Consider the following 115,343-nt stretch of genomic DNA (forward strand, 5'->3'; position numbering starts at 1 on the left):
AGGATGTCATGGTCAACCCGGTCGAAGAACTTCTCCAGATCCACGTCCACAACGATCCGCCGTCCGGACTGCACGAACGATTGCGCCGCCAGGACGGCATCGTGCGCACTCCTTCCCGGACGGAAGCCGTAGCTGTGCTGGCTGAAGGTMGGATCAAGGATTGGCTGAAGGACTTGCAGGAGCGCCTGTTGGATCAGGCGGTCCAGCACCGTGGGGATGCCAAGCTCGCGCTCGCCGCCCCCTGGCTTCGGGATCATCACCCGACGCACCGGCTGTGGCCGGTACGTCCCCTCCCGCAGGCTGTCGCGGATGGCAGGCCAAGAGATGCGCAGCGACGCAGCCGTCTGGTCGATATCCAGACCGTCCACGCCCGCCGCGCCTTTGTTGGCCCGCACCTGCTTCCACGCCCGCAGAAGGTTCTCTCGCCGCAGGGCCACCTCAAGCARCCCTGCGCCCGTGTCGTTCCCGATCCGCGGCGGGGGCTCGGCTTCGTCGAGACCAGAGCCCGGACGGGCTTCACCCGCTTGCCTCTCCGATCTCCCGGGCTGTCCCGGCATCTGACGCATGGCCTTGCTCATCCTTGGAGGAACTTCACTCTCTCTCGTTCGGCCCTTCGTTCGCGCCTGTGCGCTCCCTACTACGGCCTCGGCTGACYTCTCGCTCCGGCTCGACACCGTCGCCCTTTCAGGCGCAAGACGAGATCTCCCCAGGTAAGAACGCACTCCTTCACTGCACGACCGCCGGATTTACGCCACCGCCCCTTGGTCACAAGAGCTTCGCGGTCGTTTSCCCGCTCGCCCTGGTTGGCACCGCCTCATATCCRGTTCTTGTTCATCGGCCCGCAGTTTCGATCCACGCTTCCTCCCCWCGGTCGGTCGCCCTTCCGCAGTTGCGCTTCTCTTCGTTCGCCGTGACCAGCTTACGGTGGGACTTCCACCCACAAGAATGCGCCCATGCTGGGCGCACAAACAGAAGCCGGACGGTACCTGCYGCCCGGCTTTTTTCTTGCCCGCGGGGAGTTCGCGCATAGCTTAAGGGAAACGGTATTGCCGGAGGCGATATGAAGGTCGTGCGAATCGTAGCGAACATCGAAACAGCCGATCCGGCCGCTGCCAAGGTCTTCTATAAGGATATCCTTGGCCTCGACGTACTGATGGATCACGACTGGATCTCCACCTATGGCTCAAACCAATCAATGCGGGTCCAGGTGGGCTTTGCGAGCGAGGGCGGCTCAGACACACCGGTTCCAGGCCTCTCGATCGAGGTCGACGATGTTGACGAGGCCTTCGCAGCCATGAGTGCATCAGCCTTCGAAATCATCTATGGGCCGGCCAATGAGCCCTGGGGCGTTCGGCGCTTCTACGTGCGCGACCCCTTTGGAACAATCGTGAATATTCTTTCTCATAGACCGTGAAGCCGGCAACGCCCGACTCCTCGGGCGGGACGCGCTGCGCCATCCAGCGGCAATTCGCGCGAAGGTGTTAGACTAAAGTCATAATCCCAAAGCCGCTCTCTGTATGGATGAGCTTTTCTGTCACACTCTTGTCAGGCGAACCGCGACCCGAGGGTATGCTTTGAGGAGAGCATGGTGGTCGCGCGCCGCGTTTCACATCATTCTGTGGAGGACAGAAAATGGCAAATATCGCAAGCGTCGACGGCCCCAAGGCCGGTCCGATGACGGGCGAGGAGAAGAAGGTTATCTTCGCTTCATCGCTCGGCACCGTTTTCGAATGGTACGACTTCTACCTTTACGGTTCGCTCGCAACCTATATCGGCGCGACCTATTTTACCCAGTATCCGGAAGCAACGCGAAACATCTTCACGCTTTTGGCCTTCGCTGCCGGCTTCCTCGTGCGTCCGTTCGGCGCACTGGTCTTCGGGCGTCTCGGCGATCTCGTCGGACGCAAATACACGTTCCTGGTGACGATCCTTATCATGGGCCTCTCCACCTTCCTCGTCGGCATCCTGCCGGGTGCGGCGACGATTGGTATCGCAGCACCGATCATCCTGATCGGACTTCGCCTCTTGCAGGGTCTTGCGCTCGGCGGTGAATATGGCGGTGCGGCGACTTACGTGGCCGAACATGCCCCGCATGGACGCCGCGGATACTTCACGTCGTGGATCCAAACCACGGCTACGCTCGGCCTCTTCCTGTCACTTCTCGTCATCGTCGGCGTCCAGTTCCTGATGGGCAAGGAAGCCTTTGCGGCATGGGGCTGGCGCATTCCGTTCCTCGTCTCCGTCGTGCTCCTCGGGATTTCCGTCTGGATTCGACTGAAGATGAACGAATCTCCGGCATTCCAGCGCATGAAGGCCGAAGGCAAGGGATCCAAGGCACCGCTGACGGAAGCTTTCGGTCAGTGGAAGAACGCCAAGATCGCCCTGATCGCGCTTCTCGGCGCAACGATGGGTCAGGCGGTCGTCTGGTACGGCGGCCAATTCTATGCGTTGTTCTTCCTGCAGAACGTGCTCAAGGTTGATCTGCAGTCGGCAAACATCATGGTCGCCATTGCGCTCTTCCTGGGCACGCCCTTCTTCGTCATCTTCGGCGCCCTGTCCGACAGGATCGGCCGCAAGCCGATCCTGATGGCCGGCCTCTTGATCGCCGCCGTTACCTACACCCCGCTGTTCAAGGCCATGACCTGGACTGCCAATCCGGCGCTTGCGGAAGCCCAGGCTTCTATCCGTGCAACCGTGACGGCCGATCCGGCGGATTGCAAATTCCAGTTCAACCCAACTGGAACGTCGAAGTTCACCAACTCTTGCGATGTGGCCACTGCCTTCCTGACCAAGAACTCGGTGCCTTATGATGTCGTGCCCGGCCCGGCAGGCCAGCCTGCCACGATCAAGATCGGTGACGAAACCATCCCCAGCTTCGACGTCGTCGCCGCCGGCGACAAGGCAAAGGCAATGACGGGCGCGTTCGAAAAGGGCGTCAACATCGCCCTTCATGATGCCGGATACCCGCTGAACCGCGGCGCCATCAAGGTGCCGGATGCGAAGCTGGACGCCTTCATCGCGGCCAACCCTGAGCTTGCCCTCAACGCTGACGCAGTACGCGCCGGTGAAAAACAGACCGTACCGGTCGACAAGCTGGTTGCCGACAAGCTGCTGACGGCCGATGAAGCAAAGGGCGCCACCGACATGGCGGTCTATAACATTGCCAAGGGTGGCAGCTTCTCCATGGTAGCCGACCCTGCCCGTGTCAACTGGATCGGCACGATCGCCATTCTGTTCGTGCTCGTTCTCTATGTGACGATGGTCTATGGCCCGATCGCAGCCCTGCTGGTCGAACTCTTCCCGACCCGCATCCGCTACACCGGCATGTCGCTGCCTTACCATATCGGCAACGGCTGGTTCGGCGGCTTGTTGCCGGCGATGGCCTTTGCAATGAGCGCGGCCAAGGGCGATATCTACTTCGGCCTCTGGTATCCGATCGTCTTCGCAGCCATCACGCTGGTCATCGGCCTGATCTTCCTGCCGGAAACGAAGGACCGCGATATCCACGCCATGGATTGAGCCGATTGAGGACTGCAAACATCTGCCCGGCGCTCTCAAGGCGCCGGGTATTTTATTTATGGAAGGCTAGAGAAGACGGCTCAGCCGCGGCGTCGGCCAGCCGCCATCGCGATCGATGGAGAACACCAAGCCGAAGCGCGCGAAGAGGACCGAGGTGGCAAAGGCGAACCAGGCGCCCAACGCAAGGCCGGCCACGACATCGCTTGGATAATGCACGCCGATGATGACGCGTGTGGCGCCAAGCCAAAGGCCTATGCCGATAAAACCAAGGCGAAAGCGCGGGAAGAGAAGTGCGAGCGCCACGAACAGCGCGCCGATGTTGGCCGAATGGCCCGACGGAAAGCTCTGATGCAGGAAGTCAGCATTGAAAGGCGCGAAGCTGAAGATACCCTCCTGCTCATAGATCAGCGGTCGGGCCCGGCCGATTGCAAACTTCAGCACGTTGGCGACGATGCTGGTGGATAGAACGGACAGCCCGACATAAGCCGTCATCTGTCCAAAATAGATCATGCGGAACTGCCTGCGCACCTTCCAGAGCCGGCGGCGAACGAGATAGCTGGTGGCGAAGATTGTGCAAAGGCCTGCCAGGATCCAGGCGAGCCTGCCGATATCGGTAATGTCCCCGGCAACGGTGATCAGCCGCGGCGCCAGGTCCTTGGCCGCCTGTCCGAGCGGACGGTCGAAGACGAAGAAAGCGATGGCAACCGCGTTGATGGCCGAAAAGACGAAGCCCTTCCAGGGAACCCGCCGATGGATCGTACGCCGCGCCTCGTAACGCCTTCGCAGATAGTTCCAGAAACTTGGCTTGCGATCGACGGTCCCGCTCATTCCACTCCGCTCTTTCCTCAATGCAGAAGGGAGATAGGGGCGACAATAACTGCCTTCAAGCAAAGGCCCTCCGCATCAACAGATGCGAAGGGCCAAAAGCGTGTTTCACGTGAAATATCAGGCAGAAAGCGCCTTGAACTCGGCGAGGATCGCGTCGCCCATCTCAATAGTTCCAACCTTCGTGCAACCTTCGGCCATGATGTCGCCGGTGCGGATGCCCTTGTCGAGGACGTTGGCGATCGCCTTTTCGAGGTTGTCGGCTTCCTTCACGAGGTTGAAGGAATAGCGCAGGCACATGGCGAAGGAAGCGATCATCGCGATCGGATTGGCGATGCCCTTGCCGGCAATGTCAGGAGCCGAACCATGCACCGGCTCATAGAGCGCCTTGCGCTTGCCGGTCTTGGCATCCGGGGCGCCAAGCGAAGCCGAAGGCAGCATGCCGAGCGAGCCCGTCAGCATGGCGGCAACGTCGGACAGCATGTCGCCGAACAGGTTGTCGGTGACGATGACGTCGAACTGCTTCGGCGCGCGCACCAGCTGCATGCCGCCGGCATCCGCCAGCATGTGCTCGAGCTTGACGTCGGAATACTTGTCCTTGTGCGTCGCTGTGACGACCTGGTTCCACAACACGCCCGACTTCATGACGTTGCGCTTTTCCATCGAGCAGACGCGATTCTGACGCGTGCGGGCCATTTCGAAGGCCACGGCCGAGATGCGCTCGATTTCGTATGTATCGTAGACCTGCGTGTCGATCGCGCGTTTCTGGCCATTGCCGAGATCGGTGATGGTCTTCGGCTCGCCGAAATAGACGCCGCCTGTCAGTTCGCGGATGATCAGGATATCGAGGCCTTCGACCAGCTCCGGCTTCAGCGAGGAAGCGGAAGCGAGCGCCGGGTAGCAGATGGCCGGACGCAGGTTGGCGAAAAGCTCCAGATCCTTGCGCAGGCGCAGCAGGCCGGCTTCGGGGCGTACTTCATAGGGAACATCATCCCACTTCGGACCGCCGACGGCGCCGAAGAGAACGGCGTCGGCTGCGAGCGCCTGCTGCATGTCGCCTTCGGAGATCGCCGCGCCGTGCGCGTCATAGGCGCTGCCGCCGACCAGACCTTCGTCGGTGACGAAGCCGGCATTCATTGCCTCGTTCATATAGGCAATGATCTTGCGGACCTCGCCCATGGCCTCTGGGCCGATGCCGTCGCCCGGCAGCAGGAAAAGATTGCGCGCTGTCATGAAACCCTCCGCGGAAAAACAAGTTGCGGCTTCTTAGACCTGCAAAAACGGCATTTCAAGCGAGTGGGCGGCCGATTCGGTACGGTTGCGGAATTACTGCCGCGATCCCTCGTTGACCGATCGGCGCATGCGGGTCCACAAGAAGAGCCTCCATCGCCACGGTCATCGGACACCATCATGCCATCTGCACCGCTCCACCTCGACACGCCGCTTTTCCGCACCTCCGCCGACTACAGCGCAAGCAACAAGCCGCTTTGGCTGAAGCTCGACGCGCTGCAGCCCTCTGGAAGCTTCAAGCTTCGCGGTGTTGGCAGGCTTTGCCAGCACGAGATCGAGAACGGCGCACGGGAGATCTTCTGCGCCTCCGGCGGCAATGCGGGGATCGCCGCCGCTTATACGGGACGGGCGCTCGGCATTCCGGTGACGATCGTCGTACCGGAGACGACGTCGCCGGAAGTGCGCCAATCGATCGAAGCAACCGGCGCCACGGTTCTCGTGCATGGATCGGTGTTCGACGAAGCGAATGCCTTCGCAATAGAACACGCGAAGGCCAGAAACGCAGCCTACGTGCACCCATTCGATCATCCCCTTCTGTGGGAGGGGCACGGCACTTTGATCGACGAGGTTGTCGCAAAGGGCGCCGAGTTTGATTGCGTCATCACGAGCGTCGGCGGTGGCGGCTTGCTGGCGGGCATCGTAGCCGGTCTCGAGCGAAACGGCCTGTCTGATGTGCCGGTCATTGCCGTCGAGACCGAAGGGGCCGCTTCGCTTTATGCCAGCCTTGCTGCAGGCGAGCGCCTTACCTTGCCGGCGATCACCTCAATCGCCAGTTCGCTTGGCGCACGTCAGGTGGCGCAGCACGTCTTTGATCTGCCGAAGCACCACCCGATCGAAAGCGTCACGGTCACGGATGCGCAGGCGGTCACCGCCTGCCTGAAGTTCGCCGATGCCTATCGCATTCTGGTCGAGCCCGCCTGCGGGGCCGCCCTGGCGGTGGCCGACGTGCATTCCGATATTCTCGCCCGCTTCAATAATCCGCTGATCGAAGTCTGCGGCGGCATCGGTGTCTCGCTGGAAAAGCTGAAGGTTTGGAAAGAACGGTTGCTGTAAGCAGCAAAAGAAAAGCCGGGCGAAAACCCGGCTTTCTCGAATGCTATGTTTTTAAGACTTAAGCAGCCCAGGGGCGCGATGCCGCGTTCTTGGCTTCGAAGCTGTCGATTGCCTTGCCCTTCTCGAGTGTCAGGCCGATATCGTCGAGGCCGTTCAGCAGGCAGTGGCGCTTGAACTCGTCGAGATCGAACTTGATCGAACCGCCGTCCGGACCGGTGATCTCAAGGTTTTCCAGGTCGACCGTCAGGATCGCATTGGAGCCGCGCGAGGCGTCGTCCATCAGCTTGTCGAGGTTTTCCTGGCTGACCTTGATCGGCAGAATGCCGTTCTTGAAACAGTTGTTGTAGAAGATGTCGGCGAAGCTGGTCGAGATTACGCAACGGATGCCGAAGTCGAGAAGCGCCCATGGCGCATGCTCGCGCGAGGAGCCGCAACCGAAATTGTCACCGGCAACCAGGATCTTCGCATTCTGATAGGCCGGCTTGTTCAGCACGAAATCCGGGTTCGGAGAACCGTCTTCATTGTAACGGGCTTCGGCGAAAAGACCCTTGCCAAGACCGGTGCGCTTGATCGTCTTCAGGTAATCCTTCGGAATGATCATGTCGGTGTCGATGTTGACAACAGGCAGAGGGGCAGCAACGCCCGTCAGCTTTACGAATTTGTCCATGGCCTGGCTCCAATGTCAGCAGACGTAGTTTTGTTGATCAGCGTTTAGTCCAGATTTCGGCCAAAATGAAGGAAAATTTACACCGCGGAAAAGGCTGCGCGCGGATTCGACGCGCAGCCATCCATGGATATCGTGAGATCAACTTGCATTCGCTGGCGCATTCATTGCCCAGAGAACCCCGAACGGATCGCGAAGCTGGCCATACCGATCGCCCCAGAACATCAGCTGAACGGGCATGATCACCTCTACGCCAGCCTGAACCGCGCGCTCCCACCAGAAATCGATATCGTCGATAACAAGCTGGAGACTGAAGCCCTGGTGCTTTTCGAAGGGATGACCATGCTCGGGGTAGGCATCGCAGAGCATCAGCGAGCTTCCGTTGACGTAGAGGTGAACATGCATCGTCCGCCCGTTTTCGTCAGGAGGAACGACAAAAGCCTCCTCGGCGCCGAACGCACGCTTGTAGAATTCCGCCGCCTTCAAAGCACCGTCGACGGTGACATAAGGCAACAAGCCATTCTTGACCGGCGGCATTTTCGTTGCGCCGGTTTCCGTTGCGGTATCCATTCTGTCCTCCATTGTTTGATTTGGTTTGGGCAAAAGCCCTGGCCTTTCAAAGACGCGGGAAGATCAGCCGAGCCGACAGCGATGTCGAAATTTTTCTGGAAACGACCCGACGGTCAGAGGTCGATGATCGTGCCGCGCCCGTCATTCCAGATACGCATGCTCTCGCCGGAATGTGACTTCGTTCTGGCGGTGGCGCGAACGGGGGCCGGTTTCATCTTCAGCGAAAGCGCGCGGCCAACCATGAGCACCGTCAGGATACCGCCAACTGCGAGCGTCACAGAAAATGTGAGGAGCGCCAACGCAATGAAGGCTGTGATGCCTGCGAGCAGGAGGAAGACGGAACGAATGCTTTGCATGGTTTAGACCTTTCTTCGGAAAGGAATGTGGTCCTTCATTTCTTTCTCTGCAAGGTGAGCATGGCTTTTTGTTGTCTTGCCACCCATCACAAAGCTTGGCACAGATTTGTGATGACCCGCAACTCTCCGACTCGTTCCTTGAATCTCCGCCGTTCGGTGCTAAGCGTTCCGGCCATCAATGCACGCGCCTTGGAAAAGACCCATGCGCTCGATTGCGACGCCGTGATCTTCGATCTCGAGGACTCGGTGGCGCCGGAGCGAAAGGCGGAAGCCCGCGACAATCTGAAAGCCTTTTTTTCGGGCCCTCCTCTGGTGAACAAGGAGCGGATCATCCGCATCAATGCGCTGGCTTCCACATTCGGCAATGCCGACATGGAGCTGGTCTTGGCATTGGAACCGGATGCCGTGCTTCTGCCGAAAGTGGACGAGCCTCAGGATGTGATGTCCATCAGCGACCGGCTTGCCGATGCCGATGCGCCGGAAAGCCTCCGCATCTGGGCGATGATCGAAACGCCCCGCGGCATTCTGAACGCGGCGGCGATCGCCGAAGCCGGACGCACGCCGGGCTCAAGACTCGATTGTTTCGTCGTTGGCCTCAACGACCTGCGCAAAGAGACCGGTGTCTTGCCGCAGCCCGGCCGCACCTATCTCGTGCCCTGGCTGATGCAGGTGGTACTTGCCGTGCGTGCCTATGGCCTCGACGCGATCGACAGTGTCTTCAATGATTTCAAGGACGCAGATGCCTTCGACGCCGAATGCGCGCATGCCCGGGCCATGGGCTTCGACGGCAAGATGCTGATCCATCCTGCTCAGATCGAAGCGTCAAACCGGCATTTCGGCCCGGACAAGGCGGCAATTGCCGAGGCGGAGGCAATCATCGCCGCCTTTGCCGACCCGGCTGCCGAAGGTCTGAACGTCATCAATGTCAATGGACGGATGATCGAGCGGCTGCATCTTGTCCAGGCGGAAAGTCTGGTTCATAAAGCCCGCCTGATTACTGAGCGCCAAACGGCGAAGTGAAAGACGACTCTAGATGAAGCTTTATCGCCTTCTGACCGGCCAGGATGATGCCGCTTTCTGTCATCGCGTAACCGACGCCCTCAACAAGGGCTGGTCGCTGAACGGCTCGCCGTCGCTGACCTTCAACACCCAGACCGGCCAGGTGATGTGCGCTCAGGCGATCGTCAAGGAAGTCGAAGGCAAGGACTACCACCCGGACATGAAGCTATCCGAACAGTAAGCGAAGGCTTAGCGTTCGGCCGCCTCTTCGGCACTTGCCTCGATCCGTTCCATGTCGTCGTCGCTGAGACCGAAATGGTGGCCGATCTCGTGGATGAGGACGTGGGTGATGATATCGCCCAGCGTCTCGTCGTTCTCGGCCCAGTAGTCGAGGATCGGCCGCCTGTAGAGGCGGATACGGTTCGGCAGTTCGCCGGTTTCCATCGTGAAACGCTCCGAGATGCCCCGGCCTTCAAAGAGGCCGAGAAGGTCGAATGGCGTTTCCAGCGCCATGTCCTCGAACACGTCGTCGTCAGGGAAATCCTCGATCTCGATGGTCAGATTGGTGGTCAGCGAGCGGAATTCTTCCGGCAGGTGGCTATATGCCTCCATCGCCAACGACTCGAAGGTACTGATCGTCGGCGCGTGGCGATCCCGCCAATCCTCGCTCTGGTCTATGCGGGCCATTAATATTCCTTCCTTTGCCGCCCATATAGAACCTTTGCGCACGATTTTCGAGAGCGGAATCAAAGGCAGGAATAAATTCACATCAAATGCCTGTTGACTCTTTCGCCCGCCTCTGGAATCCATAAGAACATAACAGGAACATATGAGACTTGGAGTACGTCATGGCACAGTCGGCCGTGACGCGCGAGCGGCTTTTTGCGCTCCGCGAAACCATTGCAAAGCTTGAAGGGAAGCCCGCGCCGGCCTTGGCGGCCGCGCAAAGCGAAGCCTTGGCCGACAAACGCCTCGCCGCCAAGAACGACAGCGGCCCGCGTTTTCCTCTTGGAATACCCGCACTCGACGAGGCGATCGATGGCGGCTTGCCGCTCGACGGGATCACCGAGGCTCGCACCGACCTCTTGCGGGAGGCCGGTGCCGGCAGCGGCTTTGTGCTGGCGCTTGCCGCCATGCTGCAGCGTCAAGTCGAGGAGAGCCACAGTGCGCCGCTACCGATCCTGTGGATCGCGGACATGGTTTCCACGATGGAAGCAGGCGTCCCCTACGCCGTAGGGTTACGAGATTTCGGTCTGAAACCGGACCAGTTCTTCTATGCCAGTCCGCGCAAGCTTGAAGACGCTCTCTGGCTTGCGGAATCTGCAGTCGAAAGCGGCGTTTTTCCTGCGACGGTTCTGGAGATCCGCGGCAACCCAAAGCCCTTCGGCCTGACGGAGAGCCGTCGTTTGAGCTTGCGGGCGAAAGCATCGAAACGCCCGCTTTTCCTGTTGCGGCAGGCTGGAGAGGAAGAAGCCAGCAGCGCTTATTTCCGCTTCCTTGCAGCACCCGCGCCGGCACAGGCGCGCCCCTTGCCGGATGGCACGATGCTGGGCGGTAGCATCGGCAATCCGGTTTTTCATCTCACCCTGGAGAAGAGCCGCAACCCGGCTCCCCTCTCCTTTCTACTGGAGTGGAACCCCCATGACCGCCGTTTTTTCGCCGTCTCCCAATCAGCCAACCCTCGCCTTCCAGACGAACGCGCAACGCATTCTGGCACTCCACTTTCCGCACCTTCCAACCGACCGGATCGCAAGAAAGAAATGGGGGCTCTCCTGGCGTTCGCACGGACGTCCTGAAGCCGCACCGATCGTCTGTTCCAGCCGCCTCAACAATACGATGCGGCTGACGGCACTGGACGAGGCTGCCGAAACACTCAATCTCCGAAAGCATATGGGTGTCGCCGAAGCCCGCGCCATCTACCCCACGCTTGATGTGATCGAGGACGACCCAGCCGCCAACCGGCGCTTCCTGGAAGCGATCGCCGACTGGTGCGATCGCTATACCCCGCTTGTTGCTCTCGACGGCGTCGATGGCTTGTTCCTTGACATTACCGGGTGCGCCCATCTGTTTGGCGGTGAGACGCCCCTTCTCAAGGATATTCTCGCACGGCTCTTCCAGATGGGAATTGACGCCCGCGGCGCCATCTCTTCCTCGCCTGGATTGTCCTGGGCCATCAGCCGTTTTGGCCAAGGCGGCATCATCGAGCATGGGGAGGCAGAACAGGCGTTGGCTCCCCTGCCCGTCGCGGCCCTGCGTCTCGAGGACGAAACCATAGGGGGCCTGGACAAGATGGGCCTCAAATATGTCGGCGATTTGCTGACCGCGCCCCGCGCCCCCCTCGCCCGCCGCTTTGGGGGAGCTGTGCTCTTGAGGCTCGATCAGGCGCTTGGGACCGATGAAGAGCCGGTCTCTCCACGCCTGCCGGTCGCAAGCCTCTCGGTCGAACGTCGCCTGATTGAGCCGATCGGAGCCGAAGACGATATCCTCGCACTCACGGGTCAGGTTGCCGTCTCCCTGAAGCCCTCGCTGGAAGCCCGCGGTGTCGGCGGCCGTATCTTCGAGTTGGTCCTGTTCCGTGTCGACGGCAAGGTTTTTCGCATTTCTGCCGGGACCGCGCAGCCCTTGCGGGAGCCCAAGCGCATTGCCGCCCTCTTTGCCGAACGCCTGCAGGCAATTCACGACGATTTCGATGCGGGTTACGGATTCGAGATCCTTCGTCTCAACGTACTCCTGCACGAAGATTTCGTGACGTCACAGGGAGACTTCGAACACCGCCAGCAGAAGGACGCGTCTCTTGCTGCCTTCGTGGATCGGGTTTCAGCTCGCCTCGGAGAAGACTGCCTGCAAACCTTCCAATTGCGGGAGAGCCACATACCGGAAAGAGCCTACACTAAAGTGCCGGCAATCGAACATCTGTCCGCCCCGAAAACCCGGGAGGGGCATCTGCCACCAGCCAGGAGCGAACGGCCCATCCGGCTATTGCGGAAAGCGGAGCCGATGGATGCCTTTGCCATCGAAATCCCTGATGGCGCACCAGCGAGCTTTCACTGGCGGCGCATGCAGCACCGTGTCTTGAAGAGCGAGGGCCCGGAGCGGCTGGCAATGGAATGGTGGCTCGATGGCGTAGATGGAAAGGATGCTGGGGATCGGGACTATTTCCGGATCGAAGACGATAAGGGGCGCCGCTTCTGGATCTATCGCCAGGGTCATTATGAGCGTGACACAACGCAGAGTTGGTTCATGCACGGGGTCATTGCCTGATGTCCGCCTTCTTCGAAATCGGCGCCAAGACCAATTTCTCGTTTCTGGAGGGCGCCTCCAAGCCCGAGGAAATGGTCGTTCAGGCTGCCGTTATGAAGCTTGGAGGCCTTGGCATTGCCGACCGCAACTCAGTTGCAGGTGTCGTCCGGGCCCATGCCCAGGCAGAGGCGATCCGGAAGAAGTTCGAACGAATGAAAGCCGGGCTTCTGGAGGAGCGCGAGAAGAAGGACATCATTCCCGACCCGATCCGTTTCCAGCCGGGAGCCCGCCTCGTCTTTGCGGATGGAACGCCTGACATTCTTGCCTACCCCCGAGATCACCAGGGCTGGGCGCATCTTTGCCGGTTGCTGAGCGCTGGAAACCTGAGAGCCGAGAAGGGTAAGTGCATTCTGTCGGAAGCAGATCTGATGGAATGGGGCGACGACATGATGCTTGCAATCATTCCGCACCCGTCCATTGCCGACGATAACAATCACGCCGCGTTCGAAGCCTGTCTGGAGCGCTTCAGAAAACGCTTCCGGAAAAACATCCACATGGCGCTCGCTCCCGCCTATGACGGCCGCGATAGGCGCATGTTTGCGACCATCTCCATGCTAGCTGACCGTAGCCGCATCCCGCTGATCGCCACCAACCAGCCACTCTACCACGATACGGCCCGCCGCCCCCTCGCCGATATCGTTACCTCGATCCGGGAGCATATTCCCATTCCCGAGGCTGGCTTTCTCCTGGCTCCGAATGCCGAACGCTATCTCAAGAGTGGCAACGAAATTCTGCGCCTCTTCAGAGACTATGCGCACGCCGTAACAAACACAGGGAAGTTCTTTGAAAGCCTTTCCTTTTCGCTCGACGAACTGGAGCACAACTATCCCTCCGAGAATGACGAGGGGGAAACACCCTATGAAACACTGGAACGCCTTACCAATTCAGGTGCAGCAAAGCGCTTCCCCAACGGCGTGCCTGAGAAAGTTCAGAATAACATCGAATACGAGTTGGATCTCGTTCGTCGTAAGCAATATGAACCATACTTCCTGACGGTCCACAGGATCATCCAGTACGCCAGGCATGAGAAAAAAATCCTCTGTCAGGGTCGCGGCTCCGCGGCAAATTCCGTCATTTGCTACTGCCTTGAGATAACCGAGGTGAATCCCGAGAAAAGCACCCTGCTTTTCGACCGCTTCCTGTCGATGGACCGCGACGAACCGCCGGATATCGATGTCGATTTCGAGCATGAGAGGCGCGAAGAGGTCATCCAGCATATCTATGAGAAATACGGCAAGGAGCATGCGGGTCTCACCGCAGGGGTGACCACTTATCGCACCCGGTCCGCCGGACGTGAGGTTTCCAAAGCCTTCGGTCTCTCAGAAGATGTCCAGTCCGCGATCGGCAGCTTGGTCTGGGGCTGGTCGGAAGAGAAGCTATCCGAACGGGAAGCAAAGGCGGCCGGGCTCGACATTTTCGATCCCATGACCAAAAACGTGCTGAAATATGCATCCGAGCTTCTCGGTTTTCCCCGCCATCTCACCCAGCATGTCGGGGGGTTCGTCATCACCAGGGACAGGCTGGATGAAGTCGTTCCGATCATGAAGACGGCAATGGCCGGACGCTACATGGTCGAATGGGACAAGGATGATCTCGACAATCTGAAGATCCTCAAGGTCGATATCCTGGCGCTCGGAATGTTGACCGCCCTGAAGCGGGCATTCGATCTGCTTCTCCTGCATTACGACGTGAAGAAGACCCTCGCCGATCTCGGCAACGATAAGCATGAGGATGAGGAGCCCGTCTATGCGATGATGTGCCGGGCCGACACGCTTGGCGTCTTTCAGATCGAGAGCCGAGCGCAGATGAGTATGCTGCCGCGTCTGAAGCCCCAAAGGTTCTATGATCTCGTCATTGAGGTCGCCATCGTCAGGCCAGGCCCCATTCAGGGAAACATGGTTCACCCATACCTGAAACGCCGGGAGGAAAAGGCACGCGGTATCCCAACGACATATCCGAGCCCGGAACTTAAGGAAGTTCTCAAACGAACACTCGGCGTACCGCTGTTTCAGGAACAGGCCATGCAGATCGCCATCACGGCTGCAGGTTTTAAACCAGCCGAAGCGGATCAGCTCAGACGCGCCATGGCGACCTTCAAACGAACAGGCACCATCGGCAATTTCGAAACGCGGTTCATTGAAGGCATGGTCGCGAAGGATTATCCCCGCGACTTTGCCCTCCAATGCTTCAACCAGATCAAGGGTTTTGGCGAATACGGCTTCCCGGAAAGCCACGCGGCCTCGTTCGCACTACTGGTATATGCCTCTTCCTGGGTGAAAGCCTACTATCCGGATGTCTTCTGTGCTGCGATGCTGAATTCGCAGCCAATGGGTTTTTATGCCCCCGCGCAGCTCGTCAGGGATGCAAGGGAGCATGGGGTTGATATCCGGCCCGTCGACATCAATGAATCGAACTGGGATTGCTTGCTTGAGGAGGCAGAATTTAACAAGCGTTCAGTCGATTTCCGGCATGCCAGCATGCGGGATGTCATCAAGACAAAGCGAGCCGTTCGGCTTGGCTTCCGGCAGATAAAGGGCCTTTCGGAAGCGAGTATGGAACAACTCGTCGCCAACAGAGGCAGGGGCTATTCTTCCATTCGCGATCTCTGGCTACGCTCAGGCCTGCAGAAAGCGGATATAGAGCGGCTTGCTGATGCGGATGCCTTTCGTTCCATAAAACTGTCGCGGCGGGAAGCGCTCTGGGCGGTGCGGGCGCTCGATGCGAAGAGCGCTGCCGAAAAGCTTCCTCTGTTCGACCAGGTGAGCCACATCGACTTGCAGGTCGAGCCTGAGACGCGGCTGCCGGAAATGCTGCCTGGCGAACAAGTCATCGAGGACTATCGCTACCTCTCGCTTTCCCTGAAAGGTCATCCGGTCTCGTTCCTCCGCGACGAATTCCGCAAAGCCGGCGTCGTGCGGAGTGTCGATCTTCTCACCGTCCCGAACGGCAGAAGGGTGACGATCGCCGGCCTGGTTTTGGTGCGTCAGCGCCCGGGCTCCGCCAAGGGCGTCATCTTCATGACACTGGAAGACGAAACGGGCGTTGCCAATGCCATTGTCTGGCAAAAGGTCTTCGAGAAATATCGCCCGATCGTCATGGGAGCACGACTCGTGAAGATCCATGGCAGGCTTCAGAGCCAGAGCGGCGTGATCCACACCGTCGTCGATCATATCGAGGATATGACCCCCGCGCTCGGGATCCTGCAGAAGGAAGCCCGTCGTTTTGGCGTTAGCGATCGTTCGGATCAAGCGCTCAATCCGACGATGGATCCGCGTCAAAGGAAACTCGCAAACTCAGTTGAGAACGCCGTGATGGAGAAGAGCCTCATCTCCGGCAGTCATGGAGCACGGGAAACAGCTCCGATCATGCCAAAGGGCCGCAATTTCCATTGAGAACGTGCATCAGAACGCCGGATTTGAGGGTTTGCAATGTAGCGGAGAGTACCTTCGACAGCCCCACAATGTGCGACGAATGGCCTATTCCGCGAGTCGATTTTTTCTTGACACCTATCATCTTCTTTTGCAGAAAAGGGGATAGTGAATGTCATGTTTGGAATGACGCCGTGCTTGTCTGCAGCTGCAACTACATAACCGATCACGAAATCCGGGAAGTCATCAACGAACTTCTCGATGAGGATTGTTGGCAGCTTATCGTGCCTGCAAAGGTATACCACGCCATGGGGAAACGAGGCCGCTGCTGTGGCTGCTTCCCGAACGTGGTCGACATCATCATCCAGACGACCGAGGAATATCACGCCCGTCACCACTCGACGGAAGCCGAAATATTTGATTTCATGTCCCGCCTCAGAGAATTCCATGAAGAAACCAGGAGAGCGGACATTGAAAGGCGACAAAAAAGTCATCGAGCGGCTTAACGAGGCCCTCTTTCTCGAGCTCGGCGCCGTCAACCAATACTGGGTCCATTACCGACTTCTTGAAGATTGGGGCTACACCAAGCTCGCCAAGAAGGAACGGGCAGAATCCATCGAGGAGATGCATCATGCCGATCGTCTGGTCGCGCGCATCATCTTCCTCGAGGGTCATCCCAACCTTCAGACTCTTGCCCCGCTTCGGATCGGCCAGAACGTCAAGGAAGTTCTGGAAGCCGACCTCGCCGGCGAATACGATGCCCGCACGGCCTACAAGAAATCACGCGACATCTGTCATGAGGCCGGGGACTACGTCTCGATGAAGCTTTTCGAGGAGCTCCTGGCAGACGAGGAAGGTCACATCGACTTCCTCGAAACACAGCTGGAGCTGCTCGGCAAGATCGGCGAATCGAAGTACGGCCAGCTCAATGCCGACTCCGCCAACGAGGCCGAATAACGATTGACATGACCGGCAGCCCTGGCCGCCGGCCATTCACTCTGCGGCGCTTAGGCCAGCCAAGTGCCTGAACTCGTCGACCACCTGCTCATAGACCGCCCGCTTGAAGGGCACGATGAGACCGGGCAGGCTTTCCATCGGCTTCCAATCCCATGCATCGAATTCCGCCGCATGGCCGCCGGGCGGCGGATTGATTGCGATCTCCTTCTCATCTCCATCGAAACGGAAGGCAAACCAGCGCTGCGTCTGACCGCGGAATTTTCCCTTTAGCCCAATGCCCACCAATTGGGGTGGCAAATCGTAGTTGATCCAGTTCCTGGCTTCCGCAAGCAGCGTCACCGTGCGAATACCCGTTTCCTCGTAAAGTTCCCGATAGGCGGCATCCAGCGGATCCTCGCCCTTGTCGATGCCGCCCTGCGGCATCTGCCAAAGCTGCGGCGATCCATCATATTCGGAGTTCTCTTCGGGAATCCGTCGCCCCGCCCATACGAGGCCCTCGCGGTTGAGGATCATAACGCCGACGCAGGGGCGATACGGCAGGTCTTCGGTGTTGACGATCAGCTTGCTCATCAGCTCTCTCTATTTCAGGGTCTCTTCGGGTCGTTGGTCAGCGCAGCGACACCGACGATCTCAATGCCGCGCATCGCGGCCTCCTGCGTCCATTGCGCGATGGCATCAATACTCTCATCGAAGGCGGCGGCAACACCGATTGCCTGACCATTGCGCTTTGCGACGCGTTCAAGCTCGTCCAGCTTCTGGATGATGGCGTTCACATCAAGCTGCTTGTCCAACTGCACATCAGCAAAGGCGTAGGGCGCCTCCGTTCCCTTTGCGACTGCCGCGGTTTTGGACTGGGCCGACGTTCCGTCGTCAAGAAACAGCAACCCGCGCTTTCCGATATCCCGCATCACCGGCTCCATGGCGTTGGGGTCGGAAAGGAAGCGCCCGCCCTGATAATTCATGATGCCCGTATAGTTGGTGATCTCGCCCATTGCCCGGTGCAGGCTTTCAATATTCTTCGCAGCCGACGTCGACGTCAGCAGCGTGTCCGGCCCGGGATCGTTTGCCGGGTAATCAAAAGGTTCAAACGGAACCTGCAACAGGATTTCGTGGCCTGCGCGGCGCGCTTCCTGCATCCAACGCTGCAGGCTGTTGCCACTGGCGGCAAAAGCGAAGGTGACCTCCTCCGGCAATTGCTGGATCGCCCGCTGCGTGCCTGTCTGGCTTAACCCTAGTCCGCTCACAACGATCGCGATGCGTGTTCCGTGCGCACCCGACCATGGCCGCGCATACTGGTCCATCGGGCGACGTCCGTCCGGCCCGACGATCGGGAGCCGCCCCAACGGCGTATTTTCCAGAAGCGCATCGTTCGGCAACGCTGCCATTCGTGGATCCTGCCCGACCTGCGAGGCATCAACCAGCACTGGGCCATTTCCGTCGCGTTGTCTCGGGGAGTATTTCGTGACGACAGATCCATCGCCCGTGACCATCTGCTCCACATTGGCACCCGATCGGGGATCAGATGGCACCATACCATTTGGAACCGCAGCGGACGAAGATTGCGACGGCACCTGATTTTGATTGGTATCGGATGGCGGCACAGCCGCCTGGTCTTGAACTGCCGGCTTCTCGCGCTTAAGCCCATCTCCACGGAATGCCGTATAGAGCGACGAAACCCCGATCAGAACGAGGCAGATCCCGGCGACGACACGACCCGTCCGCAGAATTCCCGGCCGCTGCCGCTTAACCTTGCGGCCCTGTCCCAGTGGTGCGTGCAGATCGGTATTCAAACTTCGTTTCCGCTTCAGAATCAGGACAGCAAAAAGGCGTCAGGCCGGATACACCATCCGGCCTGACGCCTCAAATTGCAATTACTTGGCGCTAACGGCCTTGTCCGGATTGGGCGGGAAGGACGGGTCCGTCTTCTTGCCGCGAAGCAGGTCAAGCGCGTAGTTGAGCTGAACGTCGTCCTTCGGATCCGGCGGAACATAGGCAACCGAACCGGAGCCTTCGTCCGTCTCGCTCTGGCCCTTGATGTGCCCACGCAGGCTGGACTCGCCTTCGGTGGTCATCTTGCCCTTCAGATCGTCCGGCAGCGGCTCTTCGACCTTGATATCCGGCGTGATGCCGGTGCCTTGGATCGAGCGGCCCGACGGCGTGTAGTAGAGCGCCGTCGTCAGTCGCAGCGCGCCGTTTTCACCGAGCGGGATGATCGTTTGAACCGAGCCCTTGCCGAACGAGCGCGTTCCGAGAACGGTAGCACGACGCAGGTCCTGCAACGCGCCGGCAACGATTTCCGAAGCAGATGCCGAACCGCCGTTGATCAGGACGATTACCGGCTTGCCGTCCGTCAGGTCGCCCGGACCAGCGTTGAAGCGGCGGGTCTCATCGGGATTGCGGCCGCGGGTGGAAACAACTTCGCCACGCTGCAGCAGCGCATCCGACACCTGGATCGCCTGGTCGAGCAGACCACCCGGGTTCAGACGAAGATCGAGGACGTAGCCCTTCAGCTTGTCAGCCGGAACCGTCTTCTTGATCTTCTCGATCGCCTTCTCGAGATCGGGGTAGGTCTTCTCCGTGAAGGAGATGACGCGCAGATAGCCGACATCATCCTCGACGCGCGACTTCACGGCCTGCACAGCCACAACGTCGCGAACGATCGTCAGCTCTATAGGCTTGTCGGCACCCTTGCGGATCAGCGTCAGCTTGATCGGCGTGTTGACCGGGCCGCGCATCTTTTCGACCGCATCTTCCAGCTTCAGGCCGCGAACGGACTGACCGTCGATCTCGGAAATGTAGTCACCAGCAAGAACGCCAGCCTTTGCCGCCGGCGTGTCGTCGATCGGCGTGATGACTTTGACGAGTTCATCTTCCATGGTGACCTCAATGCCGAGGCCGCCAAATTCGCCCTTCGTCTGGGTCTGCATGTCAGCCGCATCCTTGGCATTCATGTAGCTCGAATGCGGATCCAGCGAGGAAAGCATGCCGTTGATGGCATTTTCGATGAGTTTGTCCTCGGCCGGCGGCGTCACATACTGTGCGCGCACACGCTCAAAAACGTCACCAAAAACGGAAAGCTCCTTGTAGGTGGAGGCTCCGGCTGCTTCCGCAGGCACGCCTGCCGAATAGATGACGCTCATCGCGGTCGCACCCATCAATGCGCCGACCAGAACAAGAGAAGCCCTACGAATCATTGCGTGCCTTTCCAGTGTCTTTAGCGGTCCACCAAGGCCGGGAATCGACCGGTTTTCCATCTTTTCGAAATTCAATGTAAAGCGTCGGACGGTTGGTTTCCAGCGCCAATGCTGTCGCGCTTGCCACTCTTTTTGCGCCCATGGCTGCAAGTGGCTCGCCGGAGAAAACGAACTTCCCCTGGCGCGTGCTGATCGTCTCCATTCCGGAGAGGACGAGGTGGTATCCGTTGCCGGCATCGAGGATGATCATCTGGCCGTAGCTGCGAAAAGCACCCGCGTAAACGACAAGCCCATCTGCGGGAGCGGTAACCACCGTTTCCGGATTGGTGGCAAGCGTCATTCCCATCGCCTCATGGCCGGTTCCGTCGGCGTCGCCGAACTGGCGGAGGATATCGCCTGCCACAGGCAATTCCAGCTTCGCCTTCAATTCTCCGAAGGGATATGCGGGGGCAATGCGGTTTTTATCAGGCACGCCGCTCTCCGCGAGGGCCTTGGCCTGGGCGCGTTGCTCCTCGGTCAAGAGCTTGCGGTTTTCCTCGGCCTGGCGGGCCGCGGAGGCGGCGTCGCGAACCGATGCGATCTCGGTTTCCATCGATGCCACCAGCCCCTCGAGGCTTGTTGCCTTGCTGGCAAGATCCTCCGACCGCTTCTTCTCCGCATCCAGTTCCGCCGCGCTGCTGCGGCTCAGCTTCTCGTTTTCAGCGAGAAGCAAATCCATCCGGCGCTCTTCCTCGATACTATTGGTCATCGTCGTCGTGAGTGCCGCTTTCTCCGCAGCGCTTGCCGTTTGCAACGCAGACAGATTGGCAAGATCGGCGACGAGCTTGTGAGTTTCCTTTCGGATACCGGGAACCACCGCGCCGAGCAGGATTGCGCTGCGAACCGATGCGAGCGCGTCGTCAGGTGTCACAAGGAGGGCCGGCGGCGGATTGCGGCCCATCCGCTGCAAGGCACCCAGCACCTCGGCCAGCAAGCCACGCCGTTCATGCAATGACCGGCGGACCGCGTCTTCCTTTACGCCGAGATCGGCCAGTTTCTTCTCGCTCTCCAGGATCTGCTTCTCGAGCGATTTGCGCCGCGCCGCGGAATCGATCAGCGCCTGTCGAACGCTGCTGGTGCTCTTGTCCAGATCCGCGATGCTCTTCTGAAGCTCAGCAACCTTATCGGAGGAGAGGCTGATCGTCTTCGACAGGGCTTCAAGCTCGGCGCGCGTCTCGTCTCGCTTCGCCGCAAGGTTGGCCGCCGGATCGGGCGGCGGCTGGGCAACCGTTGCATTTGCCAGGGCAGGCGCCTCGGGCAACGACATCCGCGCAGCTTCCGGCGCATCCTGCGCAAAGGCGCCCGTGGCGAAGGGGCGGTTCGCAACTGCCACCACAGACACGCTCAAGCCTGCAGCCAAGGCCGACAGAATGACGTATTTTGGCTTGAACGCGCGTGTCGGCATACGAGCTTCGAAATCCCTTCAAATCGCGCGAAGATTAAGCTGATTTGACATTCTTTGCCAGATCGATTGAGTGTCTGTGYGTTCCGGGACGGACACGCTCGCGTGAGCTACGGAACCCATCAGACGCGATGATAGGGATGGCCGGAAAGGATCGTGACGGCTCGATAAAGCTGCTCGGCGATGAGCGTGCGAACCAACTGATGCGGCCAAGTCATCTTGCCGAGACAGAGGGTTGCATCGGCAACGTCGTATAACAACGGATCGAGGCCATCGGCACCGCCGATGGCAATCATCAGGTCGCGCTTGCCCTGGTCGCGATAGTTTCCAAGGAGATTGGCAAAGCCTTCACTGTCCAGCGCCTTGCCGCGCTCGTCCAACAGGATGAGAACACTCCCCTCGGACAACGACTTCTGCAGCATCGCCGCTTCATCGCGCTTGCGCGTATCGGCATTCGACGCACGACTTTCAGCCACTTCGGCCACGCGGGAGAATTCGAGGCCGACCGCAGGACCGGCCTTGGCAAAGCGATCGAAATAGCGGGCCGCAAGATCCTTCTCGGGGCCGGACTTCAGCCGCCCCACCGCAAAAAGACCAACACGCATCATCCGCTCCCGCAGTTCGGCAACCGGCGGCACACACCTGCCGCCAGCCGGATTCGTCCGGCCAATAAATGCCGTCTATCAGGCCGCGGACACAGCGTCCAGCAGCCTGTTAGTGCACCGTTTCCTCGTCCATATCGGGCGCGGCCCACATCTTTTCGATGTTGTAGAACTCGCGTATTTCTGGACGAAAGACATGGACGATGACATCGCCGGTGTCGATCAGGATCCAATCGCCGCCTTCCTGACCCTCGACGCGGGCGCTTCCAAGGCCCTCGTCTTTGAGATCAGACAGCAGGTGGTCCGAGATCGCCATGACATGCCTGCTCGAGCGCCCGGAGACGACGACCATGAAGTCTCCCAGTGCCGATTTTCCAGCAATGTCGATGGTGACGATATCTTCAGCCTTAGAGTCCTCAAGGCTAGTGAGGACGGCGTGCAGGGCGCGGGCGGCAGCATCGGCGCCACGTTCCGGGCTCTTCGGGACAACGGCAAGCGTTTTTCCCTTGGCGTGTACTGTTGTCAGTGCTTTCCCTTTCTCGGAATGACAAAACATGCACATCACTGATTTGGTGACCAAATCATAGTTAAGATAGGCACCAAACCATTAACGTTTCAAGACGCGCACAATCACAAAGCGTGAACGACCATTTGACGCGATAGATCATCTGTGGATGAAAGACCGAATGTGGCCCGGCTGTGTACAGTCCTTGCAACCACACGTAAAGTAAGATCGTTTTCGACTATAGAAGACTTGCCGATGAAAAGCCCCGCCGTTGATACGCTCACTCCGATACTCCGCATCAGTTTTCCTCATGAAGACCGCCTCGGGCGCGGCAAGATGGAACTGCTCGAACATATCAGGGAAACGGGATCGATTTCCGCGGCAGGCAGGGCGATGGACATGTCCTATCGTCGCGCCTGGTTGCTTGTCAGCGATATGAACCGGATGTTTCGCGAGCCCGTGGTCGAGTCCCAGCGCGGCGGCCCAAAAGGTGGAGGCGCGGCGCTGACGCCGTTCGGCGATGAGCTCCTCGCCCGCTTTCGCAAGATGGAGCAGATGATGAAAACGACTCTCGCTGAAGAGCTGGCATGGCTGGAGGCCAACCGATCGCCTGAAAGCAATCGCTGATCATGGTTCAAGGGCGACGGTCTTTATCACGGCAAAAACAGGCGACCCTATCCGCACGCCCAGCCGCTCTGCCGAGAAGCTTGTGATCCGGGAAAGAATGGCGTCCCCACCGCAATCGACGAGAACGTCAATGGTGGCGTCGTCTGCCTGCGACATGTTCTGAACGGTACCTTCAAGCACGTTGAGCGCGCTCAGGGCTTCCGGCTTTTTCATTGCCAGCATCACGTCGCGAGACGGAATGCGGACGCGAACGGGCTTGCCGAGGTTTAGCATCGCTCCCGGGACGTGAAGCCGAGCTGATTTCAGGGCAATTGTCGCTATGCGGTGCTGCACGTCGAGGCTCTCCACCATCCCTTCAAGAAGAGCCCCCGCATCGCGCCGCTCGAATGAGGCCGGCGGATGGCTTAACACATCCACGGCCGAGCCGACGGCCTCCACCTGTCCATCACGCATGACGACGACCTGATTGGCGAGGCGTGCTACTTCGGCGATCGAATGACTGACATAGACGATCGGAATGTCCATCTCGTCGCGCAGGCGCTCAAGATAGGGCATGATCTCGGCTTTTCGCGCCTCATCCAACGCCGCCAGCGGCTCATCCATCAACAGCAGACGGGGAGCCGAAAGCAGGGCTCGCCCAATGGCAACGCGYTGCTTCTCGCCACCGGAGAGCTTTTCCGGTCTGCGCTCGAGCAGGCTTTCGATGCCCAGCAACGAAACAATATGATCCAATCCCTCTGCCGAACTGGTGGCTCTGGCAAACCACCGGCCATAGGACAGGTTGTGACCGACACTGAGGTGCGGGAACAGCCGCGCCTCCTGGAAGACATAACCGAACCTCCGTCGATGCTTGGCGACAAAGATCCGCCGCTCGGTATCTGTCAGGACTTCGCCGTCGAGGACGACCTGGCCCGCGTCGGGCCGCGCCAACCCGGCAATGATGCGGATCATCGACGTCTTACCAGAGCCGGAACGGCCGAAAAGCGCGGTGATCCCGCGCCCCGAGGTAAAGGTGGCATCGAGCGCGAATGCGCCAAGCCGCTGTTTTGCTTTCACGACAAGCGTCATTCCGGATCAATCCTCCGGCCGACGATGCGCGACAGCAATTCCGAGGCAAGCAAGGCGGCCATCGAAATCACGATAGCGACGAGCGTCAACCGCAGGGCGCCGGCATCACCGCCCGGGACCTGCGTAAAGGAATAGATCGCCGCTGAAAGGGTCTGCGTTTCCCCCGGGATGTTGGAAACGAAGGTAATCGTCGCGCCGAACTCCCCCATTGCCTTCGCAAAGGAAAGGATCATTCCTGCTATGATGCCAGGCAGGGTAAGTGGCAATGTTATCGTCATGAAAACCCAGAATGGGCTGGCTCCCAAGGTGCCGGCTGCCTCCTCCAGCTTTCGATCGACCGCTTCGATCGAGAGCCGGATGCTGCGCACCATCAACGGAAAAGCCATGACCCCGCACGCGAGTGCGGCACCTGTCCAGCGAAACGAAAACACGATGCCGAAATAGTAATCGAGAAAGCTGCCGATCGGCCCGCGCCGCCCGAAAAGGATCAGCAAAATGAAGCCCGTGACAACAGGCGGCAGGATCAGCGGCAGATGGACGACACCATTCAGAATCGACTTACCCCAAAACCGGCCGCGCGCCAGCAGCAGGGCAACGCCGATGCCGAATGGCAGGCTGGCCAGCATCGCCACCACCGACACGCGCAGGCTGAGCAAGATTGCCGTCCATTCATCATCGCTCAGGCCGAGTGCGTCCAAGCCATTCTCTCCAAAAATAGAAGGCCCGTATCGACGGGCCTTCTCACGCTATGCCTTCGTGCGAGAATTCGCAATCATTTCAAGATGGTGAAGCCTTGCTCGGTAAAGAAATGAGCCGCCTTTTCCGATTTCAGGAAGTCGAGGTATGCCGCGGCATCCGGGTTCTTGCTCTCGGAAAGAACGGCGACCGGATAAATGATCGGAGGATGCGAATCCGCCGGGAAGGTGCCGACAACGGCAACGCCCGGATCCGCGGAGGCGTCGGTCTGGTAGACAACGCCATAGGGCGCCTCGCCGCGCGATACCAACGCCAGTGCTGCACGAACACTTTCAGCACCGGCAACCTTCGCCTCAACCGAGGGCCAGACGCCAAGCGCTTCAAGCGCAGCCTTGCCGTACTTGCCGGCCGGAACCGACTTCACCTCACCCATGGAAAGCTTGCCATCACCGAGCAGAGTGGCGAGCTCGAAACCCTTTTTGATCTCGACCGGCTTGGCGTGGTCCTTGGTTCCGACAAGTACAATTCGGTTACCCAAAAGATTGGACCGGCTGTCGGCCTTGATCAGATTCTTCTTGGCAAGATAGTCCATCCAGTCCAGGTCGGCGGAGATGAAGATGTCGGCGGGTGCGCCGCCTTCAATCTGCTTTGCAAGCGCGGAGCTTGCAGCATACGAGGCGACAGCCTCCTTGCCGGCTTCCTTCGCCCACGCGGCATTCGCTGCATCAAGGGCGTTCTTCAGGCTGGCCGCTGCAAAAACGCTGACCTTTTCCGCAGCGGCGGCTGGCGTTGCGGCAACGCCTAAGAAGACAGCCGAAATGGCTGTGACGGCAAACTTCATCCATTGGCGACGACTGTGCATGATCTCTCCCGAAGCTTTGGAAATATCTGTAGAAATATAACGTCGCTTGCGACTTGGCTAGCGCTATATTTTGACAAGCATAACCGTCTGCGCGTCTCAGACTTCACACATTCGTGATGCGCATGACTGCTGAGATCCTAGTTCCCAAAACGGCGAGAATTTAGGGGGGAACCGACAGAAGTTTGAAATCTCGACGAAAATCGTCTCGGATGCCAAAGAATTGGGCAAAAACGAGGAGGCTTATGGCTACGGCCATGCTTGCAGCGCATTGCTGCAATGCAATGGACCCGCTTCAAGAATCCGGGGACTATGGTACAACGCACTCATCGAACGGCGATCTCCTCCTCCCAAAGCCGTTGGATAGGATCGACAACACTCCTCCTCCCAGTTGTCGATCGAGTTTACGAAGCCCGACGGATCTCCTCCCCCGTCGGGCTTTTCATTTGTACGTCTTCCCTGAAAAGTCGAACTATTTTACGGTGCCGTTCGTAGCGCGGATAGCCGTCGAGCTATGACTGGAGCGCGGACCGTGTATGAACGTCCAGGCTGGTGCCTGGCGCTTCCAGAGCGCGCGGGAATCATCTTCGTCAACGCGGGCAAAATCGAACGTCCTCGCCATCTTCGATGACAGGAACGACAGCGTGGAGCCCGGGCGGTCGATCACGGCAATCGGAAATGTGTTGACGATATCCTGCCAGCGTTGCCACTGATGGAAAGTCTTCAGGCTGTCGGCCCCCATGATCCAGATGAAATGGACATGCGGGTTGCGCGCCTTGACGCGCGCCAGCGTGTTTGCCGTGAAGCTCGTCGCGAAATCGCGTTCGAACGCCGTGACCTTGATCGAGGGATGTCGGGCAAGCCGCTCGCTCAGAGCGATGCGCTCGGCAAGCGGCAGCAGGTGCCGCCGATCCTTCAGCGGATTCCCGGGCGTGACCATCCACCAAAGCTGGTCGAGGCCAAGCCGCTTGATCGCGATTTCTGCAACCAGCGCATGTCCGTCATGCGGCGGATTGAACGAACCGCCGAAAAGACCGACCACCATGCCCCGCTCGCTATGCGGCATCCGAAGATGGCGCCGGTCGATTTCGTCGTTGATCACGTCAGGGCCGGGTCTGTCCGGTGCCGTGCACACGGTATTTGAAGGAGGTGAGCTGCTCGACACCGACAGGGCCACGGGCATGCATCTTGCCGGTCGCAATGCCGATCTCGGCACCCATTCCGAACTCGCCGCCATCGGCAAACTGTGTCGATGCATTGTGCAGCAGGATCGCGGAATCAACCTCGGTGAAGAACCTCTGCACCACATAAGGATCGTCGGCAATCACTGCCTCGGTGTGGTTCGAGGAATAGGCCTGGATGTGCTCTATCGCACCCGAAATGCCATCGACGACAGCAACCGAAACGATGGCATCCAGATACTCGGTCGACCAGTCCTCCTCGGTGGCTGCCTTCACGCCAGGCATTGCTTGAACGACCGCAGCCGAACCGCGGATTTCGCAACCGGCTCCCGCAAGGGCCTCCAGCAGCGGGCGAAGATGAGTCTTGGCCGCAGCGCTGTCGACGAGAATCGTTTCCACTGCACCGCAGATACCGGTGCGCCGCATTTTGGCGTTGACGACGATCTCCGTGGCCATGTCGAGATCAGCGGATGCATCCACATAGATATGGCAAAGCCCTTCAAGGTGCGCGAAGACGGGCACCCTCGCCTCGTTCTGGACACGCGCAACAAGGCTCTTGCCGCCGCGCGGAACGATAACGTCGATTGCACCATCCAATCCGCGCAGCATCGCGCCGACGGCAGCTCGATCGGTTGTCGGCACGAGCTGAATGGCATGCTCGGGAAGTCCCGCGGCCTTCAGGCCCTGTACAAGGCAGGCATGAATTGCGTGCGATGAGCGCCGCGAGTCCGAACCACAACGCAGAATGACAGCATTGCCGGCTTTCAGGCACAGCGCACCGGCATCCGCCGTGACGTTCGGGCGGCTCTCGAAGATCACACCGATAACACCGAGCGGCGTCCGAACGCGCTCGATCTTCAGTCCATTCGGGCGTTCCCAGACAGCGATCAGCTCGCCGACCGGATCCTTCAGCGCCGCGATCGCGCGGATACCCTCGGCCATCTCGGCAATGCGCTTGTCGGTCAGTGTCAGACGATCAACGAAGGATGCGAGCATGTCCGTGCCGGCGACATCTTTCAGATCCTTGGCATTCTCGGCGAGGATGTGATCCTTGTTGGCGAGGATCGCATCCGCCATGGCGTTCAGCGCCTTGTTTTTGGCCTCAGTGGACGCAGAGCCCAACGGTCGCGCCGCAGCCTTGGCCTTGCGGCCGATGTCATTCATCAGCGCGTCAATGTCAGGGCTCTGCGCAACCGTATCAAGCATAGCTTGTGTCCTTCTTCTGCCTTTCCGATTTTGAACTGATCTGCGACGTCATCACCATGTCATCGCGATGGATCATTGCCGCACGTCCCGCATAGCCGAGGATTGCCTCGATCTCCGTCGACTTGCGGCCGGTAATCTGCCGCGCCTCTTCGGCATCGTAGCCAGCAAGTCCGCGCGCGATCTCCCGACCATGCGGGCCGACGATCGCCACCGTATCGCCGCGGCTGAAAAGCCCGACAACCTTGCGAACCCCGGCAGGAAGCAGGCTCTTGCCGGCGCCGAGCGCAACAACGGCACCCTCGTCGACGTGGAGTTCGCCCGCCGGCTGCAACTGGCCAGCAATCCACGTCTTTCGCGCCGTGACGGGCGTCCCTGAAGGAGCAAACCAAGAGGAGCGCGCCCCATTCTCGATCGCCGAGAGCGGGCTGTCCGCCTTGCCTGAGGCGATGATCATTGCGCAGCCGGCCGTCGTCGCAATCTTGCCGGCGTCGATCTTGGTGCGCATGCCGCCACGCGACAGCTCGGACGCAGCGCCACCCGCCATCGCTTCGATTTCAGGCGTGATCTCGGCGATCGTGGCAAGAAATTCCGCCTGCGGATCGAGGTGCGGCGGCGCCGTATAGAGACCGTCAATATCGGACAGCAGAATCAGCAGATCAGCACCGGTCATGGTCGCGACCCGCGCAGCCAGGCGATCATTGTCGCCGTAGCGAATTTCGCTGGTAGCAACGGTATCATTCTCGTTGATAATCGGCACGGCGCCGATCTTCAGGAGCTGATTGATGGTGGCACGCGCGTTGAGATAGCGACGGCGCTCTTCCGTATCGCCGAGCGTCAACAGGATCTGGCCAGCAACGATCTCGTCGTGGGACAGACTTTCCGACCAGGCACGCGCCAGAGCGATCTGGCCGACGGCCGCCGATGCTTGACTTTCTTCGAGCTTCAGGGCTCCCGAAGGGAGATCGAGGACCGAACGGCCGAGAGCAATCGCGCCGGACGAAACAACGAGGACGTCGACGCCCTTGGCCTTCAGGGCCGCAATATCGCGGCACATTGCGTCGAGCCACGCCTTCTTCAGACCGGTCTTGCGATCGACGAGGAGAGCCGAGCCGATTTTAATGACGATGCGGCGATAGCGCTCAAGCGACTTACGCGTCGTCATGGGCCTCGCCTTCATCATCCGACACCGTATCGCGATGGCGGAGCTTCGGTGCCTTGGCGAGCTTTTCCGCCCCGCCGGCATTCGCCTCGACAATCACATCCCGCAAGGCTCGCAGCACTTCCGTCATGCCCTTGCCCGTCGCCGCGGAAATCTGGAACGGCGTCTTGCCGCAGGCCTTGGCCAGTTCCTTCGTCTTCTTCTTCAGCGTGGCGTCATCGAGAACGTCGATCTGCGACAGGGCGACGATCTCGACCTTTTCGCCAAGATCACTGCCATAGGCCTCGAGTTCGCGCCGGACGGTCGTGTAGGCCTTGCCGACCGTTTCCTCTTGCGAGGAAACGAGATGCAACAGAACGCGCGTACGCTCGACGTGGCCGAGAAAGCGGTCACCGATCCCGACTCCTTCATGCGCGCCTTCGATCAGCCCCGGAATGTCGGCAAGGACGAATTCCTGCCCGTCAACGGTCGCGACACCCAGGTTCGGGTGCAATGTCGTAAAGGGATAATTTGCAATCTTCGGCCGGGCACGGGTGACGGCTGCAAGGAACGTGGACTTGCCGGCATTCGGCAATCCAACAAGGCCAGCGTCTGCAATCAGCTTCAAGTGCAGCCAGATTGTCTTTTCCTCACCGGGAAGACCGGGATTGGCCCAGTCCGGCGCCTGGTTGACCGAGGATTTGAAGTGCGCATTTCCGAAGCCACCATTGCCGCCGGTAGCGAGCCGGTAGCGTTGGCCTTCCTCGGTGAGATCGCAAATCAGCGTTTCCTTGTCTTCCTCGAAAATCTGCGTGCCGACGGGCACCTTAAGCGTCACGTGCTCACCATTGGCGCCGGTACGGTCCCTGCCCATCCCGTGCGTACCGATCTTGGCCTTGAAGTGCTGCTGGTAGCGGAAGTCGATCAGTGTATTGAGACCGTTGACCGCCTCGACCCAGACATCACCGCCGCGTCCGCCGTCACCGCCATCGGGGCCACCAAACTCGATGAACTTCTCGCGTCGGAACGAGACGCTGCCCGCGCCGCCGTCTCCGGACTTGATGTAGACTTTTGCTTCGTCGAGAAATTTCATCTTACTTCCATTGTGGCCGTTCATCGCTCCTCTTGCCGCTTTCGATATAGGCGGTTCAATCGGAGGTCAAAGGATTATCGTGAGGTTTGCGAGCTATAGCATACAGTACGGCTGCGGTCTTGATGGTATCTACGACCTCGACCGTTCGGCAACATCATCGCATCCAGCAACCTGAAATCCGCGAAGATCGACATAGCTCCGACCATTTCCGCATCTGGGTCGTTATTCGGTGGGGTTGAGGCGCCCCGACGATCGGGACGCCTCGCATTCGTCTCAAGCAATCCTGGCCTGTTGCAGGGCACCCGGCTTCAGCATCGTCTCGACATGCGTGACCATGGTGTTGCGCGCGAAGCTGTAGATTTCGCTGCAACCGGTCATGCGGAAGCCGAGCCTTTCCTGCAGCTTCAACGAAGCCGGGTTGTCCGCGAAGACCCCGGAATGAACCATCGTCTCCGGCATACGGCGCGAAAAGCGCTCCAGCACGGCCGATACCGCCTCGCTCATATAGCCGCGCCGCCAGTAGAAGCGGTTTAGCCAGTAACCGAGGTGCCAAAGGCCATGGCGAAGCTCGATGGCGACGACGCCGATATGAGCGTCGTCGCCAGTCGTGATGGCAAACTGCCAGTCGGCCATGCCACCCGCCGTCACCGGAACCAGCCAGTCGAGTGCGTCCTGCCTGTCATAAGGCGCAGGAACGCGCGCGAGCATGCGGGTAACGGCGAAGTCGGACAGCGTGTCCGCGATCGCATCGGCATCGCTCAGCCTGTGCGGGCGGAGCACCAGCCGGTCGGTGGTGATGACCGGCAATGGGCCGGGCGTCATCGACTGGCTCCTGGGTCTCTGAAGGCTGATCGCGTTCATAGGACGCTCCCCCAGCTTCTCAGCGACATCCAGGTCTTGCGGTCGAGCCTGTACCATTCGACGGGCACATTGCTGCCGAGAGCCAGCGATGCCGCCAACCCCGATCCCTGGAACTGGAAACCGCACTTCTGGATGACCCGCCGCGAAGCGACGTTCATCACCCGGCAACGAGCATCGATCTGATCGACATCCTGCCGCGTGCGAAAGACCATATCGACCAAAGCATGGCATGCCTCGGTCATAAAGCCTTGATTCCAGTACGGTTCTCCAAGCCAGTACCCGATCTCGACGGTCCGCCCGTCAAGATGCGGTTCGACCCCGCAGCACCCTACAAAGGCACCGTTCTCGGCCTTGGTGATCGCATAGACGCACTTGCCAATCTCGCCATTTTTCGTGCGTCGCACGAAGTCGGCGGCATCATTGGCCGTGTACGGGTGCGGCATGCGCGACACCATGGTGGCGACTTTGGCGTTGTTGGCGAGATGGGCAAGGGCGTCGATATCTTCTTCGTGCGGCGCGCGCATGACGAGCCGCTCCGACAACAAGACAGGGCAATCGGTCCTTAACCGCTCCGGCCTCAGCCGTTCCTTGGGAGACCGCTGGTCTTCCCTGAAAGACCGCAATTGGCCTTCCCTCAACAATTCGCCTTGCATGTTCAGTCCTCCTTCGTTGGACAAGAAAAAAGGGGAGATGGCGCCCCATCTCCCCTTATTTCTGGACTGAACCTGATACGCTCAGCCGGGTCGATGAGACGCCGGCTGTTTTAGAGCGCTACCGGCTTATTCCGCTGCTTCCGCTTTCGGCATTACAGACACGTACACGCGGCCATTGGCCTTCGTACGGTAGTTCACATTGCCGGCCGTAAGCGCAAAAATGGTGTGGTCCTTGCCGAGGCCGACGTTAGCGCCCGGATGCCACTGCGTACCGCGCTGACGCACGATGATGTTACCTGCGATGACGGTTTCGCCGCCGAACTTCTTCACGCCAAGGCGCTTGGATTCGGAATCACGACCGTTGCGCGATGAACCGCCAGCTTTTTTGTGTGCCATTGGTGTTCTCCTTTAAACCTTAAAGTCCCGTGATCTTACTTAGCAGCCACGATGTCCGTGATGCGGACAACAGTGTGGTGCTGGCGATGGCCGCGCGAACGCTTCGAGTTCTGACGACGGCGCTTCTTGAAGGCGATGACCTTCTTGCCGCGGTTGTGCTCGACCACTTCGGCCTTGACGGAAGCGCCCTTGACGAAGGGAGCACCAATCGCAGCGTCGGCGCCTTCGCCGATTACGAGGACTTCGGTGAATTCAATTGCGTCGCCAGCGGTTGCTTCAAGCTTCTCGATGGTCAGCACGTCGTTTGCCGCCACACGGTACTGCTTACCGCCGGTCTTGATGACTGCGAACATTTTTTATCCTTTCATGTTCGTTCCGGCTCGTGCCCGCCAATCAGCAGGTGGCCGTCTTTTTATCAGTCGAGGTTAAGCAGGGATTTCAAAGGCTTTAGCCCAGAACTCTCGCTGCCGGTGATGTGCCTCGCGAGCGCGAAGCATGCAAGGCACAGACTTATCCACACCTATTGCGCAGCCGAGATACGCGAGCATAAAAAAACTGTCAAGGCAAAAGGATGAAAAGCTTTGAGATTTCGTCTTGCCAGCCCGTCATTCTGTCGCTATGTAGCCCCCCGCGCCGAATAAGCGCCGACCTGACCGCGGAGAGGTGGCAGAGTGGTCGAATGCACCGCACTCGAAATGCGGCATACCTGCAAGGGTATCGTGGGTTCAAATCCCACCCTCTCCGCCATTATCACCAACTAGTTGTTTTGTTGTGCTTTCCTAGCTACCGTGGACAGCCCGCAACGGCGGAGCCCGTCTTGGTAACGAGTCGGATCCAGCGCGTGAAGTGCGCCCGGCAACCATGCTCGCGACGACCGCGTGAGCTGCACGCTGAATGGCACCGCTCACGCCAACATGCATGCGCCAGCAGAACAATCCTCGTTGTCGCTAATCGACGGTATCAGGATGCGTCGATGCCTTCAGATCGGCCAGACCGCGGTTTGCATCCTTGTTGCCGGTCGAGGCCGCGGCAGTGAATATCCGCTCGGCATCGCCGTACATCTTCATGTTCAGGTAGGCATATCCGCGCAGCACCATCAGATCGATCGGTTCCTGGCGAAGCTGGGCGCGCTGATCGAGATATATCAAGGCCTCGCGATAGCGCTTTGCATCGAAGGCGGCGAGAGCCCGGTCGGCCAGGATCGCAATCTGCAATTCGGCCGCGCGCTGTTGCGTCTGCGGTGCCTTCGTCGCGGCTACGGCAGCATTGTTGGATAGGCCGGCGCGCAGGAAGGCGAGGCTCTGGCCATAGGCTGCGTCCTCGCGCGTCTTGCGGTTTGAACTGGCGAGCGCTGCGTCGAAAGCCTTGGCTGCCTCCATCGGACGATTGATGTCCATCAGGCACCAGCCCCGTGACAGTGCGGTTTCCGGATCGAGCAGTTGCGCATTGACCGTGGTCGTGCATCCGCGCAGTTGCCGTGCACCGCGGCGAACCGTGACCGTTTGCATCGCAGGCTGGCGTACGACCTCGGTGACGGCTGGCGGGTTTGCACTTTCGATGCGCTCCGGCGGTGCCCGGACAATCTCCGGTGACGCGGCCGTTGGACCTTGCGGCACCATCTGCCCGGGAGGGGCGGGCAGGGAAGGTGTTGTGGTCCGTTGGTTCGTGGCCTCACCCAACTGTGCGATGCGCTCGGACCTGCCACCCCACAGGCGCTGGATCTCAGCTACGCCCGCCCGGTCCCGCAACTGCTGGCGCGTGATGGCCAATCCGTAAGCGGACGGTTCGTCATCCGGCTTCCAGCGTAGCGCCGTCTCGAACCAGCGCGCCGCTGTTTGCGGTTGATTGAGAGTGCGGGCAAACCAGCCGAATTGCTGTGCCGTCGGCACATATTTCTGGGCAATGATTTCGCTGGCGATGCGCGAAAGTACCTCTTCGCTGAGGTTGGCAGGCGGCTGGAGGGCCATCAGGTTCGCCGTCGCAGCAAGATATGTCGCGGTCGCATCCTTGGAGGCACCACGCCACTTGTACATGACGTCCTCCGCCTCTTGCGGTTTCTTCTCGGCAATCAGCGCCAGCGCCAGACCCTGGGAAGCGATTGCCGAGTCTTCCTTCTCCCGCGCTGCCCGAAACCATCTTTCCGCATCGGGATAGTTTTCCCGGCGAAGCTGGTACCAGCCGAGAAGAAGGCTGTCGGATGCCAGCCGCTCCGTTTCAGCAAGTCGTTGCACGATTGAAAGATAAGCCGGCGCCACAGCCAGATCGGGGTCATCGTTGCCGGCGGCGACAAAGCGGCGGGCAAGCTCATTGCGCATGCCATCGAATTCGCGGCCGCCGTTGCCATCGGGGCGTTCAAGCGCCAGGAGATCCTGCATCACTGCGTAGGAAAGCAAGGCGGACGCCTTCTGAATGGTCGCCACACGCTCTTGCGGATTTGTGCAATTCTTCAGGATATAGACATAGGCATCCCGGGCGCGCGGTGCGCGATCGGTCTTCGCGAAAGCTTCGGCAACCCGCCATAGCACGTCGATGTCGCTGCATGTCAGGAGGCTCGGTGTATTGGCGCCGATCTGGACGACGGTTGCATATTGCTTCAGGTCCGACGCATTGACGAGGCGCGCGCGGGCCTCGGCGACATCCAGCCGGTCAAGCAGGTCAGGCGGCGGCTGCCATCCCGATTCGGACGCCTGCCGGTCGGCAATCGCCTTGCGGAGTTCCGCGTAGCGTCCCTCCGAATACAGTTGCCACATCTGCTCCAGCTGCCTGTCGCCACTCTGCGGAACGGCCAGAGGATCGGCGGGCGGCACCCAGTTCGGGTACAGCGCCTGAAGCCGCGCGATCTCGGCCTGCAGTCGCGCCTTGTCGCCGCGGCTGGCGAAATAGCGCAAGGCACTCTCATCGACTTTCGGCTGGGCTGACTTGGCTGGCTGAGCCGCCGTAGGCTGCTGTTGAGGCGCCTGCGCGACCATCAACGACTTTTCGGCCTCGTCACCGGCGGTCTCACCCTGTTGAGGAAGCGGCGGAACCAGTGTTGCTGCGTGTAGCCGATCGGCAATGGCCTGGACGTCGATCTGCGGCTTGGGACTGGTTTCCGGTCCCGTGACACGACCCATGAGCATGAATTGTGGCGCAGCTGCGTGACCCGACTGCCCGAAGCCCAGCATCTCCTGAAGTGCCACGCGGTCCCTCAGGGCGGTCACCAGACCAGCCACCGCCACCGCAACGACAATTGCAACGGATGAGGATTTCACAGACACTCCGGATGCTTCTCCCCGACAAATGCCAACCCAAGAAGATGAAGGGTCGATGGATAGTAGAGCGACGGCTCAAAATGCTGCGACGACTCAGGCAGCTTGGTTCCTTCCGTCACACAGGCCACGACATCGTTAACAATTCGATAACCCGGGTCCGACAGCAGCGCCTTCGGCTTGCCGGACGAGAGGTCGATTGTCGCCGGAGTGCCCTCCTCGGCGGTCATTCCCTTTCGCAATCTTGACAGCAGAGCCTTGTCCGAAACTCCCGCGCGCACGAGATAGAGCGGGATGCGCAGGCTGTTGTATCCGAATTCCGCGTCGAAGCCGGCTGCGGGCTCCGGCATGCGATTGAGGCTCACCCAATCGGCGGGCAGTTTTCGTGGTCCGAACTGCATGGCCTGCAGCAGCTGCAGACCGTCGTCCGACAGCTTCTGCCAGGCGTTGGATGGGGCCAAGAGCGCCATGACCGGGATCGCCTCATACACCCAGTAGGAGGGATTGATGACGGGGCCGTCCTTGCGATCAGGGGAATTGAAACCGCTGACGCCAGGGAGCAACAGGGTGTGTCCGTTTGAACTGATGACGACATGCGAAAGAAGGGCTTGAGCCATCTTCGCAGCCGCCTCCATATAATCGGTCTTGTTCCACGCAGACCCCGCAAGGGCCAACGCATAGGCGATCAGCAGATCGCCATCCGATGCATTGTTGCTATCGGTGACATGCGGCGTGACGGCAGGATCCCATCTCCAGGCGGCCAGGCCGTCATCGCGCAGCAACAGTTCGGTGCGCGTGAAGTACCATATCTGTTCGAAGTCAGCGGGGTTGTTGGCAAGGTAGGCAAGCAGCAGGCCGTAACCCTGGCCTTCGCTGTGGCTGATATTGCCGTTGCCATCATCGACGATGCGGCCGCTGGCATCCAGGAACTTCGCCTTGTAGGCGCCCCATGCCTCTGAGCTAATTCCGGGACCTCGCGCCTGCGCGGGCTGGCAGACAGCCGCAACCGCGAAGCTTGCGGCGCAGAGCAGTTTCAGCAACCTCTTCATTCGCGCCTGCCCAGCCGGGAAAGCATGCTTGCCGTGGTAACACCGATCAGCAGCGAAAGGACGACCAGAAGGAAGGCGTAGGACAGTATGTTCGTTGATAGCCAGTTCGCAGCAATCAGGCGATAATTTGAGAGGGACCAGGGCTGAGAGGCCACGAAATCGAAGCGACCGACCGGGACGCTTTCGACCTTGCCGGTCTTGCTGGAATAGGTGGTGATATGACCTGCGATCTGCGGCCAGTTGACCTGTGTGGTAACGGCTTCGGCGCCCTCGCGCAGGTCCTTGGCGGAAGGAGCCGTTACAATCGTCCAGGAGGATTTCCCGGCAGCGCTTTTGCCCTGAGCGATCAAGAAGCTGTCGTCGTTCGAGGGCGTGAAGACTTCCTCGGACCCTGGTACGAACTGCAGTGAACTCAGCGAAATGTCGAAGTTGCGGCGCAGCCACTCCTGAAATGATGTGATCTGCCCGCGCCATACCCCGCCGCTGACCTTGGAGCGCCAATCGTCAAAGGTCACAGAAGGCTCGGTCTGGTTCGATTGGGCGGCGGCGGGCGGTCGCCAGGACGCCTGACTGGTCGTTGCTACATTCAACTGCGTCAACACGGCCGGCGGCATCTGCGAGATCGAGCCGATGAAAATCGCATCCCGTTCGCCGATGGCGCCCGGTGTCGCCGCCGGTTCAATGTCGAGCGGGCGGCCGGCAACCACTGCCATTTGCCCGAGTAGCGTGGCCGTCGCCGACAGCGTGTCGCTATCAATCCGGTCGATGAACAGCGGAATGGGCTGTGTCGCGCGATTGTAGGGATAGCCAGTCCCTGACAGTCCGGCGAGGTTCGGTCGCTGCCCGATGCGGGCAAAGTCCGGAATGTGAATCTCGCTGGTGTCGAAGAGCGCAAAGCGCGGCGTGGTACCGGCCGTCGTGCCCGGCACGCAGATGTCGTCCTCTTTCGTCATCAGGATGGCTTCGAGGGACAGTGTGTTTAAGCCCGGTTTGAAATGCCGCATCGTCACGCGAATGGGCAAGTGCCGGAAGATGCCCCCACCCGTTGATGAAATCGGCACCGTTGAAGCGATGTTGCCGTTGACGTAGATGTCGATATGGCTGCCGGGCAGGACATTCTGCGTGAAGGCGGCGTCCAGCAGTACCGTCGCATCGCCATAGGCGTTCGCGTAGAAATCAGACGGCACGGCGATGTTGAAACTGGTCCGGAAGCGTCGTCCCGAAAACTCCGTTGTCTTCACGCCCAACTGCGCAAATGTCAGGTTTGTGGCCGAGAGAACAAGCGGTGCATCCGGTGCGCTCCAACGCTGGGTTACCAACGTATCGCGAATGGCGGTCGCGGGCCGGTCCACCGTCGACACAATGGTTTCAATCGCGGCCGAAATTGCGGGCCAGGACGGGCCGCTGATCAAAAGAACGGGTGCCCCCGACTTCGGGTCGGTCACAAAGGAGGCCAGCGGCGCCGCTTGCGCGGCCGGCGGGGGGGCGAAGAACGGTTGGAGCTCTGCCGGCGTTCCGACAACCACAGTCATGCGCCCGGGACCAGACTGGGGCAGTGCATCCGCGCTAAAGGAGAATGTCTCGTTCGGCATGCCGCTCAGAACCGAGAGTCCCTGGGCAAGGCGCAGAAGAGGTTTTGTCGTGCCTGGCTGCTCGAGTGCCGGTACGACAAAATTGAACTGCGTCCTGCCGGTTTCATCGACGCCGATCGCGCGAATGGCGTCCGTGCTGGAAAACTTCGCTGCCTCTTGACCGCTGAAGCTCAGATAGGTCTTTGCCGGGTCGATATCCGTCCAAAGCTCGTAGGTCGATTCAATGGTACAATCGGTGCGGTGGCGTTGTGTGGCTTCGAATGTCAGAAGATTTGCGCCCGGTTGCAGCAGTCCCGCTGGGACATCAAACGAGACATTCGATGGTGCATCCGGTGAGGCGATCGCCTGTTGGCCGACGATCCGATTGTTCAGAAGAACGGTCAGTTGTGACGCCTCCGGCGCGACAACAACCGCATTCTGATAGGCGAAGTTGAACTTTGCAGGCGCGGCGGCCTGCTCCGGCGTGATGTAGACCGACCACGACTTGCGATCATACTCGCCATCCAGGCCGAGCTTGGCGAACGGAACAACATATCTCCGAAGCGCGGCGCTTAGGCTTGATTGGACGGCAGGCAGAGGGGGTGGCGTGGCAGTTTGTGGGCGAGGCGCTTCCACCTGCGCGGGCGGCGGTTGAGCCGCGGCTGGCGGTGAGGCGGGTGCGATGGCGAATGGTGGCGTCGGGTTAGCAGCGGGTGCAGGCGGCGTGGGGGGTGTTTGCGGGCCGGTCGCCGGCGCAGGCGTGGCCGGTAATGTCAGGCGCGGCACCATCGGGGCGCTCCCTTGCTCACGCTCGCCCGACATGTCGAAGGGCGCGGTCTGTGCATAGGCAACCGCGGGGGCGGAAAGGAGAAACGCCAGGATTGATGTGATCTTCCTCATCAGTTTCCTGCCTTCGCGACCTGATGCGGGCGCTCGCGCTCAGATCTCGTGCTCCGGAAGAGGTACACGAGGCCACGGCTTGTCTGATAGAGCGAAAGGCCGAGAAACCAGATTGTTCCTCGAATGAGGCCTGGGTTATGGCGTCGCGCCTGCTGGAACTGTGTCCACTGATCGGAATTCGCAAAGATCAGGTCGGCGATCAGGCGGTGGTCGAGCGCGCGCTTCGGAATGTATTGGCAGCCAACGGCCAGGATCTCGCCGGACGGCTGGATATTGCGGACGATTAGGGGGAGTGTTTCCATGCTTGCGCCGCTATGAGGCTGAAAGCGAATTTCCCCCTCGGTCCCGATCACCATGGGATCCAGCTGCTTGTTGAAAACATGCAGTCGCGCGCCGTGCACCGACACGTCTTCGATCGATGCCGTGTACCACTTGCCACCGACCCCGAATTCACAACGCCGGTTCACACGCACGCGTCGGGACGCAGCCCGCTCGCCACGTTCGGACACGACCCCGAGGGCACAGCCGGCCATAATGAGGTTGATGACGTTCCAGCCACCGACCACCAAGGTCACATCGGCCTTATATGGCTCGGCATAGATGCGATAGATGGTCACCGCCAGAGCAATCAGCTGGACAGCAAAGATCACGAAGAACGGCCGGCTGATTTCCGATAAGCGGCTGACGGCAATCGACTCGTCCTTCGCCGTCACCTTGAAGGTTGGCTTGCGCGGATTGAGCATGACCGAAACCACCGCCGGGAGCAGGTGGACCGTCTGGACATACTCGTAGAGCTCCGAGATCCACGGCCAGCGGAAGGACCCGTAGAGGTAGTTCTGCATCATCAGGTTCACGAGCATATAGGCAAGCGTATAGGCCAGGAACTCGCCGCCCGATGCCGTGAAGATCTCAAGATCGAAGAAGAGATAGAAAAGCGGCGCGAACAGGAAAATCGTACGCGGGAAGGGGAAGAGCCAGAAGAGCGTCGACGACATATAGCAAAGGCGTTGCGGCAGTGTCAGGCCACGCTTCAGCAGCGGGAAACGGAAACGCAAGATCTGCATCATTCCCTGCGCCCAGCGGCTGCGCTGGCCGATGAAGCTCGCAAATGTCGCGGGCTGCAGCCCGGCGATCAGCGGCTTGTCCACATAGATGCTGTTCCATCCGCTGCCATGAAGCGCAAGCGCGGTTTCGCAATCCTCGGTGATGCTGATGCCGCTGAAGCCTCCCTGGGATTCGAGCGCCCTCCGGCTAAGGACGGCGGCTGAACCGCAGAAGAAGGCGGCATTCCATTTGTCGAGACCGCGCTGGATGATGCCGTAAAACATCTCGTTCTCGCTCGGCATCCTCTCGAAGGTTCTAAGATTTCGTTCGAGCGGATCCGGATTGATGAAGAAATGCGGGGTCTGGACAAGAAACAGCTTCGGATCGTCGTCGAAATAGCCGACGGTTTCGAGCAGGAAGTCGCGTGCCGGCGCGTGGTCCGCATCGAACACGGCGATCAGCTCGCCGCTTGATTGCTTCATTCCGTTGTTGAGGTTGCCCGCTTTGGCATGCTCATTGCGGTCACGCGTGAGGTAGCGGACGTCGAGATCCTCGCAAAGCTTCTTGAGTTCGTCATGGCGCGCCACCGCGGCCTGGGCTTCGAGAAGCTTGTTGGAATTGCGCTTCTGCAGTGTACCACCGTCATCCAGCAGCCAGACGTGCAGTCTTTCGGCCGGATAATCCATGGCCTTTGCCGCAGCCAGCGTGTTGGCGAGAAGGTGGGAGTCCTCGTTGTAGGAGGGGACGAACACGTCGACATGCGGAAACCGCTCTTCCTTGCTCGCGCGCGATGGACGCGGAGGCAAGGGCGTGGCGACGATGAACAGGCTGAGCGCCAACATCGCCACGCTATACATTTCCGCGAGATAGAGCAGCAGGCCAGGGATGAAATTCTCCGGCTGGTTGATCGGCGGCAGCGTATTGGTCGTTCGCCAATAGACATAGCGAAGAACGATGGAGGTGCCAAAGGCAAGCGCAATCAGTCTCCAGGTGCCTTCAGCCTTCAGCCCCTTGATGATCGCCATCACGGCGACGACAACAAAGCTCGCGATCAGCTGTGTCTGCAGGTTCACAGGCAATGTGATCAGAACGATCACGCACAGAGAAACGAAGGCCCACGTAATGATGCTTCGGGCTTTATGCATCAACATCCCTTTGACAATGCGGGCCGGGCGCTTAGGAACACCGCAGCCGTCTCACGTCTACTTCTTCTGGCACGCGGCCGTCATGGCCGAATCCCCTATGCACTCCGGTGACGGCACCGTCAGGCCGCTCGCCACCGCGGTTCTCGGTTGCGTCTGTTCGGCCGAAGGCGCGGCTGACATGTCTGGCTGCGGCAGACTGCTCGAGCCATCAGGCAACGGAACGCGAGGGCCGGTCGGCGGCGGCAATTGCACGGGCGCCTCCTCGACTCTCGGCTGAACGCTGCGTACGCGAACGACACGAGATTGGATTTCCGGACGGGCTGGTTCATAGCCAAAAGCCATCGGCGTGTTTCTATAGCCGCCCTCGTCTGGATAGATCGGATTGCCGGGGCGCCCGAGCGTCGGATCAGTGCCCTGCGGATGCCCGAACGGATTCCAGATTTCTCCATCCAGCATCCCAACGATCGTGTAGCCATACATGATTCCGAGCAACTGTCTTTCGGTTGCCCGGGCATCACAGAGGCGCAACCGTACCTGGATCATTCCGAAGTTGCGCACTTGCGTCTGCGCGGATCTGCTTGAGCGGATCTGCTGCCAGCCATAAATACAGGTATCGCCCGAACCGCTCTGGCCCGAGGCATAGCCGAACGGTCCATAGCTGTTTTGCAGATAAGTCGCCGAGCGCGTCATCTGCACGCCGGGAACGGCCGCAAAGGCTTCGCGGATTATCCCGTCCTCGCTGACCATCCTAAAGGAGGCGTTTCCGATGCCAGGATTGGCTCCTGATGCCCCAAAAAACTGCACCCCGAGAAAATTCTGACCGGACACGGAAGACGACGTGTAGAGCGAAATCGTCTGCTCTGTGCCATTGCCACGCTTGCGCTCGACGACACTGACGATCGAGGGACCACCAGGCGGAGGCAAGGCCAGCGCCCTTTCGGCGGGCACCGTCTCGGAGACGTTTGGGCGCCTGACATTTCCTGACGACTGACATCCGACCACAAGCCCGGCAAGCAGTGCCAAGCATGACGCCTTCAGTACACTGGACGTTTCGGGTCGCCGCAATCGTCTTTCCTCACGCCCATGCGAGATTACGCATTGGACTTCCGAATCAACGACCCTTGAGGCCGCTACCTATGGTAAACGACGATTATGGTTAACCCATAGTTAATGTGCGACAGCGAGTGTTGATCTGGGAAGGGAATGGCACTCGGTGCAGCTGTCCGGCAACGTCGTCGACGGATTCCGATCCTCGCGGTGTTCTCCGTCTGGCGTTGAACACAGTGTGTCGATCATCCTGGATAGACTGCGAAATCATCTCGCGAAACTGATTTGCATTTTATTAAACATGTAACCAAATCGCATTCTTCCTTGAGGACCGATTTGCTCTCCTGGCGCGTTAGACCGGCATCCGAAACGGAGTATGCGAGTAGTGGCAAAGATCCTTATCGTGGAAGATGAACCCCTCATTCGCTTCGTGCTGGCAGACCAACTGCTTGAGGAAGGTTATAGCGTCATCGAATGCGGGAACGTGCTTGAGGCGATCGCGGCACTTGGAGTGAACGATGACGTTGATGCGATCGTGACCGACGTGGAGATGCCTGGGGCACTCAACGGCCTGGATCTCGCGAGGCTCATCAAGGCGACAAAGCCGTTCATCCACGTCTTGGTGACGTCTGGTCGTGAAATCGATCTTACTGACCTGGATTGGGACGCGAGCTTCTTTCCCAAGCCTTACGATCTAAAGGCTATCGCCAACGAAATCGGGCGACGGGTCGGTTCCCACGCGTCGCGTTCTTTGCCGAAGCGGCCAAACGCTGCCAGATAGCGCGAGGATGTCGTGACCATCCTGAAGGTCATGCGGACGCGGAGTCTGGCTGCCCCCATACAATTGATGCCAGCGCCACAACAGAAGCGTTAGCGATGCTGGCGCGAACTCTCAAATCCCTGACCCGTCGAGCTCCTGTGCGTCGTCGCCTTCCCAGGGTGAGGGCATCGACGCACGATTGAGATTGGCCGAGGGCATCGGCATCCAGCACTTCATTTCCGGCTCGGCATATTCAATGATTCGGCCTGGCGAGGAATCAGAGGCACGCCAGCCTTCCGCACCGAACTGATCGCCATTCGACCAATAGGCGAGGTCGACTTCTGCCGGCCCCTGTTCGGACTGGCGGATCGTGACGAGGATCCGACTGCCGTCTTTCGGCGCGCTTGCCATGTGACGCCAGCGGTCTTGCTCGTCCATCGTTCTCTCTCTCCCACCTTGCTGCAGGTTGCAAGTGTCGTCCCGCCATCGAAAACGGTCAACTCATTCTTTGTGGAATCCGTCCTCTATCGGATCTGCTGGTTTACGATCTCCACTGTGACGAAGATGAACGGTTGCGGAGGGGCGGGGGTGCACCAGCATGCTTTCACCTTTCTCACAAAAAAAGCTTGCCAGAATCTCCGGCTCCTCCCAGCAATACCCCGGCGACGGGTGCACTTACTGTCCGTCGAACGGACTTTCCGCCGCAGGAAATTGGCGATTTGATCGATTCGATTGTCAAAAAACCATAATTTGCTTGACCTAGATCGCACATTGACTCTCGGCATTAAGAATTGGATCAACGCTGAATGCGCATAACCTATGTTTTCCTTGGTGCAGTTCTTGCAATCGTACAGCCTGCATATGCTGACGTCGCGTCCCCGCCTGTTTTGCACCCGCAAAAGCAACAGGCACAAGCCGCTCAGCTAAGTGCGCAATTCCTCACGCGGTTCAGCTATAAACCCATTCCTCTTGACGACGCCTTGTCGGCCAAGGTCCTGGATCGGTACATCAAGTCCCTCGATCCGGACCACATGCTCTTTCTGCAAGCGGATATCGACAAGTTCATGTCTGAACGGAACGAGATCGACGATTCCATCAAACGGGAGGACTTGAAGATCCCGTTTGCGATCTTCAACGTGTATGAGAAGCGCGTTGTCGACCGCATGAACTACGCGCGCACCTTGATTAAGCAGGACTTCGATTTCGGTGCGAAGGAAGATTTTTCCGTCCTGCGCGATAAGGAACCTTGGCCGCAGTCGGAAGCCGACAGCAACGAGCTTTGGCGCAAGCGCGTCAAAAGCGACTGGTTGCGGTTGAAACTAGGCGGTAAAGCCGACGCGGCTATTCGCGAGACGCTCGACAAACGGTACGCAAACACGCTCGAGCGCGCTTACAAGTACAAGAGCGACGACGTTTTCCAGTCGTTCATGGACGCCTATACGACCTCGGTCGACCCGCACACGGACTATTTCGGCGCGACCGCTTCCGCCGACTTCGATATCGCGATGAAGCTTTCGCTGGTTGGCATCGGTGCGGTGCTACAGGAACGCGACGACTACACGACAATCCGTGAACTCGTGCCTGGGGGGCCGGCGCAGCTATCCGGTAAGCTCTCGGTTGGAGACCGCATCACCGGTGTCGGTCAAGGCAAGGACGGGGCGATAAAGGACGTGATGGGTACACGCCTTGATGAAGTCGTGCAATTGATACGAGGCAAGAAAGGCTCCGTCGTGCGCTTGGACGTCCTGCCGGCGGATGCCGGAGCAGATGCCACCCATCGCACTATCAGCCTGGTGCGCGACAAAATCAGCCTCGAGAAGCAGGCTGCCAGCAAGACCGTGCTGCCCGTGAAAGTGGGCGACGCCACGCGTAAAGTCGGGGTGATCACCCTACCGGCATTCTATGAGGATTTTGAAGCCAAGCGCAAAGGCGACAAGGACTATAAGAGCGCAACCCGCGACGTCGCAAAGCTTCTCGGCGAACTGGAGCAAGAAAAGGTCGACAGCGTTCTTATTGACCTGCGCAACAATGGCGGCGGCTCACTAGACGAAGCGGTCGATTTGACCGGTCTGTTCATCGGCAAGGGTCCGGTCGTTCAACAACGCGGCAGCGACGGCAAGGTCGCGGTGAGACGCGCTGATTTTAAGGCGCCAATCTGGACAGGCCCCGTGGGCGTCCTGATCAATCGCGGATCAGCATCGGCGTCGGAGATCTTTGCCGCGGCGATCCAGGATTACGGTCGAGGCGTGATCGTCGGCGAACCAAGCTTCGGTAAAGGTACCGTTCAAACCGTCGTCGATCTTGATGACATGGTTCGCAACAGCAAACCGGAATTCGGCGAGCTGAAAGTGACGATTGCCCAGTTTTTCCGGATCAACGGCGGTACGACGCAGCTGCGGGGCGTGACGCCTGATATCAGCTTGCCGGGGTTCTCGGATCCGACAAGCTTCGGCGAGACCAGTTATGATAACGCCCTGCCCTGGGCGCAAATCAAGCCTGCGAACTATACGCCCGCAAACGTTGTAGCGGCATCGCTGCCGACGTTGCAAAGCCGCCATGATGCACGGGTCGAGAGCGACCCGGACTTCCAACGACTGTTGAAAGACATTGCTGACCTGAAGGCGCAGCGCGAGAAAGGGGTTATCTCCCTGAATGAAGCCGAACGTCGCAAGGAAGCGGCTGCTCGCGAGGAGCGGCTCAAGTCTCAAGCGCAAGCAAGCGATAGCGAAGATTCTGGTTCAGATGATGGACTGCAGTCAAACGAGCGCAGCCTGAGCGCTGATATTGCCATGGAAAATGCCCGCAAGAACGCAAAAGACGTCTTGCTGAACGAGACCGCCGCCATTCTTGCCGATGAGGCGGACTTACAAGGGAAGGCAAAGACTGCGGCAAAACCATCGGGAAGCACCGACGGAAAATAGCTCTATCCGATGGCGTGGCAGGCGGGAAACCGAACCGAGTTCGGCAAGCGAGTTCTCGTGACTGCCTGCGGCCCCATCGGATACACTTGCGGCTGCCCGCGCTCGTAGCTCGCCGAACGGTAGGCGAAGCCGATTTTATCTTGAGCTGCATTGCTCTAAGCTGTCGGCTGAGCACTCCGTTGGGTTAGTGTATCATGGTCGGCCAGCTAACCATCAAGGTATTGGGCGAACTTAACGTCACGCAGCAGGGACAGCTTTTGCCTCTGCCGCAGTCAAAGAAAACCCGTGCCCTTCTTGCCTATTTGGCTGTCGTCGGAAGAGCCCAACGTCGCGAGCATCTTTGCAAGATGTTCTGGGAAGTTCCGGACGACCCTCGGGCTTCCTTAAGGTGGAGCCTTCACAAGCTGAGGCCAATCGTGAATACGGAAGGTCATGTGCGTCTGCATGCGGACCACAATTCCGTTCTCCTCAGCCCCCAGACGGTCGAGGTGGACTTCAAAGGCATGGCTTCTCTGAGGCCCGCGGACCTCGACCTCTTGGACATGGAGAGATTGGAGTCGCTTGCCGCGACATTTCGTGGTGAATTTCTCGATGGCCTATGCCTCCCGCACTGCCCAAACTTTGAAGCGTGGCGGCTATGTCACCGGGATATTGCGCTTCGGGTGCACATGGAGATTCTGCGCGCCCTTGTTCGACGCCTGCAAGACCGACCTGAGCGAGTAAACGTCTATTCCCTGGTGCTCGATCGCCTTACCAACGAGATTGCCGCCGTCGATCGCCCCGAACAGTGGCCGGAGCCTTCAGTCTCCGGCGCGAGCAACGGGTCTCGCGATGTCCCACTCCGGTCACTTCCACCTTCACAGCCTGGATCAGCTTTCATCTCGCGGAACTTTGAAACGGATGTCCCGTGGCCAGCAGTGACGCCCAGCAAAAGGTCGCAGGAAATTCGCTTCTGCAAAACCGCGGATCGGGTAACAATCGCTTACGCGGTGTGTGGGCGGGGATCACCGATCGTAAGAGCCGCACATTGGATGTCGCATCTCCAGTATGATTGGGAAAGTCCGGTGTGGACGCATTGGATCGACGCCCTGTCGGAGAAGACGAAGCTGATACGCTACGACGAGCGCGGCACCGGACTCTCGGACTGGATTGCCGAGGATATCTCGTTTGCGGCGATGATTGCGGACCTGGAGAGCGTGGTCGACGCGGCGGGCCTCGATCGGTTCACGCTGCTGGGCGTATCGCAAAGCTGTGCCGTCTCCGTTGCCTACGCTGTCCGACACCCCGAACGGGTTTCGGGGCTCATCCTGTACGGAGGATTTGTAAAAGGCTGGCCAAAGCGAAGCGACAGCCATGAGGTGGCCACGCATGAGGCAATGACCGCTTTGATCAGGGAAGGATGGGGTCAGAACAATCCGGTTTTTCGACATCTGTTCACTGCAATGTTCATTCCAGGGGCGGACGAGGTGCAGATGGATTGGTTTGACGAATTGCAGCGCATTTCTGTCTTGCCCAGCAACGCAGGTCGCCTGCACGAGGCGTTCGGAGAGATCGACGTTTCGGATGTCCTGTCGCAGGTGACGATTCCGACGCTGGTCTTGCACGCAAGAAAAGACATGGTCGTTCCCTTTCAGTGCGGAAGGGAGTTTGCGACCGGCATCCCCGGGGCTCGATTTGTCGATCTCGATAGCGCCAACCACATTCTCCTCGCCAACGAACCCGCCTTTGAGCGGTTTGTTCGTGAAGTAACGCGCTTCGTCGCCGAAACAGCGTAGCCTTGTGACTGGCGCCTTGGCGCGCCCGACGGTCTTGGAGACGCTATCAACCGAGTTTGGCTCCCGCCTCTCGTTCAAGCGCGATCGCACCCGAGGGGCGCATTTTCAACGATCCGCCCGGCATTTTCAACGATTCCTCCCACACTCCTTCTCACGCCGGCAGAATAAAGTGCTTCCTACAGTTCTCGACGCTGACGAGGAGGCACGACGATGAAGGTTCACACTGTAACCGGCGGCGCAGGATTGCGACTGCATGTTCGCGAGTGGGGAAAAGAGGACGCTCCTTCGATCCTCTTCATCCACGGGTGGTCGCAGAACCATCTCTGCTGGAAGAACCAGTATGAGAGCATGCTTGCAGAGGATTTTCGCCTCGTAGCCCTGGACCTGCGCGGTCACGGCATGTCGGAGGCCCCGCTCGAAGCGGAGTATTATACTGAGCCGCAGCTTTGGGCCGACGATATCGCCGCTGTCGTAGATCAACTCAACCTCGGCAGTCCCGTTCTTGTGGGTTGGTCCTACGCCGGCTTCATTATTTGCGACTACCTCCGCACCCATGGAACGGCGAAGGTTTCGGGCATCAACTTTGTAGGCGCGGCGACCACGCTAAATAAGGCCGCATTTGGCACCTTGATTGGCCCGGGCTTCCTTGACCACGTCATTGGTGCCACGAGCGAGGACCTGCCTGGCAACATCGAAGCGATCCGCAATTTCGTCCGCGGATGTACTTACTCGCAATTGCCTTCCGAAGTATTCGAAACGGCGATCTGCTGGAACATGGCCGTGCCAGCGAAAATCCGGGCTGCGCTGCTGGCCCGCGAGATCGATTCTGACGATGTACTGACCGCTCTTGCGGTGCCCGTCCTTGTCACGCACGGCCAAGAGGACACGGTGATCCTGCCGGCGATGGGGCGGCACCTTCTAGCGTTATGTCCTGAAGCCACGGCATCGTGGTATGCGGCAACGGGGCACGCACCTTTTTTGGAGAACCCTACCAGGTTCAACGATGAGCTATGTCGTTTTGCAGATGACGCAAAGGTGTCCCGGAAAGGTATCTCTTCGAGGCTGGAAGGGAGCACATTGGCTGGAACAAGTCCCGCTTACAATCGCACTTGACCGCGCGGACGAGTTTCAGTTCCTCCAACGGCGAAGGATACGGCACCAGTACACACACAGCTGGCTTCGAATGTCGGATAACTGGCGCGCCCTCTCGGCCATCCGACCTCACACGCCGCCTTCACCGTGCCGCCACTGACCGGTCTCGAAGCTTCCCGTTATGGATTCGACCGCCGTTTTTCGAAGAAGGCGGTTATGCCCGCCTGCGCCTCTGTGGTCTCCCAGCTATCTGCAAGCTGGGAAATCACGCTCTCGATGATCTTTTCCGTGATGGGCGGCGCAAGAGACCGCGCAAGGGCCTTGGCGCGTGTCGCTGCCTCCGGTGAGGCCGCGATGAATTCCGCGATCTCGAGGTCGACAGCACGGTCGAGGTTCGCAGCGGGAACAACAGAGGCGACGAGACCGATGGATTTGGCATGGGCAGCATCGAAGGTTCGACCGGAGACGAAGAGGGATCGTGCCGCAGGGCTGCCGATCCGCGCTACGACGTAAGGGCTGATCGTTGCCGGTATCAACCCAAGCCGAACTTCCGTCAGGCCGAAGCGCGCCGCCTCCGAGGCAATCACTGTATCGCAGACGCTGATCAGCCCGATACCGCCGCCAAAGGCGCTCCCGTGGACGCAGCCAATGAGCGGCTTCGGAAGCTCGTTCAGGGCCTTGAACATCATCGCCAGCCGCCGCGCTTCGGCGATTCTCTCCGCCCGGCTCGCCTTGAACTGGGCTCTCATCCACTCCAGGTCACCGCCGGCACAGAAGCTCTTGCCCGCTCCAGCAAGCACGACGACTCGCACCCGTCCATCCGACCCGAGCGCGCTTGCGGCCTCCGTCAACTCGTCGATCATTTCGGCGGACATGGCATTGTGCTTGTCCTCACGGGTGAGCGTAAGCCGCGCAACGCCGCGTTCGTCGATCGAAATCATCAGCGTTTTCGGCATTATGCCTCGCTCCTTAGGCTCTGGGCAAAATCGGCGGCCTCTTCCAGCTTCTCGGGCGCGAGCCCGGTCCGATAGCCCTTGCGGGTAAGGAACTCAGCGACAGCCAAAGTATCGACATTGCCCTTTGCGCCCGGAGCATAGGGGCAACCGCCCAATCCGCCGACCGACGCGTCGAAAACCCGCAGCCCGTGCTTCAAGGAAACCCCGATATTGTCCAAGGCCCAGCCGTCGGTGTCGTGGAAATGACCCGCAAGCATTGTCGCCGGCGCACAGGAGAGGACCGTTACCAGCATCTGATCGACCTCTTCCGGTCGTCCCTTGCCGATCGTGTCGCCGAGACTGATCTCGTAGCAGCCCAATGCATGCAGGCTCTCGACGACGCGCGCCGTCGCATCCGGCGAAATGGCCCCCTCATAGGGACATTCGACCACGCAGCTGACATAGCCACGCATTGGAACGCCACGTGCACGGCTTGCTTCGGCAACCGGCTTGAAGCGTTCGATACTCTCGGCGATGGAACAGTTGATATTCTGTTGCGAGAAGCTCTCCGAGGCGGACGCAAAGATCGCGACTTCGTCCGCGCCCGCGGCCATTGCAGCCTCAAACCCCCTCATATTCGGGGTCAAAACGCCATAGCGGACCCCCGGCCTGCGCTTGATGCCGGCCATCACTTCGGCGGCGTCAGCAAGTTGCGGCACCCACTTCGGGCTGACAAAGCTCGTCGCCTCGATCCGCTCGAAACCACATTCCGAGATCATGTCGATGAGGGCGATCTTCGTCGCCGTCGGGATCAGGTTCTTCTCGTTCTGGAGGCCATCGCGCGGTGCCACCTCGACGATCGAGACGTCCCGGGGCAGCAATGACGATTCTCCGGGCTGCATCACGTCTCCTCTACCCGCAGCGTCAGAAGTACGGCGCCTTCGTCGACTTGCTGCCCTTCGCTCACCTCGACGGCTTCCACCGTCCCATCGCGGGCTGCGACAAGCGTCAGCTCCATCTTCATGGCTTCCATGACGACAAGCGCATCACCCTTGGCGACCTCCGCCCCCGAACTCGTCCGCACGATCTTCACAAAGCCCGGCATCGGCGCGATCAGTCTGTTGCCATCAGCAACATCCGTGGCACTGAAATCGAGCGGGTTACCGAGATGGAATACATGCGTTCGGTGGTCGACGCTGACGACCAGGTGATGCGCCGCCATACTGGCCTTGACCTGCACCTGCCGGGCATCGACCTCCACCCGGCAACCATCGTCCTGCCGGCTGACGATCTTCACGGGAATGACCCGCCGTCCATCATGCACGGCGAAGAAATCGAAACCCTTGGCCGCAATCCGTAGCGTTGAATGCCCTCCTTCATAGGTCAGAACGACGATGCGCTGCATCTCGCTCCAAAGCTGCCAATGTCCCAGCGTCAGCCAGGGATCGCCATCCGATGATCGCGCAAGCGTACCCAGTGACAACACGCCAGCAAGCGCGATCACCGTGTCCGCAGGCGGCTCGAGCGCGGTCAGAGATTGAAGATTGCGATCGATCAGCCCGGTATCCGGATGGCCAGCGACAAATTCGTCCTGCTCGCTCAATCTGGCGAGGAAGTCGAGATTGGTGGTGACACCGACGACATGCGAGCTCTGCAAGGCCCTGGTCAGTCGCAACAGGGCGACACTCCGGCTGGGCCCGTGTACGACCATCTTGGCGATCAGGGGATCGTAGTGAGCCGAGACGGTATCGCCCGGACGGATCCCGGCATCGATCCGCGCCGTAACCTCCGGAAAATCCAGATGCCTGATCGTCCCCGTCGCGGGCAGGAAGCCTTTGGCCGCATCCTCCGCGTAGATCCGGGCCTCGAAGGCCCAGCCATAGATCTCAAGCTCCGACTGCTTCTTCGGCAGCGGCTCGCCGAACGCCACACGCAATTGCCACTCGACGAGATCGACCCCGGCAATCGCTTCGGTAACGGCATGCTCGACCTGAAGACGGGTATTCATCTCCATGAAATAGAAACGATCCGGCCAGAGGCCGTTCGAGACATCCGCGATGAACTCGACGGTGCCGGCACCACGATAGGAAATGGCACGCGCCGCGCGTACCGCGGCTTCACCCATGGCACGACGCATCTCCGGCGTCATTCCCGGCKCCGGCGCTTCTTCGATCACCTTCTGATGGCGGCGCTGGAGCGAACAATCACGTTCGAAAAGATGCACAACATTGCCGTGCCGATCGCCGAAGATCTGAACCTCGATATGGCGCGGGCGAATGAGGTAGCGCTCGATCAGAACGGCATCGTCGCCGAATGCGGCCTTCGCCTCTCGCCGCGCAGCAGCAAGTGCTTCGGGAAAATCCTCCTCGCTGTCGACGCGGCGCATGCCCTTGCCGCCGCCACCCGCGCGTGCCTTGATCAGCACGGGGTACCCGATCAGGGTCGCCTGATCGGCGAGAAACCCGTCGTCTTGTTCCTCGCCATGGTAGCCGGGAACGACCGGCACGCCCGACTGATCCATCAACGCCTTTGCGGCATCCTTCAATCCCATGGCACGAATGGACGACGGCTGCGGCCCAATGAAGACAATGCCTGCCGCCTCTACGGCTGCGGCGAAGTCTGCATTCTCCGAGAGAAACCCGTAACCAGGATGAATGGCTTCGGCGCCAGTTCGCTGCGCCGCAGAAAGGATCCGCTCGATCGAGAGGTAACTCTCCTGCGCGCTCGCGGGCCCCAGCCGAACCGCTTCGTCGGCCATCTCGACGTGCAGCGCCCCAACATCGGCATCCGAATAGACCGCCACCGTGGCGATCCCCATGCGCCTGGCGGTTCGGATCAACCGGCAAGCAATCTCGCCACGGTTTGCGATGAGAATTTTCTGGAACATCGCTACCTCACATCCGGAACAGGCCGAAGCGCGTCTCTTCAATCGGTGCATTCAGCGCCGCAGACAGCGAGAGACCGAGCACGTCGCGGCTCTTGGCCGGGTCGATCACCCCATCGTCCCATAGCCGCGCCGACGCGTAGAGCGGATGGCTTTGCCGTTCGAAAAGATCGAGCACCGGCTGCTTGAAACTGGTCTCCTCCTCCGGTGTCCATGGCGTGCCGGCACGGGAGAGCGCCTCGCCCCGCACAGTCGCAAGCACGCCGGCCGCCTGCTCTCCGCCCATGACCGAGATGCGGCTGTTCGGCCATGTCCAGAGAAAGCGCGGCGAGAAGGCGCGACCGGCCATCCCATAGTTGCCCGCACCGAAGGAACCGCCAACCAGCATCGTCACCTTTGGCACCCCGGTCGTTGCGACCGCGGTAACGAGCTTCGCACCATTCTTCGCGATGCCTTCGGTTTCGTATTTGCGGCCAACCATGAAGCCGGTGATGTTCTGCAGGAAGACGAGCGGTATCCTGCGCTGCGAGCAGAGCTCCACGAAATGGGCGCCCTTCAGGGCCGACTCGGAGAACAGCACGCCGTTGTTGGCGACAATGCCCACCGGGATACCATGGACATGTGCAAAGCCGCAGACCAGCGTCGTCCCGTAGCGCGCCTTGAATTCATCCAAACGCGAGCCGTCGACGATACGGGCGATAACTTCGCGCACGTCGTAGGGCACGCGCAGGTCGGCCGGGACGATCCCTGCGATTTCCGAGGGATCGAACAGTGGTGCCTCAACCGCCTGGCGCTCGACGCCACCCGCCTTGGATCGATTGAGATTGGCGACGGCGCGCCTCGCCAATGCCAGGGCATGCGCGTCATCTCGCGCAAGATGGTCTGCGACACCGGAGAGCCTTGTGTGCACATCGCCACCGCCAAGGTCCTCGGCCGAAACGACTTCGCCGGTTGCGGCCTTCACCAGCGGCGGACCGGCGAGAAAGATCGTCCCCTGCCCCTCGACGATGATTGCCTCGTCGGACATGGCAGGCACGTAGGCACCACCTGCCGTACACGAGCCCATGACGACGGCGATCTGTGGAATTCCTGCCGCCGACATATTGGCCTGATTGTAGAATATCCGGCCGAAATGATCGCGATCCGGAAAGACCTCGTCCTGATTCGGCAAGTTCGCGCCGCCCGAATCCACCAAGTAAATGCAGGGCAGATTGTTCTGGGCCGCGACTTCCTGCGCGCGCAGGTGCTTCTTTACCGTCATCGGAAAGTAGGTGCCGCCTTTGACGGTCGCGTCGTTGCAGACGATCATGCAATCGCGCCCTGAAACGCGGCCGATGCCGGTTATCAGCCCAGCACCCGGCGCCTCATTGCCGTACATGCCGTGGGCTGCGGTCAATCCGATTTCGAGAAGAGGCGTAGCCGGATCGAGCAGGGCGGCGATCCGATCCCGTGGTAGCATCTTGCCGCGGGCAACATGACGCTCGCGCGCTGCAAGTCCGCCCCCATTCGCCGCACTCAAGGCTGCGTCCTCGATGGCACGGATAGCTTCGGCCATCGCCGCGCGATTTGTCCTGAAGTTCTCCGAATTCGTCGAAATCTGCGACTTCAAAACCGTCATTGGTCACCAGGATGGTTGTCGGATGAAACGTTCGGATCAGGCCGTTTCGGAAAAGAGCTCGCGGCCAATCAGCATGCGTCTGATCTCAGAGGTTCCGGCACCGATCTCGTAGAGCTTGGCGTCGCGCAGCAACCGGCCGGCGGGATAATCGTTCGTGTAGCCATTCCCCCCGAGCGCCTGGATTGTCTCAAGCGCCAACAGCGTCGCCTTCTCGGCGGCATAAAGAATGCAGCCGGCAGCATCCTTGCGCGTCGTCTCGCCGCGATCGCAGGCCGCCGCAACTGCGTAGACATAGGCGCGCGCCGTGTTCATGGTTACGTACATATCGGCGAGTTTTCCCTGCATCAGCTGGAATTCGCCGATCGCCTGGCCGAACTGCTTTCTTTCGTGAAGATAGGGCACGACGACATCCATGCAGGCGGCCATGATGCCGATCGGTCCAGCGGAGAGGACGACACGTTCATAGTCGAGCCCCGACATCAGAACGCGCGCACCACCGCCGAGTGTGCCCAGCACATTTGCCGCGGGAACCTCGCAGTCCTCGAAGATCAATTCGCAGGTGTTGGAGCCGCGCATGCCAAGCTTGTCGAGCTTCGGGCCAGTTGAAAAGCCCTTGAAGCCTTTCTCGACGAGGAAAGCCGTGATGCCACGCGGACCCGCATCAGGGTCTGTCTTCGCGTAAACCACCAGCACATCGGCATCCGGGCCGTTGGTGATCCACATCTTGTTGCCGTTGAGGAGGTAGCTGTCGCCTCGCTTCTTCGCCCGAAGCTTCATCGAAACGACGTCGGATCCGGCGCCCGGCTCGGACATGGCGAGTGCGCCAATATGTTCGCCGGAGATGAGCTTCGGCAAATAACGCGACTTCTGCTCGTCCGTTCCATTGCGGCTGATCTGATTGACGCAAAGGTTGGAATGGGCGCCGTAGCTGAGGCCGACGGAGGCGGAAGCGCGGCTGATTTCCTCCATCGCGACGCAATGGGCCAAGTATCCCAAGCCGGCGCCGCCATAGGCCTCCTCGGCCGTGATCCCGAGCAGTCCCATCTCACCCATCTCGCGCCAGAGTGGCGTTGGAAAACTGTTGCTGCTGTCCGTCTCGGCAGCGAGCGGTGCAATGCGCTCCGTCGCGAAACGTCGAACGCTGTCGCGGAGCGCCTCGATCTCGTCCGCCAGACCAAATCTCAAACCACCAGAATACATGCCTTCCCTCCCAAGTCCGGCGCGCGACTACAACAGCGTCCGGTATGCGTGTGTCGTCATTCTCCCGTCATTGTTCTTCACGCGCGTATCTTGTCGGCAGCTCCTCCACTGCCGGTCGGCCTGATAAATCTCGTTGAAGAACGCGAAAATGGCAAGCATTTCCGGTCGGCCAGACGTTTCTGACCGCCAGTTTGCCCCAGCGACTATTCGATCGATCTTCGGCCGGCATCCGCCCTTCCTCCCGAGATAGGCGACGCACGGGATCTTTAGAGATCCGCGTGAGAATAAAGGGATGCTAGCACCGGGCGCGCGGAATTTCTGAACCAAGACGGTTCATCCTGCGCAAACTATGGAAAGAATTCGCCGCTGGGACGACGCGTTCAACCGCTGAGGGCCGTCCGACAAAATCGACGGCCCAAGTGGCGATATGAGCCACCTATGACGCTAGCGCTTTATGGCGCGGCCACTGCGGCTTTCGGCGATTGCCCGCACTTGATGACGGCGAACCAGCTCGGCCTGTACCTCGGCCTGAAACGTCATGACATGTTCGCGGACCTTAGCTTCGGAGCAGCCAAGCGACGTCAGCTCATCAGCCAGTCGGCGGCATTCTGTCTTCCAGAAGCGTACTGCATCCTCGCCGTGGCGACGGTCCAGTTCGGTCGCGCACCGTTCAATGTCTCCGGCGCGTGAAGCGACCGGGAAAAGTACGATCTCGCTTGTCGTCATTGCTTGCAGATTCTTGTTTGACTGTACTGACATCGACTCATTCCGTTGCGTCCGACTCATTCCTAGCTGACCATGGTTAACGATTTCCTCTTCGCCCCCACAAACGCGGCGTTCAATTCATCGCGGCGGTCAAAGCGGGCATCGACACGGTCTCCGCCACAAGCAGGACTTCCGAACCATCGGAAATGCCGCTAGGCTTCTGCAGGCTGCTTTATTGATGCAGCGAGGGGGCTGAAATCAGTGAGACGTGTAGTTGCGAAGCCTGTTGCGGCGGCAATCGTGGTGTTCGCGCGCGCCATTACCGCGGTTCGCGCTATCTGGCCGAATGACGGCATTCCCCAGGGCCAGTGTGTTTACTTCGCCAATCACTCCAGCCATGGCGATTTCATCCTGGTCTGGGCCGTCCTTCCGCCGAGCTTGAGACGGAAGACACGCCCCGTCGCTGGCGCGGAATATTGGCTGAAGTCATCGATCAACCGCTTCATCGGCTGCAACGTCTTCGACGCAGTTCTTATCGAGCGGGACCGCGACAAGCGCACACGCGATCCGATTGAAGTCATGGCCGAAGTGGTCGATTCCGGAGCGTCGCTGATCCTCTTTCCCGAAGGAACGCGCAACCAGACAGATGCGCCGCTGCTGCCGTTCAAGAGCGGACTGTTCCATCTCGCCTCGACCCGGCCGGACATTCAGCTTGTGCCGGTCTGGATCAACAATCTCAATCGGGTCATGCCAAAAGGCGAGATCGTCCCGATCCCCTTCATCTGCACCGTGACCTTCGGCAACGCCATTCGGATCGAAGCCGGCGAGACCAAGGAAACCTTCCTCGACAGGGCGCGGACGGCGCTGCTTGATCTGTCACCAAAACACCTGGGCGGTAAAGAATGAACGCAGCGAACGCCGACTTGTGGACACTCGTCCTTGGCATCTTCACGCTCCTGATCGTTTCGTCGACCATCGGCTACCTGCTGCAGCGGCGACTGCCGGCCGGCCAGTCGAATGCCGCGATCGAGAACCTGAACGCACGCATCAAGGCGTGGTGGATCATGGCCATCCTGATCGGCCTTGCCTTTCTTGCCGGTCGGATCGGCGTGCTGCTGCTGTTTGGCTTCTGCTCTTTCGCGGCACTACGCGAGTTCATTACGCTGACCGACACCAAACGCGCCGATCACTGGGCGCTCGCAGCCGCCTTCTTCGTCGTCCTGCCGCTGCAGTATTGGCTGTTGTGGGAGAGGCAATACGGCATCTTCTCGATCTTCATTCCGGTCTACGCGTTCCTCTTGATGCCGATCATCTCCGTACTGCGCGGCGATACCGAGCGTTTTCTGATACGCATTGCCGAAGTCCAATGGGCGCTGATGATTTGCGTATTCTGCGCCTCCCACGTTCCGGCGCTGCTGACGCTGACGATCCCCGGCTACGAAGGCCGCAACGTTCTGCTGATCGCTTTCCTGGTGATCATCGTGCAGCTCAGCGACGTGCTCCAATATGTCTGGGGCAAGCTGTTCGGTCGAACAAAAATCGCACCAAGCCTGTCGCCTTCAAAGACCGTGGAGGGCTTTGTCGGGGGCGTCTTGAGCGCGACGTTGATCGGTGCCGCCCTATGGTGGATCACACCTTTCACGCCGCTCCAGGCCGGGGTCATGGCTTTCGTTATCACCATGATGGGCTTTTTCGGCGGCCTCGTCATGTCGGCGATCAAGCGAGATCGCGGCGTCAAGGACTGGGGTCACCTGATCGAAGGGCACGGCGGACTGATTGACCGGCTCGATTCCGTCGTCTTTTCCGCGCCGATCTTCTTTCACATTGTCCGCTACTGGTGGTCGATCACATGATGACGCCGGTCCGTCGGCTGGCCCAGAGCAGTGCGATACATGTGCTTTTCGCATTTGTCGCCATGGGCGGCTGGGCGGTCTTCGCCAACAGCAGCCATCCGCCGCAGCGAGCCCTATTTGCCGGCCTTGTGCAGGGCGCACTCTCGGCCGGCCTCACCTTCTTTCTCAAGACGGTTATCGAGCGGCTCGCAAAACAGTTCAAAGGGCGCGCCGGTCTCTGGGCACCGCCGCTGATCGCATGTCTGGCATCGACTGCCGTGCTGATCTCGATCCATGCGTTGAGCGGCACCCCGGAAATCCTGAAAACCATAGCGGTGCCGCTAACCGTCTCGACGACCTACGCGGCAGTCTACAATTACTTTGTCTACCAAGAGAGGATCGTGGCATGACGGAAACGGGCGATCGCCGGCCGCTGGCAAGCAGAGACACGCAATGGGCAAAGCGCATTGCGAAATGGCTGGCGACACGGTCGGTCACGCCGAACCAAATCTCTCAGGCAAGCATGGTCGCCGCGGCATTGGCCGGCGGCGCGTTCTTCCTTGCGGGACGGGATGACGGGTGGACAAGACCGCTCCTCCTCGTTCTCGCGGCCGCGTTCTGCCAATTGCGGCTGTTGTGCAATCTCTTCGACGGTATGGTTGCCGTTGAGGGCGGCAAGGGCGCGGCGGACGGCCCCTTCTGGAACGAATTCCCCGACCGCGTCGCCGACATCCTGATCCTGGCCGGTGTTGGGTATGGCATCGGATCGCCCGGCCTTGGCTGGGCGGCGGCATCTTTTGCCGTATTGACGGCCTATGTTCGCGAGCTCGGTCGAGCAACCGGGACGCCGAGCGACTTCTCCGGCCCGATGGCAAAACAACACCGAATGGCGACAATCACGGCTGCGACAATCCTCTCGATCCTCGAGCCGTTTTGGAGCGGGCACAATCAGGTTCTACTCGCTGCCCTCTGGCTGATTACGATCGGTGCTGCCTTCACGGCGCTGCGACGGGGCAGAAACGTCGTTCGGAATCTGAAAGGTGGCCACGCGGGCAATTGACGCCCTTCACTCAATCCTCGTCAGGCGTACCGAAAAGCTCGAAAGTGCGCTTTGCAGTCGAGCGCACCAGCAATACAACAACCGCGCCGCTTCTTCTTTTCCCCGAAGCGGCCTTGGACTAGCCTCGCTTCGGCGAGGCATTTTTCTTCCATCGGCATTTATAAGATTTTTATATCCGCGGCCCGCCGCCGATCTCGAACGCTTATGCGGTTCGACCGCATATTAATGTCCGAGAGATCCAAGGATCATCTCCAGCCAGAAAGCATAAAAGGTGCCATCCTGAGGATGGCGCCCTTTGTCTTGTCTGACTCCAGAAGAACAACAGGAGTCACGATCGATGATGGACATAGTTCTACTCGCCACAGGAATCGTATTTTTCGCCCTCTGCTTTGCTTACACCAAAGCCTGCGACCGACTTTAACCGGAGAAGCGCCATGACACTCGACCATGACACTCGACTATATTCTCAGTAGTGCCGTCACCGTGTTCCTCACGGTTTACCTCACCTACGCTCTCATTCGCCCCGAACGCTTCTAGAATCGCGCCTCCTCCCAAGGCGCGACCGGCGAAACAAATCGGGTATTGAAAGTTACCTCCCATGACCCTCAACGGATGGCTTCAGATCCTACTTTACTGCGGGATCATCATTGTGCTCGTCAAACCGCTTGGCGGTTACATGACACGCGTCTTCAATGGCGAACGCACGTTTCTCTCACCCGTCCTCGCTCCGATTGAACGGGGACTTTACGCGCTTGCCGGCACCAGCGAACGTGAAGAGCAGCACTGGACTTCATATGCGTTCGCCATGCTGATGTTCAACCTGGTCGGCTTCATCGTCCTCTACGCGCTGCTGCGTATGCAGGACATCTTGCCCCTGAACCCGGCCGGAATGGCTGCGGTTGGCCCCGAACTCTCTTTCAACACCGCCACAAGCTTCGTCGCCAACACCAACTGGCAGAACTACGGCGGCGAAAGCACGATGTCCTATCTCACGCAGATGGCTGGCCTCACCGTACAGAACTTCGTATCTGGCGCGACCGGCATGGCAATCGCCATCGCCCTGATCCGCGCCTTTTCGCGCGCATCCGGTAAGGCGGTCGGCAATTTCTGGGTCGATATGACCCGTGCGACGCTGTACATTCTCCTGCCGATCTGCATCGTGCTGACGCTGGTCTATGTCTACCTCGGCGTGCCGCAGACGCTCGGCCCTTATGTCGACGCGACGACGCTCGAAGGCGCCAAGCAGACGATTGCTCTTGGACCGGTGGCCTCGCAGCTTGCCATCAAGATGCTCGGAACCAACGGCGGCGGCTTCTTCAACGCCAACTCCGCGCACCCCTTCGAAAACCCCGACGCGATTTCCAACCTCCTCCAGATGGTCTCGATCTTCGCAATCGGTGCTGCCTTCACCAATGTCTTTGGACGCATGGTGGGCAACCAGCGCCAGGGCTGGGCAATCCTCGCCACCATGGGCGTACTCTTCATTGTCGGCGTCGGCGTCACCTACTGGGCGGAAGCCGCAGGCAATCCGCTGATGCACGCCTTCGGCCTGCAGGGCGGCAACATGGAAGGCAAGGAAGTGCGCTTCGGCGTCACGTTGTCCTCGCTCTTTGCGGTCATAACAACCGCTGCCTCCTGCGGTGCGGTTAACGCAATGCATGGCAGCTTCACGGCACTCGGCGGGTTGATCCCTCTCATCAACATGCAGCTTGGCGAAGTCATCGTCGGCGGTGTTGGCGCGGGCTTCTACGGCATCATGCTTTTCGTGATCATCGCAATCTTTGTCGCAGGGTTGATGGTCGGCCGCACGCCCGAGTACCTTGGCAAGAAGATCGAAGCCAAGGAGATGAAGATGGCCGTGCTTGCCATTCTTTGCCTGCCGCTTGCGATGCTCGTGTTTACTGCGATCGCCAGCGTGCTGCCCTCCGCCGTCGCCTCGATCGGCACGGCAGGACCACATGGCTTCTCCGAGATCCTTTATGCCTACACGTCCGCTGCGGCGAACAACGGCTCGGCTTTCGGTGGCCTGACCGGCAACACACCCTGGTACAACATCACGCTCGGCCTCGGCATGCTGATGGGACGCTTTCTGGTGATCGTCCCGGCGCTCGCAATCGCAGGCTCCCTGGTCGCCAAGAAGACCGTCCCCGCCTCGGCAGGCACGTTCCCGACCGATGGCCTGCTCTTCGTAGGCCTCCTGACGGGCACGATCCTGATCGTCGGCGGACTGACCTTCTTCCCGGCGCTGGCGCTTGGCCCGGTCGTCGAGCACCTGGTCATGATCGCCGGCCAGACCTTTTGAGGTGAAGCAATGATCCTTCGTCACAAGCTTCGCAAATCCTTCAACGCACGTCCCGGTTCGCCGGGACGTGACAGCCAGCGGATGACCCGCGCCTCCGACATCATTCTAGTGATGCTCGCCGGCCTCCTCGTCATCGTCGCGGTATTTCGGATCCTACACGGCTGATCGCAACACGGTCGCCTTACTCTTTTCAAGCTGGAGTCTCTTATGAGCCAGGCAAAATCAGCGAGCATCATGGATTCTCGCATTCTCATTCCGGCCGTGGGCGCCGCCTTCAAGAAGCTGAACCCGCGCACCCTTGCCAAGAACCCCGTCATGTTCGTCGTAGCAACGGTTTCGGCGCTGACCACGATCCTGTTCGTCCGTGATCTCGTCAGGGGCGGCGGAAATCTTGGCTTTTCCTTCCAGATCAACCTTTGGCTCTGGTTCACCGTGCTTTTTGCCAACTTCGCCGAAGCCGTTGCCGAAGGCCGCGGCAAGGCGCAGGCGGACTCGCTGCGCAAGGCTCGCACCGAAACCCAGGCAAAACTGCTGACGGCCAACAACGGCACCGGCTACCGCCTCGTTCCGGGCACGAGCCTGAAGGTCGGCGATCTTGTCCTCGTCGAGGCTGGCGACATCATTCCCTCGGACGGTGAAGTCATCGAGGGCGTCGCATCCGTCAACGAGGCCGCGATAACAGGCGAGTCCGCCCCTGTCATCCGCGAGTCCGGCGGCGACCGTTCGGCCGTTACCGGCGGCACGCAGGTTTTGTCCGATTGGATTCGCGTTCGTATCAGCGCGGCCGCGGGGCACACCTTCCTCGACCGCATGATCTCGCTCGTCGAAGGTGCCGAACGTCAGAAGACCCCGAACGAGATCGCCCTCAACATCCTGCTTGCCGGCATGACGCTGATCTTCGTTCTGGCCACCGCGACCATCCCCAGCTTTGCAAGCTATGCCGGCGGCTCGATCCCGATCATCATCCTCGTCGCGCTCTTCGTGACGCTGATTCCGACGACCATCGGCGCGCTTCTCTCGGCGATCGGCATCGCCGGCATGGACCGTCTGGTACGCTTCAACGTGCTGGCCATGTCCGGTCGCGCCGTGGAGGCAGCCGGCGACGTCGACACGCTGCTCCTCGACAAGACCGGCACGATCACGCTTGGCAACCGCCAAGCCACGTCCTTCCGCCCCGTTCACGGCATCTCCGAACAGGACCTTGCCGATGCCGCGCAACTGGCATCGCTCGCCGACGAAACACCGGAAGGCCGCTCGATCGTCGTGCTCGCCAAGGAGAAATACGGCATCCGTGGCCGCGACATGGCCAGCCTGAAGGCCGCTTTCGTGCCCTTCACCGCGCAGACGCGCATGAGCGGCGTGGATGTCGAGGGCTCTTCGATCCGTAAGGGGGCCGTCGATGCCGTACTCGCCTATGTTGGCGCCGCATCGGCACCGGCTTCAGGCAATGCAGCGATCGCCATCCGCACCAACACCGAGACCGTGCGGGAACTGCAGGCAATTGCCGACGAAATCGCCAAGGCAGGCGGCACGCCGCTTTCAGTCGCCCGTGACGGCAAGCTGCTCGGCATCATCCAGCTCAAGGACATCGTCAAGGGCGGTATCCGCGAGCGCTTCGCCGAACTGCGCCGGATGGGTATCCGCACGGTCATGATAACAGGCGATAACCCGATGACGGCAGCAGCAATCGCCGCCGAAGCCGGCGTGGACGATTTCCTGGCGCAGGCGACACCGGAGAACAAGCTCTCGCTGATCCGCGAGGAGCAGGCCAAAGGCAAGCTCGTCGCCATGTGCGGCGACGGCACGAACGACGCCCCTGCCCTCGCCCAGGCCGACGTCGGCGTGGCCATGAATACCGGCACGGTCGCCGCTCGCGAAGCCGGCAACATGGTCGACCTCGACAGCGATCCGACGAAACTCATCGAGATCGTCGAGATCGGCAAGCAGCTGCTGATGACCCGTGGCGCGTTGACGACCTTCTCGATCGCCAATGACATCGCCAAGTATTTTGCCATCATCCCGGCGATGTTCCTGGCCTTCTACCCGCAGCTTGGCGTCCTGAACATCATGGGACTGGCCACGCCACAGAGTGCCATATTGTCGGCCATCATCTTCAACGCGCTAATCATCGTCGCGCTGATCCCGCTCTCCCTGAAGGGCGTGAAATACCGCGCAATCGGCGCCGGCGCGCTCTTGTCCCGCAATCTGCTGATCTACGGTGTCGGCGGTATCATCGTCCCGTTCATCGGCATCAAGGCGATCGACATGGTCATCACAGCCATCGGTCTCGCCTAAGGAGTTGACATCATGTTGAAAGAACTTCGTCCGGCAATAGTAATGATCGTTGCCACCACCGCCATCACCGGACTGCTCTATCCGCTCGCAATGACGGGCGCTGCGCAGGCACTCTTCCCGTCGCAAGCCAATGGCAGCCTGATCGAGAAGGACGGCCACGTGATCGGCTCGACCCTGATCGGCCAGGCCTTCACCGGCGAGAACTACTTCCACGGCCGTCCCTCGGCAGCCGGCGACGGCTACAATGCCGCCAGCTCCAGCGGTTCGAACCTCGGCCCAACCAGTCAGAAGCTCATCGATCGCGTGAAGACTGACTACGAAGCGGCCAAGGCGACCAACCCGAATGTGGAGGTGCCGATCGATCTCGTGACGGCTTCCGGCAGCGGCCTTGATCCGCACATCTCACCCGAAGCCGCCTACTTCCAGATACCGCGCGTCGCCAAGGCGCGCGGCATGGATGAGGCAAAGCTCAAGACGATTGTCGATGCCGCCGTCAATCACCCCGAACTTGGGTTCCTCGGTGAACGCACGGTCAATGTTCTGGCATTGAATCAGTCTCTTGATGCTTCTATCTCTCAGTAAAATTGAAGGCCCCGGGCGTCTGCGCGCACCGGGGCTTGCTCTTCAGAAAGATTGACACGCATGCCGGAAGACAACCGCGACAAGGTTGGAAGGCCCTCGCCCGACGCGCTGCTAGAGAAAGCGCGCCAGGAGACACGTGGCCGTCTGAAGATCTTCCTGGGCGCCGCGCCCGGCGTCGGCAAGACCTACGAGATGCTGGAATCGGGCCGTGCCAAGATGTCCGATGGCGTTGACGTGGTGATCGGCATCGTCGAGACCCACGGGCGCAAGGAAACGCAAGCGCTCGTCAATGGCTTTGAAGTCATTCCGCGCGTCAAGATCGACTACAAGGGCCGCCCGCTTGAGGAGATGGATATCGACGCTATCCTCGCCCGCCAACCGCGCCTCGTCCTCGTCGACGAACTTGCCCATACGAACGCCGAGGGCAGCCGCCATCCGAAGCGCTATCTCGACGTGAAGGAGCTGCTTGACCGCGGCATAGACGTCTATTCGACACTGAACATCCAGCACGTCGAGAGCCTGAACGACGTCGTCTCGCAGATTACCCGCATCCGAGTGCGAGAGACCGTCCCGGATTCGATCATCGATATGGCCGATGACGTCGAGATCATCGACCTGACGCCGGATGATCTGATCAAGCGGCTGCACGACGGAAAGGTCTATGTTCCGAAGACTGCCGAACGGGCTCTGACCAATTATTTCACGCCCGGAAACCTGACTGCGCTGCGCGAACTGGCATTGCGCAAGACCGCGCAGCGTGTCGACGACCAACTCCTGACCCACATGCAGGCGCATGCCATCGCTGGTCCCTGGGCCGCAGGTGAGAGGGTCCTTGTATCGGTTGATCAGCATCCACGCTCGGCCTCGCTGGTACGCTATGCCTCGCGAATGGCCTCGCGACTGCGGGCACCGTGGGCGGCCGTCTATGTCGAGACCGGTCGTTCCATCAATCTGACTGAAACCGACCGTGACACAATTGCGGCCACACTTCGATTGGCCGAACAGCTCGGCGGTGAGGCGATCACCATTCCCGGCCGTGAGGTCTCCGAAGAGCTGGTCCGCCACGCCGCAGCCAACAACGTTACCCACATCGTCATCGGCGCCCCCAACAAGCCGACGTGGCGTGACTGGCTTCACCGCTCCATAGCCGACGATCTGATCCGGACGTCAGGCAATATCAGCGTCCATGTGATTTCCGGCAGCGAGACGGTGGGAACATCCGCGCGCGGCGTCGGAGCCGCACCGTCCGTGCCCGACTTCAACATCCAGCCCTATCTCTCCGCGACAGCCTATGTGGTTGTCGCGCTCATCGCCGGCGTGGTGCTCGATCAGGTTCTTGATGTCCGCAACCTTGCCCTCGTGTTCTTGATGGCGGTGCTAACCTCGGCGGTCATCCACGGGCTGCGCCCAGCGCTCTATACCTGCATCATCAGCGCGCTGTCCTTTAACTTCTTCTTCCTGCCGCCCCGCTACACGCTGACGATCAGCGATCCGGAGAGCGTGCTTGCGTTGTTCTTCTTCCTGGGCGTCGCTGTCATCGCCAGCAACCTGACGGCAACGGTCCAACGCCAGGCGGCTGCTGCCCGGCAGCGTGCCAGGACGACGGAAGACCTCTACCTCTTTTCCAAGAAATTGGCCGGCACCGGCACGCTCGACGACGTTCTCTGGGCCACCGCATTCCAGCTGGCATCGATGCTCAAGGTCCGCGTTGTCCTTCTACTGCCGGAAGAAGGCACCATCGCCGTCAAGGCCGGTTATCCGCCGGATGACACACTCGACGAGGCAGACATTGCCGCCGCCCGTTGGGCCTGGGAGCACAATCACGCCGCAGGCCGTGGCGCCGATACCCTGCCCGGTGCCAAGAGGCTCTATGTACCGCTGCGAACCGGTCGTGCCGCCGTCGGTGTCATCGGCCTGGACAATGACCGACGCGACGGCCCTCTGCTGACCCCCGAGCAGCAACGCCTTCTCGACGCATTGGCCGATCAGGCGGCGCTTGCGATAGAGCGCATTCAACTCGTGGCGGACGTTGACCGCGCCAAGCTGGCTGCCGAGGCCGATCGTCTGCGCTCTGCGCTCCTGACCTCGATCTCGCACGACCTGAAGACGCCGCTCGCGGCCATCCTTGGCGCTGCGGGCACTCTGCGCGATTACCGCGATTCCATGTCGGTTGAAGATCGTCTGGATCTGTTGTCGACCGTCGTCGACGAGTCGGAACGGCTCAACCGCTTTATTGCCAACCTGCTTGACATGACGAAGATCGAGTCCGGTGCAATGGAACCGAACTATGCGCTTCACTACCCGGGTGACATTGCCGGAAGCGCGTTGCGCCGCGCCGAGAAAATTCTCGCGCACCACAAGACCGTCATGACGATTCCTGCAGATCTGCCGATGATCCGCGTCGATCCGGTATTGTTTGAACAGGTGCTGTTCAATTTGCTCGACAATGCGGCCAAGTATGCGCCGCAGGGGTCGTCGATCCGTATCGATGGGCGGGCGGACGAATACAATGTTGTGATTGAGGTTTCAGACGAGGGTCCGGGCATTCCGCCGGCGGACTTGGACCGCGTCTTCGATACATTCTATCGGGTAAGCAAAGGGGACCAGGTTCGCGCGGGAACGGGCCTTGGCCTGTCCATCTGTCGCGGCTTTGTCGAGGCGATGGGCGGCACGATCACGGCCCGAAACCGCTCCGATGGTTCGGGTGCTGTCTTCACCATCCGTCTTCCAAAACCAAACGAGATTCCGAAATTGGATGAGCTAAAATGACCGGTTCAGCCGTAAAAATCCTCGTCGTGGACGACGAGCCTCCAATCCGCAAGCTGCTTCGCGTTGGCCTCACCGCACAAGGCTACGAGGTGCACGAAGCGCCAAACGGCGTGGCGGCGCTGCAGGCAGCGAAGGATGATCCACCGGATCTGATCGTGCTCGACCTTGGCCTGCCGGACAAGTCGGGCCATGAACTGCTTCAGGAATGGAGAGGCGCGGGCCTTGCCTTGCCGATCGTGATCCTTTCCAGCCGGACCGATGAAACCGGCATCGTCAAGGCGCTCGAAGCGGGAGCGGATGACTATCTGACGAAGCCATTCGGCATGAACGAGCTCGGAGCCCGGCTGCGTGTCGCCTTGCGTCATCGCTTGCAGCAGCAGGGTGAGCGGGCGATCTTTCAGGCTGGTGGCCTGTCGATTGACCTCGTCAAGCGCATCGTCAAGATCGACGGCAGGGAAATCAAGCTCTCGCCGAAGGAATACGACATTCTGCGGGTCCTCGCCCAGCACGCAGGAAAGGTCCTCACCCACCAGTTTCTGTTGAAGCAGATCTGGGGGCCCGCTGCCGACGTACAATACCTGCGTGTCTACGTGCGACAGCTGCGCCAAAAGATGGAGCAGAGCCCGGACCAGCCCCAATACATCACGACTGAAACCGGCGTCGGATACAGGCTGAAAGAAGCGGATCCGCCAGCAGCCTGAATCGGCCTATCGGTAAGCGCGCTCCGACAGTGCGCGCATGCCCAATCCGACCATCACTTCATGAGCGATGCGGCGGCGCATCGGATTGTGCAACCGGATCGCCGTCGAACCGAGGAAATCCGTCTCTATGTGATCGAACGCCTTCAGCTCCTGTGAAGTCATGATCGAATGCGAGTAGAATGCGTGGAAAGCGTTGCGGCAGACATAGGTCTTGTATTTCGTCAGGCAGAAAACCGAGAAGCGGCCGGCCTCTTCACGCAGGAAATCGGTCACCCCGACCGTGACCTCCGGCCAGGCGGGATTGAAGGTATCGTCGAAGACGATGATCCCATGCTCCGCAAGCGACCCGGCAGCAAGACGACTGTCGGCCGCGACGTGGTGCAGCATGTGGCCGCCGTCGATACTGAAAAGGCGGACCTTGCCGGCCCTTTCAATGATGTCCTCCGGCCTGAGCAGCGTGCTGTCGCTCTTGACGACGCGCTCTGCATCCACGGAAAGGCCCAGTTGGCGGCCACCCGCCACGAAACGGTCATATTGCGTCGCGCCGTGCTCGGGTTTCAGGATATCGAAGGGATCGATCGCCACGATCTTCTCGGCCTCTCCGCAGATCTTTCGCATCAGGAAGTAGGATCGGCCGTAGTAAACGCCGATCTCGGCCAAGCCACCTTGCAAGGATGCTGATTGCTGTGCCCGCAGAACGGCAAGAAATACCAGCGCGTCAGGCGGATCAATGTATCCTTCAATCGCCTGAAGATCATGGAAGATGAATTTTCTTATCGATGAATTCATTGAACTGTGCTTCCAGATTCATCAACAGAGGCACCGAAGAAGAAAATTTCTTGCAGAAATCACGAAGAGAAGTCAATTCTATTTAAAATCATGCGAAAGCAGTATTTATAGATACGCTTGGTTGCAGGAATGATCAAAAGGGGTCTGCTGTTCTATTTAAAAATATTGTCGTGTCGAGCATTGCCGAACAGTCGATCGCGCCTGAAAAGCTTTGCGCGATCAATTTGCTAATGCCATCGTCGACAAAACGAGGCCAGCGTCCCTCCCCCGTTCGTTTCTTTCTTTTTCTTGCCATCGACCTGCCTTAAGTCTTCTCTTCATCCGAAACGAGAATTGAAGGTGGTGCATGGCAGGTGAAACGGTTCTGGTCGTTGGCGGCGCTGGGTATATTGGCTCGCACACGTGTCTCGATCTTGCGAACAAGGGCTTCAAACCGGTCGTTTTCGACAATTTCTCAAACGGTCACCGCGAGTTCGTAAAGTGGGGACCCGCGGAAGAAGGGGATATCAGGGATCGGGCGCGCCTTGACGAGGTCCTGGCAACGCACAAGCCAGCCGCCATCTTGCACTTTGCCGCGCTCATCGAAGTCGGCGAATCGGTCAAAGATCCGGTTGCCTTCTACGAGAACAACGTCATCGGCACACTGACGCTCCTGGCCGCTGCCCAGGCGGCTGGCGTCAAGGCATTCGTCTTCTCGTCGACCTGCGCGACCTATGGCTTGCCGCAGAGCGTGCCGCTCGACGAGACGCATCGTCAGGTGCCGATCAATCCGTACGGCCGCACGAAGTACATCGTCGAGCAGGCGCTTGCCGACTACGACAAGTACACGGGCTTCCGATCGGTCGTGCTTCGCTATTTCAACGCTGCCGGGGCCGATTTCGAAGGCAGGATCGGCGAGTGGCACCAGCCGGAAACGCACGCCATACCGTTGGCGATCGACGCCGCCCTTGGCCGCCGCGAAGGCTTCAAGGTGTTCGGAACCGACTACGAGACGCGCGACGGCACCTGCGTCCGCGATTACATCCACGTCCTCGACCTCGCCGATGCCCATGTCCGCGCCGTCGAGCATCTGTTGCGCGGCGGCGAGTCGGTTGCTCTCAACCTCGGCACCGGCACCGGGACGACCGTGAAGGAGTTACTCGGCACCATCGAGCGCGTCTCCGAGCGTCCGTTTCCTGTGGAATATGCCGGCCGCCGAGAAGGCGACTCGCACACGCTGGTTGCCAACAACGACAAGGCGCGGGAGATTCTCGGTTGGACGCCGCAGTATGATTTGTCTCAGATCATCCGATCGGCGTGGAACTGGCACGCAAAATCAAACCAACACTAAAATGCAACCATGACCGGTCGACCGAACATTCTCCTGATCACCGCGGACCAGTGGCGTGGTGATTGTCTGTCAGCGACCGGGCATGCCTGCGTCAGGACGCCGAACATAGATGCGCTGGCGGCGGTAGGCGTATTGTTTGCACGCCACTACGCCGGCGCCGCTCCATGTTCGCCGGCACGAGCCACGCTCTACACCGGTCTCTATCAGATGAACCACCGGGTTTGCCGGAACGGCTCACCCCTCGATGCCCGATTTGACAATCTGGCGTTGGCGGCGCGGCGGGCGGGCTATGATCCGACGCTGTTCGGTTACACCGACACCGCACCCGACCCCCGCGGCCTGGATCAAAACGACCCGCATCTGACGACCTATGAGGGATTGTTGCCCGGTTTCACGGCCCGGCAACTCCTTCCCGAACATGAAAAGCAATGGCTCTCCTGGTTGCGCTCGCGGGGGCACGCTGAAGCGCATACCCGCGACATCCACATTCCTGTTGGCGCGCGGCGCGGCGAGATCTCGAACGCGGCAACAGCCTATTCGAAGGACGAGACGCAGACGGCGTTTCTCGCAGGAGAGTTTATCCGCTGGCTGGGCGAGCAAGATGCGCCTTGGTTCGCGCATGTTTCGTTCCTGCGTCCCCATCCGCCATTTTCGGCCCCGCCTCCATACAACGACCTGTTCAGCCCGGAGGACGGTCCGCATTTCGCCCGGGCGAAAAACCATGAAATAGAACAGAGCGCACATCCTTACCTGTCCTATGCCATGCCGAGGGCAAGGAAGGGTAACTTCATCTACGGCGCAGCCGGTCGCGTCAACGACTGGGAAGACAGCGACTTCGGCGCGATCCGCGCCATCTATTATGGCATGATTGCCGAGGTCGACGCGCAGCTCGGGCGTGTTTGGAGCGCATTGAAGGAAGCCAGGGCCTGGGATAACACGCTGATCATCTTCACCTCCGACCACGCCGAGATGGCGGGCGATCACTGGACGCTCGGCAAGGGCGGCTTCTTCGACGGCAGCTATCATATCCCGCTTGTCATCCGCGACCCGCAGGCCGCCACGCGGGGCAGCGTTGTCGAGCGGTTTACGTCCGCGGCAGACATCTTCCCGACATTGTGCGACCGCCTGAATATCGAGCCGGAGAATGGTGTGGACGGACAATCGCTCCTGCCGCTCATGCGGCGCGAGCCGGGAAATTGGCGCGAAGCAGCCTTCTGGGAATTTGACTTCCGCGATATCGCCACGCAGGAGCCGGAAACTAATTTCGGATTGCGGTCGAACGAATGCAATCTTGCCGTCATCAGGGATGAGCGCTTCAAATACGTGCATTTCACAGCACTGCCACCGCTCCTTTTCGATCTGCAGGCTGATCCGATGGAATTGAACAATCTCGCGTCAGACGAAGCCTATCTGCCGGTGCGGCTTTCCTATGCCGAGAAACTTCTCTCGCTGCGTGCCCGCCATCTGGATCAGACGCTAGCCTTCACCGAACTTACCGAGAAAGGGCCGGTCAAGCACCGGCCCTGAGCTTCGTCACGCGAAGCGACCGAGATAGTCCATCTTGCCGACCGGAACGCCCTGGTTGCGCAGGATCGCGTGAGCCGTCGCAATATGGAAGAAGAAGTTCGGCAGCGCGAAGGTCATGACATACTCGTCGCCGCGGAACGTGATCTTGTTGCCTCCTGGAGACAGAGTGATCTCACGCGTTTCCGTTCCCTCGAGTGCAGCCGGCACAACGGCCGCAAGGTAGGCTTCTGTCTTGGTAACACGCGCACGCAACTCGGCGATCGTCGCTTCGTTATCCTCGAATTTCGGAGCCTCGCTGGCGGTCAGTCGCGCAATCGCCAACTTGGCGCTGTCGGTCGCGCGCTGATACTGGCCTGCAAACGGCAGCATGTCCGAAGATAGCCGCGCCGCAACGAGATCCGCGCCATCGATGCCTTTTTCTTTGGCGAAGGCCTCGGCTTTGTCGAGATAGGTCTTCAACGTCTCAAGGCCACGTTGGAAGACGGGAACGGTTGATCGATACATCGAGATCGGCATCAGTTTCTCCTTGGAAGGGCAGCGAAACTGCTGCCGCTGGCGCGGCCAATATAGTCATCGACATCGCGCTTTTCAGTGCCTGGCAGCTATCTTGGCGAGATTTTCGCCAAGCGCCGGCGGCCTCATCCTTCAATTGGACTTGACGCCTCCCATAGAAAATGGAATGAATATTCCGTGATACAAATTTCACGGTTCGTTTGTTCCGTTTCTTGACGGATGGCCAACGGGAGATGGCACGCAGCGAACAAGATACTGGCTTACGGGCATGGCCCGAAGCTCCGGCGTGAGGAGGGTGCAGCCGGACACCGCTTTGTGGAGGAAAACAAAATGAAGAAATTTATCATGGGTACTGCCATGGCGCTCGTCCTGTCGACGGCCGCTCACGCTGAAACCGTTGGCGTCTCGATGGCGCTGTTTGACGACAACTTCCTGACCGTCCTGCGAAACGGGATGCAGGACTATTCCAAGACCCTGAAGGGCGTGACGCTGCAGGTTGAAGACGCCCAGAACGACGTCGCGAAGCAGCAGAGCCAGATCCAGAACTTCATCGCATCCAAGGTTGACGCGATCATCGTCAATCCGGTCGACACCGACGCTACCGCCGCCATGTCGAAAATCGCGGCTGATGCCGGCATTCCGCTCGTTTACGTCAACCGCGAACCGGTCAACGTCGACAGCCTTCCGGATAAACAGGCCTTCGTCGCTTCGAACGAGCAGGAATCCGGTACGCTTGAAGCCAAGGAAGTTTGCCGCCTGTTGGGAGGCAAGGGTAAGGCCGTTGTCATGATGGGCGAACTCTCCAACCAGGCTGCACGCATGCGCACCAAGGACGTCCATGACGTCATTGCGACGGACGAATGCAAGGGCATCCAGATCATCGAAGAGCAGACGGCCAACTGGTCCCGTACTCAGGGGTCCGACCTTCTGACCAACTGGCTCTCCAGCGGTCTCGAGTTCGATGCCGTCATTTCGAACAACGACGAAATGGCGATCGGCGCCATTCAGGCCCTCAAGGCGGCCGGCAAGGACCTCAGCAAGATCGTGATCGGCGGCGTTGACGCAACGCAGGACGCACTCGCCGCGATGCAGGCCGGTGATCTCGATGTGACGGTCTTCCAGGATGCCGCAGGGCAGGGCAAGGGCGCGCTTGATGCGGCCCTGAAGCTCGCGAAGGGCGAAAAGATAGAGAAGAAGGTTTACATTCCTTTCCAGCTCGTCACGCCTGAGAACGTCAAGGACTTCGTCGCGAAGAACTAACGTTCGGAGAAATCGGGATGCGGGACAGGGTTCCGCATTCCTTCCCTCAGTCCGTGTCCGGGAGGAGATGAGATGGTTGTCAGCCCGTCTACAATGGCCGCAGTGCGCCAGAGCGGCGCTGTTCCGAATGCGGAATACCTGTTGAGCGCCGAAGGTGTCCGGAAGGAGTTCCCGGGCGTTGTCGCACTTGATGATGTTCAGTTCCGGCTGAGGCGCGGCACCGTGCATGCCTTGATGGGCGAAAACGGCGCCGGCAAGTCGACACTGATGAAAATCCTCGCCGGCATCTATATTCCTGACAAGGGCGAAGTACGCCTCAAGGGCGTTGAGATCCAGCTCAAATCGCCGCTCGACGCCTTGGAAAATGGCATTGCGATGATTCATCAGGAGCTGAACCTGATGCCCTATATGACCGTCGCCGAGAACATCTGGATCCGTCGCGAGCCAACGAACAAGTTTGGCTTTGTCGACCACGCAGCCATGTTCCGCCAGACCGACGAGCTGTTTCGCCGGCTGAACATCGACATCGACCCGGAGATCCAAGTCCGCGAACTTTCCGTCGCCAGCCGGCAGATGGTCGAGATCGCCAAGGCTGTCTCCTATAATTCCGACGTCCTGATCATGGACGAACCAACGTCGGCGCTGACCGAGCGCGAGGTCGAACACCTCTTTCGGATCATTCGCGACCTCAGATCTCAGGGAATCGGCATCGTCTACATCACACACAAGATGAACGAGCTGTTCGAGATTGCCGACGAGTTCTCGGTGTTCCGCGATGGCCGCTATATCGGCACTCATGCATCAACAGATGTCACCCGCGATGACATCATCCGCATGATGGTCGGCCGCGAGATCACCCAGATGTTCCCGAAAGAGGACGTGCCGATCGGCGACGTCGTCCTCTCGGTCAAGAACCTGTCGCTCAACGACGTCTTCCGTGACGTTTCCTTTGACGTGCGATCGGGCGAAATCCTCGGCGTGGCCGGCCTTGTCGGCTCAGGCCGATCAAACGTCGCCGAGACCTTGTTCGGCGTGACGCCCGCAACATCGGGCACGATCGAACTCTTCGGCAAGAAGACGGCGATCGCCTCGCCGACCGTCGCAATCCGGAACCACATGGCGTTCCTGACTGAGGATCGCAAAGACACGGGCTGTCTGCTGATCCTCAGCGTTCTCGAGAACATGCAGATCGCCGTTCTCCAGGACAGGTTCGTCAAGGGGGGCTTTGTGCAGGAAAGCTCGATCGAGGCGACCTGCGAGGACATGGCCAAGAAACTCCGAGTGAAGACGCCCAACCTCGATGAGCGCGTGGAAAACCTGTCCGGCGGCAATCAGCAGAAGGTTCTGATCGGTCGCTGGCTGCTGACGAATCCGAAAATCCTCATTCTCGACGAGCCGACCCGTGGCATCGACGTCGGCGCGAAGGCTGAAATCCATCGCCTGGTGACCGAGATGGCGAAAAACGGAGTGGCGGTGCTCATGATCTCGTCGGAAATGCCCGAAGTGCTGGGCATGAGCGACCGCATCATGGTGATGCACGAGGGTCGGGTGACCGGTTTTCTCAATCGCGACGAAGCAACGCAGATCAAGGTGATGGAGCTTGCCGCGCAGTAACGCGGCCTCCGGCAACCGAAGGGAGGATATCATGAATACCAACGCAGCTGAGGTAGCAGCCCCGCTTGCAACGCGCGCGCGCAGGCGGCGTGTCCCGCCCGAGCTCAGCATTTTCCTTGTCCTGGTCGGCATTGCACTTGTCTATGAAATTCTCGGCTGGATCTTCATCGGCCAGAGCTTTCTGTTCAATTCGCAGCGCCTGACGATCATGATCCTGCAGGTCTCCGTCATCGGCATCATCTCGGTGGGCGTGACGCAGGTGATCATTACCGGCGGCATCGACCTCTCATCCGGCTCCGTCGTCGGCATGACGGCGATGATTGCGGCAAGCTTCGCGCAGGCATCGACCTGGCCACGGGCGCTCTATCCTTCGCTGACCGACCTGCCATTCTTCATCCCGATCGGCGTCGGCCTCCTCATCGGCCTAGCGGCTGGCTTTATCAACGGGCAGCTGATTGCAAAGACCAAGATCCCGCCATTCATCGCCACGCTCGGCATGATGGTTTCGGCACGCGGCATTTCGAAGTGGTACACCAAGGGCCAGCCGGTTTCGGGGCTCACCGAACAGTTCAATTTCATCGGCACCGGCATCTGGCCCGTCATCGTCTTTCTGGTCGTGGCACTGATCTTCCACATTGCGCTCCGCTATACGCGCTACGGCAAGTTCACCTATGCGATCGGTGCCAACGTGCAGGCTGCGCGCGTTTCCGGTATCAATATCGAAGCTCACCTGATCAAAGTTTACGCCATTGCCGGTCTCCTTGCAGGCCTTGCGGGCGTCGTTACGGCAGCCCGCGCCCAGACTGCGCAAGCTGGCATGGGCGTCATGTACGAACTGGACGCTATTGCCGCGGCTGTCATCGGCGGTACGTCTCTGACCGGCGGCGTCGGCCGCATCACCGGCACGGTTATCGGTACGATCATTCTTGGCGTGATGACCTCTGGCTTCACCTTCTTGAGGGTCGATGCCTACTACCAGGAGATCGTCAAAGGCCTGATCATCGTGGCCGCCGTCGTGATCGACGTCTACCGCCAAAAGAAGCGCGCCAAGCACTGACGAAAAACCCTTCGGAACGGGAGCCTCGGCTCCCGTTTTTTGTTTCTGCTAACTATTGCTGCGGAACAGCAAAATTTCTGAAAAAAGAGGTGGCGTATTCTGCCAGCTTTTCTATTCTGCGCTCTTCATATCGCCCGCCCGGGCACACAGGAACGCAGATGCAATTCGTATTCGACGGCCATAACGACGTCCTCCTTCGGCTTTGGACACATGAAAGGGATGGCGGCGATCCAGTCGCTGAATTTTCAAACGGAACAGATTTGGGCCACATAGATGGCCCGCGCGCCAAGGCTGGCGGACTGGCCGGTGGCCTCTGCGCAATCTACGTGCCGTCCGGCGATCTCGTTTTTGCCGATCCCGACAAGAACGGCCACTACGTCACGCCGCTCGCTGCACCCCTCGAGCCGCTGTCCTCGCTGAACATCGCCGCAGAAATGGCTGCTATCGCACTGCGCCTGGACCGCGCCGGTGCCTGGCGCCTCTGCCGCACGGTAAAGGATATCCGCAAGGCCATGGCTGACGGGCTCTTCGCGGCCGTGATGCACATGGAAGGCTGCGAGGCCATCGGACCGGACCTGGCGGCGCTCGAAGTATTTTATGCCGCCGGCCTGCGTTCGCTGGGACCGGTATGGAGCCGCCACAATATCTTCGGCCACGGCGTGCCCTTCGCCTTCCCCATGTCCCCGGACACCGCGCCCGGTCTCACCGAGGCAGGCTTTGCCCTCGTGCGCGAATGCAACCGCCTCGGCATCCTGATCGATCTGGCGCACATCACCGAGAAGGGCTTTTGGGACGTCGCCAAGACGACCGATCAGCCGCTCGTTGCCAGCCATTCCAACGCACACGCGTTGACGCCAGTCGCCCGCAACCTCACCGACAAGCAGCTCGACGCCATCAGGGAAAGCCGCGGCCTCGTCGGCGTGAACTACGCGACCGCGATGCTGCGCAGCGACGGTCGCTCCGATGGCGATACGCCGCTGAGCGATATGGTGCGCCACATCGACTACCTCGTGGAGCGCGTCGGCATCGACTGTGTGGCGCTCGGTTCGGACTTTGACGGCGCGACGATCCCCGAGGAAATCGGGGACGCCGCAGGGAACCAGAAGCTGATTGCCGCCCTCCAGCGCGTTGGCTATGGTGCGCGAGATCTCGAAAAATTGGCCAGCGGGAACTGGCTGAGGATTCTGGCTTCGGCGTGGGGAGAAGAAAACGCCTGAGCCCGCCTAAAGCTTTGCATTGAAATGGAAAACAGGGGAACCAAAAACCATGATAGTCAGCAAATTCAACCGCACATTCCGTCAACTTTCGGCAGGCGCTGCTCTGTCGATCATGATGGCAGTTGCACCGGCCGCTTTCGCGGAAACGCCGAAGGACACGCTGGTTGAAGGCTTTGCCTTCGACGACATCATCACCATGGATCCGGGCGAGGCGTTCGAGCTGTCGACGGCCGAAGTCACGAGCAACACCTACAGCCTGCTCGTCCGTCTTGACATGAACGACACGTCCAAGGTCAAGGGCGACCTCGCCGACAGCTGGACGGTATCGGATGATGGCCTGACCTACACCTTCAAGCTCAAGCCCGGTCTGAAGTTTGCCTCCGGTAACCCGATCACTGCTGACGACGTCGCGTGGTCCTTCGAGCGCGCCGTGAAGCTCGACAAGAGCCCCGCCTTCATCATCACCCAGTTCGGCATCAATGGCGACAACGTCACCGAAAAGGCGAAGGCGACGGATGAAAACACCTTCGTCTTTACCGTCGACAAGCCGTATGCGCCGAGCTTCGTGCTGAACTGCTTGACGGCAACCGTTGCCTCTGTTGTCGACAAGAAGCTCGTTATGGATCACGTCAAGTCCGTGACGCCGAGCGCTGATTACAAATATGACAACGACTTCGGCAACGAATGGCTGAAGACCGGTTACGCGGGCTCGGGCGTTTTCAAGCTGCGCGAGTGGCGCGCCAATGAAGTTGTCGTGATGGAGCGCAATGACAACTACTACGGCGACAAGGCGAAGCTCAATCGCGTCATCTATCGCTTCATGAAGGAAAGCTCGGCGCAGCGCCTGGCGCTGGAAGCCGGCGATATCGACACCGCCCGCAACCTGGAGCCCGGCGATCTCGATGCAGTCGCCAAGAACGCCGATCTGACGACCGTCAGCGCTCCGAAGGGTACGGTCTATTACGTCAGCCTGAACTCCAAGAACGAAAACCTGAAGAAGCCGGAAGTCCAGGAAGCCTTCAAGTACCTCGTCGACTATGACGCGATTGGTTCGACGCTGATCAAGGGCATCGGCGAAATCCACCAGACCTTCCTGCCGAAAGGCCAGCTCGGTGCGCTGGATGAGAAACCGTATAAGCTCGATGTGGCCAAGGCCAAGGAACTGCTGGCGAAGGCTGGCCTGAAGGACGGCTTCTCGGTGACGATGGACGTTCGCAATACGCAGCCGGTAACGGGTATTGCCGAATCCATGCAGCAGTCGCTCGCCCAGGCTGGCGTCAAGATGGAAATCATCCCCGGCGACGGCAAGCAGACCCTGACGAAGTTCCGCGCGCGTACCCACGACATGTACATTGGCCAGTGGGGCTCGGACTATTTCGATCCGAACTCGAATGCCGATACCTTCACCACAAACCCGGACAACTCGGACGCCGGTACCGTCAAGACGCTCGCATGGCGCAACACCTGGGAAGCACCCGAGCTCGACAAGGAAACGAAGGCTGCACTGCTGGAACGTGACGGCGCGAAGCGCGCAGCCAAGTACGAGGACATCCAGAAGAAGTTCCTCGCCAACAGCCCCTTCGTGATCATCTTCCAGCAGATCGAAGTGGCAGGCGCCCGCAAGAGCCTCAAGGACTTCAAGCTCGGCCCGAGCTTCGACACCAACTATGTCGGCCCGGTCGGCAAGGAATGATCCGGCAGGATTGATCCGTTGAGCATCGTTGAAACAGAGATGGAGGCACGGCCCAAACAGGGCCGTGCTGTTCCCATTGCCAAGGCGGTCGGGCGATTTCTTGTCGCCGCCGTCACGACTTATCTTGGCCTTCTGGCCGTAACCTTTTTCATCGGCCGCGTCGTACCGATCGATCCCGTCCTTGCCATTCTCGGTGATCGTGCGCCCACGCATGTCGTCGAGCGCGTCCGTCGCGAGCTCGGTTTCGACCTGCCGCTCTACCAGCAGTTCTACATTTATCTGAAGAGCATTCTGTCGGGTGACTTCGGGACCTCCGTCCTGACCACCAATCCCGTCATGGTCGACATTAAGCGCGTGTTTCCTGCAACGATCGAGCTCGCGACGCTCGGGACCATCATCGGCTCGGTCATCGGCGTGCCGCTCGGCGTGCTGGCTGCCGTTCGACGCGGCAGCGTCGCCGACCAGGTTGTCCGCGTCATCGGCCTGATCGGTTATTCCGTCCCGATCTTCTGGCTTGCGCTGATCTCGCTTGTGATCTTCTACGCGCAATTGCGATGGGTGGCCTTCCCGGGCCGCATCGATATCGTATTCGAGTACAGCTTTACGCCGGTAACCGGCTTTTATCTGATCGACAGCGCCATGCAGGGACAGTGGGACGTCTTCTACGACGTCTTCCGCCACATCATTCTGCCCGCCTCGCTGCTCGGATACTTTTCGCTTGCCTATATCAGCCGCATGACGCGCAGCTTCATGCTCAATGAGCTCAGCCAGGAATATGTGGTTGCCGCACGCGCCAAGGGTTTGTCGGAGACCCGAGTGATCTGGGGCCATGCACTGCGCAACGCCGCCGTGCCGCTCGTCACTGTCATCGCGCTTTCCTACGCCGGTCTGCTCGAGGGTTCGGTACTGACAGAGACGGTTTTCTCCTGGCCGGGCATCGGGCTCTACATCACGAATTCCCTTCAGAACGCCGACATGAACGCTGTTCTCGGTGGCACCATCGTCATCGGCACGGTTTTCATCGGCATCAACCTTTTGTCCGATCTTCTTTATCGGACGCTTGACCCTAGGACCCGAAGCCGATGACGGTTCCCGCAAATCAATCAGCGCCGATGAGCCGCCGCGAGTGGCTGCTTTCCGATCGGCCGCGGTCGCGCAGACAGGCGCGATTGGGCCGAGCCTACGTGACCTGGCGCCAGTTCACCGCAAATCGCCTGGCCGTCGTCGGTTTGCTGATCATCATCGCCCTCCTGTTCGTGGCTGCGTTTGCGAACGTGCTGGCAACCCATTCGCCTATCGTTGGCGACCTGAAGAATGCGCGGCTGCTGCCGCCCGGCTCTGAGGGCTACTGGCTTGGCACAGACGACCAGGGCCGTGATATCTATTCGCGCCTTGTCTATGGCGCCCGCTTGACGTTGCTGGTCGTCGTTCTCGTTGCTGCCATCTCGGCGCCGATCGGTCTGATCGTCGGTACGGTGTCGGGCTACGCTGGCGGCTGGGTCGACGCCACGCTGATGCGCATCACCGATATCTTCCTGGCTTTCCCCAAGCTGGTTCTGGCCCTCGCCTTCGTTGCGGCGCTCGGACCTGGTATCCAGAACGCGATCATCGCGATTGCGATTACGTCTTGGCCGCCCTACGCTCGCATTGCACGCGCGGAAACGCTGACCGTTCGTCGCTCTGACTACATCTCCGCGGTCAAGCTGATGGGCGCATCACCTCTGCGGATTGTGGTCCGGCATGTGATGCCGCTCTGCCTGTCCTCACTCATCGTGCGCGTGACGCTCGATATGGCTGGCATCATCCTGACAGCCGCCGGTCTCGGTTTCCTCGGTCTCGGCGCGCAGCCCCCGCTTCCGGAATGGGGCGCAATGATCGCGTCTGGCCGGCGTTTCATCCTGGACCAGTGGTGGGTGGCAGCCATGCCGGGCTTTGCGATTCTCATCGTCAGCCTCGGCTTCAATCTTCTCGGCGACGGCCTGCGCGATGCGCTCGACCCCAAGGAGAGCGGCCAATGACCGATCTCCTCACCGTTCAAAACCTCAAGGTCAGCTATCCCACACGTACGGGCGTGATCGAAGCCGTTCGCGGCGTCTCGTTTACCCTTGGCAAGGAACGCCTCGGCATCGTCGGCGAATCTGGTTCCGGCAAGTCCCAGACGGGGCGCGCCATTATGGGCCTGACGCCGAAGCACGGCATCGTGTCGGCCGACAAGCTGGATTTCAACGGCATCGATCTTCTCGCCACATCCGCCAAGCAACGTCGGCAACTGCGCGGCAAGCGCATCGCGATGGTCCTGCAGGATCCGAAATATTCACTCGATCCCGTCATGTCGATCGGCCGGCAGATTTGCGAAACGCTGAGGACGCACGAGAAAGTCGGCAAGGCGGAGGCGCGCGATCGCGCTCTCGCCATGTTGGAGGCCGTGCAGATCCGTGATCCGAAGCGAGTGTTCGACCTCTATCCGCACGAGGTCTCCGGCGGCATGGGTCAGCGCGCCATGATCGCCATGATGCTGATTGCCGATCCGGAACTGTTGATTGCCGACGAACCGACCTCCGCACTGGATGTCACGGTTCAGCTCGACGTCCTCAGGATTATGGACCGACTTGTGTCGGAGCGCGGCATGGGGCTGATCTTCGTGTCTCACGATCTGCGTCTTGTGTCCTCCTTCTGCGACCGCGTCATTGTTATGTATGCCGGCAAGGTCGTCGAGGAACTCAAGGCATCCGATCTCAAGAATGCGCGCCACCCGTACACGCAGGGCCTGTTGAACTGCATGCCGCAAATCGGAGAAAATAGGCATCCTCTGCCGGTTCTGGATCGCAAGCCGGAGTGGGCCGCATGAGCATTGCACTTTCGGTCGACAAGTTGAGCGTGATCTATGATCACTTCCACGCCCTGAAGGACGTCAGCGTCGATATCGAGACCGGCGAGTCATTCGGCCTGGTCGGCGAATCCGGATCCGGAAAGTCGACGCTGCTCCGTGCCGTTGCCGGCCTGGCGCCGGTAGCAAGCGGTTCCATCAAGATCCATGGCGATCTGCTCGTCGGCACGAAACGGTCGAAGGCCTTTTACAGGCAGGTGCAGATGGTCTTCCAGGACCCGTACGGATCCCTGCACCCGCGCCAGACCATCGATCGCCTCCTGCTCGAGCCGCTGGCAATCCATGGCATCAGCGACAGCGACACGCGGATCGCGCGCGCCCTCGACGAGGTCGGACTTGGAAACGGCTTCCGCTTCCGCTACCCGCACCAGCTTTCCGGCGGTCAGCGCCAACGCGTCGCGATCGCCCGTGCGTTGATTGTCGAGCCCTCCATCCTTTTGCTTGATGAGCCGACCTCGGCGCTTGACGCTTCCGTGCAAGCCGAGGTTCTGAACCTCCTCGAACAAGTGCGGCGTGATCGCAATCTGACCTTCGTTATGGTCAGCCATGATCTTGGCGTCGTCACCCATATGTGCGATCGCCTTGCTGTGATGCGAAACGGGACCGTCGTCGAGCGCCTAACCTCAGCTCAGCTGGCACAGGCGGCCGTGACGGAGGACTACACGCGAAATTTGATGATTGCCAGCAAGGGCTTCGTCAAAGCCTGAAAGGCAATCCCTTCAACAATTGATTTCGCTGACGCTCGCTGAGCCTCAGCGTTAACAATCAGCTAAAACACGACCATTCAACTAGACTATTGACACTCGCCTTACTTCTGTCATGATCCCGTTAACGCCCGTTAATTTTCGTGATCATGGAGATCAGGCATGTTTTTTCTCGGCGGCATGACCATGGGATACCTGCACCCCCCGGCCAAGACCGATAGAGAAGCTGCAACCACGACATCCATTCCCGCGGAGAAGGATCGGCGGCTTCTGGAAACACAGGTGGCAACGGTCAAGCCGCACCCGGGTGCAATAGAGGACCGTTCCTTGCTTTGGGCTTGGCGAACCCTCGTCTAATCACCAGAGGCGGATTTTTTACACTCCCCTGGCAGGACAGAATTTTATCTCTACCTATCAGATAGAGAAAATACAAAAATGCGATCTACAAAAAGAAAAGCGGAGAAAACGGAGGCAGCACATGGYAGATCTGGGTATCCCGCACGCTCATGTAAATCAGTATCGTCCCGCGCAGACCGCGCGGCCGGCCACGAGGCGTAGCAAGATTCAGCTTGTTGTTCACGCTACGCTTGTCACGGCAGCATTTGTCTTCGTTGCTGCTCTCGTCTTCGGCATCTTAGGATAAGGCAAAGAGCGCCGCGGCTGCCGCGCTGAAGATGCCGCTTCGGAACCATCCGTTCCCCCGTTCATTCCCTTAGCACACCCGATGTGAGAAGGAGAATGACGATGAAAGGCATTTTACTCTGGTTGATCGGTATCCCAATCCCAGTGATCATTCTGCTCTATCTCTTCCATGCATTTTAGAGCGGCTTTTTCCCAGGTTTTTTTGAAGGCGCGTCCACCTCGGCGCGCCTTTTTCGTTGACGGATCCAGCGGGCCTGAAGTTCCAACGGAACCAATAAGACGACCTGCCGTTATTTGAGCAGCAAAAACAAAGGAGATCGCCATGCTTTACTATGCACTCGTATTTCTCGTAGTGGCGCTCATTGCCGGCGTATTGGGCTTCGGCGGTATTGCAGGTGCATCCGCATCCATCGCCCAGGTTCTTTTCTTCCTGTTCCTGATCCTTTTCGTTGTCTCGCTGGTCATGCGCCTCATGCGTCGCACCTGAGGACGAATAATATAGGAGCTTAAAGCCGGCGCTCTTGAGCGCCGGTTTTTTGTCGGCGCGCGAGATTGGCCGAACGAGCTCCGCATCCTTTGAAACATCTTGACTTGAATTATCGCAATGGTGTCCAACTTTCCCGGAATGGCTCCAGAAGGGTGGAGGGCGCAGCGGAGCCGTTTACGCACATGGCCCACACAGGTCGCGTTTAAACCGATTCGCATCGTCGGTTGATCGTCGTTTTGATTGTGTTGTCCGGGATCAAGAAACCCCGGCGCTGTTCATGCGGCAGTCATATTTGGCAGTGCAAAAGGCTACGCAAATCATCATAACTTTGCTTGGATCCAGAACCGAACCCATGTCAATTTCCGCCACGTCTCCGAGCCCGTCCCGCGAGTCCGAACCGAAGCAGATCGACCATAACGACTCGATCCGCTCGACCTACCTTTCCATCGAGAACATCAAGGCGATGGCCGCCACCGTAGCCGACCGCGGCGTCGACTCGCTGCCCGCCTTTGCGCCCTTCGATTTCTTCGCGCGGCATAAGGAAAACGAGAAGGAGATCCTGCGGGTCTACCGCACCACGGCAACGGATGTGGAATCCGGTGAAACGATCACCCCCGCGGCGGAATGGCTGCTCGATAACCATTACATCGTTGAGGAAGCGATCCAAGAGATCCGCCGCGACTTCCCGCGGCGCTTCTATCGGGAACTGCCTACGATCAACGTGAACGGCGTCCAGATCCCACGCACCCTGGCGTTGGCTTGGCTTTATGTTGCCCACACTCAAAGCACGATTTCGCAGGAAAGCCTGACGGCCCTCGTCGAAGGCTTCCAGCAGGGTGAAACGCTGAGGATCGGTGAGCTCTGGGCGCTGCCATCGCTCGTGCGCTACGTGCTCGTTGAAAACCTGCGCCGTATTTCGATCCGCGTCGAACGCAGCCGCCGGATGCGCAGGCGCGCCAATGAGGCTGCAGATGAGCTTGTGCGGCTGACCGAGCCGGCACAGGCGGCCGACTATCTCAGATCGCTCGAGTCGCTCGCCGAAGACAATACCTTCGCGACGCAGTTCCTCTACCGCATGCGCGATGGCTCCCAGGCGTCGAGCGTGGCGATCGCATGGCTGGACGAACGCCTTGAAGCGCTCGGTCGCGACACCGAAGAGACGACGATGGCGGAGCACAGCCGCCTGTCCTCCGGCAACGTCACGATGGGCAACATCATTCGCAGCCTTCGCGAGATCGACGACACCGAGTGGTCGGTCTGGGTTGAACAGGTCAGCCACGTCGACAAGCTGCTCTGGGATCATTCCGACTACGGCGATCTCGATTCCGGCTCACGCAACAAATATCGCAAGCAGATCGAAAAACTGGCCAAGCGCTCGCAGCTCTCGGAAATGGAGATCGCCCAGCTGGCGCTCGACATGACCGAGGAGGCAAAGGCCTCCGACGAGCCGCAACCGCACGAACCAAACGTCGGTGGCTTCCTGACCGGCGCGCAAAGACCCAAGCTCGAAGCACGGTCGAACTATCGCCCAACGCTGACGCAGCATTTCGTCCGCACGGTCCGCCGATTCAATTGGCTGTCGATCGCCGTTCCGGTGATCCTGCTCACCATCATCGCCATGGCGATCGTTGGGAAGTTCATGGCGCATGCGGGCATGGGACCGCTTGAGATCGCAATCCTGCTGATCATGTTCTCCCTTCCGGCTTCCGAAGGAGCAACCGGTCTCTTCAACACCGTGCTGTCGTTCTTCGTTACACCGGCCCGCTTGGTCGGCTACGAGTTCAAGGAGGGCATCCCCGAGGAAGCCCGAACGCTTCTGGTCGTTCCCTGCCTCATCTCGAACCGCGACAGCGTCGATGAACTGGTCCGCAATCTGGAAGTTCATTACCTCGCCAACCCGCGCGGCGAAATCTACTTTGCACTGCTCAGCGACTGGCCGGATAGCCAGGTCGAAGAAACCTCGGCCGATCTCGAGGTTCTGGACTATGCCCGCCGCGAGGTCGCGAACCTCTCGGCACGCTATGCCTTCGATGGCAAGACGCGCTTCTACCTCTTGCACCGCCGTCGTCTTTACAATCCATCCGAGGGCGCCTGGATGGGATGGGAGCGCAAGCGCGGCAAGCTGCACGAATTGAACCTGCTGCTTCGCGGCGACCGCGATACGACTTACCTTCCCGGTGCAAATATCGTACCGGCAAACATTCAGTACGTGATGACGCTCGATGCCGACACCCGCCTCATGCGCGATACGGTCACGAAGCTCGCTGGCAAGCTTTACCATCCGATCAACCGTCCGGTCATCAATCCGGCCACGGGCCGCGTCGAAAGCGGCTACGGCGTGCTGCAGCCGCGTGTCACCCCATCGCTGACAACAGGCAAGGATGCATCGGTCTTCCAACGTGTCTTCTCGATCAACCGCGGCCTCGACCCATACGTCTTCACCGTCTCCGACGTCTATCAGGATCTGGCAGGTGAGGGCACGTTCACCGGCAAGGGCCTCTATCATGTCGACGCCTTCGAAGGATCCTTGAAGGGTCGCATCGAGGAAAACTCGGTGCTCAGCCACGATTTGCTCGAGGGCTCGATGGCCCGGTGCGCGCTCGTCACCGATCTAGAGCTCGTCGAAGATTTCCCGACCCGCTACGAGGTCGAGACGTCGCGCCAGCATCGCTGGGCGCGTGGCGACTGGCAGCTGCTGCCGTACATGTTCAACCCGACGCACGGTGTGACCGGGCTCGGCCGCTGGAAGATGTTCGATAACCTGCGGCGCTCGCTGACGCCGATCGCATGGTTCTTCGCTTCGGTGCTCGGCTGGTATTTCATGAGCCCACTCGGCGCGCTGGTCTGGCAGATCCTTTTGATTTTCTGCCTTTTCGTCGCTCCAACCCTCTCGCTGATCCATGGCATCATTCCGCGCAGCAGCGATATCGTTGCCAGTGCTCACCTTTACACGGTCTGGTCTGATATTCGCGCGGCCAACGCTCAGGTAGCCTTGCGGATCGTGTTCATCGCCGATTCCGCTTGCATGATGGCTGATGCCATCGCTCGTTCGCTCTATCGCCTGCTTTTCAGCCACAAACTGATGCTGCAGTGGCGAACGGCAGCGAGCGTTCAGGCCGGCAAGCAGGGAACGATCCCGTCTTACTACAAGGCAATGTGGCACGCGCCAGTGCTGGCCCTCCTCGCACTCGGTTTCGCGGCCCTCTCCGGCGACAACGCCTACCTCGTCGGCGTTCCTTTCGCGTTCCTCTGGATCATCTCGCCGCTGGTCGCCTACTATGTCAGCCAGTCCGCCGAGACCGAGGACCGGCTTGAGGTTGCCGATTCCGTTTCCAGCGAGCTCCGCAAGATCGCGCGCCGCACCTGGCGCTATTTCGCGACGTTCACCACCGCCGAGCAGAACTATCTACCGCCGGACAACGTTCAGGAAACGCCGCACGTGATCGTGGCGACGCGCACGTCGCCGACCAACATCGGGGTCTACCTGCTGTCGGTCGTCTCGGGCCGCCATTTCGGTTGGTTTTCCTTTGAGGAAACCATCGAGCGGCTCGAACAGACGATCGCAACAATCGACAAGATGGAGAAATTCCGCGGGCATCTCTTCAACTGGTATCACACGGATACGCTGGAGACGCTTGGACCGCGTTATGTTTCCGCGGTCGACAGCGGCAACCTCGCCGGCCACCTGATCGCGATCTCGTCTGCCTGTCGCAACTGGGCGGAAGCGCCTTCGGCCCATATGCAGGGCAATCTCGATGGCGTCGGCGATACTGCCGGCATCCTCGCGGAAGTGCTGTCGGAGCTGCCGGACGATCGCAAGACGGTCCGTCCGCTGCGCCGTCGCCTGGAGGAACGCATCATCGGCTTCCAGAATGCGCTGGCTGCGGTCAAGCGCGAGCATGAGTTCGCATCCATCCGCATCATCAACCTGGCCGTACTGGCGCGCGACATTCAGAAGCTCGCCGCCAACCTCGATCACGAGGTGAAGTCTGCGCTGAGCGCCGAAGTCACGCGCTGGGCGGAGTCTCTGGTCAAGGTCTGCGAAGCCCACATTTCAGACAGCACCTTCGATCTGTCCAACATCGATGCGTTGCGTCCGCGCCTGATTGCCTTGCGCGACAAGGCCCGTGACCTCGCCTTCTCGATGGATTTCGGCTTCCTGTTCAGACCTGAGCGACGCCTGCTCTCGATCGGATATCGCGTGGAAAGCGGTGAACTCGATCAGGCCTGCTACGACCTCCTGGCGTCGGAATGCCGGCTCACCAGCCTGTTCGGCATCGCCAAGGGCGATCTGCCGACGGAACATTGGTACCGCCTCGGCCGCCAGGTCGTCCCGGTTGGCTCGCGCGGTGCGCTTGTCTCCTGGTCCGGCTCGATGTTCGAATACCTCATGCCACCGCTCGTCATGCAGGAGCGTGGCGGCGGTATCCTCAACCAGACCAACAATCTGGTCGTGGTCGAGCAGATGAACCATGCGCGCAAGCTGGGGATTCCGTGGGGTATTTCAGAAGCGGCCTTCAATGCCCGCGACCATAACCTGAATTACCAGTACACCAACTTCGGCGTACCGTCGCTCGGCCTGAAGCGTGGCCTCGGCCACAACGCAGTCATCGCGCCCTATGCGTCGATCCTTGCCAGCCAGTACGATCCTGACGCGGCGCTGGAGAACCTGCAGCGTCTGCGCAAGCTCGGCGCGCTCGGCAAGTTCGGCTTCCACGATGCCGTGGACTTTACGCCGACGCGCCTGCCGGAAGGCAAGACTTGCGCGGTCGTCTATAACTATTATGCTCACCACCACGGCATGTCGATCGCCGCTGTCGCGAACGTTGCCTTCAACGGCCATCTGCGCGAACTATTCCACTCGGATCCAGTGATCGAGGCTGCCGAGCTCCTTCTGCAAGAGAAGGCACCGAGGGATATTCCGGTCATGAGCGGCAAGCACGAGTCCGATACCCCAGCCAGCATCCAGGACGATCTCTTGCGCCCTGAACTGCGCAAGATCTACGACCCCGCCTCGCGCGATCGCGAGCTGGTCTTCCTCTCGAACGGCCACTACTCGCTGATGCTGACCGCAACAGGCGCCGGTTATTCGCGGTGGAACGGCCAGTCGGTCGCCCGCTGGAAAGCCGATCCGACAGAGGATCGCTGGGGCACCTTTATCTTCCTTCGCGATACGGCGACCAACGAATGGTGGTCGACAACGACGGAGCCAAAGAGTGTCGAAGGCGAACAAGCTAAAGTTCTCTTCGCCGACGAAAAGGCGGAGTTCACCAAGACTGTCGGAGATATCACCAGCGAAGTCGAATGCATCGTTGCGACCGAGCATGATGCCGAGGCTCGACGCCTGACGCTCGTCAACACCGGAACGGAAGATCGCTTCATCGAGGTGACGTCGTATCTCGAACCGGTTCTGGCGACGGACGATGTCGATAACGCCCATCCGGCATTTGCCCGGATGTTTGTTAAGACGGAGATCGGCAAGCGTGGTGACGTCATCCGGGTCGAGCGCAACAAGCGCGATCCGAACGAGCCGAATATGGCCGTTGCCCACCTTATCGTCGACAACTCCGGCTCGACGCGGGACACGGAATTCGAAACCGATCGCCGCAAGTTCCTCGGACGGGGACGCAGCCTCGCAAACGCTGCTGCCTTCGACCCGGGCGCGACCCTTTCCGGCACGGACGGCTTCACCCTTGATCCGGTGCTCTCGCTTCGTCGCACCGTCCGCGTACCGCCCGGCAAGAAGGTCACTGTCACTTTCTGGACCATTGCCGCCCCGAGCCGCAATGAGGTGGACCAGGCAGTTGATCGGTACCGCCACGCCGACGCCTTCAACAACGAGCTCGTCCAGGCCTGGACCCGCACGCAGGTGCAGATGCGCCACGTCGGTGTCACGTCGCAGCAGGCAGCAGCCTTCCAGCACCTCGGCCGCCACCTGGTTTATCCGGATATGTATCTGCGAGCCGATGCTGCCGCGGTCGCGGCCGGGATGCAGTCGCAGTCGTCGCTTTGGCCGCTTGCGATTTCAGGCGATTTCCCGATCTTCACGTTGCGCGTCAACGATGACATGGATCTCGAAATCGTCAGGGAGGCCTTGCTTGCGCAGGAATACCTGCGCTCGCGCGGCGTCACCGCCGACTTGGTCATCATGAACGAGCGGGCGTCGTCCTACGCACAGGACATGCAGCACGCCGTCGACCAGATGGCCGAGAATGTCCGCCGCTTGGGTCAGGCCGATGGCTTGCGCCAGCACATCTTCACGGTCCGCAAGGATCTGATGGAAGAATCGACGTATCACGCGCTGATCTCGGCCTCCCGCGTGACGCTCCATGCCAAGAACGGCAAGATTATCGATCAGATCAATCGTGCCGCCGCACTCTTTTCTCCAAGCAAGGAAGAGCAGCAGGAACTGGAGCGCGCCGATCGCACGAGGACGTCAATCAAGCGGAGCGCCCCGAAACCGGCCGCACGGCCATCGAAGGTGGTCATCGAGGAAGAAGGCGATCTCAACTACTGGAACGGCATCGGCGGTTTTGCCGGCGACGGTCGCGAATACGTCGTGCGCCTTCCCGGGGGCCACGCAACGCCGCATCCGTGGATCAATGTAATCTCGAACGAAAAGTTCGGCTTCCATGTCTCCGCGGAAGGTGCGGGATTCACCTGGAGCGCAAACTCCCGCGATTATCAGCTGACGTCGTGGTCGAATGATGCAGTCATCAACCGCGCCGGTGAAGCGATCTACGTCGTCGATCAAGATAGCGGCGCCGTCATGACCCCGTTCGCAAACCTCTCGGATCGCCAAGACATACGATTCGAAGCGCGACATGGTCTGGGCTATTCGGCCTTTTCCAGCGTCCAGAACGAGATCGCACTCGAGGTTACGCAGACCGTCGATCGCGAGAAACCGGTTAAGTTGCAGCGAATCCGGCTACGCAATACCGGCTCCAAGCCAAGAAAGCTGCGGATCTACGGCTACGTCGAATGGATTCTCGGCAACAATTCGCAAAGGTCCGCACCGTTCATCCTCTCGGAACACGACGCGGAAACCGGCGCGCTGTTTGCAAGCAATAACTACAGCATCGACTATTCCGGTCGTGTCGCTTTCTTTGTGGCCAGCGAGAAACCATCGAGCTTTACCGCCAGCCGCCGGGAATTCATCGGCAAGAAAGGTACGATCCAGGCACCGCGTGCATTGAGCTTGGGAACCAGCCTTTCAGGCGCTACAGAACTCGACGGCGACCCGGCAGCGGTTCTGGCGTTCGATATCGAGATCGCACCGGACGAGGAGCGCGACGTCTGCTTCTTCCTCGGCGACACGAAGACGAAGGCGGAAGCGCGGGCGGTGATCAACGATATCCGCAAGGTCGCCTTTGACGATGTTGTCCAGGCAAATCGTGCCTTCTGGCAGGCGTTCACCGGAAAGGTGCAGGTTTCCACGCCCGATCAGGGCATGAACAATCTGATCAACACGTGGCTCCCATACCAGAGCCTCGGCTGCCGCATCATGGCGCGCACGGCCTTCTACCAGGCAAGCGGCGCCTTCGGCTTCCGCGACCAGCTGCAGGATACGTTGGCATTCGTCATCCATGAGCCGTCGATCGCTCGCAAGCAGATCCTGAATGCCGCCTCGCGTCAGTTCCGCGAGGGGGATGTGCAGCACTGGTGGCTGCCAGGCACTGGTGCCGGCGTTCGGACGATGATTTCAGACGACGTGGTTTGGCTCGCTTACGCGATCCATCACTATTGCAGCGTTACGGGAGACAAGAGAGTCCTCGACGAACAGCTCGCTTTCCTGGAAGGGCCAGCACTCCTCGAAGGGCAGCACGACTCCTTCTATCTGCCGGAAGTCTCCGAAGACAAGGTGAGCGTTTACGAACACGCGGCCCTCGCGCTCGATCTCGCCATCGCCCGAACAGGCAAGAACGGCCTGCCGCTCTTCCTCGGAGGCGATTGGAACGACGGCATGAACCGTGTCGGCATTGGCGGGCAGGGCACCAGTGTCTGGCTTGGCTGGTTCCTGGCAGGCGCGCTCCGTTCGTTCTCGGCATATGCGGAAGAGCGCGGCGACAAGGCGCGCGTCGAACGGTGGACCCAGCACCTGACCACCCTCAAGGCCGCACTCGAGACCGTTGCCTGGGATGGCGCCCACTACCGGCGTGGCACGTTCGACGACGGCAGCTTGCTTGGCTCCAAGGAAAGCCTCGAATGCCAGATCGATTCCATCGCCCAATCCTGGAGCGTGCTATCAGGGGAGGGAGATCCGGCGCACTCGGCGAAGGCGATGAATTCCGTGCTGGAGAAATTGGTCGATCCGGAAGCGCGGATCATCCGGCTCTTCACGCCGCCCTTCGCAAACTCGGCTAAGGATCCTGGTTACATCAAGGCCTACCCGCCGGGTGTTCGTGAAAACGGTGGCCAATACACCCATGCCGCGACCTGGGTCGTCCTGGCGCTGGCTGAACTTGGCCGCGGCGATGATGCCCTGCGTTGCTTCGATCTGCTCAATCCGATCAGCCATGCGCGCGATCCGGCTTCGGCAGAGCACTATCGCGTCGAACCCTACATCATCGCGGCTGACGTCTACGGTGAGGGCGCGCTTAGCGGGCGCGGCGGTTGGACCTGGTATACCGGCTCGGCCGGTTGGCTCTATCGCGCGGTGATCGAGGGCATCCTCGGCATCCGGGTGAGGGATGGCCGCTTGTACGTGCGTCCCGCACTGGCAAGCACATGGGACGGCTTCTCCGCCGAGATTGAACGCGCAGGTGCTAAATACCTCATTTCGGTCTCAAAATCGTCCCATCCGAGAGGTTATGATGTGATCATCAATGGACGCGAAGTCACCGATCCCGACGAGGGATATCCGGTCGGATAACAGCATTTTTCCTGGCTAATCATCCGGCGATTCGTTGCGGCCAAAAGGGAACCCTTTTGGCCGCAACTGCGTTTGCAAATCGGAAGAGCAGGAGAATTCCATGGCAATAGCGCGCGGGGCGACGATCGGCGCCAAGCAGAGTTCTGTGACGGTAGCGCCGGCGAAGCGCGATACGCGGTTGGACGTTCTGCGCGGGCTCGCGCTCATCACGATTTTCATCAATCATGTTCCCGGTCAGATTTTCGAGAACCTTACAACCAAGAATTTCGGCTTCTCGGATGCCGCCGAGGCGTTCGTTCTGATTTCAGGTATTGCCGTCGGCTTGGCCTATGGCACGCGGTTTGAGCCAAGCGCGTGGCTTCACACCGCAGTGAAGGCCACGAAGCGGGCGTTCACTCTTTACCTGGCTCACATGATAACGACGTTCATGACACTTGCCCTGTTCCTGACGGGTGCCTGGGTCTTCCACCGCCCCGGCCTTCTGTGCGAGATCAATATTCTTGCTGTCCTCACCAATCTGAAGGCTGGTATTCCCTCGCTCGTGCTGCTGGGACATCAGATCGGCTACAACAACATCCTCCCGATGTATGGGGCATTGATGCTGATGGTGCCAGTCATCCTTCTGCTCAACGCGGCAAGTCCTCTTCTCGCTTTGGCCGTCTCCGGCACCGTTTGGCTCTTTGCAGGCACCTACGAGATTGCGCCCCATAACATGCTGATTGAGGGCTATTGGTTCCTCAATCCACTGTCCTGGCAGTTCCTCTTCACGATCGGCATCGTCGGTATGATGCATGTCCGCAGCGGCGGCAAACTGCCGCAGCACCCGGTCCTCTTTGCCGCTGCCGCCGCTTACGTCGCATTGTCCTTCGCCTGGGTGGTCGGTCAACTCTGGAGCTTTGGGATTGCGTTGGCAGCGCTCGGTCTGCCGCCGGTGCTGACCGGTTTCGACAAGACGTTCCTGTCCCTGCCGAGGCTGTTGCACGTTCTGGCGCTGACGTATCTCGTCATCAATATTCCGGCAATCTCGCGCCTGCTTCGCCGGTCCGCAGACAATCCGCTGACCATTCTCGGCCGCCACTCGCTGAACATCTTTGTCGCCGGCACCATTCTGGCGATGGTTGGCCAGGTGGTGCTCTACATCAACAACCACGACCGGATCGTCGGCCCGGTCTTCGTTGTTATCGGCATCGCAATCCAGTTTGCCTACGCCTACCATCTTGAACGCAAGCGCATGCTCGAGACAGGCGGCCGAGACAGGTTGCCCAACCGAACGATGGTGCCGGTTCCTGTCCGCGTCGATCGTTCGCGGGATCGGCGCTAGACGGCGGTGGCATCAGGCTGCTGGAAGATCGCAAGTCCGCCGCCACCAGCCGCATCTGATCGCAAAAACCTTGACTCCTGTGGAAAACCTTCTAAGAGCAACGGCGGAAAAGGAATATCCATGGTTCGCGACGAACACGCCATTGCTGCATGCAATGACCGGGCACAAGGTGCCGGGATGGATATTGCCGTTCCGGTTTCTTCCAAAACCAAGGCCAAAACGACGACGAAAACCGTCTGACGTCTCTGGCCTGCCGCTCTCTCCCCGGCCCGGCTGGGGACAAGGAAGCCGCGATATTTGCGCGCTTTCCCCCTCACCGGACAAGAGGAGAGAAGAGAAAGAGAGCTTGAGAAATGGGTTTTAAAGTTGCAGTTGCGGGCGCGACCGGGAATGTTGGCCGGGAAATGCTCAATATCCTCTCCGAGCGCGGTTTTCCTGCCGATGAAGTCGTAGCGCTTGCGTCCGCACGCTCGCAGGGCACCGAAGTGTCCTACGGCGACAAGACGCTGAAGGTCGCCAACCTCGACAACTACGATTTCTCCGATACTGACATCTGCCTGATGTCGGCCGGCGGCGAAGTTTCCAAGAAGTGGTCGCCCAAGATCGGCGCCCAGGGTTGCGTTGTCATCGACAACTCCTCGGCGTGGCGTTACGACGCCGATGTGCCGCTGATCGTTCCGGAAGTGAACCCGGACGCTGTTACCCAGTTCAGCAAGCGAAACATTATCGCAAACCCCAACTGCTCGACTGCGCAGCTTGTCGTCGCTCTCAAGCCGCTGCACGACTTCGCCAAGATCAAGCGCGTCGTCGTTTCGACCTACCAGTCCGTTTCCGGCGCTGGCAAGGACGGTATGGACGAGCTATTCAACCAGACGCGCGCCGTCTTCGTCGCGGATCCGATCGAGAACAAGAAGTTCACGAAGCGTATTGCCTTCAACGTCATCCCGCACATCGACGTCTTCATGGAAGACGGCTACACGAAGGAAGAGTGGAAGGTTCTCGCCGAGACCAAGAAGATGCTCGACCCGAAGATCAAGGTGACCTGCACGGCAGTTCGCGTTCCAGTCTTCATCGGCCACTCTGAATCGGTCAACATCGAATTCGAAAGCGAGATCACGGCCGATCAGGCACGCGACATTCTGCGCGAAGCTCCCGGCTGCCTCGTCATCGACAAGCACGAGAACGGTGGTTACATCACGCCTTACGAATCGGCTGGCGAAGACGCGACCTATATCTCGCGCATCCGCGAGGACGCGACGGTCGAGAACGGTCTGAATATGTGGGTGGTTTCCGACAACCTCCGCAAGGGTGCCGCTCTGAACGCGATCCAGATCGCCGAGTTGCTTGTCAATCGCGGACTTGTGAAGCCGCGCAAGCAGGCAGCTTGAACCAATTGTTAACTATGGTTTGTTAAGCCCGGCTAAATAAGGTAAGGGCTTTTCTTGGCGCGGGTTTGTCGTTTCGGCTTCCCGCGCTTGCCAAATCAAAGACGGTGACAATATTGCCGAAAGCGGGCCGCTGGCCCGGTTTGAAGGCCAGTCAGATCGGGATATCTCCATGCGCATGACGAAATTTTTGCTGGCAGCTGCCGCCGCCTGCATGCTCCACGCAGTTCCTGCAGCCGCCTCGGCCGCCCAGTGCGGCAACAACGGCGCCGGCTTCAACGCTTGGGTGGACGAGTTCAAGCAAGAAGCCGTTGCAAACGGTGTCAGCCCCTCGGTTCTGGATCGCGCCTTCGCAAACGTCTCCTACAACAGGCCGACCATTGCCGCCGACCGTGGCCAGAAGAGCTTCAAGCTTTCCTTTGATGCATTCATGCAGAAGCGCGGTGGTGCCGCGATCATCTCACGCGGCAAGAGCATGAAGCGCTCCAATGCAGCCCTTTTTGCATCGATCGAGCGTCGCTTCGGTGTTCCTGCCGGCCCGTTGATCGCGATTTGGGGCATGGAAACCGGATTCGGCAGCTACATGGGCAACCAGCATACGCTGTCGGCCGTCTCCACGCTCGCGTATGACTGCCGTCGCTCCGACTATTTCACCGACCAGCTTTATGCAGCGCTGCAGCTGGTCTCTGAGGGTTATCTCAATACCCAGGCGCGCGGCGCAGCGCATGGCGAAATCGGCCAGACGCAGTTCCTGCCGCGCAATGTCGTGCGCTTCGGCGCCGATGGCGACGGCGACGGCCGCGTCGATATGGTCGGTTCTCGCGCTGACGCGCTCGCCTCGACTGCCAACTTCCTGAAGGGCCATGGCTGGCAGGCCGGTGCGGGTTATCAGCCGGGCGAGCCCAACTTCGCGGCCATCGCCGGCTGGAACGCGGCGACGGTCTACCAGCAGGCGATCGCCTACATTGGCCAGCAGATCGACGGAAATTGAGAACAGCTTAGCGTAAGCCAAAAGCGCCGAACCGAGTTCGGCGCTTTTTTGTTTTGGACTTAGACGTCCGGGCGAATGAAGTCGCGAGTTTCGGAATCCATCACCCAGAGTTCGCCGGTCGAGATGTCGAACCAGGCACCGTGAAGCGCGATCTTGCCTTCCTCCTCCAATGCCTTGATGTTCGGGAAGGTCCTGAGATTCTCAATGGAGTTGCGGATCGATACGCGCTCGAGAGCGGTCTGACGCTCAGAAGGCGTCATGACATCGTTGGCGCCGATCTGCTCTGCCGCAGGCTTCACGAGCGACATCCAGCGTCCAATAAAGTCACCGGGTGACAGGGGTTCTGCACTTGGATCGAGAGCGGCCCTGATGCCCCCACAGCGCCCGTGACCCATGACAACGATATCTGCAACCTTCAGAGCCTGAACCGCAAATTCCAGCGCAGCCGAGGTGGCATGGAAATGGCCGTCCGGCTCGTAGGGCGGCACCATATTGGCCACGTTGCGGATGACGAACAGTTCGCCGGGACCGGCATCGAAGATCAGCTCGGGGGCTGCGCGCGAATCCGAACAGGCGACCACCAGCGTACTTGGGTTTTGGCCGTGCTCGGCCAGCGCTTTATAGCGATCGCGGGCGTCCGTGTAACGCCCGTTCATAAAGTTGCGGTAACCGTCGAGAAGGGTGTTTGGAAAACGCTGCATGATCTTCGATTACAGCTTGCGCCCGGCAAGATCAATATCGCACTGCAAGATAGGAAGCGTCGTTAGCCCTTGCGCCTTTGGGCCGGATGCATCAAGCGCCGCATCTGGACCATCGCCATCGGCGATGCCAGGCTCGATGAGTCGCTTGCCAGCGTCAATTCATCGCTGCCCCGCTTCACGGCGCGGGCAAGCACCTCGTAGACGCTTGCCGTTGCAAGCTGAAGCGCCTTCTCGTCCTCCATGCCGGAAAGAAGTCGCGACAGAAACAGCGCGGCAAGAAGATCTCCGAGACCATTCGGCGGCTTGTCGATAAGGCGGTGTTCCGCCAGCAGCGCGTGACGGCCCGAGAGATAGAGGTTCCCCGTGCCACCGGCCATCATCGGCACCGCTGACGTCACCAGCATACGGGAGGGCCCCAGCGACAGGGCGGCGTCCATAATCGCCGTATTGTCCTCCAGCGGGGCGCCTGCAAGCCAGGCCAGTTCGTATCGATTGGGCGTCGCTAGCGACGCCAGTGGGATCAGATAATCTCTGATCGCCTCTGCCGTTGTCTGTGGTACGTAGAGACCGCCCAGATCCCCCATGACCGGATCGCAGACATAGAGCAGGTCCGGCTTGCGCTCTCGCAAAGCCGTTACGAGCCGGGCAACCGAGCGCGCCTGCGCGGCATTGCCGAAATAGCCGGAAAGAACCGCCTTCACCTCGCCGATCCAGGGCGCGCGAATGAGATCGTCGATGGCCGCCTCAAAATCGCTTTCGGTGAACGTTAGTCGCGTCGACCGACCGTGACCGGGATGCCACGGAAGCACGATCGTCGGCAGCGCCCAGACCTGATGACCAAGCGTCTCTAGTGCAAAGACCGCTGCACGATTTCCGACGGAGCCGCGCACAACGTGGCTGGAGATAACGATGACAGTTCCTGCGGCATTTTCCGACATGATGCTCGACTCGGCTTCCAATGAGTGTTGATCCCCTTTTTGCGGCTTCACTGTCAACTGCCCTTCATGCAGGCATGCCAACGTCGCCCCTCAAGAATTTCCACATACTCACGGCGAACCAAAAATCTTTCGAAAATTTGCGTCCCGGCGGCTAAAAACGCATGAAAGCTGCCTCGGGATGCCGTCTTTTAGAGATTCTTTCGTCAAATCTTCTGCTAACTTGCGCCAAATCGAGGAGATGAGGAGTATCTGCGATGGCTGGCCGAAACAATCCGAAGCGCGAAAAACAACTGGAGAGCGCGACCAAGATCGCGGCGGCAACAGGGGAAGCCTACCTCAATCCCGAGTTCCTGTTCGGCCGTGCCAGCGGCGACGACCTGGAACGCTACACACCGGAGATGCTGGCACTCTCGGCCATCCATTCCACCAAGGAACTCGCGGCCTGGGGCAGCAATTCAGCTCGGATCACCATCGAGACCATCGCCGATGTGGAGCCCGACGGCGTTGCCGTATCCGTTCTCACGGTCACCGACCACAACATGCCGTTCCTGTATGAATCGGTAATGGGCGAAGTCACCAGCAGCTATCGCGACCTCTACATGGCCGTGCACCCGATCCTGGTGATGGAGGACGGCAAAGCGCCGGAACTTTACTCCGCCGATCTCCCGAGCGAGCCAGCCAATCGCGTCAGCCATATCCAGCTGCACCTTGCCCCTTTAACGACCGCGCAGGCCGCAGACCTCATCAAGCGGATAAAGACGGTGGTCGAGCAGGTGCGCGTGACGGTTTCCGACTGGAGGCCGATGCTGGACAAGCTCGGAACCGTGATCGATGAACTTTCCGCTTACAATGCCAGCCGCCGGAAAGCGGAACGGGATGAAGCGCTTGCCTTCCTGACGTGGCTGCGCGACGCGAACTTCACCTTCCTCGGAATGCGCGAATATGTCTATTCCGGCAAGGGCGCGAGCGCGAAGGTTGAGCGCGACAAGGGCACCGGCCTCGGTATTCTTTCGAACCCCGACGTCCTCGTTCTGCGCACCGGCAAGGACGCCGTTACGACCACGCCTGAAATTCTGGCTTTCCTCGATGGTCCGGATTTCCTGATCGTCACCAAGGCCAACGTCAAGTCGATTGTCCATCGCCGCGCCTATATGGACTATGTCGGTGTCAAGCGCTTCGATGCCAACGGGAATGTGACCGGCGAGTTGCGCATCGTCGGTCTCTTCACCTCGACCGCCTACACGTCGCTCGCCAGCGATATCCCGTTGCTCCGCTCCAAGATCGAACGAGTGAAGGAACATTTCGGCTTTGACCCCATGAGCCACTCCGGCCGCATGTTGGACAACACGCTGGAATCCTATCCGCGCGACGACCTCTTCCAGATCGATACGACGCTTCTGGCGAGCTTTGCCGAACAGATCAATGATCTCGCCGATCGGCCGCGCGTGCGGGCGCTGCCGCGCATCGATCACTTCGATCGTTTCGTTTCCGTGATCGTCTATGTGCCGCGCGAAGAATACGATTCGATCGTGCGTGAGAAGATCGGAGCCTATCTGAAGACCGTCTATGACGGCCGTGTCTCGGCCTACTACCCGGCCTTCCCTGAAGGCGGCGTTGCGCGCGTCCATTTCATCATCGGCCGGTCCGGGGGCAAAACCCCACGCGTGCCACAGGGAAAGCTGGAGGAGGCCATCCGCGCGATCACCGCGCGCTGGGATGACCGCTTCGAGGCGCTTGCCGGACCGAAGGCGCCGCGCCTGCAGGTAAGCCATGCCTTCCAGGATCTCTTCCCGCCGGAAGAGACCTACTATGATCTCGAGGACATCGCCGCCTGCGCGGCTGGCGAACCCATCCGTATTGCGTTCTACACGCGGGAAAAGGATGGGATCGAACTGCTGTGCCTGAAGATTTTCCATTCCGGCGGCCAGCTCGCTTTGTCCCGCCGCGTGCCATTGCTTGAAAACCTCGGCTTTAATGTCATCAGCGAAGGAACATTCGATATTGATGTCACCCTGCCAGGCGGCTCGGAAAAGCTGGTCGTGCTGCACGACATGGAGCTCGAGGCCCGAGGCGGTATCGAGATCGACCTTCACCGCCACGGAGCAACCTTGGAAGAAGCCTTCCTTGCAGCGTTCGGCGGGCTGATTGACAATGACAACTTCAACCGCCTGATCGTATCGGCGGGTCTGACCGCACGCGAAACCAGCGTTCTTCGCGCCTACGCACGCTATCTGCGCCAGGCCGGCATCCCTTATTCGCTCGACTATATTGCAACGACGCTCGATAAATACCCGGCAATCGCGGCGATGATCTTCCGGCTGTTCCACGACACGCTTGATCCCAAGATCACCGACAAGGCGCGGATGAAGAAGGCAAGCGAACAGCACGAAAAGATCGAAGCAGCACTCTCCGACGTGCCGAGCCTCGATGACGATCGGATCCTGCGGCGCTACGTCAACGTCGTGGACGCAACCCTGAGAACCAACTACTTCCAGCGCAATCCGGACGGCTCCCCGAAAGCGATGCTGGCCTTCAAGCTTGATCCCAATCTGGTCGACGGGTTGCCGGAACCCCGACCATTCCGCGAGATGTTCGTCTATGGCGTCGAAGTCGAGGGCGTGCACCTGCGCTTCGGCAAGGTGGCGCGTGGTGGCTTGCGTTGGTCCGATCGTGCGGAAGACTATCGCACCGAAGTCCTCGGGCTCGTGAAGGCACAGCAGGTCAAGAATGCCGTTATCGTGCCAGTCGGTGCAAAGGGCGGCTTCTATCCGAAGAAGCTCCCGATCGGGGGCAACCGGGATGAGATCTTCAACGCCGGCCGCGAAGCCTACAAAACCTATATCCGCACGCTGTTGTCGATCACCGACAACATCAGTGGCGCCGATATCGTGCCGCCGAAGGACACGGTAAGGCTTGACGGCGACGATCCCTATTTTGTCGTGGCCGCCGACAAGGGGACGGCCACATTCTCGGATACCGCCAATGCGCTCGCCCAGGAGGCCGGCTTCTGGCTGGACGATGCCTTCGCCTCGGGTGGCTCGGCTGGCTACGATCACAAGAAGATGGGCATCACCGCCCGTGGTGCTTGGGAAACCGTGAAGCGCCACTTCCGCGAAATGGACATCGACATCCAGACCACGCCGTTCACCGTTGCGGGCGTCGGCGACATGTCCGGCGATGTGTTCGGCAACGGCATGTTGCTGTCGCCAAAAATCCGGCTGGTCGCCGCTTTCGACCATCGTGATATTTTCATCGACCCCGACCCGAATATGGAAAAGACGCTTACCGAGCGCCGGCGGCTTTTCAATCTGGCCCGATCGAGCTGGCAGGATTTCGACAAGGGGGTCCTTTCGAAAGGCGGCATGGTCATTTCGCGATCGGCGAAGTCCGTGACGCTGACGCCGGAAGCGGTAGCCGCAATCGGTATAGACAAGGCCGTTGCGACGCCTTTCGAAATCATAACGGCCATTCTGAAGAGCCCCGTCGATTTGCTGTGGTTCGGCGGTATCGGCACCTACGTCAAAGCGCCGTCTGAAACAGACGCCGAGGTCGGCGATCGCGCCAATGACCCCATTCGTGTCGCGGCGGAAGACGTGCGCGCCAAGGTGATCGGCGAGGGCGCGAATCTTGGCGTCACGCAGAAGGGACGTATCGCCTATGGCCTGAGAGGCGGGCGCTGCAATTCCGACGCAATCGACAATTCGGCCGGCGTCAACACGTCGGACGTCGAGGTCAACATCAAGATCGCTCTTGCCGCGGCAATGCACGATAACCGTCTCACACGGGCGAAGCGCGACCAGCTGCTGTCGTCCATGACCGACGAGGTCGGCAAGCTTGTGCTCCGGAACAACTATCTGCAGTCTCTGGCGATTTCGCTGACCGAGCGTAAGGGTACAGCCAACGGGCTGGAACTTGCCCGGCTCATGACGGTGCTCGAAGGCGCCAAGCAATTGAACCGCAAGGTCGAGACGCTACCCGACGACACCGTCCTTGCTGAGCGCTATGCAGCAGGCAAGCCTCTGACGAGACCCGAGATTGGTGTTCTGCTTTCCTATGCCAAGATCGTCTTGTTTGACGCTCTGGCCGCTAGTGATTTGCCTGATGATCCCTATTTCGCTGCGACGCTTTCCAACTACTTCCCCGCAAAAATGCGCAAGACGAACGCGTCCGATATCGACGCCCATCGTCTGAAACGGGAGATCATTGCCACGGTGCTCGCCAACGAGGCCATTAACCGCGGCGGCCCCGGCTTCGCCGTTAGCATGATGGATGCCACGGCGGCATCCGCGCCGGAGGTCGTTCGGGCGGCAATCATTGCCCGTGATGGCTTCGATCTCGGACGCCTTTGGACGGACACGGATGCGTTGGACGGCAAGATCGGCGGCCAGATGCAGAACCGCATCTACGAAGAGATCAGCCACACCTTCACCGTCCTGACGCGCCTCCTTCTGAAGACACAGATGGCCAAGGGCGATATCGCCACCACTATTGAGAGGCTTCAGGCAGCCCTCAAGAAGCTCAAGCCGATATTCGCCAACCAGACAGTGCCCGAGCTTGAGGCACGTCAGCAGGAGTATCGCGAGGCTGGGGTGCCGGATAAGCTGGCCGCCGAGATTTCGGGGCTGCTTGGCTTTGCGCTGGTACCCGAGATCATGCAGATCGCCGAACGCACGGGCGAACCGCTGGCGCGTGCCGCGGAAAGCTATTTCGCCGTCTCCCAGACATTCCGGATCGGACGGTTGCTCGCCGCCGGATCTCGCATCGTCACGGCCGACCACTACGAAAATCTGGCGTTGGCGCGCAGCATCGACCAGATCGCAAGCGCGAGACGCGATATCGTGATTTCGGCACTTGCTAACCATGGGAAGGACAAGCTTCCGGTCCAGGCTTGGCACGCCGGCGATCGCATCAGGATCAACCGGATTGCCGAGGAATTGTCTGGGTTGAGTGACAGCGGCGATCCGAACCTTGCCCGGATCACGGTTGCCGCAGGCCTGTTGACTGACCTTGCGCGAGACGGAACGAGGTGAGAGAGTTCCGCTCGGAATCAGGAGCGGACTGTGAATCGCATCGACTGGACGGGAACTCAGCCGGCTAGGGCATCGGAGAAGGGCATCTGGGGCTGGATGCTCTTCGACTGGGCAGCTCAGCCGTTCTTCACTGTTGTAACGACCTTCATTTTCGGCCCTTACTTCGTGTCCCGGCTGACGGCCGATCCGGTCTCTGCCCAGACGATGTGGAGCAACATGGCGACGATCTCCTCGGTGATCATTGCCATCTTGTCGCCTGTCCTCGGGTCGATCGCGGATCAATCCGGCGCGCGAAAGCCGTGGATCGCCTTCTTCGCCGTCATCAAGATTGCGAGTCTCTTCGGTCTCTGGTTCGCCGCACCCGGTTCGCCTCTGATCTACCCCATGACATTCATGATCCTGGCTTCGGTCGCCGCTGAGTTCTCGATCGTCTTCAACGATTCCATGATGCCGCGGCTCGTCGGCAAGGAAGAGGTCGGCAAACTGTCGAATACGGCCTGGGGCCTCGGTTATCTCGGGGGCATGATCGTCCTGATCGCGGTCGTGGTCCTGCTTGCGGGAAGCCCCCAATCAGGGAAGACAATTCTTGGTCTTGAGCCCTTGTTCGGCCTCGATCCGTACAAGGGCGAGGATGCCCGCATCACTGGGCCGATTTCGGCCATCTGGTACCTGATCTTTATTCTTCCGATGTTCTTTTTCACGCCTGATGTCAGCAAGGGCCTTCCGTTTGGCGCCGCTGTGCGCACCGGCCTTGCGGAGCTGAAAAGCACGCTTGGCGAACTCAAGCGTCGTCGTGGCATCGTTCGTTTCCTGATCGCCCGCATGATCTATCAGGACGGCGTCAACGGACTGCTGATACTCGGTGGTGCCTTTGCTGCCGGAATGTTTGGATGGGCAACGGTCGAGATCGGGATCTATGGGATCATACTCAACGTCGTTGCGATCTTCGGCTGCATCATTGCAGGCAGGGTCGATCGGCGGATCGGCTCCAAATCGACGATCGTCATCAGTCTGGCAATGCTCTTGCTTGCCACCATCGGCATTGTGTCGACATGGCCGGGATACACGCTCTTTGGCTTGCTTGCGCTGCCAACCGCAGATTCCGGCGGCCTCTTCGGTACGGCAGCGGAGAAGGCATACGTTGCCTATGGTCTGCTGGTCGGCCTTGCCTTCGGTCCGGTCCAGGCGTCGTCGCGCTCCTACCTCGCACGAAGCGTGAGCCTGAACGAGGCCGGTCGCTACTTTGGCATTTATGCGCTTTCGGGGCGCGCCACGAGCTTCATGGCAACGCTGTTTTTTTCCATCGTGACCTTCACGACTGGCTCGTCGCGGCTTGGAATGGCAACCCTGGTGCTCTTCCTGGCAGCGGGACTGATCCTGCTTGTCCGTACGCCCTATCCCGCGGACAGGGCGTAACGGCAAAGGCCACCGGTCAGTGGCGGAAGTGCCGCATACCGGTAAAGACCATCGCGACATTGTGCTCGTTGGCAGCGTCGATCACTTCCTGGTCGCGCATCGACCCGCCCGGTTGGATAACAGCCGTCGCGCCGGCTGCGATCATCGACAGCAAGCCATCGGCGAAGGGCAGGAATGCCTCAGAGGCAACAGCCGAACCGCGCGTCAACGGCTCTGCGAGACCGAGCGCTTTGGCCGCCTCCTCGGCCTTCAGGCCAGCAATACGTGCAGAATCGACGCGGCTCATCTGGCCCGCGCCGATGCCAGCCGTCTGGCCGTCCTTCGCATAGACCACGGCGTTCGACTTGACGTGCTTGGCAACCTTGAAGGCAAATTTCATGTCTTCGAGTTCCTGATGGGTCGGCGCCCGCTTGGTAACCACCTTCAGCTCCAGATCCTCGACCATGCCGTTGTCTCGGCTCTGCACGAGCAGTCCGCCGGAGACGGTTTTCGCCGTCAGGCCTGAAGACCGCGGATCCGGCAGGCCGCCTGCGGTCAGAAGCCGGAGGTTTGCCTTGCGCGCAACGATGGCTTTCGCCTCTTCGGTCACGTCGGGCGCGATGATGACTTCGGTAAAGAGCTTGATGATCTCCTCGGCGGTTTGAGCGTCGAGCGTCTGGTTGAGCGCGATGATCCCCCCGAAAGCAGAAACGGAATCGCAGGCAAGCGCGCGCTTGTAGGCGTCGAGCAGGTTGGAACCCGTCGCCACGCCGCAGGGATTAGCGTGCTTGATGATCGCGCAGGCCGCCGACTTCTCCGGCAGGAACTCGGCAACGAGTTCATAGGCCGCATCGGTGTCGTTGATGTTGTTGTAGGAGAGCTGCTTGCCCTGAAGCAGTGACGCCGTGGCAACGCCGGGGCGGTGCTCGCCGGTCACATAGAACGCCGCCTTCTGGTGCGGATTCTCGCCATACCGCATCTCTTCCTTGAGCACACCGCCGATGACGCGATGGCGCGGGGTGTCGATCGAAAGAGCCTCGGCAAACCAGTTGGAGATCATGGCGTCGTAAGCGGCGGTCCGGGCGAAGGCCTTGGCGGCCAACCGCTGGCGGAACGCATAAGCGGTCTGTCCGGCGTCCGAGGCAAGCTGCTCGAGCAGTTCTGGATAGTCCGCCGGATCGGTCAGGATCGTCACGTAAGCGTGGTTCTTGGCCGATGCGCGGATCATCGCAGGACCGCCAATGTCGATGTTTTCGACGGTCGTCGGATAGTCGCCGCCGGCGGCGCGGACATCCTCGAACGGATAAAGATTGATGACCACGAGGTCGATGCCCTCGATACCGTGCGCCTTCATCGCCGCTTGATGATCAGCATCGTCACGGATAGCAAGCAGGCCGCCATGCACCTTGGGATGCAAGGTCTTGACGCGACCATCCATGATCTCCGGAAAACCTGTGACATCGGAAACGTCGGTCACCGCGAGCCCGGCCGCTGCAATTGCCTTGTGAGTGCCACCAGTTGAGAGAAGGCGGACGCCCTTGTCGGCAAGCGCGCGTGCGAGTTCGACGATACCGGTCTTGTCGGATACGGAAAGCAACGCGGTCTTGATGCTGACTTTGTCGGGTGCAGGGATTTTCTTGGAAACAACGGCCATGAGGCTTCTCCGTTTGGTCTTCAGGAGATATCCGGCGAGGGATAAGCGGATGATGGGGCCGCGTTAGCACAGCTTTGCGCCCGCGGAAACAGCCGCTAGCTCTTGCGCGATAAAAACCAGCGTATTTCCGGCCTGTCGGGGTAGGAGAGGCCGATCTCGATCTGGTCAGATCCGCAAATGCCCGAGGCGTCGGCAAAGAAGACGTCCTCGCCGATCAGCACTTCGTTGCCAGGCGAGGAGAACAGCCATGTTTCTCCGTCGGGCGCCGTCATCATGATCGACTCTTTGTCGATTTGCTTCAGGTTGATGGAGGGGTGGGCGTGAAAGCGCGCCACGGCCCGCACTGCCTCTTCGACCTTGCCCTCCGGCGCGAGCAGCCGATCACAGCCGGTCACGATCAGCCCTGTGGCGTTCAGGGTCAGCTCGCGCTCATGCAGGACGCCAAAGGCATTGAGGTAGCCGTCGTGGCTCGACTTGATGACGTCGCGACCGTCATCGGCGAGCGCGCGATCGACATTCACGGTCTCCACGCCGTCTGTAATCACATTCGCAATGAAGTCGGACGGAGCGAAGCGGCTGGATGAGGTGTCGTTGACGGTCACCGTGGTATGCGCGGCAGTCGTTCGGGCAATCTGCACATAACGCCGGCCGGCAAATTTCGGCGATCCGGAATTGACAATAAAGCGATGGCGTCCAGACGACATCTCGAATGACAGGCAACCGGCATGGGCCGTGCGGGACAGACTTCCGGTGGGCGGCAATCCGGTATCGGCAATGACTACCGTTTTACCCGCTGCCAGCCGCTGATAGCGCGAATGCGGCATCGCCTTGAAGGGATCTCCCGCCGTCTCGTCATACCTCAGCAAGGACATTAGCTCTGTCGCAAGGGTCGACGTCGCGCCGTTGAAAAGGGCGAGATCGCCATCCTGATGCCTGAAGAAGCGCAGGGCTGGGTACATGCGGTCGATGCCCGAGATCAACTTCTGCGGCAGGTCATGGCCGAGATTGACGTAGGTTTGCCGCAGCGGGAGGAGATCAAGGAGCAGTTCCAGCCCTACCCGGGGATTGCGTGAGACATGGCCGCCGTCAGGCAGGATCTGGCTGTCGAACTCCTGATCCAAAGCTTCGGCAGCGCGCCGCAGCGCGCCTGCGCGCGTCGGCATTGCAATCGAGGCCATCGCAAGGGCAATCCGCAGCCGAAAGCGAACCTCCCCCGGCGGCGCGTACTTGGCCATTCGCCGCAGGAACCGGACCTGAAAGGCAAGCGACCGCAAGAAGCGGCGATAGAAGCCGCGGTCGGCATTGTGAAGAACCACAGGCGAATGCGAGAGCCAGGAAATAACGCGCTGCGCCGTCACATCGATTTCCCAGGCGATGCCCTCGATGCGGCCGCCATGCAGCGACAGCCAGTCGTTGACAATGGAGCGGGCAACGCTCGAGTGAAGGTCGCTTTTCTTGGTCCGCATATGGCGAAGCCAACCGAAGCCATGAAGCCGCAGTGCGAAGGAACGGGACGGAAGGCTGAAATTGAAGGGCGACTTGCCACCGGTTTCGAGAAGCCGCCCGGCAAGCGGGAAGCGACCGTTCAAAATCTCTTCAGCGACATGCGGATCAACCGCACGCAGATCGGTGGGGGCCACAATCAGGCGCTCGGGGGCGTGGGTCGTGTGGCGGAAGAGACGCAACCGCATGATTGCTCCGCGGCACAGCGTGCGCCGCCAAGCCTCTCTCACATAAAGAGTCGAGAACCCGGACCACATGTTTATTGTCTATTGACCCGCGTCGTTAAGAATAAGTGAACAAGCCCGGAATCCGTGACACTTGCGTATCAAATTATGACAGGTGCTCAACTATGCCAGTTGCCCTGCGATCAGGCAACACGGCGCATCACGACAGCGTAGAAACCGTCAAGACCGCCCGCAAAACCAGCGGGAACCTCCAGCATGTCTGGTGTCGTGCGGAATTCGCCAAGCGCGCTGATTGCTGCTTCGAGCCCGGGCCAGCGCTCAGGATCAACGGCCGCTCGCTCGACTGAAGGCGTATCCGAAAGGACGCGAGCCACGACGTCTTCGCCTTCGGCGGGATCAAGGGAACAATTGGAAAAGACGATCGTGCCATCCGGCTTCAGCAAAGTGATCGCATGGCGCAGCAGCCGCTCCTGAAGCGCAGCAAGCTTCGCTATATCTTCCGGCCCCTTGGCCCAGAGAACATCCGGATGCCGGCGCGTCGTTCCCGTCGATGAGCAGGGCGCATCCAGCAGGATCGCATCGAACAGCTCTGCAGGCTCATATTTCGTCAGGTCGCTGGCGACTGTCTCGGCTTTCAGTCCAAGCCGATCGAGGTTCGCGCGCAAACGCTTGATGCGGTTTTCAGACTGCTCAACCGCAGTAACGTCACCACCGGCGAGAACCAGCTGGGCAGTCTTTCCGCCGGGCGCCGCACATAGATCGGCAACTCGCTTTCCTGTCAAATCACCAAAGAGCTGAGCTGGGATGCTGGCGGCCGCGTCCTGGACCCACCAGTCGCCCTCCGAAAATCCCTCGAGTGAGGGGATGCTGCCCTCGAAGGCAGCCAGACGCACACCACCCGTCGGCAGCGCGAAACCACCCAAACGTTCCGCCCAGCGCTGCGCATCAGCTTTGACGGTAAGATCGATCGCTGCCGGCTCGAGCTGCGATTCAGATATCGATTGCGCCCTTTCCTTGCCGTAAGCCTTTTCGAGCCTTTGAAGAAACCATTCCGGCATCACCGGAATGGTCGCGATCTCAGCAAGGATTTGGTCCTTCTCGCGTCCAAGTCGGCGCAGAACGGCGTTCACCAGCTTTGCAAAGCGACGATTGCGCGGGTCCTGATTTGATTGCTCGACTGCCAGGTCGACCGCAGCATGATCCGGAACATCAAGGTAGAGGATCTGCGCCGCGGCAATCGCAAGAACATGGTGCAGCGCTCGCGCACCTTCGGGAAGCGGCGATTCGAGCAGGCGGGAGATCGCGGCGTCGATGCGCGGCAAATGCCGAAGCGTTGTATTCAGAATGGCGCGGACGAGGGCGCGGTCACCCTCGTTGAGCGCCTTATAGGCCGGATTGCCGTGTTCATTGTCCAAGGCGCCGTCAAGCGAAAGCTTACGGTCCACGACCGCTGCCAGGATCTTTGCGGCGGCGGCACGAACCTGGAATCCGGGCTTTGCCGGACCAGCCACAACGCCCGGATTGGACGACTTTGGTTTTCGAAATGGTTTTTTCTTGCCGTCTGAATTCAAGACCACGGACCTTTCGGCGGTTGTGAACCACCGCGATCAAGACCGGTATTCGGAACCGAGCGCGATTTGCGCATCGGATTAGCAGCGCGCGCCGGCGCCGTCGAGCCATTCATGCCGCCGCGCGCCATTTCCTGCAGCGCCGCAATCCGGTTTTCCGTGTTCGGGTGCGTTGAGAACAGGTTGTCCACGCCAGCACCGGTCAGCGGATTGATGATGAACATGTGGGCAGTTGCCGGGTTTCGCTCGGCATCGTAATTCGGCACGTGCGAGGCGCTACGTGCAATCTTGCCCAGTGCCGAAGCCAGCCACAGAGGATTGCCGCAGATTTCCGCGCCTCGGCGGTCGGCGGAATATTCGCGCGTCCGGCTGATGGCCATCTGAACCATCATCGCGGCAAGCGGCGCGACGATCATCGCCAGCAATACCCCGATGAAACCCAGGGGATTGTTGTTGTTTCCCCGGTTGCCGCCGAAGAAGAAAGCAAAATTGCCCAGCATCGAGATTGCACCGGCGAGGGTCGCCGTAATCGTCATCGTCAGGGTGTCGCGATTTTGCACGTGAGCCAACTCATGGGCCATGACGCCTGCGACCTCTTCCGGCGTCAGTGCGCTCAGCAAGCCGGTGGACGCGGCAACGGCAGCGTTCTCGGGATTGCGACCAGTCGCGAAGGCATTTGGCTGTGGACTGTCGTAGAGGTAGACCTTCGGCATCGGCAGGCCGGCATTGCGCGCCAGATCCCTGACGATCGCGAAGAACTCGGGCGCATTGCGCTCGTCAACCTCCTGCGCGCGATAGGCCGACAGCACCATGCGGTCCGAATTCCAGTAGGAAAAGAAGTTCATCCCAGCGGCGATCACGAACGCGATCATCATGCCGCTCCGCCCGCCGATCAGAAAGCCGACGGCCATGAACAACGCGGTCATGAAGGCAAGCAACATGGCTGTACGGACGAGGTTCATTGCTATCTCCAAAATACCCCTAAGCGGGCCGCGCAAAACCGGAGGGTTTCAATTGAGGCGCCGGCGCTCTATGATTTGGTCATTCACCAGCCATTTTCAATATATTTCGGGCGGAATCGCGTGATGCAGGCAGCGGACAACGACAACAATGAAACCCTGGCGACTGAAGCCGCCGAGGCGCCACGCAAGCTGCTCTCGCCAGCCGCCAAGCGTGCGCTCGCCGAGGCCGAAGAGCGGCGCCGAAACGAAAAGCCGGTAGAAATGCCATCAGAGATAGGTGGCCGCGGCGGCGCTGATCCTTCCCGGTTTGGAGACTGGGAAATCAACGGCAGGGCCATCGATTTCTAAGTAAATATTCCTATTGGCTTTCGCTCGTGGAATTTATTCCTTTCATGAGAGAGATTGCTTCGTTTGTTGCGATGACCCTTCTTGTGACTGCGGTAAACGCCGCGGCGCGCGACGAAATTGAAGGGCCAGTATCAGCCGAAATCCTGAGAGTGATCGATGGAGACACACTGCTGGTCGAAGCGCGCCCTTGGCCGCAGCAGACAATGGAAGTCTATGTCCGTATTCGCGGGATCGACGCGCCCGAGATGCACTCGAGCTGCGCTGACGTAAGGCGCGCGGGAATCGACGCCCGTCACGCCCTGGAAAGCCTTACATCCGGATCCTCCGAGATCCAGCTTACGTAGATCGCAGGCGACGTATTTCGGTCGCATCCTTGCAGATGTAACCCTTTCGGATGGCAGGAATCCGGCTCAGGACCTCTTGGAGGAAGGGATTGTCCAGGCCTATAACGGCGGCCGAAAGCCACGAGAAACCTGCCCGTAGAGAATTGAAGCCGCCCCGATCGCTCGGAGCGGCTTTTGCTTAGGCAGTCGCCTTGTTCTGGCGGTTCGCGATCAGGTCGTCGACAACCGCCGGATCGGCAAGCGTCGAGGTGTCGCCCAGAGAGCCGAAGTCGTCCTCGGCGATTTTGCGCAGGATGCGGCGCATGATCTTGCCGGAGCGGGTCTTCGGAAGACCCGGTGCAAACTGGATCTTGTCAGGTGCAGCGATTGGGCCAATCTCGCCGCGAACATGCTTGACGAGCTGTTGGCGCAGATCATCCGAACCCTCATTGCCGGCCATCAGGGTGACGTAGCAATAAATGCCCTGACCCTTGATCGGGTGCGGATAGCCGACGACAGCAGCCTCCGAGACAAGATTATGCGAAACGAGTGCGGACTCGACCTCGGCGGTACCCAGGCGGTGGCCCGAAACGTTCAGCACGTCGTCAACGCGACCGGTGATCCAGTAGTAGCCGTCCTCATCCCGTCGGCAGCCATCGCCGGTGAAATACTTGCCCTTGTAGGTCGAGAAGTACGTCTGGATGAAGCGCTCGTGGTCGCCATAGACGGTACGCATCTGCCCCGGCCAGCTGTCGGTAATGCAGAGGTTTCCGTCGGCGGCACCCTCAAGCACATTGCCTTCGTTGTCGACCAGCTGCGGTTTCACGCCGAAGAACGGCGTCGTCGCCGAACCCGGCTTCAGATCGGTCGCGCCCGGCAGCGGCGTGATCATGTGGCCGCCGGTTTCCGTCTGCCACCAGGTATCGATGACGGGGCAGCGCTTGTCGCCGACAACATTGTAGTACCATTCCCACGCTTCCGGATTGATCGGCTCGCCAACCGTTCCGAGCAGGCGCAGGCTGGAGCGCGACGAGCGGGTGACGAAGTGGTCGCCGGCACCCATCAGCGACCGGATCGCCGTCGGTGCCGTGTAGAAGATGTTGACCTTGTGCTTGTCGATGACTTCCCAGAATCGGCCCTGATCCGGAAAATTCGGCACGCCTTCGAACATTAGCGTCGTCGCGCAGTTCGCAAGCGGACCGTAAACGATGTAGGAGTGTCCGGTAACCCAGCCAACGTCGGCGGTGCACCAATAGATATCGCCCGGATGGTAGTCGAAGACATACTCGTGGGTCATTGCCGCATAGACGAGATAGCCGCCGGTCGTATGCAGCACACCCTTCGGCTTTCCAGTAGACCCCGAGGTGTAGAGGATGAACAGCGGATCCTCCGCCTTCATCTTCACCGGCGGGCACTCCGGTTTAACCGTGGCGATTTCCTGATGGTACCAGAGGTCGCGACCCGGTGCCCAGCCGGTCTTGCCGCCTGTACGCCGTACGACGAGAACCTTGTCGACGATGACATGCTGACGGGCGGCAATGTGAATTGCCGTGTCTGTATTGTCCTTCAGCGGCACCGGCTTGCCGCCGCGCACCCCTTCATCGCAGGTAACCACGAAGGTGGATTCGCAATCGACGATACGGCCGGCCAGAGCCTCCGGAGAAAACCCTCCGAACACCACCGAATGGACCGCACCAATGCGCGCGCAGGCGAGCATTGCATAGGCAGCCTCGGGTATCATCGGCATGTAGATGGTAACACGATCACCCTTCTTGACGCCATGCTTCTTCATGACGTTCGCCATGCGACAAACATGCTCGTAGAGCTCGTTATAGGTGATCTTCTTGTCGACGTAGGGATTGTCGCCCTCGAAGATGATCGCCGTCTGATTGCCATTCGTCTTCAGGTGCCGGTCGATACAGTTGTACGAAACGTTCGTCTGCCCGTCCTCGAACCACTTGATCGAGACTCGGCCAGTGAAAGACGTGTTCTTGACCTTCGTGTAGGGTTTGAACCAATCGATCCGCTTGCCATGTTTACCCCAGAACTTGTCGGGGTTCTCGACGCTTTCCTCGTACCATTGCTCGTACTTGGCCTTATCGATAAGCGCATGGTTCTTCACCGGCTTTTGCACCGGGTAGATCTTTTCGGACATGAAACTCCTCCTCACTCGGGCACCGGGCGACCAAAAAGCGAAGCAGCCCGGACTGGCTATAGGCATTCATAGCAGGTCACATCTGCCCGGCAATTAGACAAAGGTCATTTCATTCGTGATCAATTGCAATTCTGCATCACTGCGGTTATATAGCGGCATATTTCCCGGACATAGTGGTGACAATCCACGGACCGCGACACCGGCGCGGACGACAGAAGGACTATATCCATGGCTCAACAATTGCTCATGCCGAAGGCGACTGCCATCTGGCTCGTCGACAACACAGCCCTGTCATTCGACCAGATCGCACAGTTCTGCAGACTGCATCCGCTCGAAGTGAAGGCAATTGCCGATGGCGAAGCCGCACAGGGCATCAAAGGTCTCGATCCGATCGCAACGGGTCAGCTTTCGCGCGATGAAATCGCCCGCGCCGAAAAGAACCCTGCGCACAAGCTGAAGCTCTCGGAACCGAAGGTTCGCGTGCCAGAATCCAAGCGCCGCGGCCCGCGCTACACGCCGGTTTCTAAGCGCCAGGATCGGCCGAACGCCATTCTGTGGCTGGTGCGCAACCATCCGGAACTGAAAGACGCGCAGATTTCCCGCCTCGTCGGCACCACGAAGTCGACAATCGAACAGATTCGCGAGCGTACGCACTGGAATTCGGCTAACCTCGCGCCGATGGATCCGGTGACACTCGGTCTTTGCAGCCAGATCGATCTAGACATGGAAGTCGAAAAGGCGGCAAAGGGACGCCCGCTGCCGACAGCGGCCGAACTCGGAGCGACCTTGGAGTCGGCGCATGAAACCGAGCGCCTGACCCGCCATGAGCGCGAAGAGGAGAAGGAAATCGATGCCGATGCCGTCTTCGCAAAGCTCAAGTCGCTGAAATCCTCTCCGAAGGATGAGGACGAAGACGACCAGTATTGATTGCCTACGGTGATCGATCCACAAGGCCCTGCGTAAGCGGGGCCTTTTCTTTTTGTACCTACATCGGCAGCGAACCATATCCACGCTTGCGCAGGGCTTCAGCTATCTCCTCAAGAATGGTGGGGTCGTCGATCGTCGCCGGCATTTTCCAAGGCACGCCGTCGGCGATTTTCTGCATCGTGCCGCGCAAGATCTTGCCGGAGCGCGTCTTGGGGAGGCGCTCGACGGTTATCGCCGTCTTGAACGAAGCGACCGGGCCAATCGCATCGCGGATCAGCTGTACGACCTCCGATTCAATGGCCGATGTTTCCCGTGAAACATTCTTCTTCAGAACGAGAAAGCCGCAGGGGACCTGACCCTTCACCTGATCGGCAATTCCAACCACCGCGCATTCGGCAACATCCGGATGCGTGGCACAAACCTCCTCCATCGCTCCTGTCGACAGCCGATGGCCCGCACAGTTGATGATGTCGTCGGTGCGCGACATGATGAAGAGATAGCCATCCTCGTCGATATAGCCGGCATCCGCCGTTTTATAGTAACCGGGAAATTCAGCCAGATAGGCTGTGTGGAAACGCTCGTCGGCGTTCCACAGCGTGGGCAGGCAGCCAGGCGGCAGGGGGAGTTCGACAACGATATTGCCGAGCGTCCCCGGCTCAACCGCGTGGCCGGCATCATCAAGAACATGAATGCTGTAGCCCGGCATCGGCATGGAAGGGGAGCCATGCTTCACCGGCAGAGCTTCGAGGCCGAGCGGATTTGCCACCATCGGCCATCCAGTCTCCGTTTGCCACCAATGATCGATCACGGGAACATCAAGCATGCGCTCGGCCCACTTCAGCGTTTCGGGATCTGCGCGCTCTCCCGCAAGGAACAGGGCACGGAAATTCGGCATCGGATAGGCCTTGAGACGAACCCCATCGCTATCCTCCCGTCGAATGGCACGGAAAGCGGTAGGCGCCGTAAAGAGAACGCGGACATCGTGCTCTGAAGCGATGCGCCAGAAGACGCCGGCATCCGGTGTACCAACTGGCTTTCCTTCGAATATCACGCTGGTCGCGCCTGCCAGCAGCGGTGCATAAACGATGTAGGAATGGCCGACGACCCACCCGATGTCGGAAGCCGCCCAGAACACTTCGCCCTGCTTGATGCCGAAGATATTTGCCATCGACCAATGGAGGGCGACCATGTGACCGCCATTGTCGCGCACGACCCCTTTCGGCTGGCCCGTCGTGCCTGAGGTGTAGAGAATGTAGAGTTCGTCCGTCGCACTGACGGGAATGCACTCAACGGTCACACCACGATTTCTCGCGACAGTAGTGTCGAAATCCTCGTCGCGACCGGCTGTGAGATCAGCTGCAAGCTGCGGCCTCTGCAAGACAAGGCAGTGGGCCGGCTTCGACTTCGAAATGGCAATCGCCTGATCGACCAAGGGCTTGTAGGGCACGATCCGTCCCGGCTCGAGCCCGCAACTTGCCGTGATGATGAGCTTCGCCCCCGAATCGTCGA

At 59.9% G+C, this 115,343-nt stretch carries 96 protein-coding genes and 1 tRNA gene (1 of these 97 running past the window's edge); 50 read left to right on the forward strand and 47 right to left on the reverse strand.

The window, feature by feature from the left end:
• Nucleotides 1-578, reverse strand: a 578-nt coding sequence (locus tag AC1DE4_RS09955; RefSeq protein ID WP_477881205.1) for a reverse transcriptase domain-containing protein, incomplete at its 3' end; no start/stop codon positions are given.
• A gap of 482 nt (nt 579-1,060) precedes the next feature.
• On the opposite strand from AC1DE4_RS09955, the gene AC1DE4_RS09960 reads away from it, so the two are divergent.
• Together AC1DE4_RS09960 and AC1DE4_RS09965 are read left to right on the forward strand one after the other, a co-directional pair.
• Nucleotides 1,061-1,414, forward strand: coding sequence for a VOC family protein (locus AC1DE4_RS09960; RefSeq protein ID WP_025658024.1), 354 nt, complete (start codon nt 1,061-1,063; stop codon nt 1,412-1,414).
• 218 nt (nt 1,415-1,632) lie between these two features.
• Nucleotides 1,633-3,519 (forward strand): MFS transporter, encoded by a 1,887-nt coding sequence (locus AC1DE4_RS09965; RefSeq protein WP_025658023.1) that lies wholly within the window; start codon nt 1,633-1,635, stop codon nt 3,517-3,519.
• A gap of 66 nt (nt 3,520-3,585) precedes the next feature.
• On the opposite strand, the gene AC1DE4_RS09970 is transcribed toward AC1DE4_RS09965, so the two are convergent.
• Both AC1DE4_RS09970 and leuB read right to left on the reverse strand, forming a co-directional pair.
• Complete coding sequence (locus AC1DE4_RS09970; protein WP_025658022.1) at nt 3,586-4,347, reverse strand: phosphatase PAP2 family protein; 762 nt, start codon at nt 4,345-4,347, stop codon at nt 3,586-3,588.
• Between the two features lie 117 nt (nt 4,348-4,464).
• The gene (gene leuB, locus AC1DE4_RS09975; protein WP_477881208.1) at nt 4,465-5,577 is read right to left on the reverse strand and encodes a 3-isopropylmalate dehydrogenase; all 1,113 of its coding nucleotides are present in this window, start codon (nt 5,575-5,577) and stop codon (nt 4,465-4,467) included.
• Nucleotides 5,578-5,754: 177 nt separating this feature from the next.
• On the opposite strand from leuB, the gene AC1DE4_RS09980 reads away from it, so the two are divergent.
• A complete protein-coding gene (locus tag AC1DE4_RS09980) occupies nt 5,755-6,687 on the forward strand; it encodes a pyridoxal-phosphate dependent enzyme (RefSeq protein WP_025658021.1) in 933 nt (310 codons plus the stop codon).
• Nucleotides 6,688-6,745: 58 nt separating this feature from the next.
• On the opposite strand, the gene leuD is transcribed toward AC1DE4_RS09980, so the two are convergent.
• The 3 genes from leuD to AC1DE4_RS09995 form a co-directional block, all read right to left on the reverse strand.
• Nucleotides 6,746-7,354, reverse strand: a complete 609-nt coding sequence (leuD, locus tag AC1DE4_RS09985) for a 3-isopropylmalate dehydratase small subunit (RefSeq protein WP_018855928.1) — start codon at nt 7,352-7,354, stop codon at nt 6,746-6,748.
• Between the two features lie 138 nt (nt 7,355-7,492).
• The gene (locus tag AC1DE4_RS09990) at nt 7,493-7,921 is read right to left on the reverse strand and encodes a VOC family protein (RefSeq protein WP_018855929.1); all 429 of its coding nucleotides are present in this window, start codon (nt 7,919-7,921) and stop codon (nt 7,493-7,495) included.
• A gap of 113 nt (nt 7,922-8,034) precedes the next feature.
• Entirely contained in the window at nt 8,035-8,277 is a 243-nt protein-coding gene (locus tag AC1DE4_RS09995; RefSeq protein WP_018855930.1) for a hypothetical protein, read from the reverse strand.
• 111 nt (nt 8,278-8,388) lie between these two features.
• On the opposite strand from AC1DE4_RS09995, the gene AC1DE4_RS10000 reads away from it, so the two are divergent.
• Both AC1DE4_RS10000 and AC1DE4_RS10005 read left to right on the forward strand, forming a co-directional pair.
• Entirely contained in the window at nt 8,389-9,297 is a 909-nt protein-coding gene (locus AC1DE4_RS10000; RefSeq protein WP_025658020.1) for an HpcH/HpaI aldolase/citrate lyase family protein, read from the forward strand.
• Between the two features lie 13 nt (nt 9,298-9,310).
• Nucleotides 9,311-9,517, forward strand: coding sequence for a DUF1737 domain-containing protein (locus AC1DE4_RS10005; RefSeq protein WP_018855932.1), 207 nt, complete (start codon nt 9,311-9,313; stop codon nt 9,515-9,517).
• A gap of 8 nt (nt 9,518-9,525) precedes the next feature.
• Here the strand turns inward: AC1DE4_RS10005 and AC1DE4_RS10010 are convergent, their stop codons facing one another.
• A complete protein-coding gene (locus AC1DE4_RS10010) occupies nt 9,526-9,963 on the reverse strand; it encodes a metallopeptidase family protein (RefSeq protein ID WP_018855933.1) in 438 nt (145 codons plus the stop codon).
• A 161-nt stretch (nt 9,964-10,124) separates the two neighbouring features.
• Here AC1DE4_RS10010 and AC1DE4_RS10015 point away from each other — a divergent pair, with 161 nt between their 5' ends.
• The 5 genes from AC1DE4_RS10015 (at nt 10,125) to bfr (ending at nt 16,901) form a co-directional block, all read left to right on the forward strand.
• Nucleotides 10,125-11,072 carry an ImuA family protein gene (locus AC1DE4_RS10015; RefSeq protein ID WP_025658019.1) on the forward strand — a complete coding sequence of 316 codons (948 nt, stop codon included), beginning with the start codon at nt 10,125-10,127 and terminating at the stop codon, nt 11,070-11,072.
• A 10-nt stretch (nt 11,073-11,082) separates the two neighbouring features.
• Nucleotides 11,083-12,537, forward strand: coding sequence for a Y-family DNA polymerase (locus AC1DE4_RS10020; protein ID WP_477881325.1), 1,455 nt, complete (start codon nt 11,083-11,085; stop codon nt 12,535-12,537).
• Nucleotides 12,537-15,968 carry an error-prone DNA polymerase gene (locus AC1DE4_RS10025; protein WP_477881211.1) on the forward strand — a complete coding sequence of 1,144 codons (3,432 nt, stop codon included), beginning with the start codon at nt 12,537-12,539 and terminating at the stop codon, nt 15,966-15,968. The genes AC1DE4_RS10020 and AC1DE4_RS10025 overlap by 1 nt, the downstream gene beginning before the upstream one ends.
• Before the next feature lie 68 nt (nt 15,969-16,036).
• Entirely contained in the window at nt 16,037-16,450 is a 414-nt protein-coding gene (locus tag AC1DE4_RS10030; protein WP_084659594.1) for a (2Fe-2S)-binding protein, read from the forward strand.
• The gene (gene bfr / locus AC1DE4_RS10035; RefSeq protein ID WP_007528518.1) at nt 16,416-16,901 is read left to right on the forward strand and encodes a bacterioferritin; all 486 of its coding nucleotides are present in this window, start codon (nt 16,416-16,418) and stop codon (nt 16,899-16,901) included. Before AC1DE4_RS10030 ends, bfr begins: the two co-directional genes overlap by 35 nt.
• Nucleotides 16,902-16,937: 36 nt before the next feature.
• On the opposite strand, the gene AC1DE4_RS10040 is transcribed toward bfr, so the two are convergent.
• The 6 genes from AC1DE4_RS10040 to rsfS all read right to left on the reverse strand — a co-directional run bounded on the left by AC1DE4_RS10040 (nt 16,938) and on the right by rsfS (nt 22,694).
• Complete coding sequence (locus tag AC1DE4_RS10040; RefSeq protein ID WP_477881214.1) at nt 16,938-17,471, reverse strand: RNA pyrophosphohydrolase; 534 nt, start codon at nt 17,469-17,471, stop codon at nt 16,938-16,940.
• Between the two features lie 14 nt (nt 17,472-17,485).
• Nucleotides 17,486-18,691, reverse strand: coding sequence for a divergent polysaccharide deacetylase family protein (locus AC1DE4_RS10045; protein WP_477881216.1), 1,206 nt, complete (start codon nt 18,689-18,691; stop codon nt 17,486-17,488).
• A gap of 81 nt (nt 18,692-18,772) precedes the next feature.
• Nucleotides 18,773-20,095 (reverse strand): S41 family peptidase, encoded by a 1,323-nt coding sequence (locus AC1DE4_RS10050; protein ID WP_025658013.1) that lies wholly within the window; start codon nt 20,093-20,095, stop codon nt 18,773-18,775.
• On the reverse strand, nt 20,085-21,539 hold the full coding sequence (locus AC1DE4_RS10055) for a murein hydrolase activator EnvC family protein (protein ID WP_477881218.1): 1,455 nt from the start codon (nt 21,537-21,539) through the stop codon (nt 20,085-20,087). The genes AC1DE4_RS10050 and AC1DE4_RS10055 overlap by 11 nt, the downstream gene beginning before the upstream one ends.
• A 119-nt stretch (nt 21,540-21,658) precedes the next feature.
• Nucleotides 21,659-22,141, reverse strand: coding sequence for a 23S rRNA (pseudouridine(1915)-N(3))-methyltransferase RlmH (gene rlmH / locus AC1DE4_RS10060; protein ID WP_025658011.1), 483 nt, complete (start codon nt 22,139-22,141; stop codon nt 21,659-21,661).
• A gap of 109 nt (nt 22,142-22,250) precedes the next feature.
• On the reverse strand, nt 22,251-22,694 hold the full coding sequence (rsfS, locus tag AC1DE4_RS10065) for a ribosome silencing factor (RefSeq protein ID WP_018855943.1): 444 nt from the start codon (nt 22,692-22,694) through the stop codon (nt 22,251-22,253).
• Nucleotides 22,695-22,898: 204 nt separating this feature from the next.
• On the opposite strand from rsfS, the gene AC1DE4_RS10070 reads away from it, so the two are divergent.
• Nucleotides 22,899-23,270, forward strand: a complete 372-nt coding sequence (locus AC1DE4_RS10070) for a winged helix-turn-helix domain-containing protein (RefSeq protein WP_018855944.1) — start codon at nt 22,899-22,901, stop codon at nt 23,268-23,270.
• Here the strand turns inward: AC1DE4_RS10070 and modC are convergent, their stop codons facing one another.
• The 11 genes from modC to rplU form a co-directional block, all read right to left on the reverse strand.
• A complete protein-coding gene (gene modC, locus AC1DE4_RS10075; protein WP_457897631.1) occupies nt 23,271-24,338 on the reverse strand; it encodes a molybdenum ABC transporter ATP-binding protein in 1,068 nt (355 codons plus the stop codon). It abuts the gene before it with no gap.
• The gene (gene modB / locus AC1DE4_RS10080) at nt 24,335-25,036 is read right to left on the reverse strand and encodes a molybdate ABC transporter permease subunit (protein ID WP_025658009.1); all 702 of its coding nucleotides are present in this window, start codon (nt 25,034-25,036) and stop codon (nt 24,335-24,337) included. Before modB ends, modC begins: the two co-directional genes overlap by 4 nt.
• 74 nt (nt 25,037-25,110) lie before the next feature.
• Complete coding sequence (modA, locus tag AC1DE4_RS10085; protein WP_477881222.1) at nt 25,111-25,896, reverse strand: molybdate ABC transporter substrate-binding protein; 786 nt, start codon at nt 25,894-25,896, stop codon at nt 25,111-25,113.
• A gap of 469 nt (nt 25,897-26,365) precedes the next feature.
• On the reverse strand, nt 26,366-26,959 hold the full coding sequence (locus AC1DE4_RS10090) for a nicotinate-nucleotide adenylyltransferase (protein ID WP_246734327.1): 594 nt from the start codon (nt 26,957-26,959) through the stop codon (nt 26,366-26,368).
• Between the two features lie 37 nt (nt 26,960-26,996).
• Nucleotides 26,997-28,280, reverse strand: coding sequence for a glutamate-5-semialdehyde dehydrogenase (locus AC1DE4_RS10095; RefSeq protein WP_477881224.1), 1,284 nt, complete (start codon nt 28,278-28,280; stop codon nt 26,997-26,999).
• A complete protein-coding gene (gene proB, locus AC1DE4_RS10100) occupies nt 28,273-29,442 on the reverse strand; it encodes a glutamate 5-kinase (RefSeq protein WP_112644074.1) in 1,170 nt (389 codons plus the stop codon). Before proB ends, AC1DE4_RS10095 begins: the two co-directional genes overlap by 8 nt.
• On the reverse strand, nt 29,429-30,511 hold the full coding sequence (gene obgE, locus AC1DE4_RS10105) for a GTPase ObgE (protein ID WP_477881226.1): 1,083 nt from the start codon (nt 30,509-30,511) through the stop codon (nt 29,429-29,431). Before obgE ends, proB begins: the two co-directional genes overlap by 14 nt.
• Nucleotides 30,512-30,784: 273 nt before the next feature.
• The gene (locus tag AC1DE4_RS10110; protein ID WP_025658003.1) at nt 30,785-31,372 is read right to left on the reverse strand and encodes a GNAT family N-acetyltransferase; all 588 of its coding nucleotides are present in this window, start codon (nt 31,370-31,372) and stop codon (nt 30,785-30,787) included.
• On the reverse strand, nt 31,369-32,025 hold the full coding sequence (locus AC1DE4_RS10115) for a GNAT family N-acetyltransferase (protein WP_112655292.1): 657 nt from the start codon (nt 32,023-32,025) through the stop codon (nt 31,369-31,371). The genes AC1DE4_RS10110 and AC1DE4_RS10115 overlap by 4 nt, the downstream gene beginning before the upstream one ends.
• Before the next feature lie 126 nt (nt 32,026-32,151).
• Nucleotides 32,152-32,421, reverse strand: coding sequence for a 50S ribosomal protein L27 (rpmA, locus tag AC1DE4_RS10120; RefSeq protein ID WP_018855954.1), 270 nt, complete (start codon nt 32,419-32,421; stop codon nt 32,152-32,154).
• Nucleotides 32,422-32,456: 35 nt separating this feature from the next.
• The gene (rplU, locus tag AC1DE4_RS10125) at nt 32,457-32,774 is read right to left on the reverse strand and encodes a 50S ribosomal protein L21 (protein WP_007528566.1); all 318 of its coding nucleotides are present in this window, start codon (nt 32,772-32,774) and stop codon (nt 32,457-32,459) included.
• Nucleotides 32,775-33,078: 304 nt separating this feature from the next.
• Here rplU and AC1DE4_RS10130 point away from each other — a divergent pair.
• Nucleotides 33,079-33,168, forward strand: a tRNA-Ser gene (locus tag AC1DE4_RS10130).
• 200 nt (nt 33,169-33,368) lie between these two features.
• On the opposite strand, the gene AC1DE4_RS10135 is transcribed toward AC1DE4_RS10130, so the two are convergent.
• Genes AC1DE4_RS10135 through bcsN form a run of 5 tightly spaced genes read right to left on the reverse strand, consistent with a single transcriptional unit; the run spans nt 33,369 to nt 42,443 of the window.
• Entirely contained in the window at nt 33,369-35,672 is a 2,304-nt protein-coding gene (locus tag AC1DE4_RS10135; RefSeq protein WP_477881229.1) for a cellulose synthase, read from the reverse strand.
• Nucleotides 35,669-36,718 carry a family 8 glycosyl hydrolase gene (locus tag AC1DE4_RS10140; RefSeq protein ID WP_025658000.1) on the reverse strand — a complete coding sequence of 350 codons (1,050 nt, stop codon included), beginning with the start codon at nt 36,716-36,718 and terminating at the stop codon, nt 35,669-35,671. The genes AC1DE4_RS10135 and AC1DE4_RS10140 overlap by 4 nt, the downstream gene beginning before the upstream one ends.
• On the reverse strand, nt 36,715-39,189 hold the full coding sequence (locus AC1DE4_RS10145; protein WP_477881231.1) for a cellulose biosynthesis cyclic di-GMP-binding regulatory protein BcsB: 2,475 nt from the start codon (nt 39,187-39,189) through the stop codon (nt 36,715-36,717). Before AC1DE4_RS10145 ends, AC1DE4_RS10140 begins: the two co-directional genes overlap by 4 nt.
• Nucleotides 39,189-41,378: a UDP-forming cellulose synthase catalytic subunit gene (bcsA, locus tag AC1DE4_RS10150; protein ID WP_025657998.1), complete on the reverse strand. Its 2,190-nt coding sequence runs from the start codon at nt 41,376-41,378 to the stop codon at nt 39,189-39,191. Before bcsA ends, AC1DE4_RS10145 begins: the two co-directional genes overlap by 1 nt.
• 57 nt (nt 41,379-41,435) lie before the next feature.
• Nucleotides 41,436-42,443: a cellulose biosynthesis protein BcsN gene (bcsN, locus tag AC1DE4_RS10155; protein ID WP_025657997.1), complete on the reverse strand. Its 1,008-nt coding sequence runs from the start codon at nt 42,441-42,443 to the stop codon at nt 41,436-41,438.
• A gap of 358 nt (nt 42,444-42,801) precedes the next feature.
• Here bcsN and AC1DE4_RS10160 point away from each other — a divergent pair, with 358 nt between their 5' ends.
• Complete coding sequence (locus AC1DE4_RS10160) at nt 42,802-43,206, forward strand: response regulator (protein WP_037214600.1); 405 nt, start codon at nt 42,802-42,804, stop codon at nt 43,204-43,206.
• Nucleotides 43,207-43,317: 111 nt separating this feature from the next.
• Here AC1DE4_RS10160 and AC1DE4_RS10165 read toward each other — a convergent pair whose 3' ends face one another.
• Nucleotides 43,318-43,623, reverse strand: coding sequence for a hypothetical protein (locus AC1DE4_RS10165; protein ID WP_018855961.1), 306 nt, complete (start codon nt 43,621-43,623; stop codon nt 43,318-43,320).
• Nucleotides 43,624-43,991: 368 nt separating this feature from the next.
• On the opposite strand from AC1DE4_RS10165, the gene AC1DE4_RS10170 reads away from it, so the two are divergent.
• The 3 genes from AC1DE4_RS10170 to AC1DE4_RS10180 all read left to right on the forward strand — a co-directional run bounded on the left by AC1DE4_RS10170 (nt 43,992) and on the right by AC1DE4_RS10180 (nt 48,994).
• Nucleotides 43,992-46,106 carry a carboxy terminal-processing peptidase gene (locus AC1DE4_RS10170; protein ID WP_025657995.1) on the forward strand — a complete coding sequence of 705 codons (2,115 nt, stop codon included), beginning with the start codon at nt 43,992-43,994 and terminating at the stop codon, nt 46,104-46,106.
• Nucleotides 46,107-47,170: 1,064 nt separating this feature from the next.
• Nucleotides 47,171-47,881, forward strand: coding sequence for an alpha/beta fold hydrolase (locus tag AC1DE4_RS10175; protein ID WP_477881234.1), 711 nt, complete (start codon nt 47,171-47,173; stop codon nt 47,879-47,881).
• Between the two features lie 243 nt (nt 47,882-48,124).
• Nucleotides 48,125-48,994, forward strand: coding sequence for an alpha/beta fold hydrolase (locus tag AC1DE4_RS10180; RefSeq protein WP_245271615.1), 870 nt, complete (start codon nt 48,125-48,127; stop codon nt 48,992-48,994).
• A gap of 158 nt (nt 48,995-49,152) precedes the next feature.
• Here AC1DE4_RS10180 and AC1DE4_RS10185 read toward each other — a convergent pair whose 3' ends face one another.
• The 6 genes from AC1DE4_RS10185 to AC1DE4_RS10210 form a co-directional block, all read right to left on the reverse strand.
• Nucleotides 49,153-49,929 carry a crotonase/enoyl-CoA hydratase family protein gene (locus tag AC1DE4_RS10185; RefSeq protein WP_025657992.1) on the reverse strand — a complete coding sequence of 259 codons (777 nt, stop codon included), beginning with the start codon at nt 49,927-49,929 and terminating at the stop codon, nt 49,153-49,155.
• Entirely contained in the window at nt 49,929-50,810 is an 882-nt protein-coding gene (locus AC1DE4_RS10190) for a hydroxymethylglutaryl-CoA lyase (protein WP_477881237.1), read from the reverse strand. The genes AC1DE4_RS10185 and AC1DE4_RS10190 overlap by 1 nt, the downstream gene beginning before the upstream one ends.
• Nucleotides 50,810-52,795 (reverse strand): acetyl/propionyl/methylcrotonyl-CoA carboxylase subunit alpha, encoded by a 1,986-nt coding sequence (locus AC1DE4_RS10195; RefSeq protein ID WP_477881239.1) that lies wholly within the window; start codon nt 52,793-52,795, stop codon nt 50,810-50,812. Before AC1DE4_RS10195 ends, AC1DE4_RS10190 begins: the two co-directional genes overlap by 1 nt.
• 7 nt (nt 52,796-52,802) lie before the next feature.
• A complete protein-coding gene (locus tag AC1DE4_RS10200) occupies nt 52,803-54,410 on the reverse strand; it encodes a carboxyl transferase domain-containing protein (RefSeq protein ID WP_025657989.1) in 1,608 nt (535 codons plus the stop codon).
• 36 nt (nt 54,411-54,446) lie between these two features.
• Nucleotides 54,447-55,610, reverse strand: coding sequence for an isovaleryl-CoA dehydrogenase (locus AC1DE4_RS10205; protein ID WP_477881241.1), 1,164 nt, complete (start codon nt 55,608-55,610; stop codon nt 54,447-54,449).
• A gap of 444 nt (nt 55,611-56,054) precedes the next feature.
• A complete protein-coding gene (locus AC1DE4_RS10210) occupies nt 56,055-56,396 on the reverse strand; it encodes a DUF6074 family protein (RefSeq protein ID WP_477881243.1) in 342 nt (113 codons plus the stop codon).
• Between the two features lie 180 nt (nt 56,397-56,576).
• Here AC1DE4_RS10210 and AC1DE4_RS10215 point away from each other — a divergent pair, with 180 nt between their 5' ends.
• The 11 genes from AC1DE4_RS10215 to AC1DE4_RS10265 all read left to right on the forward strand — a co-directional run bounded on the left by AC1DE4_RS10215 (nt 56,577) and on the right by AC1DE4_RS10265 (nt 67,856).
• Entirely contained in the window at nt 56,577-57,221 is a 645-nt protein-coding gene (locus AC1DE4_RS10215; RefSeq protein ID WP_025657986.1) for a lysophospholipid acyltransferase family protein, read from the forward strand.
• Nucleotides 57,218-58,168 (forward strand): phosphatidate cytidylyltransferase, encoded by a 951-nt coding sequence (locus AC1DE4_RS10220; protein WP_018855973.1) that lies wholly within the window; start codon nt 57,218-57,220, stop codon nt 58,166-58,168. The genes AC1DE4_RS10215 and AC1DE4_RS10220 overlap by 4 nt, the downstream gene beginning before the upstream one ends.
• Nucleotides 58,165-58,557 (forward strand): hypothetical protein, encoded by a 393-nt coding sequence (locus AC1DE4_RS10225; protein WP_025657985.1) that lies wholly within the window; start codon nt 58,165-58,167, stop codon nt 58,555-58,557. The genes AC1DE4_RS10220 and AC1DE4_RS10225 overlap by 4 nt, the downstream gene beginning before the upstream one ends.
• Nucleotides 58,554-59,207 (forward strand): CDP-alcohol phosphatidyltransferase family protein, encoded by a 654-nt coding sequence (locus AC1DE4_RS10230; protein ID WP_025657984.1) that lies wholly within the window; start codon nt 58,554-58,556, stop codon nt 59,205-59,207. Before AC1DE4_RS10225 ends, AC1DE4_RS10230 begins: the two co-directional genes overlap by 4 nt.
• Nucleotides 59,208-59,654: 447 nt before the next feature.
• Nucleotides 59,655-59,744 carry a K(+)-transporting ATPase subunit F gene (kdpF, locus tag AC1DE4_RS10235; RefSeq protein WP_037214584.1) on the forward strand — a complete coding sequence of 30 codons (90 nt, stop codon included), beginning with the start codon at nt 59,655-59,657 and terminating at the stop codon, nt 59,742-59,744.
• 61 nt (nt 59,745-59,805) lie between these two features.
• Entirely contained in the window at nt 59,806-61,509 is a 1,704-nt protein-coding gene (gene kdpA / locus AC1DE4_RS10240) for a potassium-transporting ATPase subunit KdpA (protein ID WP_477881247.1), read from the forward strand.
• 9 nt (nt 61,510-61,518) lie between these two features.
• Nucleotides 61,519-61,674 (forward strand): hypothetical protein, encoded by a 156-nt coding sequence (locus tag AC1DE4_RS10245; protein ID WP_183754971.1) that lies wholly within the window; start codon nt 61,519-61,521, stop codon nt 61,672-61,674.
• 42 nt (nt 61,675-61,716) lie between these two features.
• Nucleotides 61,717-63,804 carry a potassium-transporting ATPase subunit KdpB gene (gene kdpB / locus AC1DE4_RS10250; RefSeq protein WP_477881249.1) on the forward strand — a complete coding sequence of 696 codons (2,088 nt, stop codon included), beginning with the start codon at nt 61,717-61,719 and terminating at the stop codon, nt 63,802-63,804.
• Between the two features lie 12 nt (nt 63,805-63,816).
• Nucleotides 63,817-64,386, forward strand: coding sequence for a potassium-transporting ATPase subunit KdpC (gene kdpC, locus AC1DE4_RS10255; protein ID WP_025657981.1), 570 nt, complete (start codon nt 63,817-63,819; stop codon nt 64,384-64,386).
• 60 nt (nt 64,387-64,446) lie between these two features.
• Nucleotides 64,447-67,155 carry a sensor histidine kinase gene (locus AC1DE4_RS10260; RefSeq protein WP_025657980.1) on the forward strand — a complete coding sequence of 903 codons (2,709 nt, stop codon included), beginning with the start codon at nt 64,447-64,449 and terminating at the stop codon, nt 67,153-67,155.
• Nucleotides 67,152-67,856, forward strand: a complete 705-nt coding sequence (locus AC1DE4_RS10265) for a response regulator transcription factor (protein WP_025657979.1) — start codon at nt 67,152-67,154, stop codon at nt 67,854-67,856. Before AC1DE4_RS10260 ends, AC1DE4_RS10265 begins: the two co-directional genes overlap by 4 nt.
• Nucleotides 67,857-67,862: 6 nt before the next feature.
• Here the strand turns inward: AC1DE4_RS10265 and AC1DE4_RS10270 are convergent, their stop codons facing one another.
• Nucleotides 67,863-68,645: a class I SAM-dependent methyltransferase gene (locus AC1DE4_RS10270; protein WP_025657978.1), complete on the reverse strand. Its 783-nt coding sequence runs from the start codon at nt 68,643-68,645 to the stop codon at nt 67,863-67,865.
• Between the two features lie 346 nt (nt 68,646-68,991).
• Between AC1DE4_RS10270 and galE the strand changes: the two genes are divergently transcribed.
• Entirely contained in the window at nt 68,992-69,975 is a 984-nt protein-coding gene (galE, locus tag AC1DE4_RS10275) for a UDP-glucose 4-epimerase GalE (protein WP_062373811.1), read from the forward strand.
• Nucleotides 69,976-69,984: 9 nt separating this feature from the next.
• Complete coding sequence (locus tag AC1DE4_RS10280; protein WP_477881253.1) at nt 69,985-71,502, forward strand: alkaline phosphatase family protein; 1,518 nt, start codon at nt 69,985-69,987, stop codon at nt 71,500-71,502.
• Nucleotides 71,503-71,508: 6 nt separating this feature from the next.
• On the opposite strand, the gene AC1DE4_RS10285 is transcribed toward AC1DE4_RS10280, so the two are convergent.
• Nucleotides 71,509-72,018, reverse strand: a complete 510-nt coding sequence (locus tag AC1DE4_RS10285) for a DUF1993 domain-containing protein (RefSeq protein WP_025657975.1) — start codon at nt 72,016-72,018, stop codon at nt 71,509-71,511.
• Between the two features lie 327 nt (nt 72,019-72,345).
• Between AC1DE4_RS10285 and AC1DE4_RS10290 the strand changes: the two genes are divergently transcribed.
• From AC1DE4_RS10290 to AC1DE4_RS10335, 10 genes are all read left to right on the forward strand, one after another.
• The gene (locus AC1DE4_RS10290) at nt 72,346-73,275 is read left to right on the forward strand and encodes a sugar ABC transporter substrate-binding protein (protein WP_025657974.1); all 930 of its coding nucleotides are present in this window, start codon (nt 72,346-72,348) and stop codon (nt 73,273-73,275) included.
• 72 nt (nt 73,276-73,347) lie between these two features.
• Nucleotides 73,348-74,889, forward strand: a complete 1,542-nt coding sequence (locus tag AC1DE4_RS10295) for a sugar ABC transporter ATP-binding protein (protein ID WP_025657973.1) — start codon at nt 73,348-73,350, stop codon at nt 74,887-74,889.
• Nucleotides 74,890-74,920: 31 nt separating this feature from the next.
• Nucleotides 74,921-75,946 carry an ABC transporter permease gene (locus tag AC1DE4_RS10300; protein ID WP_018858914.1) on the forward strand — a complete coding sequence of 342 codons (1,026 nt, stop codon included), beginning with the start codon at nt 74,921-74,923 and terminating at the stop codon, nt 75,944-75,946.
• 158 nt (nt 75,947-76,104) lie between these two features.
• A complete protein-coding gene (locus tag AC1DE4_RS10305; protein WP_025657972.1) occupies nt 76,105-77,163 on the forward strand; it encodes a dipeptidase in 1,059 nt (352 codons plus the stop codon).
• A 49-nt stretch (nt 77,164-77,212) separates the two neighbouring features.
• Entirely contained in the window at nt 77,213-78,856 is a 1,644-nt protein-coding gene (locus tag AC1DE4_RS10310; RefSeq protein WP_477881257.1) for an ABC transporter substrate-binding protein, read from the forward strand.
• Between the two features lie 18 nt (nt 78,857-78,874).
• Nucleotides 78,875-79,942 carry an ABC transporter permease gene (locus tag AC1DE4_RS10315; protein ID WP_477881259.1) on the forward strand — a complete coding sequence of 356 codons (1,068 nt, stop codon included), beginning with the start codon at nt 78,875-78,877 and terminating at the stop codon, nt 79,940-79,942.
• A complete protein-coding gene (locus AC1DE4_RS10320) occupies nt 79,939-80,874 on the forward strand; it encodes an ABC transporter permease (protein WP_025657969.1) in 936 nt (311 codons plus the stop codon). The genes AC1DE4_RS10315 and AC1DE4_RS10320 overlap by 4 nt, the downstream gene beginning before the upstream one ends.
• Nucleotides 80,871-81,704 carry an ABC transporter ATP-binding protein gene (locus AC1DE4_RS10325; protein ID WP_025657968.1) on the forward strand — a complete coding sequence of 278 codons (834 nt, stop codon included), beginning with the start codon at nt 80,871-80,873 and terminating at the stop codon, nt 81,702-81,704. The genes AC1DE4_RS10320 and AC1DE4_RS10325 overlap by 4 nt, the downstream gene beginning before the upstream one ends.
• Nucleotides 81,701-82,450 carry an ABC transporter ATP-binding protein gene (locus AC1DE4_RS10330; protein ID WP_477881262.1) on the forward strand — a complete coding sequence of 250 codons (750 nt, stop codon included), beginning with the start codon at nt 81,701-81,703 and terminating at the stop codon, nt 82,448-82,450. The genes AC1DE4_RS10325 and AC1DE4_RS10330 overlap by 4 nt, the downstream gene beginning before the upstream one ends.
• A gap of 159 nt (nt 82,451-82,609) precedes the next feature.
• Nucleotides 82,610-82,804 carry a hypothetical protein gene (locus AC1DE4_RS10335; protein ID WP_025657966.1) on the forward strand — a complete coding sequence of 65 codons (195 nt, stop codon included), beginning with the start codon at nt 82,610-82,612 and terminating at the stop codon, nt 82,802-82,804.
• A gap of 399 nt (nt 82,805-83,203) precedes the next feature.
• Here the strand turns inward: AC1DE4_RS10335 and AC1DE4_RS10340 are convergent, their stop codons facing one another.
• Nucleotides 83,204-83,413 carry a hypothetical protein gene (locus AC1DE4_RS10340; RefSeq protein WP_477881264.1) on the reverse strand — a complete coding sequence of 70 codons (210 nt, stop codon included), beginning with the start codon at nt 83,411-83,413 and terminating at the stop codon, nt 83,204-83,206.
• Between AC1DE4_RS10340 and AC1DE4_RS10345 the strand changes: the two genes are divergently transcribed.
• The 6 genes from AC1DE4_RS10345 to AC1DE4_RS10370 all read left to right on the forward strand — a co-directional run bounded on the left by AC1DE4_RS10345 (nt 83,412) and on the right by AC1DE4_RS10370 (nt 96,145).
• Entirely contained in the window at nt 83,412-83,576 is a 165-nt protein-coding gene (locus AC1DE4_RS10345; RefSeq protein ID WP_025657965.1) for a DUF1328 domain-containing protein, read from the forward strand. The two genes, AC1DE4_RS10340 and AC1DE4_RS10345, sit on opposite strands and share 2 nt — an antisense overlap.
• A 352-nt stretch (nt 83,577-83,928) precedes the next feature.
• Entirely contained in the window at nt 83,929-92,448 is an 8,520-nt protein-coding gene (locus AC1DE4_RS10350; protein ID WP_477881267.1) for a glycoside hydrolase family 94 protein, read from the forward strand.
• 100 nt (nt 92,449-92,548) lie between these two features.
• Nucleotides 92,549-93,769: an OpgC family protein gene (locus tag AC1DE4_RS10355; protein WP_025657963.1), complete on the forward strand. Its 1,221-nt coding sequence runs from the start codon at nt 92,549-92,551 to the stop codon at nt 93,767-93,769.
• Between the two features lie 27 nt (nt 93,770-93,796).
• Nucleotides 93,797-94,009 carry a hypothetical protein gene (locus AC1DE4_RS10360; protein ID WP_025657962.1) on the forward strand — a complete coding sequence of 71 codons (213 nt, stop codon included), beginning with the start codon at nt 93,797-93,799 and terminating at the stop codon, nt 94,007-94,009.
• A gap of 113 nt (nt 94,010-94,122) precedes the next feature.
• Nucleotides 94,123-95,157 (forward strand): aspartate-semialdehyde dehydrogenase, encoded by a 1,035-nt coding sequence (locus AC1DE4_RS10365; RefSeq protein WP_025657961.1) that lies wholly within the window; start codon nt 94,123-94,125, stop codon nt 95,155-95,157.
• A gap of 169 nt (nt 95,158-95,326) precedes the next feature.
• On the forward strand, nt 95,327-96,145 hold the full coding sequence (locus AC1DE4_RS10370) for a lytic murein transglycosylase (RefSeq protein WP_025657960.1): 819 nt from the start codon (nt 95,327-95,329) through the stop codon (nt 96,143-96,145).
• 59 nt (nt 96,146-96,204) lie between these two features.
• Here AC1DE4_RS10370 and AC1DE4_RS10375 read toward each other — a convergent pair whose 3' ends face one another.
• Together AC1DE4_RS10375 and pdxY are read right to left on the reverse strand one after the other, a co-directional pair.
• On the reverse strand, nt 96,205-96,846 hold the full coding sequence (locus AC1DE4_RS10375) for a carbonic anhydrase (protein ID WP_025657959.1): 642 nt from the start codon (nt 96,844-96,846) through the stop codon (nt 96,205-96,207).
• 62 nt (nt 96,847-96,908) lie between these two features.
• On the reverse strand, nt 96,909-97,784 hold the full coding sequence (gene pdxY, locus AC1DE4_RS10380) for a pyridoxal kinase PdxY (protein ID WP_025657958.1): 876 nt from the start codon (nt 97,782-97,784) through the stop codon (nt 96,909-96,911).
• Nucleotides 97,785-98,038: 254 nt separating this feature from the next.
• On the opposite strand from pdxY, the gene AC1DE4_RS10385 reads away from it, so the two are divergent.
• Complete coding sequence (locus AC1DE4_RS10385) at nt 98,039-102,814, forward strand: NAD-glutamate dehydrogenase (protein ID WP_477881271.1); 4,776 nt, start codon at nt 98,039-98,041, stop codon at nt 102,812-102,814.
• Between the two features lie 30 nt (nt 102,815-102,844).
• Entirely contained in the window at nt 102,845-104,230 is a 1,386-nt protein-coding gene (locus tag AC1DE4_RS10390) for an MFS transporter (RefSeq protein WP_025657956.1), read from the forward strand.
• A gap of 16 nt (nt 104,231-104,246) precedes the next feature.
• Here the strand turns inward: AC1DE4_RS10390 and purH are convergent, their stop codons facing one another.
• From purH to htpX, 4 genes are all read right to left on the reverse strand, one after another.
• Nucleotides 104,247-105,863: a bifunctional phosphoribosylaminoimidazolecarboxamide formyltransferase/IMP cyclohydrolase gene (gene purH, locus AC1DE4_RS10395; protein WP_025657955.1), complete on the reverse strand. Its 1,617-nt coding sequence runs from the start codon at nt 105,861-105,863 to the stop codon at nt 104,247-104,249.
• 95 nt (nt 105,864-105,958) lie between these two features.
• Nucleotides 105,959-107,623 (reverse strand): heparinase II/III family protein, encoded by a 1,665-nt coding sequence (locus AC1DE4_RS10400; protein ID WP_025657954.1) that lies wholly within the window; start codon nt 107,621-107,623, stop codon nt 105,959-105,961.
• A gap of 110 nt (nt 107,624-107,733) precedes the next feature.
• Nucleotides 107,734-109,122, reverse strand: a complete 1,389-nt coding sequence (locus tag AC1DE4_RS10405) for an RsmB/NOP family class I SAM-dependent RNA methyltransferase (protein WP_026372014.1) — start codon at nt 109,120-109,122, stop codon at nt 107,734-107,736.
• Complete coding sequence (htpX, locus tag AC1DE4_RS10410; RefSeq protein ID WP_025657952.1) at nt 109,119-110,081, reverse strand: zinc metalloprotease HtpX; 963 nt, start codon at nt 110,079-110,081, stop codon at nt 109,119-109,121. Before htpX ends, AC1DE4_RS10405 begins: the two co-directional genes overlap by 4 nt.
• A gap of 123 nt (nt 110,082-110,204) precedes the next feature.
• Here htpX and AC1DE4_RS10415 point away from each other — a divergent pair, with 123 nt between their 5' ends.
• Together AC1DE4_RS10415 and AC1DE4_RS10420 are read left to right on the forward strand one after the other, a co-directional pair.
• Entirely contained in the window at nt 110,205-110,429 is a 225-nt protein-coding gene (locus AC1DE4_RS10415) for a DUF1674 domain-containing protein (RefSeq protein WP_018116220.1), read from the forward strand.
• A gap of 44 nt (nt 110,430-110,473) precedes the next feature.
• Entirely contained in the window at nt 110,474-110,773 is a 300-nt protein-coding gene (locus tag AC1DE4_RS10420) for a thermonuclease family protein (protein WP_245271614.1), read from the forward strand.
• Nucleotides 110,774-110,951: 178 nt separating this feature from the next.
• Here the strand turns inward: AC1DE4_RS10420 and acs are convergent, their stop codons facing one another.
• Nucleotides 110,952-112,907 carry an acetate--CoA ligase gene (gene acs, locus AC1DE4_RS10425; protein ID WP_018858938.1) on the reverse strand — a complete coding sequence of 652 codons (1,956 nt, stop codon included), beginning with the start codon at nt 112,905-112,907 and terminating at the stop codon, nt 110,952-110,954.
• A 228-nt stretch (nt 112,908-113,135) separates the two neighbouring features.
• On the opposite strand from acs, the gene AC1DE4_RS10430 reads away from it, so the two are divergent.
• Nucleotides 113,136-113,834 (forward strand): DUF1013 domain-containing protein, encoded by a 699-nt coding sequence (locus AC1DE4_RS10430; RefSeq protein WP_018858939.1) that lies wholly within the window; start codon nt 113,136-113,138, stop codon nt 113,832-113,834.
• Between the two features lie 58 nt (nt 113,835-113,892).
• Here the strand turns inward: AC1DE4_RS10430 and AC1DE4_RS10435 are convergent, their stop codons facing one another.
• On the reverse strand, nt 113,893-115,343 hold the 3' portion of the coding sequence (locus AC1DE4_RS10435; protein ID WP_477881276.1) for a propionyl-CoA synthetase. It continues 460 nt past the right edge of the window; 1,451 of the gene's 1,911 nt are visible here — the last part of the coding sequence; its start codon lies off the right edge, out of view; it ends in the stop codon at nt 113,893-113,895.

Source organism: Rhizobium sp. 10N414 (assembly GCF_056394785.1).

Bases quoted from the DNA above. Each gene is read 5' to 3' on its own strand.
- AC1DE4_RS09960 (WP_025658024.1), top strand. From the start codon at position 1,061: ATGAAGGTCGTGCGAATCGTAGCGAACATCGAAACAGCCGATCCGGCC.
- AC1DE4_RS09965 (WP_025658023.1), top strand. From the start codon at position 1,633: ATGGCAAATATCGCAAGCGTCGACGGCCCCAAGGCCGGTCCGATGACG.
- AC1DE4_RS09970 (WP_025658022.1), bottom strand. From the start codon at position 4,347: ATGAGCGGGACCGTCGATCGCAAGCCAAGTTTCTGGAACTATCTGCGA.
- leuB (WP_477881208.1), bottom strand. From the start codon at position 5,577: ATGACAGCGCGCAATCTTTTCCTGCTGCCGGGCGACGGCATCGGCCCA.
- AC1DE4_RS09980 (WP_025658021.1), top strand. From the start codon at position 5,755: ATGCCATCTGCACCGCTCCACCTCGACACGCCGCTTTTCCGCACCTCC.
- leuD (WP_018855928.1), bottom strand. From the start codon at position 7,354: ATGGACAAATTCGTAAAGCTGACGGGCGTTGCTGCCCCTCTGCCTGTT.
- AC1DE4_RS09990 (WP_018855929.1), bottom strand. From the start codon at position 7,921: ATGGATACCGCAACGGAAACCGGCGCAACGAAAATGCCGCCGGTCAAG.
- AC1DE4_RS09995 (WP_018855930.1), bottom strand. From the start codon at position 8,277: ATGCAAAGCATTCGTTCCGTCTTCCTCCTGCTCGCAGGCATCACAGCC.
- AC1DE4_RS10000 (WP_025658020.1), top strand. From the start codon at position 8,389: ATGACCCGCAACTCTCCGACTCGTTCCTTGAATCTCCGCCGTTCGGTG.
- AC1DE4_RS10005 (WP_018855932.1), top strand. From the start codon at position 9,311: ATGAAGCTTTATCGCCTTCTGACCGGCCAGGATGATGCCGCTTTCTGT.
- AC1DE4_RS10010 (WP_018855933.1), bottom strand. From the start codon at position 9,963: ATGGCCCGCATAGACCAGAGCGAGGATTGGCGGGATCGCCACGCGCCG.
- AC1DE4_RS10015 (WP_025658019.1), top strand. From the start codon at position 10,125: ATGGCACAGTCGGCCGTGACGCGCGAGCGGCTTTTTGCGCTCCGCGAA.
- AC1DE4_RS10025 (WP_477881211.1), top strand. From the start codon at position 12,537: ATGTCCGCCTTCTTCGAAATCGGCGCCAAGACCAATTTCTCGTTTCTG.
- AC1DE4_RS10030 (WP_084659594.1), top strand. From the start codon at position 16,037: ATGTGCGACGAATGGCCTATTCCGCGAGTCGATTTTTTCTTGACACCT.
- AC1DE4_RS10040 (WP_477881214.1), bottom strand. From the start codon at position 17,471: ATGAGCAAGCTGATCGTCAACACCGAAGACCTGCCGTATCGCCCCTGC.
- AC1DE4_RS10050 (WP_025658013.1), bottom strand. From the start codon at position 20,095: ATGATTCGTAGGGCTTCTCTTGTTCTGGTCGGCGCATTGATGGGTGCG.
- AC1DE4_RS10055 (WP_477881218.1), bottom strand. From the start codon at position 21,539: ATGCCGACACGCGCGTTCAAGCCAAAATACGTCATTCTGTCGGCCTTG.
- rlmH (WP_025658011.1), bottom strand. From the start codon at position 22,141: ATGCGTGTTGGTCTTTTTGCGGTGGGGCGGCTGAAGTCCGGCCCCGAG.
- rsfS (WP_018855943.1), bottom strand. From the start codon at position 22,694: ATGTTTTGTCATTCCGAGAAAGGGAAAGCACTGACAACAGTACACGCC.
- AC1DE4_RS10070 (WP_018855944.1), top strand. From the start codon at position 22,899: ATGAAAAGCCCCGCCGTTGATACGCTCACTCCGATACTCCGCATCAGT.
- modA (WP_477881222.1), bottom strand. From the start codon at position 25,896: ATGCACAGTCGTCGCCAATGGATGAAGTTTGCCGTCACAGCCATTTCG.
- AC1DE4_RS10090 (WP_246734327.1), bottom strand. From the start codon at position 26,959: ATGCCGCATAGCGAGCGGGGCATGGTGGTCGGTCTTTTCGGCGGTTCG.
- AC1DE4_RS10095 (WP_477881224.1), bottom strand. From the start codon at position 28,280: ATGCTTGATACGGTTGCGCAGAGCCCTGACATTGACGCGCTGATGAAT.
- proB (WP_112644074.1), bottom strand. From the start codon at position 29,442: ATGACGACGCGTAAGTCGCTTGAGCGCTATCGCCGCATCGTCATTAAA.
- obgE (WP_477881226.1), bottom strand. From the start codon at position 30,511: ATGAAATTTCTCGACGAAGCAAAAGTCTACATCAAGTCCGGAGACGGC.
- AC1DE4_RS10110 (WP_025658003.1), bottom strand. From the start codon at position 31,372: ATGAACGCGATCAGCCTTCAGAGACCCAGGAGCCAGTCGATGACGCCC.
- AC1DE4_RS10115 (WP_112655292.1), bottom strand. From the start codon at position 32,025: ATGCAAGGCGAATTGTTGAGGGAAGGCCAATTGCGGTCTTTCAGGGAA.
- rpmA (WP_018855954.1), bottom strand. From the start codon at position 32,421: ATGGCACACAAAAAAGCTGGCGGTTCATCGCGCAACGGTCGTGATTCC.
- rplU (WP_007528566.1), bottom strand. From the start codon at position 32,774: ATGTTCGCAGTCATCAAGACCGGCGGTAAGCAGTACCGTGTGGCGGCA.
- AC1DE4_RS10140 (WP_025658000.1), bottom strand. From the start codon at position 36,718: ATGAAGAGGTTGCTGAAACTGCTCTGCGCCGCAAGCTTCGCGGTTGCG.
- AC1DE4_RS10145 (WP_477881231.1), bottom strand. From the start codon at position 39,189: ATGAGGAAGATCACATCAATCCTGGCGTTTCTCCTTTCCGCCCCCGCG.
- bcsA (WP_025657998.1), bottom strand. From the start codon at position 41,378: ATGCATAAAGCCCGAAGCATCATTACGTGGGCCTTCGTTTCTCTGTGC.
- AC1DE4_RS10160 (WP_037214600.1), top strand. From the start codon at position 42,802: ATGCGAGTAGTGGCAAAGATCCTTATCGTGGAAGATGAACCCCTCATT.
- AC1DE4_RS10165 (WP_018855961.1), bottom strand. From the start codon at position 43,623: ATGGACGAGCAAGACCGCTGGCGTCACATGGCAAGCGCGCCGAAAGAC.
- AC1DE4_RS10170 (WP_025657995.1), top strand. From the start codon at position 43,992: ATGCGCATAACCTATGTTTTCCTTGGTGCAGTTCTTGCAATCGTACAG.
- AC1DE4_RS10185 (WP_025657992.1), bottom strand. From the start codon at position 49,929: ATGCCGAAAACGCTGATGATTTCGATCGACGAACGCGGCGTTGCGCGG.
- AC1DE4_RS10190 (WP_477881237.1), bottom strand. From the start codon at position 50,810: ATGCAGCCCGGAGAATCGTCATTGCTGCCCCGGGACGTCTCGATCGTC.
- AC1DE4_RS10200 (WP_025657989.1), bottom strand. From the start codon at position 54,410: ATGACGGTTTTGAAGTCGCAGATTTCGACGAATTCGGAGAACTTCAGG.
- AC1DE4_RS10205 (WP_477881241.1), bottom strand. From the start codon at position 55,610: ATGTATTCTGGTGGTTTGAGATTTGGTCTGGCGGACGAGATCGAGGCG.
- AC1DE4_RS10210 (WP_477881243.1), bottom strand. From the start codon at position 56,396: ATGAGTCGGACGCAACGGAATGAGTCGATGTCAGTACAGTCAAACAAG.
- AC1DE4_RS10220 (WP_018855973.1), top strand. From the start codon at position 57,218: ATGAACGCAGCGAACGCCGACTTGTGGACACTCGTCCTTGGCATCTTC.
- AC1DE4_RS10225 (WP_025657985.1), top strand. From the start codon at position 58,165: ATGATGACGCCGGTCCGTCGGCTGGCCCAGAGCAGTGCGATACATGTG.
- AC1DE4_RS10230 (WP_025657984.1), top strand. From the start codon at position 58,554: ATGACGGAAACGGGCGATCGCCGGCCGCTGGCAAGCAGAGACACGCAA.
- kdpF (WP_037214584.1), top strand. From the start codon at position 59,655: ATGACACTCGACTATATTCTCAGTAGTGCCGTCACCGTGTTCCTCACG.
- kdpA (WP_477881247.1), top strand. From the start codon at position 59,806: ATGACCCTCAACGGATGGCTTCAGATCCTACTTTACTGCGGGATCATC.
- AC1DE4_RS10245 (WP_183754971.1), top strand. From the start codon at position 61,519: ATGATCCTTCGTCACAAGCTTCGCAAATCCTTCAACGCACGTCCCGGT.
- kdpB (WP_477881249.1), top strand. From the start codon at position 61,717: ATGAGCCAGGCAAAATCAGCGAGCATCATGGATTCTCGCATTCTCATT.
- kdpC (WP_025657981.1), top strand. From the start codon at position 63,817: ATGTTGAAAGAACTTCGTCCGGCAATAGTAATGATCGTTGCCACCACC.
- AC1DE4_RS10260 (WP_025657980.1), top strand. From the start codon at position 64,447: ATGCCGGAAGACAACCGCGACAAGGTTGGAAGGCCCTCGCCCGACGCG.
- AC1DE4_RS10265 (WP_025657979.1), top strand. From the start codon at position 67,152: ATGACCGGTTCAGCCGTAAAAATCCTCGTCGTGGACGACGAGCCTCCA.
- AC1DE4_RS10270 (WP_025657978.1), bottom strand. From the start codon at position 68,645: ATGAATTCATCGATAAGAAAATTCATCTTCCATGATCTTCAGGCGATT.
- galE (WP_062373811.1), top strand. From the start codon at position 68,992: ATGGCAGGTGAAACGGTTCTGGTCGTTGGCGGCGCTGGGTATATTGGC.
- AC1DE4_RS10280 (WP_477881253.1), top strand. From the start codon at position 69,985: ATGACCGGTCGACCGAACATTCTCCTGATCACCGCGGACCAGTGGCGT.
- AC1DE4_RS10285 (WP_025657975.1), bottom strand. From the start codon at position 72,018: ATGCCGATCTCGATGTATCGATCAACCGTTCCCGTCTTCCAACGTGGC.
- AC1DE4_RS10290 (WP_025657974.1), top strand. From the start codon at position 72,346: ATGAAGAAATTTATCATGGGTACTGCCATGGCGCTCGTCCTGTCGACG.
- AC1DE4_RS10295 (WP_025657973.1), top strand. From the start codon at position 73,348: ATGGTTGTCAGCCCGTCTACAATGGCCGCAGTGCGCCAGAGCGGCGCT.
- AC1DE4_RS10300 (WP_018858914.1), top strand. From the start codon at position 74,921: ATGAATACCAACGCAGCTGAGGTAGCAGCCCCGCTTGCAACGCGCGCG.
- AC1DE4_RS10305 (WP_025657972.1), top strand. From the start codon at position 76,105: ATGCAATTCGTATTCGACGGCCATAACGACGTCCTCCTTCGGCTTTGG.
- AC1DE4_RS10310 (WP_477881257.1), top strand. From the start codon at position 77,213: ATGATAGTCAGCAAATTCAACCGCACATTCCGTCAACTTTCGGCAGGC.
- AC1DE4_RS10320 (WP_025657969.1), top strand. From the start codon at position 79,939: ATGACGGTTCCCGCAAATCAATCAGCGCCGATGAGCCGCCGCGAGTGG.
- AC1DE4_RS10325 (WP_025657968.1), top strand. From the start codon at position 80,871: ATGACCGATCTCCTCACCGTTCAAAACCTCAAGGTCAGCTATCCCACA.
- AC1DE4_RS10330 (WP_477881262.1), top strand. From the start codon at position 81,701: ATGAGCATTGCACTTTCGGTCGACAAGTTGAGCGTGATCTATGATCAC.
- AC1DE4_RS10335 (WP_025657966.1), top strand. From the start codon at position 82,610: ATGTTTTTTCTCGGCGGCATGACCATGGGATACCTGCACCCCCCGGCC.
- AC1DE4_RS10345 (WP_025657965.1), top strand. From the start codon at position 83,412: ATGCTTTACTATGCACTCGTATTTCTCGTAGTGGCGCTCATTGCCGGC.
- AC1DE4_RS10340 (WP_477881264.1), bottom strand. From the start codon at position 83,413: ATGGCGATCTCCTTTGTTTTTGCTGCTCAAATAACGGCAGGTCGTCTT.
- AC1DE4_RS10350 (WP_477881267.1), top strand. From the start codon at position 83,929: ATGTCAATTTCCGCCACGTCTCCGAGCCCGTCCCGCGAGTCCGAACCG.
- AC1DE4_RS10355 (WP_025657963.1), top strand. From the start codon at position 92,549: ATGGCAATAGCGCGCGGGGCGACGATCGGCGCCAAGCAGAGTTCTGTG.
- AC1DE4_RS10365 (WP_025657961.1), top strand. From the start codon at position 94,123: ATGGGTTTTAAAGTTGCAGTTGCGGGCGCGACCGGGAATGTTGGCCGG.
- AC1DE4_RS10370 (WP_025657960.1), top strand. From the start codon at position 95,327: ATGCGCATGACGAAATTTTTGCTGGCAGCTGCCGCCGCCTGCATGCTC.
- AC1DE4_RS10375 (WP_025657959.1), bottom strand. From the start codon at position 96,846: ATGCAGCGTTTTCCAAACACCCTTCTCGACGGTTACCGCAACTTTATG.
- pdxY (WP_025657958.1), bottom strand. From the start codon at position 97,784: ATGTCGGAAAATGCCGCAGGAACTGTCATCGTTATCTCCAGCCACGTT.
- AC1DE4_RS10385 (WP_477881271.1), top strand. From the start codon at position 98,039: ATGGCTGGCCGAAACAATCCGAAGCGCGAAAAACAACTGGAGAGCGCG.
- purH (WP_025657955.1), bottom strand. From the start codon at position 105,863: ATGGCCGTTGTTTCCAAGAAAATCCCTGCACCCGACAAAGTCAGCATC.
- AC1DE4_RS10400 (WP_025657954.1), bottom strand. From the start codon at position 107,623: ATGTGGTCCGGGTTCTCGACTCTTTATGTGAGAGAGGCTTGGCGGCGC.
- htpX (WP_025657952.1), bottom strand. From the start codon at position 110,081: ATGAACCTCGTCCGTACAGCCATGTTGCTTGCCTTCATGACCGCGTTG.
- AC1DE4_RS10415 (WP_018116220.1), top strand. From the start codon at position 110,205: ATGCAGGCAGCGGACAACGACAACAATGAAACCCTGGCGACTGAAGCC.
- AC1DE4_RS10420 (WP_245271614.1), top strand. From the start codon at position 110,474: ATGAGAGAGATTGCTTCGTTTGTTGCGATGACCCTTCTTGTGACTGCG.
- acs (WP_018858938.1), bottom strand. From the start codon at position 112,907: ATGTCCGAAAAGATCTACCCGGTGCAAAAGCCGGTGAAGAACCATGCG.
- AC1DE4_RS10430 (WP_018858939.1), top strand. From the start codon at position 113,136: ATGGCTCAACAATTGCTCATGCCGAAGGCGACTGCCATCTGGCTCGTC.